Raw genomic sequence first — 112058 nt, forward strand, 5'->3', positions numbered from 1 at the left:
GTAGCCGCGTCCGGAGCAGGGGCGGCACATCAGGGTGCGGTCTACGGTGCCTGCGCCTTCGGCGTTCTTCGTGGCGTACTTGGCGACGTATCCGGCGACCTTGGCGTCTGTGTACTCGGCAACCCTGGCGTCGGTGAGTTCGCCGTCGCCCAGGGCGGTGATGGGGTCCACCTTGAACCGGCGGCCCCAGGCGATGACGCGTTCGCCGATGGCGTCGGACTCGATGGTGAGCCGGGCACGCTTGACGGCCAGGCCCACGGCGGCGCTCAGGGCGTCGAAGGTGGCCCAGGGCGGGGGCGGGGTGGTGTGGCCGTCGGGTCCGTCGAAGCGGATCACGGCGTGGAAGTGGACCAGGCCGCGCTTTTGGTACTCGGCGACCTTGGCGAAGGAGATGCGCAGGGCGGCGTTCAGCGCCTTCTGCGTCATGCCGAGGTGTTCGGCCAGGGCACGGCGGAGGTAGGTGGTGAAGCGCGCCCACAGCTGACCGGCGTGCGCGTTCCACAGCACGGCGCCCGTGTAGTCGTAGGTGGCCGGGTCGAGCGGGGTGCCGAGTTCGGGGGCGTCCTCGCCGTGGGATTCACCGCAGGCGCAGGGGCGGGGCTTTCCTGCGTCGGTGGTGGGGCGGTTGTGGACGGGGCCGAAGGAAGGGGCGGTGAGGGTGACGAAGGCGCGGGGGTGGTCGCGGACCGCTTCGGCGACGTTCTTGCCGCCGGACAGTCCCGCCTTGATGAGGTGGTAGGTGTCGGCGGCGTAGACGCGGGAGCAGGCGGGGCAGCGGGAGAAGCGGCGGTTGCCGCAGGTGGTCAGCAGGCGTCCGGAGGGTTCGTCTTCGGAGCGGTAGGAGCGGACCACTTCCTTGGTGGCCGGGTCGGTGGTGACCGTCCAGCCGTGGAGGTTGACGGGACTGGTGCAGCCGCGCAGGTTGCGGACCTGTTCGGTGACGCGGTCGAAGTCGTGGGTGTTGGCCAGTTCGATCAGGTCCCGCAGGCTGGGGCTGAGCACGTGCCGTAGGTCGAGGGGGCGGCGCATGGGTGGCGGGGTCTCCCTTCTGGCGCGAGGGTGGGACCTGCGGGCAGCAGCGATTCAGTGCGCTCGGGCTGCTGCCCGCAGGGCATGACGGGTCGGTCCCAGGGGCGGGCGAGGGCGGGAGGTGCCGGAAAGGCCGGCGGAGGGTGCGGCCCTACAGGGCGGCGTGGAGCGCGGTGGCCATGGGCAGGCCGATGCCGAGCCGCCTCTTGAGCTGGGCCGCAGTGATGGGTTCGCCGTGCTCGGCGTGGTGCGATGCGGCGATGGAGCGAGCTTCGGCGAGCAGCGGCTCAGGCACCTTGACCGCAGGCGCGGGAGCGACGGGGGCCGGGGCGGTGACCGAAGCGACTGGGGCCGGGTCGGAAACCGTGCTGAGTGTGGCCGGAGCGGGCGTCGAGACGGGTTCCGGATCGGCGGAGGCCGGGGCTGGGTGCTCGGCCGGTTCGGTAGCCGTGGCCACAGCCGGGGCGGTGGCGCTGATGGTGACCGCGTGGAAGGAGCGGAGGAGCTGGGGGCCGACCGCTCCCCATCCGAGGAGGAGCAGGGGAGCCACAGCGTCGACAGCGGCGCGGCCGTAGTGCCCGGCGGCGATGGGTTCGGCGATGTTGAGGGCCAGGGTCAGCAGGCCGGAGACGTGCATGAGGCGGGTTGCTGCCTTCATCTGCTCGGGCGGGACGCCGCGCAGGGAGAGGTAGCGCAGGGCGACCAGGAGCCCGACCAAGGACAGGTCCACCATCGGGGCGATCAGTGGCGCGATGGGGGCGGGGACGCCCAGGCGCAGGGCTAGGGCCCAGACGTTGCCGAAGGAGAAGACGAAGGCCAGGAGGGCGATGATGCCCATGACCACGGTGACGGTGCGCTGGGTGATCCGGTCCTCAGACATAGGGTGTTCACCTCCTTTCGATGACGCGGGGATCGTTGGCTGTGTCGGCGTCAGGCCGCCAGCGGCGGCGTGGAGTCGTCGTCCAGGTCGTCCTTGGTGAGGTCGATGCCGGGGAGCTGAGCGGCAAGCAGGTCGGCCGGGTCGGCGGTGAGGTGGGCCGTTCGGGCGGCGATGTCGGCGGAGTCTGTCTCGCTGACGTACGGGGTGCGCAGGCGGGTGAAGCCTTTCTGCCCGCTGGTCTTCATTACCGCGACGCCGACGTACGCCGGTTCCTGCAACAGGGTCGGGCTGGCGTCGGGCCACTCGCGGATGTCGTCGCCGAGGGCGGCCACGGCCGCGTCAGCGGTCTTCTGGGCGAAGGACAGGCCGACGGGGCACACGTCGCGGATGAAGGTGGGGATGGCGTCGCCCGTGCTCTTCTGGGTGGCGAGGATGACGAGGATGCCGACGCTGCGGCCCTTCTTGACCAGGTCTTCCACGAGCCGGGCGTTCTCCGCCGTCAGGGCTGCGAGTCGCTTGGTTTCACGGTCGGAGCCCTTGTAGTCGCGGAAGTAGGTGTGCGCTTCATCGATGATCAGCACCACCCACGGCCACTGTGCGGACGGCCCGATGTGCCACATGTCCTTCTTGCCCAGGACCGACTTGATCGCCGAGTGCCGGGCCCTGCGCAGCTGTACGAGGCGCTTGAACAGCGCGTTAGCCTGGTCCAGATCGTCGCCGACGAACGCGAACAACCGGTCGATCAGGTCGGCGTAGTCCCCCTCGTGTGCTTCCGACACCTTGCCGTCCGCGACCGCGATCTGAACGGCGGGTGAGGGCGCGCAATCACAGATGAACCGGTTGACCAGCGAGGTCTTGCCGAAGCCGGGCAGGCCGGCCACGGTCACGCCGGGCACCTCCGCCAGGTCGACACTCACCGCCTGGGCGTACTCGTCCACGCCCAGGTTCCACACGGCGAGCTTCTCCGGGACCTTGCCGGTAGGGGTGTGCGAGGTCTTGGTGATGAGCGGGTCTACGCGCACGCCGCGGATGAGGACCTGACCGGGCTTGTCCTGGGCGACGGACACCCGCGTGCACCGCCAGGCGTCCGCGATATAGGGCGCGGCCTTCTGGAACTCCTCCAGGCCCACCTTCGGCAGGCAGTTGGCCCGCACGACCACGCCGAACGGGTCCGGCGTTACCTTCAGAGTCGGCGTCAGGACCCGGGGCTTGGGCGGCTTGCCGTCCGTGTTCGACAGCGACGCCATGGCAGTGGGCGTCTTGTCCGTCACGGACAGCCCCACCATCGCGGCGAACCGCTTCCAGGTGCGGCGCACTCGTACGGCCTGCCGGATGCTGGCCCGCATCATGGAGTCGGCCAGCAGGTAGCGGACCACCCACACCACGCCCCATATGACGAACACGGCGAGGCCGATCAGCGCGACGAAAGGGGCGAGGCCGAACACCTCCTGCACGGACATCTACTGCTCCTTGGGGTTGTAGAGGAAGGCCGCGAGGGCCGATTCGAGGGCCGCCCAGTCCTCCAGGGCGGCGAAGCGGGGGTAGCCGTAGCCGACGAGCACGGCCGCCACCGAGTTGACGAGGGATTCGGTGAACCGGGGGTCCGGTCCGGCGTGAGCCAGCGGGTAGCTGCGCTCAGCGCCGAACCGGAAAGCGGTGCCGCTCACGCGGCTTCAGCGGCCGGGGCAGAGCCGCCGACCAGGTCCAGGCGGTCGGCGCGGTAGGCGATGCCGTCCGAGAGCTGGCCGTTGAAGATCCGCGCCCACGGGGTGGCGAACAGCTCCACCGGCATCACCGGCAGACCCGGCTTGAGGCCGTTGGGAAGACCGGTCTCCGGAACGGTGATCTTCAGCGCCTCGGCGCGGTCCTCCTCCATGAAGAAGAGGGTGATCGTCATCAGCTTCGCGCCGGTCTCTCGATCCACGGCGAACTGGGTCTTCTCGGCGTCCGCGTACTTCGGCACCGGCAGGGTGCCGACCATGAACGACGCGGTGGGGAGCAGGCCAACACGGATACGGGCCATGGGTGTTACGTCCTTTCGGTAGGTGCTCCGCCGGGTGGCGGGGCGTGATCAATAGAACCTAGCCCAGCTAGCAATGTCAAGCGAACGACGAGTGCTAGGTGGGCGGATATATGGGTGTGCCTTTGTCAGAGGGGTGTGCTAGGGCAGCTAGATCTCGCTACCCTGAGGGACATGACGCCTGCTAGCTCTGCTAAGCCCGACCGCCGGCCGCCCTACCAGCACGCAGCCGACGAGCTTCGGCGTGAGATCAAGGCAGGCCGCTACAAGCCGGGCGAACAGCTTCCCTCCTACCGCGAGCTGCAAGAGCGCTTCGGGGTGGCCAACATGACCGCCCGCTCCGCACTCGGGGTGCTCCGGGACGAAGGGCTGATCTACACCATCCAGGGCCGGGGCAGCTTCGTCGCGGACTTCGAAGGCACGGGTATCGGCTACACCGCACCCGCCTGGTACCTCGGGAACTCGACCGAGGCCCCTGCCGACGAGGCCGCCGCCGGCACCTCCCACGGATGGTGGCAGCCGCCTGGTAGCGAGAAGATTCCCTTCGGTGACTCCGATGAGGGAAAGGCTGGCAGCCCTAAGACTGCCGAACCCTCCCTTACCGAAATGCTCACCGCGTTGCGTGACGAGATCCGAGCGCTCAGCGCCGAGCATCAGGAATTGCGCCGCGAGGTCGAGGAGTTGAAGAAGGCTCAGCAGCAGGAACCGCGCTCTTGAGTTGCACGACCTCCTGACGCATTTCCCTCACTTCACGGCCGAGCCTCGCCACCGTGGCCCTCATTTCGCGGACCAATGCAGCCACCTCTGCCGCCTCCCGGCTGTGAATGCTGACCATCCCCTCTCGTGAGTCGCGTATCTGCTCGGTCATGTCTCCCCGTTCGCTGCCGTGCCGTTCTTGCGTACTGCGTTCAGCCAACCGTCGAGGGCTTGCCCGAAGGCTTGCCCAGGGGCCATCCATCGACGGATCAGGGCTTGCCCGTACCGCCCGGCAAGCCGTCATCGCGGCTGTTGAGATAGGTCTACCTGCCAGACCGGACACGTACGAGGGGTGCAGCGCTGCGCTCCCGCAGGGCGGGCAGAAACCGTCCCTCGGATTCCCGCGCATCCCGCAAGGCGGGAATCCGAGCCTCCCTGCGCTCACGTCACTCGTCCTTCCGGTCGTCGGCCAGGAGCATCAATAGTCCGGAGAATCACCGGTTTGGCTAACCGGCGATGTGCTGCTATGTTTCGCCGCTCGCTCCATCGCGGATCGCCTATAGGGGTGTAGAAATCCGCATCGGTGTGACCCCCAATTCTGTGATCCACGCCACTCCTTAGCCTCTGGCTCCGGGCCCACTGGGAACCCCGTATTCGTCTGCTACAGGTGCCGAGAACCCGTATTGGTGTGACACCTCCTTCTGTGATCTAGGTCACTCGCCCTGAAGTGGCTTGCTCACTGCTTGGCCATCGCGAGAACTATGCGGCCCCCAGCCTGTGGATAAATTCCGCAGACCGTCAGAAAAAATAGGCAGCAATGCGGCAATACGAGGTCATAGCGCCAGTGAAGTCGTGGAACGGATGGGAAGGCGGGGGCGGCGCATGGCCCTGCGACCGGCCACGGGCCCAGAGCGCCGGAGCTGTGCAGAGTTTCTTTACTGGATCCAGAGCGCCGGAGCTGTGCAGAGTTTCTTTACTGGATCAAGGCGGCCCGCCTACGGCGGGCCGCGCGCGCGGGCGGCCACGGGCCGCCGCCGCTCCTGTCTACCGCCCCGCTCCGGCGGCCCCCACCCGCTCAGCGCGCAGCACCGCCAAGGCGGACAGCCAGACCAGGAAGCAACCCGACCAGTCCACGCTTCGCAGCCGCTGGAATCCAAAGCCGCAGGCAGGCCCATGTGCCACGTGCCTGCGTCGACAACGCCCAGGGCGGGACGGGGGCGAGGGCCGTGACGAGTGGAAGAGGCGTGGCTGAGGCCGGCGGGGGGTTGCTGGAAACACACGTGACGGGTGCTCGTTCGGCGCACCCACCGTCGTGGCTGACTTTCGGTGGCGCAGGTCAGAACGTGGATTCGGTCGACCAGACCGCAACAGTGACCCTCTCTAACTCGGCAACAGCGAAAGGGGGTTGCAGCCGCACCCGCATTCGAGCACGCCGACCGCCCCGGTACCATCGGCACCGGGGTCCTGACCAGGGATTCCAGGACCGGACCACCCCGGATCGCTGTCCAGGCTGAGGGGTGGTCCGGTCTCTTGTTGGCGCCCGCCGCTCGTAGCACGGGCGACGAGCGGCGGGCGCCGAGGAAGCCGCGCTGTCCCCTTCGGGGGAGCGGGGGCCACGCGGCGGGCTACTGCGGCAGCAACTCGATTTCGATGGCGAGCGCGCCGAGCGCTTCCTTCTCCGCTGGGTAGATCTCGCGGATGTTGGCGAGCTGCTGCTCACGGGTGGAGGCCGGGTTGACGTTCGCTGGACCCTCCCCGTCGAGCAGTTCCTCGAACGTCTTGTACTCCGTGACCCGCTTCACCAGGACGTCACACGTCTCGGCCGTGCCCTTGATGCGGAAGCGGATGACGTCTCCGGCCGCCAGGTCTTCAAGGTGGGGGTACTTCACCCGCACCTCGATCGTCTTTTGGCCAGCGGCGACCAGGTCGAAGTACCGGCGGTAGAGGTTCAGTTCGCGGACGCGCGCGGCGGCAGTCTCCGTCATGGGGCGGGAACGCTCCTAGCTGTTGCAGCGGTCATGAGTCGGCCGAGCTCACCGGCCGAGTACGAGCGGAAGAAGTGGCGTGGATCGGCGAGTAATACGTCCGTCAGACCGAGCAAGCGGTCAACGTACTCAGCCAACGAGCCCGGCCACTCTCGGGTGTCGAGCATCCACGGGGCGGCACCGTCGGGCAAGGCTGCGCGTCCCTCTCGGATGAGGGACTTGGACAGCTTCGCGCCCGTGTCCGTGACCACCTGGGGGCAGAAGAGACGGGCGGGCAACTGCCCGCGGGTGAGGCCGACCGCCTGTAGGGCACCGTCGACGAGGATGCAGCCGGGCATCCAGTCGCTGCCCTTGACCATGACGTATAGCGTGCCGACCGCTCCGGTGATGGCCAGCTCCTTGACCAGGTTCCTGTACAGCGTGGCCAGGTCCAGGTAGCCGCCGTTGGCTGGTTCGATGACGACCTCGTATTCGCCATGGTGCAGGCACACGGCCGAGACGGTTGCCCGCTCGAAGCCGTCGTCACGGACGCGGGTTCGCTCCGCGTACTTCTCGGCCCACCCGCAACCGGGTCGCGGGCAGGGGACACGGACGTGCGGGACGCCGGACGACGGGGACAGGTACCAGCGGGCGGCATCCATGCGGGGCAGCACGCGCAGCCAGGTACGGCGGAAGTGGTCGCCCGCCTGCTGCTGGCTGTAGGTCTCGACCGAGTACGACACATGTAGGCGCTCGGACAGGGCCGTGAACATCGGGCGGTACAGCTTGTCGACCTGTTCCGCGATGCCGGCCGCGCCCAGGGCGTGCGCGTAAGCCCGCTGGTAGCGGTGACCGGTCTCCTTGTCGGTGACGATGGCGTACGGCGCGTTGTCGAGGGCACCGAACTGGACTTCGGCCGGTACGCCGAACTTGTCGCGGATGCGCGCCGCAGTGGCAAACGTGAGCGACTGGACGAGGGACGTTCCGATGTGCGGCGCTCCGTTGATCTGCGTTCCCACCACGAACACGATCCGCTTCGGGGCCGCGTGGACGATGTGCGGCCTGAGCAGGTCATCAGCGTGCGTCAGCGCGTTGGCGAGCACGGTGTTCGGCGATACGGGATAGGTGGTCACCGCGTCTTCCCCTCGGTAGATGGGCAGGACTGCGCCGCAGAGCGGCGGGTGTGCGTTCAGCGGTAGAGCTCCGGTGGGTGGTGAGCCCGCCCCCGCGCCGGGGGGGAACCGGGAAAGACGCGGGGGCGGGGGTCATCGGGGCGTGCGCCGTCCCCGTGGCCGCCGGTGGCGACCCGTCCCCGCCGGGGAGTGGGGTGGGCACCGGGCGGGGACGGGGGCTTGCGGGGGTGCCGGGCGGCGTGTGGGCAGCGGATACACCCGGAGGGAGTACCGGGCGTCGTAGTCCGTCACCTCGAACACGAACGCGCGGCCTGCGGCGAGAGCGCGTATTGCGTGCTCGTACGCCTGGTCACTGGCGGCCCAGCCCCGCAGTTCCGCATCAGGGCGAGGAACGTCCGGCCGGGCGGTGATGAGCGGCGCATCCCGGAAGAACACGGCCCCGGGATCCGGGGACAGCAGTCGGGCGAGGTGAAGTGCCTGGGCGCGTAGCCAGCGCGTGGCGAGACGCGGAGACCGGCCGCGGTAGGTGGCGAGCAGAACCTCGCGAGTGCCACTGAGGTCGTGGGCGGTCGCCTCACAGCGGAAGGCGATGGGCGACCGCATCAGGGGACGTGCAGAGGCCGGCGGAGCGAGCATCAGCACGGCCGGGCTCACCGCTCATGCTCCCGAGCCGATTCCCTCGCCTCGATGAGCTGACCGAGCTGGATGTAGTACAGCTCGACTTGCGCCGGGGTGAGCACGAGCATCGTCTCGCAGGCGCCACCGTCCTCGTAGTGCACGGTGACCGGCAGCGCGGCCTGCTGGGCGCGATGGTCGTAGGCGGCGTCCCGTTTCAGGGGGGTGGCATGCGTGACCGGGACGGGCACGGGGCGCAGGGTCTTTCCGTCGGACCTGGCCCGCCAGTCCTCACCACCACCAGGCGGGCGCAGTTGGTACGACGCAGAGCTGTCGCTCGGCAGGGCGACGCACACACCGATCTTCCCGCCCTTGGCGAGGTCGAGAGCGAGGTCGCCGAGGCGAGGATGAAACGGGGCGCCAGGGATTAACTCGGCGCCCCGCGCCGGGAGTTGCTTCGAGGTCTGTTCGGCCATGCCTCGAAGCTATGAAGATCTCCAGGGCCCAATATGAACCGCAGGAATACGACCCTCATCCGTCGAGGTGGAAGCGGTCTGACATGCGGCGCAGCTTCTCGCGGGTGCTCGCGCGCTCGGCGTACACGATGCTGCGCAGGGTTGACCGGGCGATGGGGTGGTTGCGGACGAGCTGGGGGGCGATGCGCTCGGCCTTCTCCAGTTCCTTCAGCGCCTTGTCGCGGTTCCCATCCCACAGCCAAGCGCGGGCAAGGTCCATGTGGTGGTGCCCTTGGCGGGAGTTGGGGAGCGCTTCGACCAGTTCCTTACTCGTGCGCCGGTTTATCGACAGGGCCTCACGTTGTTCATGCATCTCCAGAGCGACGCTGATCGCGTGGATCTGCACGTTGCCCGGCGAGAAGGTCAGGCTGTGGCGGTCGTAGACCGGAGGCCCGGCGGCCTCTGCCATCCGCTTGCCTGCACTCCGCGCGTGCTTGATCCGGTCCTTCGCTTCGGCCTTGCGACCTCCCCGCGCAGCCGAGACTGCCGCCCGCAGTTGCAGTGACCCCCACGCGCGCACTGCCAGCGGCTCACCTCGGTCATATTCCTGTTGCACGCTGCGAATCGCCTTGTCTGACAGGGCAATTGCGTCGTCCCAGTCCGCAGTGGCCCACATGTCCCAGACCCGCATCCAGTCGGCGACAGCAGGCATGACAGGGTCGCCGGACTGCCGGGCGGACCAGGTGGCCCGCTCACACGCCATGGCGATCAGCTCAGGGTGTCCAAGGGCGTGCGCGGCCGTGTGGGCGAACTTGCAGCACACGGCGTAGATGGCGAACGCCTCTTCCCGTTCGTGTCCCGTGGAGACTTCGGCGAGGGCGCGTGCCTCCCGGAACAGGTCGGGGAGGACTTCCATGATCGCCACGTTGGCAGCGGCGTCACGCAGGCGGTGAAGGCGGGTGGTTTCCTGCCAGAGCTGACTGGCGGGTCGGGGCGTGCCGTCGAAGACGGGGGCGAGGTCGTAGCGGCGCAGCTCACGCATGATCGCTGCGGCAGAGACCTGCCACTGATTCTCGGCCGGAGAGCTGTTGTACGGGCGTCCGATCAGGTCGTTCGGGTGTACGTGCAGCTCCGAGGCGAGCAGGTTAAGCAGGCCGACGCGGTCCAGCTCGATGTGCCCGCGTTCCATTTTGGAGACCCACCCCTGAGTCTTGCCCAGGGCGGCAGCGAGGTCAGCTTGCGTCATGCCGAGGCGGAGCCGTGCGCGGCGTGCGCGACGGCCGATCTCTTCGGCTTCTTCCAGCATCAGCGCGCCCCCCTATCGGTGAGGCGCCGGCGGTCCAGAGGGCGGCGAGGCATCGTGCTCCATCCGTCGGGGCTTCTACCCTTGACGGTACCCAGGCCGCGTGCCGCGTGTGGAGTTCTCCAGGTCACGAAGTGCCCGGCAACGGTGCCAGTGGACCCCGTGTGGACCACGGAGCCCGCGCGGCGCACGAGCCCGGTACTCTGTAGCCGTTCCGCCGCTGGTAGGCGGGACGGAGGTGGGTTGCCCGAGCGGCCTAAGGGAACGGTCTTGAAAACCGTCGTGGCGCGAGCCACCGTGGGTTCAAATCCCACACCCACCGCCCGTCGAAACGGCCTCTGACCAGGGAGAATCGGTCAGGGGCTGTTCCGCTTCACGCGCTGGTGATCGGCGCCCGCTCTCACTGCCGCTGCTGCGTCAACCGTGCCGCGGACGCGATCGTCGCGCGTGCCTCGCGTTCGCTGAGGCCCGTCCCCCGGGCCGCCTCGATCAGGGCCGGGACCAGGTCGGGGCCCAGGCCGTTCTCGTAGGCGCGGCAGGCTGCCCAGAAGAGGCGGGTGTTGCGCTGGCCCTCGTGTGCTGCGAGGACGAACTGGACCAGGCCCTGGCCGTGTCCGGCGGTCGATGGGCCCGCTGTGCGGTGAGGCGGGCGGGGCGGTGGGAGCAGGAGGCGCAGGAGGGCCGGCGGGCACGGGGCCGGCGCCAGGTGGGCGGTGCCCGGTGCGGTGCCGTACACACCGTGGTCGGTGCGTGAGCCGGGGCCGACGAGGTAGCCGCCGGCGCCCCGGACGTCGATGCCGGGGGCGAGGCGGCCGGCCGAGTTGGGGACGGCCACGTCGGGCGGTCCGGTCAGCCACAGGTGGCGGCCGCCGCTGGGTGTCAGGACGACCACCGTCGCGGGGATCGTGAACAGGTGGCGCAGGGCCAGTTCGCGCAGGGCGGCGGAGGAGTCGGTGCCCGACTTGGTGTCCAGGTCGATGCCGATCAGGTGGTGCGGGGGCAGGCCGCAGGCGATGCCGTAGCCGGTGGCCCAGGGGGCGGCGGCGAAGAGTTCGCGGATGCGGCGCGGGTCGGTCGAGGCGTCGTACACACCGTGCCCGAAGCGGCCGCATTCGCCGTGGCACACGGGAGCGGTGGGGTCGTCCCGGTGCGGGGAGCGCAGGGCCGGGAGTTTGGTCCGGGTCAGGGGGATGACGGCCAGTCCGCGTTCGGCGGCTGACAGGGCGTGTGCGAGGGCCAGCGTCGTGGCCTGCCGGTCGGTGGTGGCCATGGCTTCATTTTCGTACGTACGTTCGAAGAAGGGAAGAGGGGGTGGGTGCGGCGCGCCGCTCGCCGGGGGGTTGGCCGGAAACGTGGCGGAACCTTTTACCTGTTGCGGTGCTTGGGTCGGATCCGTCTGTCCCGTCCTGGCCTGTGGGGCCAACGTGGCGAAAGGGGTTTATCGACTTGTCATCACGCTTGAGGGCGAATCACGGCTTCCGGGATGGTTCGCCGGGGATTCGGTGGGCAACTCTGGTCTCGCGACGTCGTGCTCACAGCACCGGGGTGGTCGGCCAACTGCCCTGGTGAAAGCCGTACTTCAGCGCTCTCGGCCGCCCGGCCGGTGCGTATTTGGTTCTGGAGGAACACACATGGCAAACATCCGTACCGCCCGCGTTGTGGCCGCACTGTCCGCCCTTCCGCTCGCAGCCGCCCTCTTCACCGGTGTCGCGACGGCGGACAACGGCTCGTTCGCGGACAACGGATCGAGCGCCTCGACCGCCGTCGCGGGCGTCGTCGGCAGCGGTGTCGGCGACGACAACAACGGCAACTCGTCCACCACCCAGCAGCAGGCCGTCGGCTCCGGCGCCTCGAACCAGTCCAACACCGCGCAGGTCGACGGTTCCGCGTTCACGTCCATCAATCAGGGCAACGACAACACGGCCGTCAACTTCACCCCCCTCTGGTGGTGACCCGAGGGGGCCGGCGCCGGCCCCCTCGACTTCTGTGTGGGGTGTGCTCTGTGGGGTGAGCAAGGTCCGTCCGCGCGGCGGTGCTTCGGCACCGCCGCGCAGGCGTGTGCGCCGACCTTGACACCGGGCCTTATCTGACGGACAGTCAGAAACCCGTCGTGGGAAGCACCGAGAAGCGCCGGCAAGGACCGGACGTACGGGAGGGGTACGACCGTGGAGGACGACGCCGCCGGCCTGTCCGCGCGCCTCAAGGCCTACGAAGGCATGCCCGCCACCGTTGCCGGGAGGGGCAAGGACCCCGTCAACCTGCCCATGATCCGCCACTGGTGCGAGGCCCTCGGCGACACCAACCCGGCGTACACCGGCCCCGACGCCATCGCCCCGCCCACCATGCTGCAGGCCTGGACGATGGGCGGCCTCGCCGGGCATACGGCGCGGACGACGGCGTACGACGAACTCCTCGGCCTGCTGGACGCGGCGGGCTGCACCGCGGTGGTCGCCACCGACTGCGAGCAGGAGTATCTGCGGCCGCTGCGACCCGGCGACGAGCTCACCTTCGACACGGTCATCGAGTCGGTCTCCGACCGGAAGACGACAAAACTGGGCGCCGGATACTTCGTCACGACCCGCACGGACATCCGCACGGCCGGCGTACTCACCGGCACGCACCGCTTCCGCATCCTCAAGTACGCGCCCGCACGGCAGAAGCAACCCCCGTCGCGGGACCGCCGCCCCCGCCCCGTCGTCAACCGCGACAACGCCGGCTTCTGGGCGGGCGTCGAGCGGCACGAGCTGCTGATCCAGCGCTGCACGGACTGCCGGACCCTGCGTTTCCCCTGGCTGCCCGGCTGCAACACCTGCGGCTGCCTCGACTGGGACACCGTCCGCGCGGGCGGAGAGGGCACGGTCCACTCGTACGTCGTCATGCACCATCCCCCCTTCCCGGCGTTCGACCCGCCGTACGCGGTGGGGCTGATCGAGCTCGCGGAGGGCGTGCGGATCGTCAGCAACGTGATCGGGGTGCCGTACGACAAGGTGCGGATCGGGATGCCGGTGCGGCTCGAATTCCGGCGGTACGACGAGGAGTTGGTGCTTCCCGTGTTCCGAGGAGTGACGGGGTGAGCGTGCGCGTGGGCGACGAACTGCCGCCGCTGGAGATCGAGATCACCCGGACGCTGATCGTGGCAGGGGCGATCGCCTCGCGCGACTACCAGGACGTGCACCATGACTCGGAGTCGGCCCGGGAGAAGGGCTCCCCCGACATCTTCATGAACATCCTGACGACGAACGGCCTGGTCGGCCGCTACATCACCGACCACTTCGGCCCCACGGCAGCCCTCCGCAAGATGGCCATCCGGCTCGGCGCGCCCAACCACCCCGGCGACACGATGGTGCTGACCGGCCGGGTCGAGGCGGTCGACGCGGGCACGGCCGTGGTGCGGGTGACCGGCGACAACGGCATCGGCAGACATGTGACCGGCACGGTCACGGTCACGCTTCCCGCTCGGGGCCCCGCATGAGCGGGCGCGCCGCGATCGCCGGTATCGGCGCCACCGAGTTCTCCAAGGACTCCGGGCGCAGCGAGCTGCGACTGGCCGTGGAGGCGGTGCGGGCGGCCCTCGACGACGCCGGGCTGACACCGGCCGACGTGGACGGCATGGTCACGTTCACCATGGACACCAGTCCGGAGATCACGATCGCCCAGGCCTGCGGCATGGGCGAGCTGTCCTTCTTCTCCCGCGTCCACTACGGGGGCGGCGCGGCGTGCGCGACCGTGCAGCAGGCGGCGCTGGCGGTGGCAGCGGGGGTGGCGGAAGTCGTCGTCTGCTACCGGGCGTTCAATGAACGCTCGGGGCGGCGCTTCGGTTCCGGCGTACGGCACCGGGAGCCGTCGGCGGAGGGCGTGGCGCTCGGCTGGGTGATGCCGTTCGGGCTGCTCACCCCGGCCTCCTGGGTGGCGATGGCGGCCCAGCGCTATCTGCACACGTACGGGCTCACGGCCGAGGAGGCGTTCGGGCCGGTGGCGGTCACCGCCCGCCGCCATGCCGCCACCAACCCGGCGGCGTACTTCCACGGCCGCCCGATCACCCTCGCCGACCACGCGGCCTCCCGCTGGATCGCGGAGCCGCTGCGGCTGCTGGACTGCTGCCAGGAGACGGACGGCGGCCAGGCCCTCGTCGTCACGTCCGTGGAGCGGGCCCGCGACCTGCCGCACCCCCCGGCCGTGATCGCGGCGGCCGCCCAGGGCGCGGGCCGGGCGCAGGAGCAGATGACGAGCTTCTACGGGGGCGACCTGACCGGCCTGCCGGAGGCTGCGGTGGTGGCCCGGCAACTGTGGCGGACCTCCGGCCTGGGCCCGGCCGACATCGACGTGGGCATCCTCTACGACCACTTCACGCCGTTCGTGCTGATGCAGCTGGAGGAGTACGGGTTCTGCGCCCCCGGGGAGGCGGCCGGCTTCGTCGCCGCGGACCGGCTGCCCCTGAACACGCACGGCGGCCAGCTGGGAGAGGCGTACCTGCACGGTATGAACGGCATCGCGGAGGCGGTACGGCAGCTGCGCGGCACGTCCGTGAACCAGGTGCCGGGGGCGGCACGGGCGCTGGTGACGGCGGGGACGGGAGTGCCGACCTCCGGGCTGGTCCTTACGGCCGACGGGTGAGCCCCCAGGGGTAAACCCGCAGTACGTCTCCTCCCCTCGTCCACCTCCAGGAGGTGCAGCCGGCACCACCCCTACAACCTGAGGGGGACTCGTCTTCGGCACCTGCGGCCGATCCGCCCGAGGCGGTCGCGAACCTAGCGTTGAGCCATGACCACACCCGTCTGCACCAGCGCTTCGACCGCCGCTGCTTCAGCGAGGCAGAGCCATCCGTGCGCGACGTACCCGTCGTTCTCGTCGTACGTACGGGCCCGGCAGCCGGTGCTGCTGCGTACCGCCCGGTCGCTCACCGCGAACCCGAGCGACGCGGAGGACCTGCTGCAGACCGCGCTCACCAAGACGTACGTCGCCTGGGAGCGTATCGAGGACCATCGCGCCCTGGACGGCTACGTCCGCCGCGCGCTGCTGAACACCCGCACCTCGCAGTGGCGCAAGCGCAAGGTGGACGAGTTCGCCTGCGACGAGCTGCCCGAACCGGAGCCGGTGCCCGGCGGCGACGACCCCGCCGAGCAGCAGGCGCTGCACGACGCGATGTGGCGGGCGATCATGCGGCTGCCCGCGCGGCAGCGGGCGATGGTCGTCCTCAGGTACTACGAGGATCTGAGCGAGGCCCAGACGGCCGAGGTGCTCGGCGTGTCCGTGGGGACCGTGAAGTCGGCGGTGTCGCGGGCGCTCGGCAAGCTGCGCGAGGACCCTGAGCTGGGGCTTGTTCGATAGCGCAGCGTCGTGTCCGGTAGCAGCGCGCTGTTGTGTGCGGCAACGTGACGTGATCGATCACCGGGATCTAGTGACATACCGCGCGGTATGTGCGCAGAATCAGCGCAACCCTTACCGCCGCGTAGGCAATGTCGCCCCGGGAGGAACCGTGCTGAGCACCATGCAGGACGTACCGCTGCTGATCTCAAGGATCCTGACCCACGGATCCACGATCCACGGATCGTCGCAGGTGATCACCTGGACCGGCGAGGGTGAACCACACCGCCGCTCCTTCGCCGAGACCGGCACCCGCGCGGCCCAGCTGGCGCACGCCCTGCGCGACGACCTCGGCGTCGCCGCCGACGACCGCGTCGCCACCCTGATGTGGAACAACGCCGAGCACGTCGAGGCCTACTTCGCGATCCCCTCCATGGGTGCGATCCTGCACACCCTCAACCTCCGTCTGCCCCCCGAGCAGCTGGCCTGGATCGTCAACCACGCCGCCGACCGGGTCGTGATCGCCAACGGTTCCCTGCTGCCGCTGTTCGCCCCGCTGCTGCCGCATCTGAAGACCGTCAAGCACGTCGTCGTCACCGGCCCCGGTGACCGCTCGCTGCTCGCCGACGCGGCCGTCCAGGTGCACGAGTACGAGGACCTGATCGCCGGCAAGCCGACCGCGTACGACTGGCCGGAGCTGGACGAGCGCCAGGCCGCCGCCATGTGCTACACCTCCGGCACGACGGGCGACCCCAAGGGCGTGGTCTACAGCCACCGTTCGGTCTACCTGCACTCCATGCAGGTCAACATGACCCAGTCGATGGGCCTGACCGACCAGGACACCTCTCTGGTGGTGGTCCCCCAGTTCCACGTCAACGCCTGGGGCCTGCCCCACGCGACCTTCATGACCGGCGTCAACCTGCTGATGCCGGACCGCTTCCTGCAGCCCGCGCCTCTCGCCGAGATGATCGAGCGTGAGAAGCCGACGCACGCCGCCGCCGTCCCCACCATCTGGCAGGGCCTGCTCGCCGAGCTGACCGCCCGTCCCCGCGACGTCTCCTCCCTCACCCAGGTCACCATCGGCGGCTCCGCCTGTCCGCCCTCGCTGATGGAGGCGTTCGACAAGCTGGGCATGCGGGTCTGCCACGCCTGGGGCATGACGGAGACCTCGCCGCTCGGCACGGTCGCCCGCCCGCCGGCCCACGCGGTCGGCACGGAGGAGGAGTTCGCGTACCGGCTCACCCAGGGCCGCTTCCCGACCAGCGTCGAGGCCCGCCTCACCGGCCCCGGCGGCGAACGCCTCCCCTGGGACGGCGAGTCCGCCGGCGAGCTGGAGGTCCGCGGCCCGTGGATCGCCAGCGCCTACTACAACGGCCCTGACGCCGAACCCCTGCGCCCCGCCGACAAGTTCAGCGAGGACGGCTGGCTGAAGACGGGAGACGTCGGCACGATCTCCCCCGACGGCTTCCTCACCCTCACCGACCGCGCCAAGGACGTCATCAAGTCCGGCGGCGAGTGGATCTCGTCGGTGGAGCTGGAGAACGCCCTGATGTCCCACCCGGACGTGGCGGAAGCCGCCGTGGTCGCCGTCCCCGACGAGAAGTGGGGCGAACGCCCGCTGGCCACCGTCGTGTTGCGGGAGGGCGCCACCGCCGACTTCGAGACACTGCGCGCCTTCCTCGCCGACGAGGGCGGGATCGCCAAGTGGCAGCTTCCGGAACGCTGGACGATCGTTCCGGCGGTGCCGAAGACGAGCGTCGGAAAGTTCGACAAGAAGGTGCTGCGCAGGCAGTACGCGGAGGGGGAGCTGGACGTCACGCAGCTCTGACGGACGAGCCCACGGCGGTACGGCGGTGCAGATCGGCCACCGTACCGCCGCAGCCGTCACCGCCGTACCGCCGTCGTCGTCCACCCCAGCACCAGCCACACCGCCGCCACAGCACACACGCCGCCCCAGCCCCAGTGGCTGAAGGCGGAGCCGGCGAGGGCGGACGCGACGGCGCCGCCCGCGAAGCCGGCGACCACGTAGGCGGTGTTGGCGGTGGCCGGGGTGGAGGTGGTGGTCAGGGCCAGGGTCTGGTTGGCGACGTGCGAGGCGACCAGCGCGGCGTGGATGACGACCGCCGCCACGAACAGGGCCCACATCACCTGCCCGCCCAGCCAGAACAGCGGCACAGCGACGGCGGCGAGCAGATACGCGGACCGTACGACCCTGGCGGCGCCGAAACGGTCCACCAGACCGCCCGCCAGCGGAGCCACCACGCTGGCCGCGAGCCCGAAGAGGCCGAAGAGCCCGGCGGTGGCGGTGGACAGGCCGTACTCCGGCCCCGTCAGCAGCAGCGCGAGCGAGGTCCACAGAGCGCTCCACGCCCCGAACATCCCCGCCTGCCGCACGCACGCCCGCCACAGGTCGGGAGAGCGGCGGACCAGGCCGGGCAGCGCGGGGATGCCGGAGAACAGACCGCCGGTGCGCGGTCGGCGCTCCGACGGCAGCACCAGGGCCGTGGCCAGGCCGAGGGCGAGAGTGAGCACGCCCGCGCCCAGGAACACCGCCCGCCAGCCGAATGCCTGACCGGCCAGTCCGCCGACCACGCGGGCCGCGACGATGCCGGCGAACAGCCCCGCTATTACCGCCGCAACATGACGGGCCCGGCGATCGGCGGGGGCGCGCTCGGCGACCAGCGGGACGAGGAGCTGCGGCACGACGGTCGCCGCGGACGTCACGAACACGGCGGCCGCGAGGGCGGCAGTGCCGGGAGCAGCGGCGGAGGCGGCGAGCGCGGCCGTGGTGACCACGGTCAGGCCGGTGACCAGCCGACGCCGGTTGACGCTGTCGCCGAGCGGGGCGAACAGCAGCAGGCCCACCGCGTAGCCGAACTGCGCGACCGAGGCGATCCACGCCACGGCCGAGGGGGCCGAGCCGAAGTCGCGGGCGATGAGGGAGAGCAGCGGGGCGGCGAGGTAGATGTTGGCGGCCGTGACCGCGCTGCAGACGGCGATGAGGATGAGGAAGAGGGCGGAACCGGGCTTCCGTTCGGGGGGCGGCGTCGCCTGTTGGGCGGTGGTTGTCGTCTGGTCGGCGGTGGTTGCTGAGGGCATGAGCGGAAGGACTCCTTCGAGTCGGACTCGTTCGAGCCCGCTCTAGCAACTAACTGGTTGGTTGACTTTCCGCCCAACAGTCTGCGAGGTGCAGGCATTCCCGTCAACCAAATAGTTGGTTACCTCCGCTACCCTGTGACCATGGCAGTCAGGGACCCCGAGGCCACCAAGGCCCGCATCTTCGAGGCGGCCGTCGCCGAATTCGCCCGCCATGGGATCGCCGGCGCCCGCATCGACCGCATCGCGAGCGAGGCCAGGGCGAACAAGCAGCTGATCTACGCCTACTTCGGCAACAAGGCGGAGCTGTTCGCGCACGTCCTCGAGAAGAAGATGCTCGACCTCGCCATCTCCGTCCCCATCGACCCGGACGACATCGAGGGCTGGATCGACCGCCTGATCGACTACCACGCCGCCCACCCCGAGCTGCTGCGCCTGCTCTTCTGGGAGGGCCTGGAGTACGGCAGTGCCGAACTCCCCGACGAGACGGAGCGCCAGGACCACTACGCCCGCAAGGTCGCCCTGGTCCGGGACGGCCAGGACCGCGGCGTCATCACCGACGCCATCCCGGCCCCCGACCTGCTCTTCCTGCTGACCGCCCTCGCCAACTGGGCCGTCGTCGTCCCCCAGATGAAGCGCATCCTCGTAGGACCTGACGACACCGACCGCGACCGCCTGCGCACATCGATCAAGGAGGCGGCGCGTCGGCTGACGGCACGCTGAACCGCAGCCTCAGTTCGTGCCGATCCGTGCCAGCAGGTCCACGATCCGGCTCTGCACCTCGGAACTGGTGGACCGCTCCGCGAGGAACAGCACCGTCTCGCCCGACGCGAGCCGCGGCAGGTCGGCCTGGTCGACGGCGGCCGTGTAGACGACCAGCGGCGTGCGGTTGAGCTGCCCGTTCGCGCGCAGCCAGTCGACGATCCCGGCCTGGTGCCGGTGCACCTGGAGCAGGTCCATCACGACCAGGTTCGGCCGGAACTGCCCCGCCAGCGTCACCGCGTCCGTGTCGCTCGCCGCCCGCGCCACCTGCATCCCGCGCCGCTCCAGCGTCGCCGTCAGCGCCAGCGCGATCTCCGCGTGCTCCTCGATGAGCAGCACCCGTGGCGGGTGCTGCTCGCTGTCGCGCGGCGCGAGCGCCTTCAGCAGGACGGCGGGATCGGCGCCGTACGCCGCCTCGCGCGTCGCCTGCCCGAGCCCGGCCGTGACCATGACCGGCACCTCGGCGGCCACGGCGGCCTGCCGCAGCGACTGCAGTGCCGTCCGGGTGATCGGCCCGGTCAGCGGGTCGACGAACAGCGCCGCCGGGAACGCGGCGATCTGCGCGTCCACCTCCTCGCGCGAGTGCACGATCACCGGCCGGTAGCCGCGGTCGCTGAGCGCCTGCTGGGTCGACACGTCCGGGGCGGGCCAGACCAGCAGCCGGCGCGGGTTGTCCAGTGGCTCGGGCGGCAGCTCGTCGTCCATCGGCTGCGGCCGCGGGGTGTCGGCGACCTCGACGGCACCGCCCGGACCGTCCAGCGGTTCGGGTCCCTCGGCGGCGTTCTCGTCCGGTGCGCCTATCGCGTACGAGCGTCCGGCACCCTCACTGGCCTGCGCCCCCGCCTGCGCGGCGAGCCGGGACTGCCCCGCGAGGGACGGCTGCGGCTGCTGCTGTACGGGGGACTGCTCGGCCGGCGGATGCGGGCGGGCGGACTGCTCCGGGCGCGCGCCGGCCGGGTCCGGCGGCGTACCGAGCTTGCGGCGTCGTCCGCCGCTGGTGGGCTGCTGCGGGGGAGGCGTGGCGCCGCCCGACGGCTGCTGCACCTGCGCCGCCTGCCGCGTGAACGGCACACCCTGCCCCAACGTCCGCACACTGATCGCCCGGCCCTGCGTGGAGTTCGGATCCGCGGGCGCGGCGGCGGCCTCGGCGGGCAGCGGCTGCGCGACCCGCGCCTGCTGCACCGGAGCCGCCTGCCCTGCCTCAGGGGGGAGGGGGGTGCCGGGGGCGGGAGTCTGCGGCGCGGGCTGGGGCTGGGCTGCGGCCTGAGGCTGAGGGGTCGGCTGCGGAGCGGGGGCGGGGGCCGGGGGGACGGGGTTTCCGGCGGCGTTCGGCGGTACGGCGGCGCCCGCGCCCTGCGGAGGTACCGGGGCGCCCGTGCCGGCGGTGTCGTCGGAGTCGGCCGTGCCGGGCCACTGCTGCGGGGCCGGGGTGCCGTGACCGGGGGTCGCCTCGGCGGGGAGGGGCCGGCCCTGCGCCGTGCCGTTCTGCGCAGGAGTGGCCTGGCCCGGGAGGGGCTGCGCGACGGGCTGGGCGCCCGGCGTGGCAACGGGCTGGACCGGGGCCTGAGCGGGCGCGTGCTGTGCGGGCACGGCTTGGCGCAGGCCGGCGGGTGCGGGCCGGGTCGCTTGAGCACCCTGGGCTGCAGGTGCCGCCTGGGCTGCCTGCGTCACCTGGGCCGCCTGGCCCGGAGTCCCCTGAGCCGGGGTCACCTGGGCCGGAATGGCCTGCGGAGACGCCACGGTCGCCGCCTCCGCCGGCTGGGCAACGGCCCGTCGGCGTCGGCCCGTCGGTGCGCTCGCCGGGTGCGGCTGGGGCGGAGTGTGGTCCTCGGACTGGTCGTGCGGCACAGCGTCGTGCCGGCCGTGGTCATCGGCGTGCCCGGCACCCGGGGCGCCCTGCCCCGGCACCTGCGCGGCCTGCGCCTGCGGCTGACCCGCCGTCTGCATGGCCTGCGCCTGCGGCTGACCCGGCACCTGGGCGACGGCAGCCGGCTGCGGCTCGTCGGACGACCGGTCCGCCTCCGCCGGCGGCAGCGCGAAGACCGTACGCGGCTCCGCTGCCTGCGCGGCGGCACGTTCCTGGGCGGCGGCGAGGGCACGCCGACGCCGCCCGGTCGGCTGCTGGTCCTCGACACCCGAGCCGGCCGGGGCCGGTGATGCCGCTGCCGCGGGCAGCGCCGGCGGCAGGGCGTGCTGTTCCCCCGCCGCGCGCCGGGCCCGCCGTCCGCCACCGGACGCGGGCACGCCCTGCGGCGGAACGGTCCCGCCCAGCCCCGTGCCCACGGCCGCGGCGCCCGCGGCGTGCTCGGCAGCCGTGACGACGGCACCCTCGGCTACACCGCCCGCCCCAGCCTCCGGCGCACCGTCCACCACGCCGGCGTCCTCGGCCGGCCGCCCGCGCCTGCGCCCCGTACCGCCGGCGACCTCGCTCGCCTCGACCGGCGCTTCCAGGGCCTGGGGTGCGGCAGCACGCCTGCGCCGCCGCCCGGTGGGCGCGGCCGCCTCCGTCTCGGGCCCGGCTCCCGGTAGGTCGCTCTCAAGGAAGGCGTCCACGGAGGCCCGCCGGGCCCGCCGCCGCCCGCCCGAGGTCTGCTCGGACGAGTCGGCACCGGTCTCGTCACCGGCGGCCTCGGGCGCGGCCGGCGCGGGAACGGCCCCCGCCCCACCCCCGAGCGGAACCTCCAGGACGTACGCACTGCCGCTCATCCCCGGCACCTCGTGCGTCTGCAGCACACCACCGTGCGCCCGCACGATCCCGCGCACGATCGGCTCGTGCACCGGGTCTCCCCCGGCGTATGGGCCGCGCACCTCGATCCGTACGACCTCACCGCGCTGCGCCGCCGCCACCACGACGGTGTTGTCCATGTAACCGCCCGCCGAGACGGGCGAGTTGCCGGTCGAGTCGACCCCGGCGACATCGGCGACGAGGTGCGCGAGGGCGGTGGCGAGAAGCTTCGGGTCGACCTCGGCCTCGATGGGCGGCGCGTGCACGGCGAACTGCATCCGCCCCGGCCCGATGAGCTCGACCGCCCCGTCGACACCGGCCGCCACGACGCTGTCGAGCATGACCTTCGTACGGGTGATGTCCTCGGTCCCGGCGTCCAGCCGCTGATAGCCGAGGACGTTGTCGATGAGCTGGGTGATCCGCGAGTACCCGGCCGAGAGGTGATGCAGCACCTGGTTGGCCTCGGGCCACAGCTGCCCGGCGTCGTCCGCGGCCAGCGCCGCCAGCTCGCGGCGCAGCTCGTCGAGCGGCCCGCGCAGCGAACCCCCGAGCAGCGTCAGCAACTGTTCATGTCGCCCGGCCAGCGCCTCGTACCGGTCCTTCTCCCGCTCGGCGAGCGCGGCGTACCGGTCCTCGCCGGCCGCCAGCTCCTCCTCGTGCCGCTCGCGCAGCTCCTCGAGCTCGGTGACGTGCTGCTGGCGCAGGGCGGTGAGGTCGGAGGCATGCTCCTCGGAGAGCCGCTCGAGCTCTTCCGCGTGCTGCTTCTCCGCGGCCGCCTTCTCCTCGGCGAGCGTGTCGTACGGCCGCCGGTCGGTGAACGTCATCACGGCACCGACCAGCTGGTCACCGTCGCGAACGGGTGCGGTCGTCAGGTCGACGGCCACCTTGTCGCCGTTCTTGGACCACAGCGCCTGCCCGCGCACCCGGTGCTTGCGCCCGGAACGCAGGGTGTCGGCGAGCGGGGACTCCTCGTACGGGAAGGGCGAGCCGTCGGCCCGCGAGTGCAGGAAGAGCGGGTGCAGTTCCTTGCCGCCGAGTTCGCCGGCGCGGTAGCCCAGTATCTGCGCGGCGGCCGGATTGACGAGCACGATCCGCCCGTCGGTGTCGGTCCCCACGACGCCCTCGGAGGCCGCCCGCAGGATCATCTCGGTCTGCCGCTGCGAGCGGGCGAGCTCCGCCTCCGTGTCGACGGTCCCGGAAAGATCCCGCACGACGAGCATGAGCAGCTCGTCGCTGCTGTAGCCGTAACTGTCGTAGGCCTGCTGGCCGTTTTCCAGATTCGCGCTGGTGACCTCGACGGGGAACTCGCTCCCGTCCGTCCGCCGGGCGATCATCCGGGTCGGCTTGGTACGCCCACGGGGATCGATGTGATCGGGCCGCCGCATCGAACCCGGGATGAGCTTCGAGTCGAACTGCGGCAACAGATCGAGCAGCCCGCGCCCGACGAGCGCGGTGCCCGGCGCCTCGAAGGCCTCGAGCGCGATGGTGTTCGCGTTGACGACGGTTCCGTTGGCGTTGACCAGTACCAACGCGTCGGGCAGCGCGTCGAGTATGGCTGCGAGGCGAGCAGCGCCTCGGGATGGCCTGCTGCTCACGAGACGCTTCCTCCCTGTTACCGCACCTTGCCGACCGCTCGGGCCATCTTGCCAACCTGCCCGCGACGTGTCACGCGAGGGAGTCTAAGGGCTGGGGTTGCGCTCGCGACGCCGGATGAGAGAGAGCTCGCACGACGGGGCGACGTCCAACGGACGACGAACCAGCGCGGATCCCCCGCCCACGCACGCCCACGGCACGCACCCTCCGCGAGACCTTTACAGCACTGTCGTTTCCGCCGGTTCCCACTGCTTCCGCAGACCGCCCCTGCTGCCGGAACCAGCCGCTACGCAGTGCCGCCAGGCCCCGCCTCCGACGGCACCTCCGGCAGCAGCGGCACGAGCCGGTCCCAGCGGGCGATCTCGCACCCGTTGCGGCGGTCGAACGTGGCGTCGACGGGGCGTCCGGCCCACGTCCCGGTGACGTGCGCGGTGGCGGGCCCGCCGTACTGCATGGTGCACACGCTGTCCGACGGCACGGGCGCGAAGGCGCCCACGCCCCACCGCGTCTCCCGGTCGAGGACACGACACGCCCCGCTCACATCCGGATGACCGCCGCCCTCCGGATGACACCGCAGCTCATACGTCCCGTCCGCCCGCCCGCCGGCATCCCGGACGGTGACGGTGAGGCGATCACCGTCCCGGCCGCGGTCAGGGACGGGCGGAGGTGCTGCAGGGGAAGGAGCGGCCGGTGTGCCCAACGGGGCGCCGACGGACGCGGCTGCGGCTGCCGGGGCCGCGGCGAGGGCGGTGAGCGCGGCGAGGGAGGCACCGGCGGCGATTGCGAGCCGCCGGAGCGCCGGGCCGGTAGGGGTGAGGGGGGTGACCTGCAACATGACCTGACTAACGCTGTACGCCCCTGGATGTTGCGCGCCCGCCGTTGCCCGCCGGACGCGCGGCCAAGCCCTTTGCTCTGCGACCCGCCTGCCTAGTACCGTGGGGGGCGATTGGTGACAGCACGCTCGACTGTGTCATCATCTGCACGAACCACTCGCGCTCGCGCGGGCGGTTGTGCTGGAGGCGTCGCCTAGTCCGGTCTATGGCGCCGCACTGCTAATGCGGTTTGGGTCTTAAAGCCCATCGAGGGTTCAAATCCCTCCGCCTCCGCGCGATCATCGAAGCCCCGGTCCACCCCGACCGGGGCTTCGCCGTTTCACCCCCTCAGAGCGCGTTTCCGCAGGTCACAAGGGGTACGGCTAACGGATTTCACATGGCGGCGGCAGTCATGTAATGTTCTTCCTGTCGCCGCGAGCGGGCCGGAAGGGCCGGAAGCGGCGGGAAAACAGAACAAAGACAAGCACTCGTAGCTTAACGGATAGAGCATCTGACTACGGATCAGAAGGTTGCAGGTTCGAATCCTGCCGAGTGCGCACAGGTCAAGGGCCCCGGATCACTCCGGGGCCTTTGGCGTTTCAGGGGTGTACAGCAGCGAAGTACAGCAACCGCGTCAACCGGTACCGCCCATGACGTCGGACAGCTTGCCGATCGCGGCGCGCACCTCCTCCTCGCTCGCTTCGGCGTAGACCTCCATCGTCATGGCGATCTGCGAGTGCCGGAGGATGCGTTGCGCCACCTTCGGGTGCACCTTCAGCGCGACCAGGAGCGAGCTGCACGTATGCCGCGTGTTCCGGAGCGGGATGACCCGGAGCCCGGCGCGACGAGCCCGGAGGGCGAACATGCGGGTCATGTTGCCCGGCTCGATGGGCGTGCCGTACTTCGTCGTGAAGATCAGGTCATGGCTGTCCTGCCAGAGCTCCCCGGCGGCTTTCCGGTCGCCGCTCTGCTGAGCACGGCGCATCCGCAGCGCCTTGAGGCAGAGTGCCGGCAGAGGCAGGAAGTCGTCGGAGTCCTCGGTCTTGGTCTCGCGGTGCAGGATCTGCCGACCGGCCCGCTGGATCTGATGGTCGACGTACAGCTCCCCCTGCTCGAAGTCGACGGATTTCCACGTGAGGCCCAGGACCTCACCACGGCGCAGGCCGAGGCAGAGCACCAGGACCCAGGCGGCGAAGAGATGGTCATCCCGCGCGGCAGCATCGGTGAGGAACTGGCTCGCCTCAGCGACGGACCACGGCTTGATCCGGCGACGCCGAGGCTTGGGCACCTTCACGAGGGAGGCGACGTTCTTGCTGATCTCCTCCTCGGTGACCGCGTGGGTCAGAGCCGCCCGGAGGGCATCGCGTGCGGCTTGGATCACGCGGCGGGACGGGTACGACTCGCAGCACTCCCCGATGGCACAGCACTTCCGGTGAGCAACGTCTCGCTTGGCGTCCTTACCCTGAGCGCAGCACTGGCAGACGGTCGCCAGCTTGGTCAGCCACTCGCGGATGTCACGGACCGTGAGCCGGTCCAGCCGCTTGGGGCCGAGATGCGGAGCGATGTAGAGCCGGACGCAACCTTCGTACGAGACGTACGTGAGGGGCGCCAGGTTCGGCTTCACGACCGAGTCCAGCCAGTACGTGAGGAACGCGGCCACTGTCCGGTGCCGAGTGGCGACCGGCCCCTTTTTCGCTTCTGCGTGGAGGTTGAGCCACTTCTCATGGACCTCCTCACGGGTCTTGCCGTAGGCGTATTTCCGGGCTCGCTTGCCGTCCGGCTTGGTCACCCAGACGTAGGCGGCGTAGCCGTTCTTGTACGGGTAGATCGAGCCTTCGCCGTTACCGCGCTTGCCGCTCACGCCGACCACCCCGCTTCTGTCTCCTGGGCGCGGCGTTCGATGTACTCGTCGACGTATCGGGGCAGGATGCGGCGGTTACGGCCGTCCTTGATGGAGCGGATCTCCCCGGTAAGGATCAGCATCTTGGTCTTGGAGAGGCTGAAGCCGAGCATCTCGGCGACCTCGCGCGTGCTGTACCACTTCCTTTCGATCACTGCCGTGGTCATGCTGCGGCTCCTTCCAGGACGAGCTGGTCGTGCAGGGCTTCACGGGCGGTTTCGCGGTTGAGCTGGAGATCGCGGGCGATGGTGGCGGCGAGGGCGGATTCGCCGGGGGTGTGGCCATGTCCGGCGTACTGCCACTCGGCGAGGACGAGGACGGTGTCCGGCTCGATCTCGTCGAGGCCGAGGGCTTCGCGTTCCTGGACGGCGCGGTAGTCGGCGCGGGCCTGACGGAGGGCGCCGAGGGTGGTCGAGTAGCGGCGGGACTTGGAACTGAAGTGACCCCGGAAGCCGAGCATGTGAGCCCAGGCCCATAGGCGCCGGTCGGGGTAGAGCGGGTCGAGCTGCTTGCATGCCTCGATGAGGCGGCGGGTGTGGTCGGGGACCTGGTGGCGGTCGAGTTCGGCGAGTTCGCCGATGCGGCGGTCGAGGGTGCCGGTGTTCTCGGCCGCTTTGGTGGCGTACTTGGCGACGTAGGAGGCGACGGCCTGTTCGGTGATGTCGGAGCCGTCACCGAAGGCCTTGACCGGCCGCACGTCGAGTTGGGTGCCCCAGCGGAAGGTGCGGGCCGGTTGGTCGTCGGCGGCCGGGACCGAGACCGAGGTGTACGAATGGCCGGCGGCGGCGCGGATGGCGTCGGCGAGCAGATCGACGGTCGCCCAAGCCGGGGGCGGGATGTCGGGTCCGTCTGGGCCGTCGAGGCGGATGACGGCGTGGAAGTGCAGGGCGCCCCGCTTCTGGAACTCGGCGACCTTGCCGTACGAGACGCGTACGTGGTCGGCGAGTTCGCGGCGGGTGAGTCCGGCGCGGGCGGCGATCTCACGGCGTAGGCGGGTGGTGAAGCGCTGCCAGAGGTCGCCTGCGTGGTTGTTGAACAGAACGGCGCCCGCGTAGTCGTACGTTGCCGGGTCGAGGGCCGTGCCGAGGGCGGGATCGTCGGCGGTGTGGCGGGTGCCGCAGCGGCAGGCGCCGTGGTCGGGCCGGTTGTGGACCGGGCCGAACGACGGTGCGGTCAGTGTGGCGAAGACGCGAGGATGGTCGCGCACGGTGGCGGGGATGTCGCGGCGGTCGTCTCCGGCCAGGCCAGCGCGGATGAGGTGGTAGGTGTCGCCTGCGTAGGTCCAGGCGCAGGACGGGCAGCGGGAGGCGCGGCGGTTGCCGCAGGCGACGCGGAGACGGCCGCCCGGCTCGTTCTCGGTGGTGTAGTGGTGCAGGGTCTCGCCGGTGGTCTTGTCCTTGTGGAGGGTCCAGCCGGTCAGGTGGATCGGGTCGGCGCAGCCGCCGGTGCGGCGGATCTGCTCGTGCCAGCGGTGGTAGTCGGGGGCCGAGGCCACCCTCAGCAGGTCGCCGAGGGTGGTCGGGTCGAGGAGGGTGTCAGGCACGGGCGCTCTCCCGGTTGCGGCGGGTGCGGGCGAGGCCGGTGCCGTGGCAGGCCGGGCAGTGCGCGGTGAGGGTGCGCAGGTGGCCGTGCCGGTCGCGGCCCCCGAGGGTGATGGCGGCGGAGGCGAAGCCGTCGCAGTTCGGGCAGATGCGGGGCGGCGGTGTGGGGTGGGCGGTCATGCTGGAGGTTCCTTCCGGTTCCACGGGATCGGACAGGGGCACGGCTCCCGGGCGGCGGATGCTTGGCGGTATCGAGGCCGCCCGGGGGCCGGTCAGCGTTGCTTGGCGTCGGTGTTGACCAGCGAGCGGATCACCAGGGCGCAGATGGCGAGCGAGGCGCCGGTGATGGCGACCGCGAGGAGCAGCGAGACCAGTACGGCGCCGACGATCAGGACCACGGCGGTGCCGCCGCCGACGAGGGCGATCACGGTGCCGGGGGTGAGCTGGACCACCGGCCCGGACTGCGCAGCGGACGCCGGGGCAGGCGGCGGGGTCTGGACACTCGGGACGACGGCGGTCGGCTCGATGACGGCGGGCGGGGTGACGTGGCCGGTTGGGGTGGGCATGGTCGGGATCTTCGGGCGGAGCATCGGTGATCTCCCCTCTGGGATGGGCTACTTGACGAAGGTGTTGATGGCGGGGGCAAGGACGCTGTCGGCGAGGAGGTAGCCGCCGAGCAGCAGGACGGCGATGAGCCAGGCGGGCGGGCGGATGAGCTTGACGCCGAGGTAACCGACGACGAGCAGGGCGAGCCAGAGCGGGACTTCCATGGCGGTGGCCTCCTAGCGGACGCGGCAGCGGTGGGTGCGGGCGGCGAGCTGGGCGGCGGTCTGGCTGGTGTAGTCGGCGGACCAGCCGCAGCGGTCGGCGGTGCATACGGCGGCGTGCTTGGTCTGGCCGTTGCGGTCGCGGTGGGTGCCGATCTGCACGGGGCCGATCTGCATCAGCGAGTGGAAGTGGTCGCGGGCAGACATGGCGGGTGGTTCTCCTCTCTGGTCAGGCGAGTTGGGCGGCGATGGCGTCGGCGAGGTGGGGTGGGACGCCGAGGCGGGTGCGCAGGGTGTTGGTGTCGATCGGGGTTCCGGTGCGGGTTTGGTGGTCGGCGGCGACCTTGCGGGCGTGGTCGACCAGGGCGGCCGGGACCGGTGGAGCCGGGGCGGCGGGGAGAGCCGCGGTTTCCTCAGCAGCCGCGACCGGCGCAGGTTCCGGCTCACGAGCGGGCATGGGTTCGGCGGTCTCGAGGTCGGGTGCAGGGGCCGGGGCTGCGGGTGCCGGCGGAACCGGCACCCGGTCCCCGGCCGGGTTGGGTGAGGCCGAGTGGGCGAGCAGGGTGCCGCCGAGGAAGGCCAGTGCGGGCCATCCGGCGACGAGGATGCGCAGCCAGGCCGGGACGTGGTCCAGGTCGAGGAGTCCGGCGGTGGCGATGTTGGCGCCGAGCGAGGCGACCAGGGCGACCAGGAACCAGAGCCAGGCCATTGCGGATCGATCGGTGCGCAGACGGCGCAACACGGCGACCAGGAGCAGGTCGACGCTGACGGGGTAGGCCCAGGCCTTCCAGCCGGTCTGTCCGGCGGCGGCGGCAAGGTCGTGCAGGTGGGCGAAGGACAGCGCACCGGCGATCACGGCCAGGACGAGTACGACGACGTCCACGCGAATCTTGCGGGGCACGGTCGTCACCTCGCTTCGGGGTTGTGGCCGGTGCCCCAGCAGGTGAGGCAGACGGCGGTCTGCTGGTCGGCAGTGGCGCGGTACTTGCGGGCGCCGACCCGGACGGACTCAGTGATCTCGCCGGTGCCGTCGCAATCCGGGCAGGCGACCGGCTCCGCGTTGGCGAGGTAGAGCAGCACGTCGGCGTGGCACGGCTGGTCCAGCGGGCACCAGCAGCCCAGATCCCGCCCGGCCAGCTCACGGCGGACCGTGGCGATCAGGTCGGGGTGATCGGCCAGGTGCGCGTGGTAGAGCTGGACGGCTCGGGTCCGACCGTGCTCGGCGACCGGGTAGAGGTTGCCCCACCGGCTGGGGCGGGCGACGACCACGCCACCGTGCGGCTTGCGCCATCCGGCGGAACGGCGGAGCTGGAAGCGCGCGGCCACGGTCACCACCCCTCGCCGGGGTACTCCGGGCCCTCGTTGGGGTCGTAGCCGGGCGGGAAGGTGCCGGGCGGAGGCTCCGGCAGCGAGGCCGCCAGGCACGGGCCCACGGTGTCGATGAAGTCCTGGTCCGCGCCGGTGGTGTCGGCGTAGAGGGCGAGTTGGCCGAGCATCACCACAGTGCGGGCGAAGTCCTCGCAGTCGGGGCACATGGCGGGTGATCTCCTTGTTTGAGGCATGGCTCGGGTAGGGACCTGGCGCGATGGCGGTCGCGCCGACCGTGGAACAGGGAGTGATCAGGTGGTGGCCGGGATGGACTCGACGGCCGGGGCATCCGCAGGCTCCGGGATGCCGAGCGCAGGCCGGAACGGGGCCAGGGCGGGCAGGTCCGGGGTCAGGTCGGCGTACCGGTTGCAGGTGTTCACGGCCTGCCGCAGGGACGTGTGCGGGGCGCGGATGCGGGACCAGCCGCCGGTGGAGTCGCCGGTGATGGCGACGCCGCGCATGTCGGCGGGGATCTGGATCGCGGCCAGCACGGCGTCCGGGGAGATGTCGCCGAAGGCCATGTTCGCGCTGGATTCGTCGTTGACGCGGTGGGCGGTGCGGCCGGTGAGCTGGGCACGGAGCATGGTGATGCCCTTGCCGAGTTCGGAGCCGAAGCGCTGCCCGCAGATCTCCAGGTAGATCCCGGCAGCCCGGCCGAGCTGGGCCAGGCGGGCGAGCGCGGTGATGATCCGGTCCCGGCGCTTCTCCTCTTCCTTGTTGGCGAACAGGGCGAGTTCGGCCACCTCGTCGACCAGGACCACGATCGGCACCGGGCGCAGGTTGGCGGGCAGATCCCAGATGTCGGCGGCGATCTCGGCGTCGGGGACGTCGGCGGTGATGCGCTGTTCGGTGCGGATGAGCTGGTAGACGCCCTCCATGTGCGCGACGAGCGCATCAAGGAGTTCGGCGGCGGTGTCGGGGTTATCGGCGAGCGCGGAGAACCGGCGGGCGAGCGGGAACAACTCGACGCCCTGCTTGCAGTCGATGCCGACGAGGGCGACGTCCATCGGGGCGAGTCCGGCCACGAGGTTCCGCTGGTAGACGGACTTGCCGGACTCGGTGGCGCCGAGGGTGAGCGCGTGGGGTATCGCCCGGTAGTCGCGGTAGTGGACGGCGCCGTCCTCGCGCAGGGCGACCGGAACGCGCATCGGGCGGGTGTCGGTCTTGGCGGGCATCTGCACCCGCTTGAGCACGTCGTAGCCGGTCATCCGCACCTCGACCACGCCGGAACGCACTTCACGCGAGGTGACGCCGTACATCGAGAAGGAGTGCCGCAGCCGGTCGGACGCGGCGGCGATGTCGAACGCGTCTTGGCCCGGCTGGAGCTTCAGGCGCAGGACGAGCCCGGTACGGGTCGGGCGCAGCCGCAGGATGCGAGGCGGACGGGACTCCGGCGCGGGCCGGTTGGCGATCCGGGCAAGGACGAGGCGCCAGCGAGAGGGCGGAACGGTCAGCCCGCAGGCGTCCATGACCGATGCGTAGCGGACCAGGACCCGGAATGCGGCGAGGGTGACCCCGAAGGTCAGCCAGTACCAGGCGGGGCGCCGCCACCGCAGGAGACCTGCAGCGGCGGCGACCAGCAGCAGCGCGACCGTGAACCCGGTCATGATCAGGCCGCCTTGGGCTTTGTGGCACCGGCGGCGAGCGAAGTGATGGCGACCGCGCGGAAGCTGATGCCGTGCCGCTTCTGACCGTTGAACTCGTTCTCCCACGGCCGGGCGACCAGGCCGGTTACCGCGACGGGGGTGCCCATGGTCAGCTCCCCGGAGATGTCCGGCTCGGTCACGGTGATGGTCACGACCTCTGCGCTGCCATTCATGACGAACAGCACGTCGACCGTGACGAGTGTGTGGCCGGTGTCGGTGTCGGTGGCGATCACGCCGTTGCGCTTGTCGCGCATCTTCGTCTGCGGGGGCTGAGCGACCATCAGGGTCGCGCCGTTCGTGTCGACGGGAATCTGACGCACAGCAGATCACTCCTCTATAGAGGCTGGACTCTGTCACTCATGTATATGAGTGATATGAAGAAGAGTGCATGACTCCTGTACATGAGTCAACCCGCCGCGATGAAGAACTCGCGACGGGCTGCGGGGAGTTGAGCGCGCGTCAGTCGGCGGCAGGGATCCGGTACTCGAAAACGAACTGGTCAGCGGCCATGAGCGTGTCGCAGACCTCGACGACGAGCCCCTCAGTCGTACGGGCCTCACGGATCAGGTGAACCACCGGCGCACCGGGGCTCAGCGCCAACTCGGACGCCTCCGCCTTGGAGGCCGGACGCGCTTGCAGCGTCTCGACGAACTCGGCGAACTCGTGCCCGTGGTCTTCGAGTCGGGCGTAGATGCCACCGCCACCGGGGTTCTCGGCGAACAGCTCCGGGATCTCCTTGACGACGTCCCACGGGAGGTAGGACGTGGCGGTCTCGACGGGGGTGCCGTTGCGGAAGTAGAGGCGCCGCCGGGCGAGCACCTGAGCGCCGGCGGGGACGCCCAATCGCTGGGCGGCATCCTCCGGAGCCTCCATGGGCCCGATGTAGAGGACGCTCACCTTGGCCGTGGCGCCGGACTGCGCCGACTCGGCGAGGTACGCGGCCTTGCCGCCCTGCCGGAGTGAGCGCCGGAAGCGATCGGAGGAACGGTGCCGTACCGGCGGCCGATCCTTCACGATCGAGCCCTTGCCGTGCCGGGTCTCGACGAGGCCGCTCGCACGCACCTCGACCATGGCCTTGCGGATCGTGCCGCCGGAGACGCCGTACCGCTCGACGAGCTCCGACTCACTCGGCACCATGTCACCAGGCTTGAGGACGCCCGCCCGGATCTGCTGCACGATCTCGTCAGCGATCTGCACGTACCGAGGTACGGACCGCTCACCTCCTACCGCGGTTCCCATAGTCCTTCACTTCCTCCTATGCTCCTGTGTATGAGTACATCACGGGAGGCAAGGCCAACACCATCGCTGCACTCGGTATCCGTAGCCGGAGCCGTAGTGCGCGAAGACGGTCGGCTCCTTGCCATCCGCCGCGCCGACAACGGAACTTGGGAACTCCCCGGCGGGGTACTCGAACTCGACGAGACCCCCGAGGCAGGCGTCGCCCGCGAAGTCCTGGAAGAAACCGGCATCCACATCGAGGTGGACGAACTCACCGGGGTCTACAAGAACACGACGCGGGGCATCGTGGCCCTGGTCTTCCGCTGCAAGCCCTCCGGCGGCACCGAGCGCACGTCGAGCGAATCGACGGCCGTTTCCTGGCTCACGCCCGAGGAGGTCAGCGAGCGCATGGCCGAGGTCTACGCGATCCGTCTCCTGGACGCCTTGGACGGCAACGGCCCGCACGTCCGGAGCCACGACGGCAAGCGCCTCATCCCAGCGGGATAGAACTTTCCCTACTTCATCAAGCCCCGGCTGCGCTCCGCTCCGCCGGGCGCGCTCCCGGCTCCGCTGCGCGCTGCGCTCCTGCCTTCGGCCCGCTCCGCGCACGCTGCGCCGACGCGCGCCCAGGTGTGGATAGGACCCCGAGGCCACGAGTCGAGCTCCGCAAGTAGCGGTTATGGTCAGAACGAGCCTCCGGCGGGGGCGCTCAGGCTCCGAGATGGACGGGGCACCGTTGACGAGTGCCGGCCGCGTGGTGGCGGGCGCGGGGAGCTTTCATCCCGTCCGCCATCGACCCAGGCAAAGCCGAGCAGTCGCGGTTCAGGGCGTCAAGGTCGTACGTACAGTGGCGCGCTCCACCTTGACGCCCTGAACCACGCCCGCTCTACGGAGTGTGGGTCGACGGCAGACGGGATGAAAGCTGGGGAGGGTGGTGGGTAGAGGCTGTCACGATCAACTTCCCGATCCTTCAACCGCATCCGATACTGAGATCAACATCTGCGGACGAAGGCAGACGGCACCGGTCACGGGTGTCTTCACCGGCCAGTGACATTGTTCGCCAGCGCCATGGTTACCGTTATGCGAATGGTCCAATTTGTTGATGTAAGAGAGTGTTTCGACGGAAAATTCGTAATGAACAAGTGTGTGCGGTTCAAGCTCACATCGGATGCAGAAGTCATCCGAAACGCTTGGAACAAGGAGCACACATGAGTCCTGAGCACAGGACAACTATGGAAGGCAAACCGCCAGCCAAAGGAAAGCGCAGGGTTGGCGGCCTAGCCTCGGTCGCACTGCTGGTGGCGATCGGACTGATCACCCCAGCCGCAGCCATCGCGCACAGCGTGACCACGCACGGTGGTGTCACTGCTGCCGGCGACCCCAAGTGCAAAGAAGGCAAGGACAAGGACAAGTGCAAGCCGACGCCGCCGCCGGCCTCTGGCTGTAACAACATCGACTCAGCAGTTCAAGGCATGACCAAGTACGTCTCGGTAGTCTGCAACGGACGGGTGCGCGTCCTGTCCGTCAACGAGGCGGGCGCGAACCCTCCCACTCCCGTTGGCGGCTGGCAGTTGGTCGGAGGCCCGACCAACGTATTCGACGCCACGCTGTCGGTATTTGATTCACGCCTCCTGGTCACCGTGCTGACTTCGTCAGGAACGGTGTGGCAGGGGTCGTGCACCACTACGCTGCCGCTCACAGTCCCGTGCACGTTCACGCAGATGCCGACGCCCCCGAATGGTATCGGCGTGATGTAACAAGGGTCACCGCGATCCTGAAGCCCGTCGGAAATCTGCGGGGGTTCCCAGCCCGCAATTGCGACCGAACAGGCAGCACCCTTCCTCCCCTGGCGCGCCCGTTCGACAGGCGCGCCAGGGGGGACGCCTCCGCGCCGCACCCCCGGGCTCCCAGCCCGTGATCGCGTCGATCACGACAGCGGGACTCCCAGGATCAAACGGGCGATCAGCGCTGCAGACCTCATGAGCGGGAGGACGATGGCCCGCGAGTTTGCCGGAAGCTGTGGAGGTGTACCGGTCGGCATGTCTGGTGGCGCTGGGCTGGAAAGCGTGTTGGTTGGGACCTGCGCAGCCTGCCGTTCGTTCCGGCCTGCAGACGTGGCCCTCGGGCAAGGCGACCACGAGTCACGTGGACCTGCACGCCGACTCGCTGCGGTACAGCAGCGAAGTACAGCAACCGCGGCAACCGGCGCCGTCTGACAGCGTCCCTGTACAGCCGTAGCCCGACCGGTATGACCTCCAGTGACCGGTCCACATAGAGCTACGGATCAGAAGGTTGCAGGTTCGAATCCTGCCGAGTGCGCACAAGTCAGAGGCCCCCTGGGAGAATCCCAGGGGGCCTCTGACATCAACGGGTGACATCAACGCACCCCGCTGACCGTGCTCAGGCGACCTCCCGCAGAACAAGAAGATCGTCTTGCATTGCAAGACCGGTGTCCGCAGTGCGGAAGTCCGCGGGCTTCGCGGACGCGGTGCACGTCGGCGGCGGCGTGATCGGCTGGGTCAACCAGATCGAGCCGGAGAAGCCGGTCTACTGACCTGGGGCCGTCCCCCACCGCCAAGGGTTCGGAGGGGCTTCCCCGGCCCGCGACGGGTGAGCGGCCCGCCGGTCTGCCGCTACTCGCAGACCGTGCCGTCCTTCGGCACCTTGCCGTCGAGCAGATAGGCGTTCACCGTGTTCGTCACACAGCTGCTGGTGCCGTACGCTGCGTGCCCCTGCCCCTGGTAGACGAGTTCCACGCCGACGTCTCCGCCGAGCTCGTCGGCCATCCGCCGGGTTCCCTCGTACGGGGTGGCCGGATCGCCGGTGGTACCGACGAGGAGGATCGGCGGGGAGCCCTCGGCGGCGACCTGAGGATCCCTGGCCTCGCCCTTGACCGGCCAGTCGGTACAGCCGATCAGGCCCCAGGCCGCGGACTCACCGAAGACTGGGGAGGCCTTGCGGAACTCGGGCAGCTTCGCCTTCACGTCGTCGACCGTGTAGCGCTGCTCGCTGTCCGCGCATCTGATCGCCGTGAGGGCGGGAAACAGATTGCTGTAGTGGCCGTTGGAGTCGCGTTCGACGTACAAGTCGAAGAGGGCGAGCAGCGTGTTCCCGGTCTTCTCCTGCTCGGCTTCCTGGAGGGCCTGCGTCAGGTAGGGCCAGCTGTCCTGGGAGTAGAGGGTCTGAGAGATGCCGGCCTCCGCCATGTCCTGGGTCAGCTTGCGGCCGTCGTCGGTGGGCAGCGGCCGTGCGTCGAGCCGTTTCAGCAGATCGGTGATCTTCTTGCGGCCCTCCTCGACGCTGCTGGCGGTCGGACAGCCCGGATCCCACGCACAGTCCTCCAAGTAGTTGTCCAGGGCGAGCTGGAAGCCCTTGGTCTGGGCGAGGAGTTCCTGCGCATCGTCCTGGGTGGGGTCGGCGACGGCGTCGAAGACGGCCCGGCCCATGTTCTGGGGGAACAAGTGGGCGTAGACCCCGCCGAGTTCGGTGCCGTATGAGGTGCCGAAGTAGTGGAGCTTGTCGTCGCCGAGGACGTGGCGCAGCAGGTCCATGTCGCGGGCCGCGTTGGTGGTGGCGACGTGCGGAAGGACCTTGCCCGAGTTCTTTTCGCAGGCCGCCACGTACTTGTCCGCGAGCGCGAGGGCGGTCTTCAGCTCTTTGCCGTTGTCGGGGGTGCCGTCGGTCTGGTAGTAGGCATCGGTGTCCTTGTCGTTCAGGCAGCGCACGGGAGCGCTGGCGCCGACGCCGCGCGGGTCGAAGCTCACCAGGTCGTAGCGGGCGTGCAGCTCGCGGTAGTCCTTCACGAACTGGGGGAGGGCGGAAACGCCGGACGCTCCAGGGCCGCCGAAGTTGAAGACGAGTGAGCCGATGCGCGTCTGTCCGTCTTCCGGGCGCGCCTTCGCGCGGATCAAGGCCAGATCGATGGTGTCGCCGCCCGGATCGGCGTAGTCGAGCGGGACCTTGAGGGTGGCGCATTCCCAGGGCGTGCCGTCCGGCAGCTTTCCTGGCGCTCCGGCATCCGCACCCTGCAGGGTCGTGGGGGCCGGGCAGCTCTTCCAGTCCGGCTTCTGTCCGGTGAGCGACTGGGGCAGGGGGGTGCCCGGGCTCGCGGACGCAGGGGTGGTGGGGGGTTCGACCCCGCCGCCTTCGTGCGCCCCGGCCGGCCGCGTCGCGGGGGCTGGTGCAGGCGAGCCGGCGTACAGGGCGGTCAACAGCACCCCGCAGGCCCCCAGCGCCGCCATCCCGCCGCGCAGCCTACGCCTGGGTATTCGGCCAGTGTCTCGGACAGCGATCATCGCCACGCCTTCCTGGTGCGCCCGTGCGATGCAAGGGCCTGTCGGATGCGGCTTCACAAGGGGCCCGGGACACCCGGCGCCTGGATCGGTCCCCGGCGCCTCCCGTCTGTCGAGCCGTGCCCGGGGCCTGTCGCGGAGCGGGCTGCCGCCTTTTGCGCTCCGCTGTGTCATCAGTCCATCACGTGCTGTGCTCGCAGGGCGGTCCGAGGGGGCCGAATGGGTGAACCGCGCCGAGCGATACGGCCAGGCCATGCCACCCTGCCGCCACCGTGCCGACTGACGCCGCCGCGTGACAGAAAGCGCCCGCCGACACCTGATCAAAGACCGGCCGGCCCAGCGACGACCGCACTGGGGGCCTCCTGTGTTGCGTCGCATCCAGGACGGGACGTATCCCTCGCGGACGCGAGTGCCGTCAGTCATCCAGATCACTGCCGAGTTCGGGATCGCTGCTGCGACCGCTCAGGCATATGAGGTCGAGTCCGGAACCTTCGCCTTCAGTGGGGATGCCGACGAGTACATCAGCGCCGGACAGTCGTACTCCTACACCGATGGCGAGGGCTCCCAGGACGGAATGACCGTCCAGGGCTACACCACCAGCGACGGTGCAGGAACCGGCGTCGGCGTGTTTGTCGACAGTGCCAACGGCGGCACGTGGTCCTTGCACCTCGAGGCACGGTGGGGCCCGTCCCAGCCGCTGGTCCCCGGCACCTGTACCGGCGCCAAGGCCAATCCGGCACCGGGCGAGCCCCGGATCGAGCTCAGAGGCAACGGCCGGGACTGTCTTGCCGAGGGCTCCTTCACCATCCGCTCCGTGGAGTTCGCGACCCACGGTTATGTGAAGGCGCTCGACGCTTTCTTCGAACAGCACTGCCCGGGAGCCACGGAGTCGGTGCGCGGCGAAGTTCGGCTCACCGATCCGGAGCCGCCCGCCGAGACCGTGCTGGGGCTACAGGTCGCCGCCGACGGCATCGCCGACAGAGGCACCGGGAAGGCTGTCGTCCACGGCACGGTTACCTGCAATTCGACAAGAAGTGACGGCCGGCTCACCAGATGCACAGCCAAGAGGCCCCGGACCGATCATGGTCCGGGGCCTTTGACTTCCAGGTCTGACATCAACTGTGTCGATCACTGACGACCGGTGCGCTTCCTGAGCAGGCGGTCCATGTGACAGCCGTCGAGAGCGGCGTTCGGGTTATTGCACGTCCACGAAGTCGCCGGTCGCCTTGACGGCCGGAGTGGTCGAGGTTCCTGCGAAGTCCCAGCGCCAGTAGCCGTCTTCGGACGCGGGGACCGTGGTCGTCAGGTTGCCGGTGCTGGAGGTGTTCACGGTCTTGATGGGCGTGTAGGTCGTGGTACCGGCCTTGCGGAACTGGAGCTTGACCGGCTGGTTGGCGTAGCCCCGGTAATCGAGCGTGTCCCAGTTGGCCCGGGTGAGCTTGCCGGTGATCGTCAGTGTCCTGCCCTTGGCGATCGGCTCAGGACTCGCGTTGGCGGTCAGCTTGGAGTGCCGCTGGAGGCGGGTGGTGGTGTAGGCCCACCGCTCGGTCCAGCTGTCGTCGTTCGCCCACACCTGGACACCGACCTTCCATGTGCCGGCGTCGGCGTTCGTGAGCCACCAGTCCGGTTCGAAGGTGAAGGTCTTCGAGCAGGTGGACGTCGTACTGCTGGAGGCGACGCAGTCCGCCGGGGTGGTGTCCTCGTTGGGCAGGATGTAGCCGTCGGGACTGTAATACGGGTCAGAGCCGTCCGGGCCCCGCCAGAGGTAGAAGTCCGCGTCCCAGATGCCCGACGGGTCGGTGGCGGTCACCGAGACCGTGATCGTCTTGTCGGCCGTGTCGACCACGATGCTCTTACCACCGTTGACGGCGACGCTGGTGATCTGGATATCGCCCACGGTCTCGTCAGCGTAGGCACCAGGGACGGCGAAGCCGGCCAGCGCGGCGACAGCAGTGAGCACGGCATAAGCAGCGCGCTTGCGCATGTATTTCCTTCACGGAGCGATGAGTGGAACCCGCCGAGCGGGGCGCGGCGGGGCGGTTGAAGCCGGTCAGGAGCCGGTGACGGACTTGATCGTGCCCGGGTGGCTGTCCTGCTCCCACGCCACCGCCGAGTCGCCGGTGTCGTCGGAGTCAGCCTTCGGCCAGGCCATCGAGGCGCCGTCCGGCGACAGGGTGCGGATCGCTCCCTTCGTGCCGTTCGCGAATTTCGCCCTGGTCTGGACCCGCTGGTAGGAGTACGTCGTCGACAGGTCACCGGCCGTCCAGGTCAGCAGGGCATCGCCCTGGCGATCGACCGAGACCTTGGGGGAGTCGGCGGCCGTCCATCCGGAGGCCGACCCATTCCGCGCCGATGTCCACGCGGCCTCGGCGCTCATGGTCACCGTCGCAGTGAACGCGATCCCGGCCGCCGCAGCGACAGAAACCCCGGCAAAGAGACGACGCTTCAGCGAACGCCGATGATGTGCTGCCCGCTGTGCCACCCTCATCCCCTGTCGATTGCCATGACTCAGGCACAGCCGTCACACAGGCTGCCCGCCATACCCAGCGCATCTGCATGTTCAAACGTCACGGTGCGGCGCGGAGGGGCTGTGCCGGCAAGCCAGGAGGTGGCAGGCAGGGCTGTCGGTCGTCAACCCACGCTCGACCATGCATCGGGGCGGGGCACCAGCACCGCGGAGACCACCGCGTCGGACGATGCCATGACATCGAGCGCAAAACGAAGGCGCCCGAGGCCGAGCCGGCGCAACGCCGGGCCGTGGTCAGCAGCAACGACGAGGGAGACCGCGAGCAGAAGAAGTCGCCACAGGGCCATCACCGGGCGGCGCATTGTGCGGGGCAGTTCTGCCAGGGAGGCGTGCAGCCGCTCGCAGTGGAACGGGACGTGGCGCTGCTCGTCAGACAGAATCCGTCCTGCCACATCCGAGGTGAGCTCGTCCTGGGCACCATCGCGCAGGGCCCGGTAATAACGCAGCGCCACCACTTCCGCGATCATCAGCACCAGCAGTTCCATGCGCAGGCCCATGAGACGCCGCAACCGTACGAAGACTGTGTCGCTCCAGTGGCCGGTCAACGGCGGTATGCCCCCCGCGGCCAGCAGCCGGGCGAGTAGACGGGCGTGGTTCTGTTCCTCGGCGACGAAGAGCCGGACCGCCTGCGCATAGTCGGCGTCGCCGGCCTGGTCCGCTTTGCCGACCAGGTTCGCGCCGTCACCGTCCTCGCCGACCTGGAAGCGCTGAATACTGGCCCACACCGCCGGATGCAGCGTCGCCCCGCGCCCCCAGTCCGGGTCACTCTGGGCGTGCCTGCGCTCCCGCTCGTCCTCGAACCGCTGTGTCCACTTGGCGAACTCGCCCGTATGCACCCGGTCACCCCTCTCCGGGACACGGCCACCGTGCCCCGGAGAGGGACGACGCCAGCAGACACCGAACCGTTCCGCTGCCGCCCGACAGCCTTCGGTCCTGTGGGCCTTCGGGATTAGGCCCTGGCCGGTACGCGTTCACTGACGCCACCGAGGCAAGGCCGCATGGAGGCGGTGCTTCAAGCAGATTCCGGCTGTGCGGCCGGGGTGATGTTCTGGTTGGCGTGGAAGATGTTGTCCGGGTCGTAGGTCCGCTTGACCTGGGCGAGACGGTCGTAGTGGTTGCGGTATGTGGCACGGACCCGGCCCGGGGCCTCGCCCTCGCCGAGGAAGTTCACGTACGAGCCGCCCATGGAGTACGGGTGCATCTCCTCCCAGTAGTCGACACACCACCGCCTGATGGTCTCGGCATTGGCCGGATCGGGGTCGACACCGGCGAAGACGCCGGACCAGACGGCGTCCCGGTAGCCCCATGCGGTGTCGTCGGGGCCCACTCGGTGGGCGGCGCCGTTGACGGGGTAGAGGTGCATCAGTGACAGCGAGGTGGGGAGGTTCTCGCCGTGTTTGAGGTGTACGTCGACGGCGGCGTCCGGGATGCTGTCGAAGAAGTCGCCGCGCCAGTACCACTGGTAGCCGGTGGGGATCAGTTCGTCGAAGCTGCTCTGCAGCATGGGATATGGCATTGGTGACGTGAAGTGGAAGGCGGGCGGTCCCGGCTCCTGCGCCGGCGTGAGCGCCTCCTCGAAGCGGCTGAGGTCACCGGTGTGACACCACACGACGCCGCACACCTTCAGGCCGTGGATCTCGTCCGGGAACGGCGGGGCCGGCGGGATGGTGAAGATCGTCAGGAAGCCGTAGACGTCCTCCGGTGCCTGTGGCAGGAAGTCGCGGTACCACGTCAGCACCTCACGGGCCCGGTCGACCGGCCACACGGTGATTCCGAACCCGATCGTGTCCACCGGGTGGAGGCGGTAGGTGAACGAGGTCACGACCCCGAAGTTGCCGCCACCACCGCGCAGGGCCCAGAACAGGTCCGGGTGTTCGGTCTCGCTCGCGGTGACGAAGCTGCCGTCGGCCAGTACGACGTCGGCTGCGAGCAGGTTGTCCACCGTCAGGCCGTACTTGCGCGTGAGGTAGCCGTGGCCGCCGCCCAGTGTCAGGCCTCCGACTCCGGTCATGGAGATGATGCCCGAGGGCGTCGCGAGGCCGAAGGCGTGGGTGGCGTGATCGAGGTCGCCGAGCTGGCTGCCACCGCCGACCTGGGCGGTCCTGGCCGCGGGGTCGACGCGCACCCACCGCATCGGGGACAGGTCGACGGTGACACCGCCGTCCATCAGGCACAGGCCGGGGCCGCTGTGCCCGCCTCCACGGACGGCCAGTTCCAGGCCCTGATCGCGGACGACCTTGATGGCGGCCATGACGTCCCCGGCATCGACGCAGTGGGCGATGGCGGCCGGACGCTTGTCGATCATCGCGTTGTAGACCTTGCGGTCCTGGTCGTAGTCGGGGTCCTGGGGCCCTGTGACCAGGCCGCGCAGCGCGGTCCTCATGGTTTCCAGAGTTGAGGTGTTCATGGAGATCTCCCACCCGGCTCACTGGTTGGTCGGCCGCCACAGCCCCGGCATCCGCCCGCCGCACACCGCGGTGCTGACATGACCAGCGTCCCGCCGGCTCGGGTGCCCTGCAATCCGTACGCTCAGCAGGGTGTCGGCTTCCGTCGTCGTCTCTCGTGAAGGCCATCCGACCGGAGCGGGAGGGGGCCCGGTGGTGCTCGCAGGTGATGAGCCGTCAGTCACCGGGGCGGGAGCAGGAGATCCGCGATGGCACCGGTGCAAGTCGACTGGCCGTCCCAGCTGTTCGGTCAGCGCTCGGTGCAGGCAGGGTAGGAAGAGCCGCGATAGCAGGAGTCGTAGTCGTCACGGGTCACGAAGAACGTCTCCTCCTCGCCGTCCGACGTGCGTACGGTGAGCTCGTTGATCTCGGCCCCCATGCCCGTGTACGCGCGTTCCTTGTCGATGACGCGTCCCGGTGGCCCCTCCTCGTAGCCGCACGCGGTCGCGAGGGCGAGGAGGGCGGCGGCGAGGAGGGTCGTAGGAGCAGTGGCGGTGCGGTGCTTCATCGGGTCAGCTCCCGTCGCGGGTCGATGTCTCCACAGCGGACAGGCGCGGCCTCCTCTCGCTCGCGGATCCGCAGGGGCATCGTCCCATCGCGGGCCCGGGAAGGGTCCCCATCAGACGCGTCGCTCCGCGGCAACTCGGCGCGCAAGGATCACCCGTCTGGCACCGGTTGCGTACCCCATATGGGTGATTACAGTGGGATTTGACCGCATGTGAATTCCACCCTGGAGGGGGTAGGTATGCCCGCTGCGAACAGACGACGGGTCGTCGCCCTGAGCTCGGCTCTCATCGCCGCAACCGTCGTCCTCACTCCGGTCAGCGTTCAGCAAGCATCTGCGGCCACACCGAGCCAGACTCACGTCAGTACGGCCTCCGCCGTCCCTGAGCAGTACCGGGACCGGGACTATCGGCGGGGCTTCCGGGACGGCTTCCGATTCGGATTCCGCGTGGGCCTGCGGGACTGCCATCGGTACGACCGGCACGACTGGCGCGACCGGTACGACGACAACTACCGACGAGCCGCCGCTGTTCCGGATCGGTACCAGGACTATCGGGACTATCGACGGGGCTTCAGGGACGGCTTCAGAGTGGGATACCGCCAGGGCATGCGGGTGTGCTGAATCCTCCGCGTCAGCCCAGGGAGGTCCTTGGCCGGCTCGCTGACGGTTCGACCCGCGCTGCGGTCGGTGTCACCGACGGTTCGTGAGTGGGAAGTGCCGGACTGGTCGGGGTGCCGGGCCCGTCGGGCAGAGGGCTTGTGGTGGGGCGGGGGGTGGCGGGCTCGGGCCGCGTTGACGGGGGGCGGGACGGCGAGGGAGTGGAGGGAGGCGGCGTCGTAGGGCCACTCGCGGGTGGGGGCGCGAGAGGGACCGTCGGGGGTCGGGGTGTCTCGGGTGTCGCCAGGTGGAGGGGGAGTGCGATGAGGGCGGCGACCGCGCAGGACACGCCGACCCCGGCCGCGGTGCGGAGCAGGCGGCGGCGGGCCGCGGTGCGGCGGATCGCCTCGTATCGGCCGGGGGGTGGGCCGAGGTGGTCGGAGGAGGGCCGGAGGATCACCGCGAGGGGGTCGTCGGGGTCGAACTCCGGGCCGTCGTCAAAGCGTGTGGTCAAGGCTTCTCCTCAGGTGGACGCGGAGCAGTTCGCGGGCCGCGTGGAGGTCGGCCTTGACGGTTCCTTCCTTGCGTCCGGTCAGCACGGACACCTCCCGGATCGGCATGTCAGCGTAGTAGTGGAGGAGGATCGGGACGCGGAGTCGTTCCGGCAGTGACTGCACGAGCAGGCGTACGGAGGGGTCGGCCTGTTCGGGGTGGGGGCGGACGGCGGCTTCCGTGGTCGCACGGCGCATGGCCCTGCGCTCGCGCTCCCGTTTGCGCCAGTGGTCCCGGACGAGGTTGGCCGCGGTGACGTAGAGGAAGCCGCGGGGTTCCTCCACCTTCGTCCAGCGGGCCCAGAGCCGGGTGAACGCCTCCGAGGCGATCTCGTGGGCCGTCTCGTCGTCGTCGACGAGACGGCGGCACCAGCCGGCGAGACGCGGGTAGAGGGCGGCGAACAGCTCGGACGCTGCCTTGTCGCGGGACCGTTTCAACGCTCTCCATGGTCGTGAGGGCACGTCGTTGTGGGGCAGGCGTGCTCAGGAAGTCGTGGCGCTCAGCGTGGCGAAGGCGATCACGTTGTCGCGGTACTCGTCGCCGGTACGGGGGCCGCCGCACGTGATCAGACGTAGTTCCGGACGGTTTACGTTCCCGTAGACGTCGTCGGCCGGGAAGTCCGCCTTGGCCACCGTCCGTACGCTGCTGATGGTGAACACCGCCGCCGTGCCGTTCTCCAGACGCGCGACGATCCGGTCGCCCCGGTGCAGGCGTGCGAGGTGACGGAAGACCCCGTCCCCGTAGGGGCCGACCGTGACATGGCCGAGGATGACCGACGGGCCGATCTGACCCGGTGTCGGCGAGTGCCGGTACCAGCCCGCCCGGTCGTCCGCCGTGATGGGCGGCACCTGCACAGTGCCGTCCGGCGCCAACCCCAGCCGCATGACCGGGGTGTCGACGCCGATGGCCGGGATGCGCAGCCTGACCGGGGCCGAACGCCCCAGCGCCTGCGCCGACTTCACGGGGGGCCGCTGCGAGCTCCGGGGGTTTGCGGTCGTGGTCCGGCCGCTGCAGCCGATGAGCAGTGAGGCCGTCGCGGCGGTGGCGAACGCGCGCCTGGAGAGCGGGGTCATGCCCCGGTCGCCCGCCGGCGACGTACGACGAAGAACGCGGCGCCGCCGACGCCGAGCACCGCGGCAGCGGCGCCGCCGATCACCCCGCCCTCGGTCCCGGACTGCGAGGAGGCCGCCGTCACTCCGGTGTCGGGCGCGCCGCTCGGTACGACGGAGACCTGGCTCTCGGCCGGCGCCGGGGTCGGCTCGGTGGTGGCCGGGGCGCGGGTCGGTTCGGCGCTCGGCGTCGGGACGGCGGTGGCCGGCGGGCGGGTCGGTTCCGCGCTGGGGGCCGGGGCCGGGGCGGCAGTGGTGGTCGGGTGTGCCGTGAGGGCCGGGGACGGCCCGTCGGCGAACGCGGGTGCGGTGCTCGCCAGTACCGCGGTGCACGCAAGTGCCATGGCGCTGAGGACAGTTCGGCGCATTGAATCGCTCTCAATCGTCGGGCCGCCTGGGATGCGGCGGGGTGAGTGACGGGTCGAGCGGAGAGACGAGGCGGCGGCGGAGCAGGTTGTAAAGAGTTGGCAAAGCGGTTACTTGGCTGGTCAGAGGGCGTAGCAGGGGCATTGTCAGTGGCTGCCCCTACGCTCGGAGGCAATGGCACAGATGTGGAGGTGCTCGGGGCTGCGGTGGGCGGCCGGTGGGCCCGAGTTGGTGTGGAGCGGGGGGCGCGCGAGTGCGCTGACCTGGGGGAAACGGGTGGCCTTCGGGGTCGTGGAAGGGGATGTGCGAACGTGTGTGGGTGCGCGGGGGCATGCGTGTCCGGGGAGGGCCGGCGTGCCGGGGCGGAGTACCGGGGCGCGGTGCGAGGAGTGTGCGCGGTTGGATCGGGCGCATTCCGTGGCGGCCGATGCGGTTCCCGACGATCCGCGGCCATATCACGTGTATCTCGCGTGGTTCGGGCCGGGAATGGTGAAGGTGGGGATCACTGCCGTCGAGCGGGGGCCGGCCCGGTTGCTGGAGCAGGGGGCGGTCTGTTTCAGCTGGCTCGGTGCCGGGCCGTTGATGGCCGCGCGGCGGGCCGAGGAGCTGTTGCGCGCCGCGTTGCGGGTGCCGGACCGGATTCCGTACGCCGAGAAGCGGGCGGTACGGGCCGTGTTGCCGGGGACGGAGGCGGAGCGGGCGGCGGAGATCGAAGAGCTGCACGGGCGGGCGGTGACGCTCGGTGGGTGGCCGGAGTCGCTGGCGCGGGAGCCGTTCCGAGCGGTGGATCATGTGCGGGCGTTCGGGCTGAAGGGGGCGCCGCGCGCGGTCGGGGAGGTGAGCGAGCTCGTCGCCGGTGGGGTGGTGAGTGGGGAGCTGGTTGCTGCCGCCGGGCCTGATCTGCATCTGGCAACCGGAGGACGGGGCGTCGTCGTTCTGGATACGCGGCTCATGACGGGGTGGGGGCTGGTTCCGGTCGGCGGCGGGGGCGCGGGCGGGGAGATGTCCGCGCCGGTGCGGGAGCTCAAGGGAGGGAGAGGGGGTGGGTTGCAGGACGGGTTGTTCTGATGCGGGCGGGCTGTGGTGACGTAACGGCGTGTGGTGATTCCCTCAGCGGCGGCCACCGCATTCCTTCCGGCGCCTCACACCGGCGTTCCCAGGAGCCTCCTGAGAGGTGCCTGTGTGTTTCTCAGGGAAAACACAGGTTGTCGAAAGGGCGCTCTCAGAGCGCGCCGACATGGTGTCCATCATGACCACGACCTCGCCCCAGGGGCGCACCGAACTGCTGAGGCCGGACGGGAGCCCCGTCCGGGTGCTTGTGGTGGACGACGAGCTGTCGATCACCGAGCTGCTGTCCATGGCCCTGCGTTACGAGGGCTGGCAGATCCGGAGCGCGGGGGACGGCCAGGGTGCCGTCCAGGCCGCGCGTGAGTTCCGGCCCGATGCCGTCGTCCTCGACATGATGCTGCCCGACATGGACGGGCTGACCGTTCTCGGGCGGCTTCGGCGGGAGCTGCCGGACGTGCCGGTGCTGTTCCTGACCGCCAAGGACGCCGTCGAGGACCGCATTGCCGGGCTCACCGCCGGAGGCGACGACTACGTCACCAAGCCGTTCTCCCTCGAGGAGGTCGTCGCACGGCTGCGCGGGCTGATACGCCGGTCCGGTGCCGCCGACCGGCGGTCCGACTCCATGCTCGTCGTCGGTGACCTCACCCTCGACGAGGACAGTCACGAGGTGACCAGGGCCGGTGAGAACATCCACCTCACCGCCACCGAGTTCGAGCTGCTGCGCTTCCTCATGCGCAACCCCCGGCGCGTGCTGAGCAAGGCACAGATCCTCGACCGGGTCTGGTCGTACGACTTCGGCGGGCAGGCCAATGTCGTCGAGCTGTACATCTCGTACCTGCGCAGGAAGATCGACGCCGGACGCGAGCCGATGATCCACACCCGGCGTGGGGCCGGTTACCTGATCAAGCCCGCGGCGTCATGAGCCGGCGACGACAGTCGCGTGTGCAGCGGCGGCGAGCGGGACAGCCGCGCACCCTGCGGACGCGGCTCGTCGTCTCCGCGGTGACGCTCATCGCGGTGGTCTGCGCCGTGATCGGCACGGTGACGACGCTGGCGCTGCGCTCGCATCTGTACGAGCAGCTGGACGGGCAGGTCACCGACGCTGCCCGGCGCGCGGCGGGTCCTCCGGCCGGGGTGTTGCAGCCGGACGGCGGTGACCGGGGGCCGGGTGTCCCGCAGGGCGGATCGCTGACGACCGAGACGGCGGACGAGCGGCTGGACAACTTCGTCACCAAGGGTCCGACGCAGGTGGACACCGTCGCCGCCGTCGTGGGTGGCGACGGCACGATCACCAAGGCGGTCGTCGCCGTGGAGGAGTCCTCCACGAGCGGTGGATTCGAGCCGATGAAGGCCGTCGAGCTCACCGTGGCACAGACGGCCGTGCTCGCGGACGTGTCCACGAGCGGCATCCACACCGTCGACGTCCCGGACCTCGGCGAGTACCGCGTCACGTATATGACCGGCGACAAGGGCAATGTCATTGTCGCGTTGCCCACCGACACCGTCACCAACACCATCAGCACCCTGATCATCGTCGAGGTCAGCGTCACCGCCGCCGGCCTCGTCGCGGCCTCCTTGGCCGGCGCCGCCATCGTCGGTGTGGCCCTGCGCCCGCTGCGCAAGGTCGCCGCCACCGCCACCCGGGTCTCCGAACTCCCCCTGCACAGCGGCGAGGTGAACCTCGACGAGCGGGTGTCGGAGTCCGAGACCGACCCGCACACCGAGGTCGGCCAGGTGGGCGCCGCGCTCAACCGGATGCTGGACCATGTGCACGGCGCGCTGCACGCACGGCAGCAGAGCGAGACGCGGGTACGGCAGTTCGTCGCGGACGCCAGTCATGAGCTGCGGACGCCGCTGGCATCCATCCGCGGGTACGCCGAACTCACCAGACGCGGAAGGGAACAGGTCGGCCCCGACACCCGGCACGCGCTCGGCCGTATCGAGTCCGAGGCCGGCCGGATGACCCTCCTCGTCGAGGACCTGCTCCTGCTCGCCCGCCTCGACGCCGGCCGTCCGCTGCAGTTCGAGCAGACCGACCTCGTACCGCTCGTCGTGGACACCGTCAGCGACGCGCGTGTCGCGGGCCCGGACCACATCTGGCGGCTCGACCTGCCCGACGAACCCGCACTCGTGTCGGCGGACGCCGCCCGGCTGCAACAGGTGCTCGTCAACCTGCTCGCCAACGCCCGCACCCACACCCCGCCCGGTACGACCGTCACCGCGCGCGTGCAGCGGCGCGGGACGTGGCTGTGCGTGGACGTCCAGGACGACGGGCCGGGCATTCCGCCCGAACTGCTGCCGCGTGTCTTCGAACGGTTCGCGCGCGGCGACTCCGCGCGCTCCCGCGCCACCGGTTCGACCGGTCTGGGCCTCGCCATCGTGCGGGCGGTGGCGAGTGCGCACGGCGGTGCGGTGACCGTGGACAGCGTGCCCGGACGGACCGTGTTCACGGTGCGTCTGCCGGCATCGGCGCCCCAGCCGGTCGCCGAAATGAACTGGCAGTCGCACTCACAGGCACAGCACAGCGTCACCACACGGGCGCAACAGGGGGCTTGACAAGAGTCGTTCCCATGCGAACCGACTCTTCTCCCGGCACCCTGCCGGCGCGGGAGCACCTCCCGGCCGCACCAGCCGGTACGCCTGTCCTGGACGTAGTGATTCCCGTCTACAACGAGGAGAAGGACCTCCAGCCGTGTGTGCTGCGGCTGCACCAGCACCTCGCGCGCACCTTCCCGTACCCGTTCCGCATCACGATCGCGGACAACGCGTCGACGGACACCACACCTCAGGTGTCGGCACGGCTGGAGGCGCAGCTTCCGGAGGTCCGGTCCTTCCGGCTGGAGCAGAAGGGCCGCGGGCGCGCACTGCGCACCGTCTGGTCGGCCTCGGACGCCCCGATCCTCGCGTACATGGACGTCGACCTGTCCACCGACCTCAATGCGCTGCTGCCGCTGGTGGCGCCGCTGATCTCCGGCCACTCGGACCTGGCGATCGGCTCCCGGCTGGCCCGCTCCTCACGCGTGGTGCGCGGCGCGAAGCGGGAGTTCATCTCCCGCTCGTACAACCTCATCCTGCGCGGCTCGCTCCAGGCCCGCTTCTCGGACGCGCAGTGCGGCTTCAAGGCGATCCGCAGGGATGTCGCCCAGGTGCTGCTGCCGCTGGTGGAGGACACCGGCTGGTTCTTCGACACCGAGATGCTGGTGCTCGCCGAGCGTGCGGGCCTGCGGATCCACGAGGTGCCCGTCGACTGGGTCGACGACCCCGACTCGACCGTGCACATCGTGAAGACGGCGACCGACGACCTCAAGGGCGTGTGGCGGGTGGGCAGGGCGCTGGCCACCGGTTCGCTGCCGCTCGACCGGCTCACCCGCCCCTTCGGCGACGACCCGCGCGACCGCGAGCTGCCCGACGTCCCCAGGGGACTGGCCCGCCAGCTGCTCGGCTTCTGTGTCGTCGGCGGTCTGTCCACCCTCTTCTACCTGCTGCTCTACACCGCCTTCCGCGGCTTCACCGGTTCGCAGCTCGCCAACGCGCTCGCCCTGCTGGTCTCCGCGATCGCCAACACCGCGGCCAACCGGCGGCTGACGTTCGGCGTGCGCGGCCGTGGCGGTGCCGTCAAGCACCAGGCGCAGGGCCTGGTCGTCTTCGGTATCGGCCTGGTCCTCACCAGCGGCTCCCTCGCCGCCCTGAACGCGGCGACCTCCCACCCCGGTCACTCCACGGAGCTGGCCGTCCTGATCGCCGCCAACCTCGCGGCGACGGTGCTGCGGTTCCTGCTCTTCCGGGCGTGGGTCTTCCCGGACCGGCGTGAGCAGGAGACATCGACGGCCGTCGCCTCGCCCACCCCGTACCCCTCGCAGACCCCGCACCAGCCACACCCGCCGCTGCCCCACCGCCCGACCGGGGCCCAACGGCCGTACGGCACAGACCACTTCCGCGCCGGTTCGGCCGCGGACCGCACCACCTGGCGGGACGCCACCCTGCAGCTGCAGCCGGTGCGCCCGAACGACACCGACCCGAGGGACTTCCGATGACGACAACGACCGTGCCGGCTCCGCCGGCCGACACACCGACGGCGCCCGCGCCCGACGAACCCGGGCAGAACTTCGTACGACGGCTCTGGCGCGGTCGGCCGGAGGACCCGCGCTGGGTGCGCCCCGCGTTCCTGGCCACCCTCCTCGCCATCGGCGCGCTGTACACCTACAACCTCACCGCCTCCGGCTACGCCAACTCCTTCTACTCCGCGGCCGTCCAGGCCGGCAGCCAGTCGTGGAAGGCGTTCTTCTTCGGCTCACTGGACGCGGCGAACGCCATCACCGTCGACAAGCCCCCGGCCTCGCTGTGGCCGATGGCCCTGTCGGTGCGGCTCTTCGGGCTGAACTCGTTCGCGATCCTGTTCCCGCAGGTGCTGATGGCGGTCGCGACGGCGGGCGTGCTGTACGCGTCCGTGCGCCGTCGGTTCTCCGCCGGCGCCGGGTTCGTCACGATGGCGGTGTTCGCGCTCACGCCGGTCGCCGCGCTGATGTTCCGGTTCAACAACCCGGACGCGGCCCTCGCCCTGCTGATGGCGACCGCCGTGTACTGCACCCAGCGTGCCCTGGAGAAGGCGCAGACGAAGTGGCTGGTGTGGGCGGGCACCGCGATCGGCCTCGCCTTCCTGGTCAAGACGCTGCAGGCGTTCCTGATCCTGCCGGTGCTCGCCCTGGTGTACGTCGTCCGCGCACCGACGACCCTGAGGAAGCGCATCGGGCAGGTGCTCCTCGCCGGTCTCGCCATGGTCGTCGCCGGCGGCTGGTGGGTGGCGATCGTCGAGCTGTGGCCGGCGTCCTCCCGCCCGTACATCGGCGGCTCGCAGAACAACTCCTTCCTGGAGCTGACCTTCGGCTACAACGGCCTCGGCCGCATCAACGGCGAGGAGACCGGCAGCGTCGGAGGCGGCGGCCAGGGCGGCGGCTGGGGTGAGACCGGCTGGGACCGGATGTTCAGCTCAACCATCGGTGGCCAGATCTCGTGGCTGATTCCGGCCGCGCTGATCCTGCTGGTGGCGGCCCTGGTCCTGACCTGGAAGCTGCAGCGGACGGACACCACCCGCGCCACCTTCCTCCTCTGGGGCGGCTCGCTGCTGATCACCATGGTGATCTTCAGCTTCATGCAGGGCATCTTCCACGAGTACTACACCGTCGCCCTCGCCCCCTACATCGCCCCGCTGATCGGCATGGGCGCCGCGCTGCTCTGGCAGGAACGCGGCCGGACGTGGGTGTCGCTGACGCTGGCGGCCGCGATGACGGCCACCGCTGCCTGGGGGTACGTCCTGCTCGACCGCTCCTCCGACTACTACCCGTGGCTGAAGTGGCTCGTCCTCGTCGGCGGCCTGGTGGCCGCGCTCGGCCTGGTCTTCGTGGGCCGCCTCGGGCATCAACTGGCTCTGACTGTCGTCGCGTTGGGATATGTCGCCGGGCTGGCCGGGCCGACCGCGTACACCCTCACCACGCTGGGCGAGGGCCACACCGGGTCGATCGTGACCGCGGGCCCGTCCGTCCAGGGCGGCATGGGCGGCGGCCCGGGCGGTGGCGGTGGCGGCATGGGCGGCGGCCCCGGTGGCGGCGCCATGCCGGGGCCGCAGAACCAGCAGAACGGACAGAACCAGCAGGGTGGCGGCATGGCCCAGCCCCCGACCGGCGGCTTCCCCGGCCAGAACCAGCAGGGCCAGGGGCAGCAGGGCGGTCCGGGCCGGCAGAACGGGACTGGTGACGGCGGCGGCATGGGTGGTGCCGGCGGCATGGGCGGCCTGCTCAACGGCGCCTCCGTCAGCGACGAGGCCAAGGAGCTGCTGGAGGAGAACTCCGGCGACTACACCTGGGTCGCCGCCGCCATCGGCGCCCAGAACGCCGCGAGCTACCAGCTGTCCACCGGCGACCCGGTGATGTCGATCGGCGGCTTCAACGGCACCGACCCGTCGCCAACCCTGGCCGAGTTCAAGGAGTACGTGGCGGACGGCAGGATCCACTACTTCATCGCCGGCGGCGGCATGGGCGGCGGCTCGGACAGCGGCACGTCCTCGCAGATCACCTCGTGGGTCGAGGAGAACTTCAAGGAGGTCACGGTGGGATCCGCCACCTTCTACGACCTGACGCAGCCGACGAGTTCGAGCAGCAGCTGACCTACGCCAAACCGATTCCCGCCGTACCGGCTCTCCGCTTCCGTACGGCGGGAATCCGCGTTGTACACCGTATGGGAACTGTTCTACGGTGTACAGCATGTCGACGACCTCCCAGGCGCAGACCCCGCAGCAAGCCCCGGGCGGCCACCCGCAGCGCTGGCTGATCCTCGGTGTCATCTGTCTCGCGCAGCTCACCGTGCTGCTCGACAACACCGTTCTGAACGTGGCGATCCCCTCCCTGACCGAGGAGCTGGGCGCGGCCACCTCCGACATCCAGTGGATGATCAACGCGTACTCGCTGGTCCAGTCGGGTCTGCTGCTCACCGCGGGCAGCGCCGCCGACCGCTATGGCCGCAAGAAGATGCTGATCACGGGACTGGCCCTGTTCGGTATCGGCTCGCTGGTGGCCGGACTGGCCGACTCCACCGGGCAGTTGATCGCCGCCCGGGCGGGTATGGGCGTCGGCGGTGCGCTGCTGCTGACCACGACCCTCGCCGTCGCGATGCAGATCTTCGCCCCGGAGGAGCACGCCAAGGCGATCGGCATCTGGAGCGCGGTCAACGCGCTGGGCTTCGCATGCGGTCCGCTGATCGGCGGCTTCATGCTGGACCACTTCTGGTGGGGCGCGATCTTCCTGATCAACCTGCCGGTGGTGGCGCTCGGCCTGGCCGCGGTCGTGGCGCTCGTACCGGAGTCGAAGAATCCGCAGGGCGACCGGCCCGACCTGCTCGGTGCGCTGCTGTCCACCATCGGCATGTCGTCACTGGTGTTCGCGATCATCTCCGGGCCCGAGCACGGCTGGACATCCGGCCAGGTGCTGGTGAGCGGGGCCGTCGCGGTCGTGGTGCTGGCCGCGTTCGCCTACTGGGAGAGCCGGATCCCGTATCCCATGCTCGACCTGCACTTCTTCCGCAACCAGCGGTTCACGGGCGCGGTCGCCGGCGCCGTGCTGATCACCTTCGGGATGGGCGGGGCGCTGTTCCTGCTCACCCAGCATCTGCAGTTCGTGCTCGGCTACGGCCCCCTGGAGGCGGGGCTGCGGACGGCGCCCCTGGCGCTGACCGTGGTGGCGTTGAACTTCACCGGTGTGGCGGCGAAGTGGACGACGAAGCTCGGCATGCCGGTGTCGATCGCGCTGGGCATGGTGCTGATGTCCGGCGGCCTGGTGTCGATCGCGACGCTGGCCTCCGGCGGATATGCCGGCACGCTGCTCGGGCTGCTGCTCATCGGCGCGGGGTGCGCCATCGCCAACCCGGTCATGGCGCACGCCATCATGAGCGCGATTCCGCCGGCCAAGGCGGGTGTCGGCGCGGGGATCAACGGCACGCTGGCGGAGTTCGGGAACGGCTTGGGCGTTGCGGTGCTCGGCGCGGTGCTCAACTCGCGGTTCGCCGCGTTGATTCCGGTGGCGGCGAGTTCGTTGCCGGCCGCTGTGTCCGCGGCGGACGGCGAGGCGGAGCGGGGGCGGATCCTGGACGCGTTCTCCTCCGGACTGGAGAGCAGTCAATTGGTGGGGGCGGTGGCTGTGTTGCTGGGTGGGTTGCTTGCGGCGGCACTGCTGCGTAGGGCGGAGCGTGCGGATGCCTAGGGGCTCGGGCGGTTCTGTCGTCCGGCGGCTGCGGGATCGTCGTGGTTGTTCGCGCAGTTCCCCGCGGCCCTTTCGGGGCGTTGCAGCCTAGCCTTGTGACCAGTTGACCGGAGTGTCTAGGAAGGTGCGCCCATGGCGAAGGCAGCGGCCGGGCGTTCGGCGCGGAGCAGTGTCTGGCTGGAGGGCAAAGCACCCCGCGGCGGGCGTGGGGGTGGGCAGCCGTCGGGGCTGGACCGGGAGCGGATCACCGCGGTGACGGTGCGGCTGCTGGACGCGGAGGGGCTGGCGAAGTTCTCGATGCGCCGGCTCGCCGCCGAGCTGAACGTCACCGCGATGAGTGTCTACTGGTACGTCGACACCAAGGACGACCTCCTCGAACTCGCCCTCGACGCCGCCTACGGGGAGCTCCGGCTGCCCGACCCGGACGCCGACGAGGACTGGCGCGACCAGCTGCGCGCGCTCGCCACCGAGTACCGTGCGCTGCTGGTGCGCCACCCCTGGCTGTCGCCGCTGGCCGGGACGTACCTCAACATCGGCCCCAACAGCCTCGCCTTCTCCCGCGTCGTCCAGCGAGTGATCCGCAAGACCGGGCTGCCCGCGCGCGGCGTCACGGGCGCCATCTCGGCCGTCTTCCAGTTCGTGTACGGGTACGGCACGATCGAGGGCCACTTCTTCGCCCGGGTCGCGGACGCCGGCATGACCCCGGACGACTACTTCCAGCACGCCATGAGCTCGGTGACCGAGGTGCCGGAGACCGCCGAGGTCATCCAGGAGTCCAAGGACATCATGGCGGCCCGCGGCGGCGACACGGTCGCGGAGATGCTGGACCGGGACTTCACCTTCGCCCTGGATCTGCTGGTGGCCGGCATCGAGGCCATGGTCGAACGCGGCTGACTAGTCCCCCTGGACCAGCCGCGCCGGAAATCCCCCCGTCGCCACCGGACCCCACCGCTCCGGTGTGACCCGGATGATCGACTTGCCCTGCTTGACCATGGCCTGCCGGTACTCGTCCCAGTCCGGGTGCTCACCGGCGATGTTCCGGTAGTACTCCACGAGCGGCTCGACCGAGTCGGGTGTGTCGATGACCTCGGCCGTCCCGTCGATCTGGACCCACGGCCCGTTCCAGTCGTCGCTCAGGACGAGAACGCCGACCCGCGGATCCCGCTTGGCGTTGCGGGTCTTGGCCCGCTCCGGGTAGGTCGAGACCACGATCCGCCCCGAGTCGTCGACGCCGCAGGTCAGCGGGGATGCCTGCGGACTGCCATCGGCCCGCCGGGTGAACAGGATGGCCCGGTGCCGGGGACGTACAAACTCCAGCAGCTCGTCCAGGGAGACACGGGTGTTGGTCGCGATGTTCGGTGCCATGGCGTCAGCTTAGGCTCCACTCGCACCTGCGCCGGCGCTAAGACGAACACCGTCGCGGCCGTCCGAACGGCTGGGCGCAGATGCGATGCCCGAGGGCTGCATTGCCTGTCAGCCGGTGCCGGGGGGACCGGACGGTCCGAGTTCAGACGGTCAGATCCCAGACGGCCTGGAGGAACTCGGGCCAGGAGGTGCTCCGACGGCCACCGAGTGCCTGCTGGAGGCTCAGCTGAAGGGTCTTCTTCAGCGGGTGCGGAGAGTCCATGATCGCCTCGTTGCGCAGGGCGAGACGGTGCACCTCCACGGTGAACGGCAGGCGGTCGCTCTTGCCGCCGTTGCAGGTGGCGTGGGCGGGGGCGAGGTTCCACAGCGCGTCGAGGTCGGGACCGGCCCAGGCCCTCACACTGTGCAGGCGCTGCATGAGGGCGAAGGGAAAGACGTGATCGACCGCCACCGCCTGGCCCGGGGAGACGACCTCGTCGCAGATGAGGCAGCGGCCGTGCTGGAAGCCGATGAGTGCGTCTGCGACCTTGGCGACGGAGCGGCGCCGTTTCTTGTCGGTGAGCTTGAGCGAGTCCCAGTCGACCGCGACACCGTCCTCGATGAGGCTGCGCCCCACGCCTGCGGCGAAGGAGCTCTCGACGATGCTCCACCGAGCGTCGAGTTCCGTACGCAGGCCGGCCGCCTGTTCTGATCGCGCGACGCGTAGTGCGTCGGGGGTGAGGCGCACCACGCGTTGCCGCGGGTTGCCCGCCAGCTCGAAGAAGCGGTGGGGCACCTGAGTGCCGCCCCGCAGGTTGTGGAACTTCTGCATGACCATGGCCGGCATGGACCGAGCCGCGGCCTCAAGCAGTCGTTCGGTCGGCTGCCCGGCATTCAGTGTCTCGGCGCGCTCCTCCTTGGCGATGGTGAGGAAGTCCGAGTCGCGCAGGGCGACGCCCTCGGGGGCCTGGGGCGCGTCGCCGAGATGACGCGCCAGCTCCAGCGCGTACGGGGCAGCGAGTTCGGCGAGCGGGATCTCGCTCTGCCCTCGTCCGGCCGCGTCCAGCAGCGCCGTGCCGAGCGCGAACTTGTACGTCCGGGAGTTCGCGCCCATGAGCACGGCCAGCCGCCACGAGGTACGCGCGGAGGCGTCCTGCGCGTAGAAGGAGCTGCTCCCGCTCATCCCTGCTCTTTCCGGAGCGCCACGGAGTTCCAGCGCACCGCCTCACGGCCGAGCCGGTCCGCTCCCTCATCCACGATCCGAAGCGGCGTCAGCCCCACTTCTGCTCCATGGCCGGCGACCTCCTCCGGCGGGATGTCGAACATGCGCCGGTCCACAGGCGGTTCGCCACGGCGCAGTGTGATCAGCAATGTGCCGCCCGGAACCAGCAGCCCAGCCAGGCGCTGCATCGCGATCGGACGATCCTCTGGTGAGAGATGCATCCACACCGCGGACAACAGGACGACGTCGTATGGTCCCTGGACACCGTGGAGGTCCGGGAGCGCGCCCTCTCGCCAGGTCACCCCAGCGTCGGAGTGAAGCCGTGCAGCCAACCGCCGCAGCTCCGCCACCGGCTCCACCGCATCAACCGAGAAGCCGCGCCCGGCCAGCGCCGCTGCGTCACGCCCGGTTCCCGCACCTACGTCCAGCACACGCGCGGGCGCGTCCGGAAGCAGATCCAGGAGCGCCTCATGCACAGACTCGAACGAAATGCTCTCGTACACCCGCGCGAGCCGCTCTGCCGACTCGGCGTAGTAGGCCTGTATCCCCGCACCTGAAGTTCGCTCCATGCCAGAACCGTAAGACCCACCACTGACAACCCTTGCGCTCAGCTACCGAGGAGCGGCAACGAGCTCCGGAATCTGAGTGCGTGGGAAGTGCAGCCGTGCTTCAGCAGAGAGACCCTCGGGTTCGAGGGGAACGTTCATCCGCCAGGAACCGACGCTCCAGGGCCTGCGTATGCGGTCGCCGAAGGCCTCAGTGTCAGCGAGCAGCGTGGCCAGCCGCTGGGCGTCGGTCGTCGGCAGCGTCGCCGTGAACCGGGACGGTGTCCGCATCGGCAAGGGAGCCGGGTATTCGGACCTTGAGTTCGCGTTCCTGGTCGAGGACTTCGCCACCTGGTTGCCCACGTGGAGGAGACCGGCGAGCGCGTGACCCTCGCCGAGGACGGCGAGCGTATGACGTTCAGCCGGGGCCGGGTGGTGGTGGCCGAGTTGCGCCGTGCCGGGTGGCTCGAGTGGCTGGAAGGCTGGGCGCGCACCGGGCGGGCGGGGCAGCCTGCCGCGTCCTCGCTGCTCGCGGTCCTGCAACCGCGCACCTCGACTTGATAGGCAAGTGTGCACTTGCCTATGGTGTGGTCGTGGCCGAAGAACTTTTCAAAGCCCTGGCCGACCCCACCCGCCGCACCATCCTCGACGAGCTCACGGAGAAGTCCGGACAGACACTGTTCGAGATCTGCTCGCGACTGAGCATGAAGCATCAGCTCGGCATCTCGCGCCAGGCCGTCTCCCAGCACCTCGCCGTGCTGGAGGCCGCCGGGCTCGTCGAGACCAGGCGGGAGGGCCGCTACAAGTTCCACGACCTGAACACAGCCCCGCTGCGGCAGATCGCCGAGCGATGGCACGTGCCCGGCACATCCGGACCGGAGGAGAGCACCCCATGAAGATCCATCTGACCAGCGTCTTCGTCGACGACCAGGCCAAGGCCGAGCACTTCTACACCGAGATCCTCGGCTTTGTGAAGAAGCACGACGTCCCGGTGGGTGAGAAGGACCGGTGGCTGACCGTCGTCTCACCCGAGGAGCCCGACGGCACCGAACTCCTCCTGGAGCCCGTCGGTCACCCGGTCGCCAGGACCTACCGCGACACGCTCGTCGAGGACGGCATCCCGCTCGCCCAGTTCGCCGTCGACGACGTGAAGGCGGAGTACGAGCGCCTGCGTGGTCTCGGCGTCCGCTTCACCCAGGAGCCCGTGGAGATGGGCCCCGTCACCACCGCCGTCTTCGACGACACCTGCGGCAACCTGATCCAGATCGCGACACAGCCGCAGTAGGCGGCCTGGTGAACAGCCGGGCCGTCCGTCAGCTCCCTGCCTGGAGGGGGACCTCCCCCTGCACCGCCTGGACGTCCAGCTCCACCTTCAGCGTCGTACCGATCGCGGCGATGCCCGCCTGGACGACCTGGTTGTAGTTCATGGCGAAGTCCTCCCGCCGCAGCTCCGTCGTCGCCCGGAAGGCGGCGCGGGTGCCGCCCCAGGGGTCGGGGCCGGTGCCGAGGTAGGCGAGGTCCAGGTCCACCGGGCGTACGACCCCGTGCATGCCCAGTTCGCCGTGCACGGTCCAGCGGTCGGGACCGTTCGCCGTCAGCCCCGTCGACCGGTAGGTGATCTCCGGGTAGTTCTCCACGTCCAGGAAGTCCGGCGACTTCAGGTGGCCGTCCCGCATCGCGTTCCCCGTGTCGATGGAGGCGGCCCGGATGACCGCCTCCACCCGGGACTTGGCGATGTCGTCCGGGGCGATCTCGATCGCGCCGGTGAAGTCGGTGAACCGGCCGTGCACGCTGGAGATCCCCAGATGCTGGGCGACGGCACCCACGCTGGAGTGCGCCGGATCGATCGTCCACGGCCCCGGCGGGGGCAGCTCGGCCCCGCCCTGCCGGGCCAGCGTCACCGTGCCGACCTCGGCCCGGCCGCTTGCCGTGACGATCGCGCTCGCGGCGGCGGGCGCGTAGCCGACGGCCGTGACGATGACGGTGTACGCCCCCGGCTTTAGTGGGGTCGCATCCCGTACGGCTCCCTCCGCGTCCGCCTCCGCCCGCAGCACCTGCGTTCCGGTCATGTCGGTCACCGTGACGACCGCGTGCGACACGGCCCATCCGTCCCGGGTACGGATCCTCGCGGTCAGTCCCATCTCACGTACTCCTCAGAAGCTCAAAGAAACCGGCCCGTGGCAGGGCGCACCTCCGCTCGGAGCGCGCCGCCGCCACGGGCCGGGGGTCCAACTACTCGCCAGGATGGGCGAGTTCGATGTCGTGGCCGTCGACGCCGGTGCCGGTGACCGTCAGTGCCGTCGCCGCCGGCGGGTAGCCGGTAGCGATGACCGTGTAGTCGCCGCTGTCGAGATCGGTGAAGGCGTATGCCCCGTCCGTCCCGGTGGTGGCGGTGCCGACGACGTTGCCCGCCGCATCGACCAGCGTCACCCGGGCGTCGGCCAGCGGCCCGTGCGGCGCCCGTACGACGCCCTGCACCTGGGCGCCCGCGTCCAGGTCGACCTCGATGCGGGTGATGCCGGTGCCGCCCACCTCGACGGGCAGCGCCCGCGGCCGGTACCCGGCGGCGTTCACCGCGACGGTCACCGTCCCCGGCACCAGCTCGGCGAAGCCGAACTCGCCGTGCTCACCGGTGGTCTGGCTGGCCAGCAGGTCGCCGCGCACATCAGTCACGATGACCATCGCATCCTTCACGGGCAGCGCGTTCCCGGCGGCCCGCACGACACCCGTCAGCCCGCTGGTGCCGCTGAGCAGGATGTCGTACGTGAGCGGCTCACCGTTCACGACGATCGTGGACGCCTGCGGCTGGAACCCGTCGGCGGAGGCGATCAGGACGTACGAGCCCGTGCCCGGCGCGTCCACCGCGTAGGAGCCGTCGGCCTGCGCGACCGACCGGCCCAGCTGACGGCCCGAGAGGGAGATCAGCGTGACCGCGGCCTGCGGGACGGGCGCGCTCTCGGCGCCGCGGACCTGGCCGCGGACCGGGATGCCGTCGCCGGCGGGACCCGGCTCGGCTGCCGTGCCGGCGACCGCCGCGAGCCGCTGCGTCCCCTCGGGACCGGCCAGAGGCGCCGCGGCGACGAGGGCCGGGACCCGCTCCTGCTCGCCGGCCGGCGCGGGCACGTCGGCGGGCGCCGCCGCCTGGGCGGACTGCTGGGCGGACTGCGCCAGCGCGCCCTGGGTCTTCAGCGGAACCTCCTTGATGAACAGGGAGAACAGGAGAGCGAGCAGGGCGATCGGCGCGGCGTAGAGGAACACGTCCGCGATGCCGTGGCCGTAGGCGCTCTCCATGAGGGTGCGGATCGGGCCGGGCAGGGCGTCCATGTCCGGGATGCTGCCGGAGGAGCCGGACTCGGAGAGCGCGGACGCGTACTTCGGGGGGAGGTCGGACGCCCCTTCCTCGACGTAGTGCGTGATGCGGGTGCTCAGGACCGCGCCCAGCGCGGAGACGCCCACCGCACCGCCGAGGGACCGGAAGAAGTTCACCACCGAGCTGGCCGCGCCCAGGTCGCTCGGGTCCACCTGGTTCTGCGTGGCGAGCACCAGGTTCTGCATCATCATGCCGACGCCGAGACCCAGCAGCGCCATGTAGCAGGCCACGTGCCAGTACTCGGTGTCGTACCGGATCGTGCCGAGCAGGCCGAGACCGCCGGTCACCAGCACACCGCCCGCCAGCAGCCAGGCCTTCCAGCGTCCGGTCCGGGTGATGACCTGGCCGGAGATGGTGGAGGAGAGGAACAGACCGCCGATCATCGGGATGGTCAGGACACCGGACATGGTCGGCGACTCGTCCCGGGCCAGCTGGAAGTACTGGCTGAAGTAGATGGTGCCGGCGAACATCGCGATGCCGACGAACAGCGAGGCGAGCGAGGCCAGCGTGATGGTGCGGTTGCGGAACAGCCGCAGCGGGATGATCGGCTCGGACGCCTTCGTCTCGACCAGCAGGAAGACCGCCAGCAGCGCGAGCGTGCCGCCGAGCATGGCGTACGTCTCGGTGGACACCCAGTCGTACTTGTCACCGGCGAAGGTCACCCAGATCAGCAGCAGGCAGACCGCGGCCGTGATGAAGAAGGCGCCCGCCCAGTCGACCTTGGCCTTCCGCTTGACGACCGGCAGGTGCAGGGTGCGCTGCAGCACGATCAGGGCTATGACGGCGAAGGGGACACCGACGTAGAAGCACCAGCGCCAGCCCAGCCAGTCGGTGTCGGTGATGACACCGCCGATCAGCGGGCCGCCGACCATCGCGGTCGCGAACGTGGCGCCGAGGTAGCCGTTGTACCGGCCGCGCTCACGCGGCGAGATCATCGCCGCCAGGATGATCTGGGCCAGCGAGGACAGACCGCCCATGCCGATGCCCTGGACGGCGCGGAACGTGATCAGCGTCGCCGGGTTCTGGGACAGACCGGCGGCCGCCGAGCCCACCACGAAGATCACCAGGGCCAGCTGGATCAGCAGCTTCTTGGAGAAGAGGTCGGCGAGCTTGCCCCACAGCGGGGTGGACGCGGTCATCGCCAGCAGCGACGCGGTCACCACCCAGGTGTAGGCGCTCTGGCCGCCGCCGAGGTCGCTGATGATGTCGGGCAGCGCGTTGGAGACGATCGTCGACGACAGGATCGCGACGAACATGCCGAGCAGCAGGCCGGTCAGCGCCTCCATGATCTGCCGGTGCGACATCGCAGCGCCGTCGGCGGAGCCGTGCGAGCCTCCCCCGTGCTTGGCGTGGGCCCGCACACCGGCTGGTGTGGTCGTTGCCATGGGCTTCCTTATCTCTTACGTCTCTTACGTGCTTGCGGGGGTACGGGTCGTCGGGTCGACGGGAGGAGCGGACCGGGCGGTGGACCGGCAGTCGCCGAAGCTGGTCCGGAGCCGGGCCATGAGCCGGGTGAGTTCACCGACCTCGTCGTCGGTCCAGTCGCTCAGCCGGTCGGCCAGCAGGTCGGTGCTCCGCCGGGACAGCTCGTCGAGCTTGGCTTGGCCACTCGGGGTCAGGCGCAGGATGCGCGAGCGCTTGTCCGCCGGGTCGGGGGAGCGTTCGATCCAGCCCCGCTCCGCGACATGGGTGACATGACGGCTGGTGACCGACATGTCGACGGCCAGCAACTCGGCGAGCCTGCCGATGCGCATGTCGCCATGGCGGTCGAGCAGCGTCAGCACGGCGGCCGAGCCGCCCGGGCAGTCGGTCGGCAGAATCCGGGCCATCTCCCGCTTCACGGCCCCGACGCCACTGAGCTGGCGGGCCAGCTCCTCGTACTGCGCCTGTTCGGCCATGGCATCTCCCGTATTTGTTGCTTAGAGCAACCATAGGTCTAGTTGGTTGCCACAGGCAAATTAAATCGGGTGTACGGGACATAAAAACTTGGCAAAGGCAAGTATTGGCGGGTGTAAAGATGAGCAGGCGGGGCCTACTTCTGCCGCCGCGAACCCCGCACTTGGGCAGCCCCGACGTTTTCGCTAGGGTCTCGGGCCATGGCCAACACCCAGAACCCCCAGGGCAACCACGACCCCGCCGGCAGCACCCAGATGTTCCGCGCGTTCGTCGACGAGGCCCCTCAGGCCCGGCAGCAGGCGGCCGCCCCGGCGGGTCCCCGCCTCGGCCTGATCGTCGGCATCGTGGCCGCCGTCGTGATCGTCGCCGCGGTCGCCTGGCTTGCGCTGAAGTAGTTCACTCCCACTCCACGTCGACGTCCCGCGTCTCGATGTGCATGCCGAGCGGCACCCGCCACGCGTCGACGCACACCGTCCAGGTCCCGTCCTTCCGCGCGCCGGCTTCGATCGGCGCCGGAAGTTTCCCGCTCGACTCGACCGTCCCCCAGTCGATGCCGAGCGCGCCGATGATGTGCGTCCCGAAGGTCACCGTGCCCGAACGCACCGCGGTTCCCCCGGTGTTGTGCAGGGCGAGGGTCACCTTCTCGCACCAGCGCTTGTCGGTGGGCTCCCGTACGGGCTCGCCCACACTCAGCGCGGCCGGCCCCTGAGGTGCCGTGCGAGTGGGGGAGGGCGTCGGAGCCGGCGAACCCGCCTCCGTAGGACTGGAGTGCGCGCCGCTGCCCGAGGGCGCGTCGGCGGCCGGCCTGCCGTGATCGCCGCCCGTGGGGGCGGGGCCGCTGTCCGCGCTCGGTGTGCTGTCCGGCGACGGCTGCCCTGAACTTCCCCTGCTGGCAGAAGAGTTGGTCGAGGAGCTGCCCTCGCCCTCGTCCTCGCCCGCCGCCTCCGCTCCGTCGAGGGGCACCAGCCGCACGCCACCCGTCGGCTCCGCCGCCGTACGCCCGGACGGGCCTCCGCCCGCGCCGACCGCGACGTATCCGCCGTCCGCGCCGCCGCCTCCGTACCCGGCGAGTACCGCACCGAGGCAGACGGCGGCCGCCGACGCACCGATCACGGCGCCCCGGCGGCCACGGGTCCAGGTCGCTGGAAGCATCGCGCCATAGTGGCTGACACTCCGTCAAATAGGAAGCCTTCAGTCGGAGATGAGCCCCTTACGCAGCTGGGCCAGGGTCCGGGTGAGGAGCCGGGAGACATGCATCTGGGAGATGCCGACCTCCTCGCCGATCTGCGACTGGGTCATGTTGGCGAAGAAGCGCAGCATGATGATCCGGCGCTCACGGGGCGGGAGCTTGGCCAGCAGCGGCTTCAGGGACTCGCGGTACTCCACGCCCTCCAGCGCCGTGTCCTCGTAGCCGAGCCGGTCGGCCAGCGAGCCCTCGCCGCCGTCGTCCTCCGGGGCGGGGGAGTCCAGGGACGAGGCGGTGTAGGCGTTGCCGACCGCGAGGCCGTCGACGACGTCCTCCTCGGAGACGCCGAGGACGGCGGCGAGTTCGGTCACGGTCGGGGAGCGGTCCAGCTTCTGGGACAGCTCGTCGCTGGCCTTCGTCAGGGCCAGGCGCAGCTCCTGGAGACGGCGCGGCACCCGCACCGACCACGAGGTGTCCCGGAAGAACCGCTTGATCTCGCCGACGACCGTGGGCATCGCGAACGTCGGGAACTCCACACCCCGTTCGCAGTCGAACCGGTCGATGGCCTTGATCAGGCCGATCGTGCCGACCTGAACGATGTCCTCCATGGGTTCGTTGCGGGAGCGGAAGCGGGCGGCCGCGTAGCGCACGAGGGGGAGATTGAGCTCGATCAGGGTGTCCCGGACGTACGCGCGCTCCGGGCTGTCCTCGTCGAGCGCGGCGAGCCGCAGGAACAGGGAGCGGGAGAGGGTGCGGGTGTCGATGGACTCCGAGGCCGGCGGGGCCGGGGTGGGCGTGGCCTCGAGGGCCGGGGCCGGCGTGGCCTCGAGGGCCGATACGTCGTTGAGGGCGCCGATGGCGTCGAGCGCGTCGAGAGCCTCCGGCGCTGCCTCGCTCTTCGTGAGCGTCAGCACCTTCGAGCTGCCCTGGTCTGCGGACATGCCACCCCCTTTGGGTCGCGGGACGGTCGCGGCGAACGCTCCCGATGAGGAACGTCAGCCTTCACCTGAATACCGGCGCCGGGGCACCGGCAAACGCTCTTCCCGCAGAATGTCACATGTCGGCAACACGCTGTAGAGACATGTCGACACGTGAGATGCGAATCCGCCCTGGAAGAAGGGGGTCTGACGGTTCTTCGGTACAAATTCGGCAGCATCGGCGCTGGTGAGCGATTCGCCCGTGCTGGTGATGCATCGACCTCTCATTCGGTTGTGCGCCGGTTCGATTCGCGGGGGCAGGGCGATCCGCCTGAGCGGGCTCGGCGTACTCAGGTGCGGTTCGGCAGCGCCCCCAAGGGGCGCGGGGCTGTATCGATATGCGGCTCCGCCGCGTGGGCGCGACCAGCCACAACGCACCCGCAGATGGCTACCGCACCCCCAGCGGAGCGCTACGCCTCGATCCGGTTCGCCGAGCGCAGCCGCTGGAAACTACGCGCAAGCAGCCGCGAGACGTGCATCTGCGAGACCCCGAGTTCCGCACTGATCTGCGACTGGGTGAGGTTGCTGTAGTAGCGCAGCAGCAGAATCCGCTGCTCGCGTTCCGGGAGCTGGACGAGCAGATGCCGGACCAGGTCGCGGTGCTCGACCCCGTCCAGGGCGGGGTCCTCGTAGCCGAGCCGGTCGAGCAGGCCGGGCAGGCCGTCGCCCTCCTGGGCCGCCTCCAGCGAGGTCGCGTGGTAGGACCGTCCGGCCTCGATGCAGGACAGCACTTCGTCCTCGGTGATGCGCAGCCGCTCGGCGATCTCGGCGGTCGTCGGGGTGCGCCCGAAGGCGGTGGTCAGGTCCTCGGTCGCGCTGTTGACCTGCACCCACAGCTCGTGCAGTCGGCGCGGTACGTGGACCGTGCGGACGTTGTCGCGGAAGTATCGCTTGATCTCCCCGACGACGGTCGGCATCGCGAAGGTCGGGAACTGCACGCCCCGGTCCGGGTCGAAACGGTCGATGGCGTTGATGAGCCCGATGGTGCCGACCTGGACGACGTCCTCCATGGGTTCGTTGCGGGAGCGGAACCGGGCGGCCGCGTAGCGTACGAGCGGAAGGTTGGCCTCGATCAGCGCCCCCCGCACCCGGGTGTGTTCCGGCGTGCCCGGCTCCAGCTTCTTGAGCTCGGCGAACAGAACCTGGGTGAGTGCCCGTGTGTCGGCGCCCCGGCTGCGCTGCGGCGCGGCCTCCTCCTCGGGGGGTGCTTGAGGCGCAGTACTGGCCGACACGGTCAACTCCACCTCATGGTCCATCAACACATCCGTCAAAAGCGGTCATAGCATCACAAGACATGTGCACGGTGTGCAAGCACCGCATAACGCCGTGTTGAGGGCAAGTTGGGGCCTAAGATGCATGAGAGCCCCCCGCCGTTCCGGCGGAGGGCTCGGAAGTCCGTGGGCCTCAGATCTCGTAGTCGGCGATCACCCAAGTGGCGAACTCCCGCCACAGGGCGACGCCCGCCTGGTGCGCCGGATGCTCCACATAGCGCTTGAGGGCGTCCTGGTCGTCGACCGCCGAGTTGATCGCGAAGTCGTACGCGATGGGCCGGTCGCTGACGTTCCAGCCGAGCTCCCAGAAGCGCAGCTCCTCGATTTGGTCGCCGAGGGCCCGGAAGGCCTCGACGCCCTGCACGACGCGCGGGTCGTCACGCTCGACACCGTCGTTGAGCTTGAACAGGACCAGGTGGCGGATCATGATTCTCCTCCGTTGGCGACCCAGGTCATGAAGTCACCGATGGCCTTGGCAGCGTCCGATATGCCCTCGAACCCTATCTGGACGTAGTCGGCGGCCTTGGACGGGTCCGTGATGATCACGTAGAGCGCGAAGACCACGAGCACATAGACGGCGATCTTCTTCGAATTCACCGCCACTGCGGCCTCCCCTGTGCCTGCTGCGCCTGATGGGACCCCTGTTGCCGGCGGTGAGTGTAACTTCATGTCGTATTTGACGACCAACGCCTCGCCGGGCGGGAATCCGTTGTCCTGGCGTGTCCCGGCATGCACGAAGGGCCCCGTCTGACGACGGGGCCCTTTCTCGAGCGGTAGCGGAGGGATTTGAACCCTCGGTGACTTGCGCCATACTCGCTTTCGAGGTCTGTTCGTGCTGGTCAGAGGGTCATTCAGGGTCGTTCAACCTCGTTCATTCCCGCTTCCTCGCCCGGCGGGTGAACGGCTGTGGACGGCTCCGAACGAGGCTGAATGAGACGGAAACCGAGACGGAGCACCGACCGGCTGACCTGCGCATCTGTCCCCTAAGTATCAGGGTCGAGAGGCTTCAAGGGCTGCGACCACGGCCGCCGGATCACCGTCGTACAAAAGGTGCGGTTCGTCTGCCTCGGGCGGGATGAACCGCGAGCGGTACCGCTGTAGGTCGCTCTCGGAGAAGTAGATCGAGTTGGGATCGTCCGCGTGGAACTCGTTGCGCTTGCTGATCCTCGCCCATAGCTCGTCGTGGCTGGCTGCGAGGTATACGAGTACAGGGGTCGCGCCAGCGTCGGTGGCGATCGCTCGCCACTTCGCCCGGTCCTCGGGGGTCCAAAAGCCGTGGTCAACGACGACATCGCGCCCGGCCTTGAGCTGCTCCCGCAGGTCGACCGCCACGTCTTCGAGGACGGGCCGCTCAAGGGTGGGGAAGACGCCCCGGGGGAAGTCCACGCCGTAGACGCCGTGCCGGCGGAACATCTCCTCGTCCGGGCACAGTCGTACGAACCCACGGTCGGTGAGGGCGCGGGAAAGCGTCGTCTTGCCGGAGCCGGGGAGTCCGGCCACAAGGACACAGAACGGCGGGCGTGGGGGCATCGGTCTCGTCATGGTTCGGGAGATGGCGGCCACCTCTGCTTCGGCTTCGGGCGTGATTGTGCCAGCCCTGCGGGCCGCAAGCAGTGCATCTAGGCGGTCTTCGAGCACGCTCAAGAGCGCGTCGTCCACGACCGTCACGGGGACACCTGCGGTAGGAAGGCCGGTTACTGCCCGCAGCGCCAGCGGACCAACCCGGAGACGGCCGACACGAAGTCGCGCGCCGGACGGCGTGCCGTGGGACTGCCCTCACAGCTCGTGGACCTGCTGCGCACCCACCAGGCCAAGCAGCAGGCCGAGCGCGCGGCGGCCGACGCCGACTGGACGGACGAAGGGTGGCTCTTCGCTACGCCGACCGGGCGCGGAACTTCCCCCCGAACGGACTACGACGATTGGAAAGAGTTGCTGAACTCCGCGAAGGTGCGGGACGGCCGTCTGCACGACGCCCGGCACACGGCGGCCACGGTGCTGCTGATCCTCGGGGTCTCCGAGCGCGCGGTCATGGGGCTCATGGGCTGGTCGTCCACAGCCATGGCCGCGAGGTATCAGCACATGGTCGACACCGTCCGCAGCAACATCGCGAGGCAGGTCGACGGGCTCATCGGGAAGCCGGACGGAGACGGACCGGACGACGATGACGAGGGGCTCGCCGGGGCCCTCGTCCCTGCCCGCTGAGGCGAGACGAAAGGGCGGCCCTCTGCGGGCCGCCCTTTTGCTCTTCTGGAAGCGCCACCCAGCCGGGGCGTACGCCTGCATTTTGCCTTCATGGACCAAGAACTTGTGGCGTTGGTGACTGCTGGCGTAGGGCTTGTGGGCGCTATCGGAGGGGCCGCTATTGGCGGAATCGCGGCTGCGCGTGGAGCTCGTATCGGGGCTGAGACGGCAGGGCGCGCCACAGTCAGGCAGGTACCAGACCAAGCCGCCGCTGATCATGTGCGACTGAGGAAGTTTCATCCTGAAGCCGCAGGTCACAGGGCTGGTTTGGCGGTGGTTTGACGTGTTCTCCTCTGGTCGGCCGTGGCCAGGAGCGCAAGGTTGGATCTGCTCAGGCTTGTGCGCGTGCTGGTGGATCCTGGAGCCGGGGCGGGTTCACGCACCGGATGCGATCACATGTTGTTGTAGTTCTTCTCCAGGCAGACCACATACGCCTGCAGGGTGGAGGTGAGGTTGACCTCGGGAACGGTGTTCTTCGCCGAGACGGACCAGCCGGTCGGGGTGCTGCCGTTGGCGGAGGGGCTGCCGGCAGAGTCGGTGGGGAAAGAGTCGGTGAGGAAGGTGTCGTTCTCGTCGGTACCGGTGGTCCTGCCTCCGCCGCCGGTCGCAACTTCTCCGGGCGGGCACTGGGCTGTCGCGGTGTTGTGGTCACCCGCTTGCAAGTCGACTGGTGCGCCGACGTAGGTCCTCACGTCCTTCTCGCGGTGCCCGTCCGCCTCGGGCGCCGCGGGCTTCTGGGGTGCCACGGCGTTGGCAGGATCCGGGTCGTTGGCCGTGTAGGCCGTGGACGCCATGCCGGTCGCGAGCATCATCGAGATGCTTGCCAGAGCGACAACTGCGGAGCGCTTCAACTCTAAATCTCCTGTTAGGGGTTCGATGCCTGGTTCACAATCCGTAGTGGATCGTAAACTGTTTGTAACACAACGTGGCGGCGCAGCCGGGTCGGTTCAGCCGCGCGACGCGCGCAGGCGCCGCCAGATGGCCTTCGCCGCGTGGCGCCCGGACATGGGTGGACGCCCGGGCCCGGTGGGGTGGCCGAGGAGCACAGGAAGACGGCGAGGTGGATGGTGCCGCCCTGCTCGTGGAAGTACGCGGCGAGGGCGTCGGAGATGGCCTGCGGCCTCTCGGCGCCGCGCAGGGCTCTGGAGAGCGGAAAGGCCGTCCGAGAGCCGCGCTTCTCCGGCTTTGCGATCTATGCGCCTGTCCGCATCAAGCCCCACTACTGGACGAGTGAGAGCCTCAACGGCTCAGTCATCCACATGGCGACCGGTCGGGGCATCCTCACGCAAGGCAAGGTGGCCACCCGCGGGCAGATCGCCGTTGAGTCGCACTGCAACGGGCAACTCCAATGTGAGAGTTCACCCTCCGCCCTCGACTGAGACGGAAACTGAGACGGAAGATCACGAAGGGCCCGGTCCATCGGACCGGGCCCTTCGTCTACCTGCGGTAGCGGAGGGATTTGAACCCTCGGTGACTTGCGCCACACTCGCTTTCGAGGCGAGCTCCTTCGGCCGCTCGGACACGCTACCGAGGGAGACCTTACAGCAAGGTGGGGCATGGTCCGAAATCGGTATTCGGGCCTGCCACGGCGGCCGGTCAGCGGTCGCGGAAGAAGTCGGTGAGCAGCCGGGCGCACTCCTCGGCGAGCACGCCCTCGATCACCTCGGGGCGGTGGTTGAGCCGCCGGTCGCGTATGACGTCCCAGAGGGAGCCGGCCGCGCCCGCCTTGTCGTCGCGGGCGCCGTAGACGACGCGGTCCACCCGGGACTGGACGATCGCGCCCGCGCACATCGTGCAGGGTTCGAGGGTGACGACGAGGGTGCAGCCGGACAGTCGCCACTCGCCCGCCCGTCTCCCACCACCACCCTTGCCGGAGGCGCTTCGCGCCGCTGATTCTCTCAGCTTCGCCGCCGCACGGCGGATGGCGAGGACCTCGGCGTGCGCGGTCGGGTCGCCGGTGGCCTCGCGTTCGTTGTGCCCGGTGGCCAGCACGGTCGTACCGTCGGCGGACAGCACGACCGCGCCGACGGGGACGTCGCCGCCGCGGACGGCCCGTTCGGCCTCGTCCAGGGCGTGCCGCATCGCGGCCCGCCAGCGGTCGCGTACCGGGTCGGGGGACCGTGCGGTGTCGGGCGGGGTCAGCGGACGGTCTCCAGGACCTCCGAGGCGCCCAGGGACTCGGCGATCGCGGTCAGGGCGTCCTCCGAGAGCGACAGCAGCTCCTTCTCGCTGACGCCCAGGTCGTCGAGGACGGCGGTGTCGCCGACCGGGCCGTGCGGCACGGCCTCGGCGGAGCCGCCGTCGCCGGCGTCCGTGTCGTCGTCGTCGGGTTCACCGTCCTCGGTGCCGTCGAGGTCCAGGGAGTCCAGGTCGGCGCTGTCGTCGCCGGGCTCCCTGCCGAGCAGCTCGTCGGTGAGCAGGATCTCGCCGTAGCTGCTGCGGGCGGCTGCGGCGGCGTCCGAGACGTAGATCCGAGGGTCGTCCTCGCCATCGATGCGGACGACGCCGAACCAGGCGTCCTCCTGCTCGATCAGGACGAGCACCGTGTCGTCGTCGGGAGAGGCTTCCCGGGCCAGGTCGGCCAGATCCGACAGGGTCTCCACATCGTCGAGCTCTGTGTCGCTCGCTTCCCACCCGTCTTCGGTGCGCGCGAGCAGTGCGGCGAAGTACACCGTGACTCTCCCACTGGTCAGAGGCGTGCCGGTTGGGGGTCCCCCCGGCGGAGGCTGCGGGCGGGGAGAGCTCGGGCTCCGGGTCCCACCCACTCGGAATCGTGGCAGAAACAAGGCGCTCAGGGGACGTCTTCGGCTCCCTGTGTCCGGCAGTTTTGATCGCACGTCCGCGAACGACTCACCAGCGCACTCGTTGCCGCCACCTGCGGATCGTACGCGGCTTTCGAGGTCGGCCCCGCACGTCCACTCCCACAACGACCGCGCGGGGTGCGGATCTTCCCGCCGCCGGCCCGGGCAGTGGATCTACCAGCGGAACGTTCGCATGCGCATCGCATGGCGCAGCCGGGCCGTCTTGGCGCGCCGGGGCTGGACGCGGTCACGAAGTTCTCGCGCTTCGGCGAGTTCGCGCAGGAACCGTGCCCGGCGCCGCCTCCGCTCGGCGTCGGTCTCCTGCGGCGTCGCGGCCGTGCGCCGTCCGGCGGAATCCCGGTCCCCCGGAGTGTCGCCCTCGGGCAGGTCAGGCATAGCACACCACCCCTATCCGTCCCTCCCACCTTCCCCCGGACGGGGGGTTTGACGCCAGGGCGTGGCGGCCACGAAGCGCGGCTACTGTTGGGGCATGCGTCTCCACGTCGTCGACCACCCACTGGTCGCCCACAAGCTCACCACGCTGCGCGACCAGCGCACCGACTCCGCGACCTTCCGCCGTCTCGCCGACGAGCTGGTCACCCTGCTCGCCTACGAGGCCACGCGCGACGTGCGCACCGAGCAGGTCGACATCACGACGCCGGTCGCCTCCACCACCGGCGTGAAGCTCTCCCACCCGCGCCCGCTGGTGGTGCCGATCCTGCGGGCCGGTCTCGGCATGCTGGACGGCATGGTCCGGCTGCTGCCGACCGCCGAGGTGGGCTTCCTGGGCATGATCCGCAACGAGGAGACGCTGCAGGCGTCCACGTATGCCACCCGCATGCCGGAGGACCTCTCCGGGCGGCAGGTGTACGTCCTGGACCCGATGCTCGCCACCGGCGGCACGCTGGTCGCGGCGATCCAGGAGCTGATCAAGCGCGGCGCCGACGATGTGACCGCGGTGGTGCTGCTGGCCGCCCCGGAGGGCGTCGAGCTCATGGAGCGCGAACTGGCGGGCACCCCGGTGACGGTGGTGACGGCATCGGTCGACGAGCGCCTCAACGAGAACGGCTACATCGTGCCGGGCCTGGGCGACGCCGGGGACCGGATGTACGGGGCGGCCGAATAGGGCCCTGCTGAAGCCTTGTACGAGGCTTCAGCAGCTCTTCTTCGACGCGGTGGGCGTCGGCTCCGGCTCGGCCAGTGCGGCCAGCGCCGCGGCGGCGTCCGCCTGCTTCGTCAGCCCCTTGAAGCCGTTGCCGAGGATCAGGTCGACGGCCGGGCCCTTGCGTCCGGCGTCGGTGCGGCGTTCGGCGGTGGTGAGCTGGGTGGCGAGGACGGGCAGCGAGGTGTTCAGGGACGCGGTGGGGCCGAGGAGTATGCCGGTGCCGTCGACCTTTTTGTCGAACTCCTTCGGCGCGTTGCCCACGTCGCCGATCCTGAAGCCACGTTTCTTCAGTTCGTCGGCGGTCTGCTTGGCGAGGCCGCTGCGGGTCGTGGCGTTGAGCACGTTGACGGTGATCGCGCGGGGCTCGGGCAGGTCCCTGGTCGCGCTGGGCGAGGGGCTCGCCTTGGTCGCGCAGTCCGCCTTGGGGCCGGCGGCCGAGGCCTTGTCGCCGCCGGTGAAGACGTCGACGAGCTGGAGGGTTCCCCAGCCGAGGACGCCGAGCACGGCGACGGAGGCGGTGACGAGGAGTACGAGCCTGCCGCGCCGCCGGGGCGGGCGCATCCGCGGGTACTTGTCCCCCGTGATGCGGTACTGGCCGCCCATGCCGGGGGGAGTCAGCATGCTCATGGGCGCAGCGTAGTGCGCCCGGGCGGCAATGCCTACTAGATGATCATTCGACGCCGCTCAGGAGAACCCGAAAGGGCCAAGCCGTTGCCGGCGGGTGCCTTGGGCGGGCCTCAGTCCAGCTCGAGCACGCGGGCGTGCAGCACCTGGCGTTGCTGGAGGGCCGCCCGCACCGCGCGGTGGAGGCCGTCCTCCAGATACAGGTCTCCCTGCCACTTCACGACGTGCGCGAAGAGGTCGCCGTAGAACGTCGAGTCCTCGGCCAGCAGGGTCTCGAGGTCGAGCTGCTGCTTGGTCGTCACGAGCTGATCGAGGCGGACCGGGCGCGGCGCGACGTCCGCCCACTGCCGGGTGCTTTCCCGGCCGTGGTCGGGGTACGGCCGGCCGTTTCCGATGCGCTTGAAGATCACACGGAAAGCCTACCGGTCGAGCCTCCCCGGCCGCAGCTTCCCGGCTCGGGCCGTGCCGGTCAAGTGCGCGCACATCATGGTCGATATCGGTCAAAGGGGGTGGGCGTGGATGAGGTCGCCCGCAGAAAGCGGTGAGCCGGACGCCCCGTGCGGGGGCGTCCGGGCTTCACGTCAACCGCGCCGCCGCTCCCCGACCTGGCCGGGCTGTTGCTGCGGCTTGGCTTCCTTCGCTTCCGGTTTCGGGGCACTGCGGGCGGCCTCCGCGCGCACCAGGGCGCGCAGCACCGCGTAAGGATCTGAGGGCATGGCTGCTTCTTCCTTGCGTCCGTCTGGTCTTCCTTGCGTCGTACTGACCGGTCTGGGGGACGACGGGTGCATCAGCAGCGCAGGACCACGGAACGCAGGGCGCCTGGGGTGCACGGCGGCCAGGGCGGGGCCGGGCAGGGGCGGGCCGGCATCCCGTGGGGCGCCGGGGCCGGTGCGCGGACCGGCCGCTGCGGCAGGGCGGGCTGGTGCACGGCCCGCCCCGGCGGCCGTACGGCGGTGTCCAGCACGTCGCCCTCGGTCACCTCGCCCACCACGGCCACGGCGGGCACGGCGACCGCGTCGGTGTGCGCCGCCGGCACGAGCAGGGCGAGCAACAGCACGACCACCCGTGCCCAGCGACTCGGAGACGGGACGGCATTCACGGCTGCTCACCTCCCCGGCGGGCGGACGAGGCCCCTAGGGCCCCAGCAGGCACTAAGCGGCCTTGGCGAAGTCGGCTGCGGTTCGGCAGCGCCGCGAAGGGGCGCGGGGAACTGCGCGACCGGCCACGACGGGCCCGCAGATGATCGACGGCCCATCGCGGCACTTCCCGCGGAGCGCTTAGCACGGCCTGCGCTATTCGCTCGTTCGGCGTACCGGGCTCGGGCATGACGGGCATGAGGTTCTCCCGGTCACAGCTCGCGGGGGACGTGGCGGGTGAGGGCGCGGATGCGCAGCGCCGTGAGGAGTTCGACGATGCCCACCGCGATCAGCCAGCAGCCGCCGACGATCGTGAGGACGGCGACCGACTCGAACGGGGAGACGATCAGAACCACGCCGGCGAGGACGGTGACGATGCCGAGGAGGAGCTGCCAGCCGCGGGCGGGCACCGCCGGGTCGGACGCGGCGGCCAGGGTCTGGGCGATCCCGCGGAACAGCCAGCCGATGCCGATCCACAGCGCGAGCAGCAGGATCGACTGCATGGCGCCGCGGAAGCAGAACAGGCCGAGCAGGATCGACAGGGCGCCGCTGATGAAGGCCAGCACGCGCAGCGAGGTCGTCTTGTGGGTGCCGAAGGCGGAGGCGAGCTGGAGGACGCCGCTGATGAGGAGGTAGAGGCCGAAGAGGATGCCGGCGGCCAGCAGCGTGGCGCCCGGCCAGAACAGGACCAGGATGCCCAGGACCAGCGAGGCGATCCCGGTGACCAGCACGACCTGCCACGCGGCGCGGGAGATCAGGTGCAGTGGCCCTTCGAAGGGCGGTTCGGGGCCGTCGTACGGCGGGCGCGGCGCGTGCGGGGCACGGGTGGCGTGCACGCGCCGGTCGTCGTACTCGGGACCCCAGGGGGAGCCGCTCGGTGGCTCGGTCATGCTCCATGCTGGGAACGCCGACGAGCGGCCCGCATCCCGGAGCGGGCCACTCGGCTGACAGCTACTTCTTCGCGGCCTTGGCCGCCGCCCACACCCAGGCCGGCGACTCGGGCTCGCCGTAGGCGCCCTTCCGGACGGCGCTCACATCACCGTCGTAGTGCTCGACGAGGTACTGGCACAGCTGCTGGATCCGCCGCGTCCGGTGTCAGGTCGCGCGCCAGTACCCCAGCGCGTGCACACGGTCCTTCGGCACGGTCAGGTCCTTGCGGACGTACGCCGCCAGCGTGCGGGTCGTCGCGGTGTCGCAGGCGATCCAGACGTACGGGTGCGGGGTGGCCGCCAGGAGTTCGGGCAGCGTCGTCTTCACGTCGTCGACCAGGTGTCCGCGGGGGAGCGTGCGCAGCTCGTGGCGGTCGGTGTCTCCCCGGTACGGCAGTCCGGCCGGCTCGCCCTCGAACCAGATCGTCGCCAGCGCCGAACCCAGTTCGTCGAGGAGGGAGTTGAGCGCGGGCAGCGAGGCCGGGTCGCCGATCGCGAAGACGTGCGAGGGCTCGGGCTGGGGCCGCTGGAAACCCGTCCCCTGCACCGTCGCCTCGATCGTGTCCCCTGGCTTCGCCGCCCGCGCCCAGTCACTGGCGCACCCCTCGTGGAGTGCGAACTCGAGGCTGAGGGTGCCGGCCGCCGGATCCGGGTCGACCAGCGTGTACGCCCGCTGGTGCGGCTTTCCCGCGTTGTCGAACCACAGCCGGACCCACATCGTCGGGTGGACGCCGGTCGCCGCGAGCATCCCGCCGTCGGTGAGGTGGAGCCGCCGGTACTCGGCGGTGACGTCCTCGGCGCCCGTCACGGTGAACACGAAGTCCTTGGCCCGCAGCAGCCTGAGGACCGCGCCCTCCCAACCCCGCCCCTGCCCCATCGCGTCTTCACCCTTCGCGTACGATTCCGCCACGACTCACTTAGGTGAGCCTAACCTAAAGCACAGGAGGGCGACAGGGTGACCACCGAGATCCACCGCGATGCCTGGGGCATCCCGCATCTGCGCGCTTCCGGCGCCCGCGAACTCGCCCGCGCCCAGGGCCGGGTCACCGCCCTCGACCGCGCCTGGCAACTGGAGGTCGAACGCCACCGCGCCCAGGGCACCTCGGCGTCCTTCCTCGGTCCCGACGCCGTGGCCTGGGACGTCTTCGCGAGACGGGCACGGCTGGACGACACGGCGAGACGTTGCTTCGACGCGCTGGACCCCGACACGTCCGACTGGGTCCGGGCCTATGTCGACGGCGTCAACGACGGCCTCGCCGAAGGCGCCCGCCGTACGCCCGAGTTCGCCGCGACCGGACTGGCCCCCGGCCACTGGGAACCCTGGACCCCGCTCGGCGTCTGGCTCGCCACGCACATCCTGTTCGCGGGCTTCCCGGCGAAACTCTGGCGCGAGCAGGTCGTACGGCACCTGGGCCCGCAGGCGGTGGGGCTGTTCGCCGCTGACGGCCCCGGCACCTCCGGCAGCAACGGCTGGCTGGTCGCCGGCGAACGCACCGTCACCGGGCAGGCCGTCATCGCGGGCGACCCGCACCGGTTCATCGAGGACCCCGGTGTGTACCAGCAGATCCGCCTGTGCTGCCCGGAGTTCGACGTCGTCGGCCTCGCCGTCCCCGGTGTCCCCGGCATCGCCCACTTCGGCCACACCGGCACGGTCGCCTGGGCCATCACCAACGCCATGGCCGACTACCAGGACCTGTACGAGGAGCGGCTGCGGCGCATCGGCGCCGGTGTTGAGGCGCTCGGCCCGGACGGGCACTGGCAACGCGCCGCGCGGCACACGGAGTTCGTCGAGGTCGGCGGTGCGGAGCGGGTGCCGGTCGAGGTGATCGAGACCGAACGGGGACCGGTCGTCGCCGGTGGGCCCGAGGGGCTCGACGACGGCACCCCCCTCGCCCTCAGCCTCCGCTACCCGCCCCGCGTCACCGGCGACCTCGGCTTCGCCGCCCTGCTGCCGCTGCTGCGGGCCCGCACGGTCGCCGACGTCGACCGCGCCTTCGACGTATGGGCGGAGCCGGTCAACGTCGTCCAGGCCGCCGACACCGAGGGTGGGACCCTGCACCGGGTCGCGGGTCGGGTGCCGGTGCGCGCCGAGGCCAACCGCATCCGGCCGGTGCCCGCCTGGGAGCCCGGCCACGAGTGGCGCGGCTGGCACGAGATGCCCCGCGCGGGCCTGACCGACGGCATTGCGGTGATGGCCAACCAGCGCGGCCCCGCCGCCCCCCTCGGCGTCGAGTTCGCCGCGCCGCACCGCGCCGGCCGGATCGCCGCGCTGCTGGGCGAGAAGGACCAGTGGTCGGCGGCCGACATGCCCGCGATCCACACCGACACCCACCTGGCCTCCGCCGCCCCCCTCCTCGCCCACCTCGAGGCCCTCGACGACCTGCCCCCCGACGCCGCCGCCCTGCGCGAGAGCCTCCTGCGCTGGGACCGCCGGATGGACGCGACCAGCCCCGAGGCCGCCGCCTACGCGGCGCTGCGCGGCGCGGTGGTCCGCCGGCTCGCCGCCCACCCGGCGTTCACCCCGCTGACCGAGCCGCCCGCCTACCCGGAGGTCCTGCTTCCGTGGCTCGCGCCCGTCCCGCGCATCGGCCTCGCCCTGGAACATCTGCTGAGTGCGGACGAGTTGCACGGCATCGACCGCGCCGCGATCGTCCGGGACGCGGTCCGGGAGGTCGCCGGGCAGCCGCGGCGCACCTGGGGCGACACCCACCGTCTCGCTCCGTGGCGGGCCCTGGCAGGTCCGTCGGACGACGAACCCGGTCTGTCCGGCGACCACGACTGTGTGCTGTGCACCTCCGCGGTCCCCGGCCTCACCGACCGCGCCGCACGCGGCCCGGCCGCCCGTTACGTGTGGGACCTGGCCCGTCGTGAGGACAGCCTGTGGGTGGTGCCGTTCGGCGCGTCCGGCGTCCCCGGCTCGCCCCACCACCGCGACCAACTCCCCTTGTGGCTCGAGGGAGATCTCGTGCCGGTCGTCACCGACTGGGCCCGTCTGACGAAGGAGACCGACGATGTCTGACCCGTACGCCGCCCGCACCGCCGTCCACGAACAGGCGGTCGACGGATTCGGCACCGTCCGCATCCTGCCTCTGGACGCGAAGGGCGACGCCGAGCTGATCCACGGCTGGGTCAGCGAGGAACGGGCCGCCTTCTGGGGCATGAACGGCCTCACGCCGGACCAGGTCGCCGACATCTACGCGCACCTGGACACCCTCGACACCCACCACGCCCACCTGGTCGTGCGGGACGGCGAACCGGTCGGGCTGCTCCAGACGTACGAGCCCGGCGCGGACCGGGTCGGCGAGGCTTACGAGGTCCGGCCCGGCGACATCGGCGTCCACCTGCTGCTCGCGCCCACCGGACCGGGCGGCGCACGCCCCGGCTGGACGGCGCTGCTGGTGGCCGCCATCACCTCGTACGTGCTGCTCACCCTGGACCGGCAGCGGATCGTGGTCGACCCCGACGTGCGCAACGACAAGGCGATCGCCCGTTTCCTGCGGCAGGGCTTCGAATCGGGGCCGAAGGTCGTGCTGCCGGAGATCGACCTGCCCGACGTGTACCTGCCGGAGAAGCACGCTCAACTCGCCTTCCTCGACCGGGCGGTAGCCTTCCCGGCGTGACCCCAGAAGACCTCGTCGCGCACTACGCCATGGAGCCGATCCCCCGCGAGGGCGGCCTCTTCCGAGAGACCTGGGCGGGGCCCCAGCGGCCCGACGGGCGCCCGGAAGGCACCGCCATCGTCGCCCTGCTCAAGCGGGACGACTACTCCGCCCTGCACCGCCTGCCCACCGACGAGGTCTGGCACTTCTACCTCGGCGACCCGCTGGAGCTCCTGCTCCTCGCCCCCGACGGCACCTCCCGCACCGCCGTGCTCGGACCGGACGTACTCGGCGGCCAGCACCCCCAGTTCACGGTGCCGGCCGGCACCTGGATGGGCGGGCGGGTCGTCGAGGGCGGCGCCTGGACGTTCTTCGGCTGCACGATGGCACCCGGATTCACCTTCGAGGGATACGAACACGGGGACGCCGCCGACCTCACCGCCCGCTACCCGGACCGGGCCGACCGGATCGTGGAACTCTGCCGCCCGTGAGGCGGGTGCGTGAGCACACCGGCGCCCGCGTCCGTACGTATCGCGAAGGCACATCCGACGACGGAGAAGCGATGGGGCTGCGCGATGGCGGACAACGGGACGACGGCGACCCCGGAGCGCACGAACACCCCCGGCGACTTCACCGGCTGGTGCTGCTGGGCGCCGTGCTGGTCCTGCTCCTCCTCGGCGGGGCCGGCCCCGCGTCGGCCCACGCCGGACTCGGCAGCACCGACCCCCGCGACGGCACCGTCCTCGACGCCGCCCCCCGGCACATCACCCTGACCTTCACCGAGTCCGTCGGCCTGCTCGACGACTCGGTCCGGGTCATCGCCCCCGACAACCGCCCGCTGCGCACCAGCGGGGCCGCACACGTGGACGGCAGCTCCGACACGGTCCGGCTGCGGCTGCCCGCCGGCCTGGAGGACGGCACGTACACCGTGGCCTGGCGCGTGGTCTCCGCGGACAGCCACCCCGTCTCCGGCGCGTTCATCTTCTCCGTCGGCGAACCCTCCGCGACCACCGTCGCCGTCACCGCACCGGCCGAGGACCCGGCCACGACCTCGCTGTACAACCTCGCCCGCTACTGCGCGTACGGCGGACTGGCCCTGCTCATCGGCGTCCTGGTGTTCACGGCCGCGGTCCTCGGCGGCCCCTCCGAGGCCCTGCGCCGGCTGATCCCCGCGGCCTGTCTCACCCTGCTGGTGTCCACCACCGCCCTGCTCCTCCTGCGCGGCCCCTACGAGCGCGGCACCGGTCTCGCCGACGCCCTCGACCCGGCCGTCCTGCGCGCCACGCTCACCAGCAGGCCGGGGCTGGCGCTGCTGGCCCGGCTGGCGCTGCTGGCGGGGGCGTTCCTCCTCGTACGGCGGTCCTGGCGCCGTCCGCACGCCGTGCTCGGCGTCCCCCTCGCCCTCGGCCTCGCCCTCACCTGGGCCGCCGCCGAGCATGCCTCCGCCGGCATCCAGGTGCCCGTGGCGATCACCTCCTCGGTGCTGCACCTGCTCGCCATGGCCGTCTGGCTGGGCGGCCTGACCGCCCTGCTCACCGTGCTGTACCGCGCCCCGCAGGACCTCACCGCCCCCGCCGTCACCCGCTTCTCCCGGCTGGCCTTCGGCTGCGTGGCCGTCCTGACCGTCACCGGCGTCTACCAGTCCTGGCGCGGCCTCGGCTCCTTCAACGCCCTCACCGGCACGACGTACGGCCGCCTCCTGCTCGCCAAGCTGGCCGCGGTGACCCTGCTGCTCGCGGCCGCGGCCGTCTCCCGCCGCTGGACGTCCCACTGGGCGGCACAGCCGGCGCGGACCGCTGCCACGGAGAGGGTTCCGGAACTGGTGGGGGGCCGGGCGGTGGGCGTGAGCGAACCGGTCGACGGTGCCCCCGTCCCCACCCCACCCCCCGACGGCGACCCGCACCGCCGCGCCCTGCGGCGCTCCGTCCTCGTCGAGTTCGTGACCGGAGTGCTCGTCCTGGTGATCACCACGCTCCTCACGGTCACCCTGCCGGGCCGGGCCGCGAGCGAGAGCGCCGCCGCGCAGGCGGCCCCGGCAGGCGGGGCGGCCGCCGCGTCCACCACGGTGGTCCCCTTCGACGTCGGCACGCCGAACGGGCGGGGCAGGGTGCAGGTCGAGCTCTCCCCCGGCCGCGTGGGCCGGAACCAGGTGCAGGCCGTGGTGTTGGGGTCCGACGGCGGTCTGTCCACCGTTCCCGAGCTGCGGATGACGTTCACCCTGCGCGCGCAGGACGTCGGCCCGATCGACGCCCGGCTGGAGGACCGCGGCGGCTACTGGGTGACGGACGCGCTCCGGCTCCCGCTGGCGGGCACCTGGACGATGCGGATCACCGTCCGGACCACGGAGATCGACCAGGTCACGGTGGAGAAGGACGTCCGCGTCGGCTAGGACAGGCCTGGGGCCCTGACCGGTTGTGTTGGTTTCTGTGACAGCCTGTGCGTGATCACTGGGGTGCGCGAGTGTGACGGTTACGTTTCAACAAAGAGTGACGTCCACCCTTGACGTATGACCGGACATGCGGCTGTTATTACGCCACCCTCGTGTTCGGTCAGGTTGTTTTCTGATTGGTTTCGACCAATTTTCGGACCGGACCCTGTGCCCCCCTCAGGAGCCGCTATGCACACAACTCCCTCCGGTCTCACGCTCCCCGGCCCGAGCCGCCGCACCCTGCTGCGCGGCGTCGGCGGCGCCGCCGTTCTCGGCGCCGGCATACCCCTGCTCAGCGCCTGCGGCGGCAGCGGCACGGCAGCCGGCCCGAAGACGGTCACCCTGGGCTCCAAGGCGTCCGACCCGGTGCCGAAGAAGGCGTTCGCCGACATCTACGCGGCCTACAAGAAGAAGTCCGGCATCACGGTCGACGTGAACACCAAGGACTCGAACACCTTCCAGGAGCAGATCAACTCCTACCTCCAGGGCACGCCGGACGACGTGTTCACCTGGTTCGCCGGGTACCGGATGCAGTTCTTCGCGGCCAAGGGCCTCGCCACCCCGATCGACGACGTGTGGCAGAAGATCGGCGGCAACTTCCCCGAGGCGATGCAGAAGCTCAGCAAGGGTGAGGACGGCAAGTTCTACTTCGTGCCGCTGTACACGTACCCCTGGGCCGTCTTCTACCGGAAGAGCGTCTTTGCGGAGAAGGGCTACGAAGTCCCCGCCACCTGGGACGACTTCATCGCCCTGTGCAAGCAGATGCAGAAGGACAACCTGGTCCCGATCGCCTTCGGCGACAAGGACGCCTGGCCCGCGCTCGGCACCTTCGACCAGATCAACTTCCGTAAGAACGGCTACGACTTCCATGTCGACCTGATGGCGGGCAGGGCCTCCTGGACCGACGCCAAGGTGCGCGCCGCCTTCGACCTGTGGGCCGAGATCCTCCCCTACCACCAGGAGGGCGCCGTCGGCCGCACCTGGCAGGACGCGGCCCAGACGCTGGTGTCGAAGAAGGCCGGCATGTACCTCATGGGCACCTTCGTGGCCCAGCAGTTCACCAACCCGGACGACCTCGAGGACCTCGACTTCTTCGCCTTCCCGGAGATCGACCCGGCGTACGGCCAGGACACCGTCGAGGCGCCGACCGACGGCTTCATGATGAGCAAGAACCCGAAGAACAAGGCCGAGGCGGTCAAGCTCCTGGAGTTCCTGGGCACCCCGGAGGCCGAGGACATCTACCTGAAGTCCGACCCGAGCGTGGTCCACGCCTCCACCAAGGCCGACACCTCGTCGTACAGCGCCCTGCAGAAGAAGGCGTACGACATGATCTCGGGCGCCAAGAGCCTCACCCAGTTCATGGACCGCGACAGCCGGCCGGACTTCACCTCCACGGTGATGCAGCCCGCGCTGCAGAAGTTCATCCGCGATCCCAAGGGCGTCGACAGCCTGCTGTCCTCGATCGAGCGCCAGAAGAAGACGATCTTCGCCTCCTCATGAGCACCGACATCACCAAGGAGATCCCGGAGGCGGCCGCCGTGCCGCCTCCGGGCGCTGCCCCCGCCCAGCAGAAGAAGGTGCCCCAGGGGCACCGCCGCCTGCTCACCCGCCGCGACCGGCTCACGCTGGGCGTGATGGCGACCCTGCCGACGATCCTGCACATCGCCCTGGTGTGGGTCACGGCCCTCGCCTCGATCGCGCTCGCGTTCACCACCTGGGACGGCATCGGCTTCGACTCGATCCAGTGGGTCGGGCTGCAGAACTTCAGGGAACTGTTCGAGCAGAACCCGCAGTTCTGGCCCGCCGTGCAGCACAACGTCATCTGGTTCGTCGTGCTGATCGTCATCCCGACGCCGCTCGGTCTCTTCCTGGCCGTGCAGCTGGACAAGAAGATCCGGTTCAGCCGTGTCTACCAGACCGCGTTCTTCCTGCCGGTCGTGCTGTCCATGGCCGTCATCGGTTTCGTCTGGCAGCTCGTCTACAACCCCGACACCGGCCTGATCAACAGCATCATCGGGGCAAACGAGCCCGGCAAGTACATCGACTGGATCGGCGACCCGGACCTCAACCTGTGGGCGATCCTCGTCGCCGCGTCCTGGCGGCACACCGGCTACATGATGATCCTCTACCTGGCCGGCCTGAAGGGCGTCGACCCGTCCCTGCGCGAGGCCTCCGCGATCGACGGTGCCAACGAGTGGCAGACGTTCAAGAACGTCGTCTTCCCGACCCTGCGCCCCACCAACACCATCGTCCTGGTCGTCACGATCATCGAGGCGCTGCGCGCCTTCGACCTCGTCTACGTCTTCAACGGCGGCGCCGAGGGCACCGAGCTGCTGTCCATCCTCGTGACCAACAACATCGTCGGTGAGTCGAGCCGTATCGGATACGGATCCGCGATCGCGGTCGTGCTGCTGCTGATCTCCCTCGTCGTGATCATTCCTTACCTGGTGAGCACCTTCCGGAAGGAGCGGCGAGCATGAGCACCGCGACTGTTGCCGTGAAGAAACGCACGCCGGTCCGCCCCGCCCGGCTCCTGCTGCATGTCGTCCTCGGCAGCATGGCGCTGGCCTGGCTGGCGCCGCTGGCGTGGGCGATCTACGCGGCCCTGCGCCCGTACGCCGAGACCAGCGAGAAGGGCTATGTGTCCCTCCCGGACACGCTGAACTTCGACAACTTCACCAACGCGTTCACGCAGTCGGACATGACGCACTACTTCGTGAACACGCTGCTGATCGCCGTCCCGGCCGTCCTGGTGACCCTGTTCCTGTCGTCGATGGTGGCGTTCTACGTCGCCCGCTTCGACTTCCGGATCAACCTGTTCCTGCTGCTGCTCTTCACGGCCGGCAACCTGCTGCCGCAGCAGGTCATCATCACCCCGCTGTACCGCCTGTACCTGCTCATCGACCTGCCCGGCATCACGATGAGCGGCAAGCTGTACGACTCCGCCCTCGGCCTGGTGCTGATCCACGTGGCGTTCCAGTCCGGCTTCTGCGCCTTCGTGCTGAGCAACTACATGCGCTCCCTGCCGCACGAGCTGACCGAGGCCGCGCTGGTCGACGGCGCCTCGGTGTGGCGGCTGTACTGGCAGATCACCCTGCCGCTGTGCCGTCCGGCGATGGCCGCCCTGGCGACGTTGCTGTCCATCTGGATCTACAACGACTTCTTCTGGGCCCTCGTCCTGATCTCCACCGGCGAGAACATGCCGATCACCTCGGCGCTGAACAACCTCTCCGGCCAGTACTTCACCGACCCCAACCTGGTCGCCGCCGGCGCCCTGCTCACCGCGATCCCGACGCTGATCGTCTACTTCCTGCTCCAGCGGCAGTTCGTCAGCGGCCTCACCCTCGGCGCCAACAAGGGCTGACGCCCGCCTTTTCGAAAGAGAACCACCGTGCCCCACCCCTTCACGCCGCTCGCCTCCGTGCCCGTGGACTCGCGCACCGCCCGCGTCCACGAGGAGGGCTGGCAGTCCTGGAGCCCCAGCGGCGCCTACGCCCTCGGCGACAAGCCGTACCGCCCGACCAACGACAACTGGGCGACGGTCTGCTACCGCCCCGGCCACACCGTCCCGGACGACACCTTCCAGGGCGAGGGCCTGCTCGCCCTCGACCCCGGGGACGGCTCCCCGGTCCGCCTGTGGGCGGCGGCCGACCCCACCCGCGAAGTGCCGTCGATCCGGCTGGTCGTGACGGACGGCACCGCGGAGGTGAGCGCGAACGGCCCGGTGAAGGAGTGGACGGGCGCGGACATCCAGTCGACGCTGGCGGACTGGGCCTCGGGGATCGGCCTCGAAGCCCCCCGCACCGCACCCACCGTCTGGTGCTCCTGGTACGAGTACTTCACCCACGTCACCGAGGACGACATCCACGAGAACCTCCGTGCGATGGACACCCTCGACCTGCCCATCGACGTCGTCCAGATCGACGACGGCTACCAGAAGGCCCTCGGCGACTGGCTCACCCTCTCCGGCCGCTTCCGCTCCCGCGCCGGCATCGCGGACGCCATCCGCGCCCGGGGCCGCCGGGCCGGCATCTGGACGGCGCCGTTCCTGGTCGACCCGGCGAGCGAACTGGCCGCCGAGCACCCCGACTGGCTCGTACGGTCGTCCGACGGCGCCCCGCTGCACGCGGGCCGCAACTGGGGCCACGACCTGTACGTCCTCGACACCACCCACCCGGACGCGGCGGCGTACCTGACGGAGGTCTTCACGACCCTGCGCTCCGAGGGCTACGACTACTTCAAGGTCGACTTCCTCTACGCGGGCGCCCTGGAGGGCGTACGGCACGCGTCGGTGGACGCGCTCACCGCGTACCGCTCCGGCATCGAGCTGATCCGCGAGGCGATCGGCCCGGACGCGTACCTGCTGGGCTGCGGCGCGCCGATGCTGGCGTCGATCGGCCTGTTCGACGCGATGCGGGTCAGCCCGGACACCGCACCCCACCGCCGCCCCGAGGCCGACGACTACAGCCAGCCCGGCCAGGACCCCGCCGAGTTCACCGGCGTCGGACGCCAGTGGCAGCACGGCCGCCTCTGGATCAACGACCCCGACTGCCTGATGGCCCGCCCGGCCGTGGAGACCCGCGAACGCTGGGCCGCGCACGTCGAGGCGACCGGCGGCCTGATGGCCTCCAGCGACCGCCTGCTGTCCCTTGACGAGTGGGGCGTGGCCACAACGCGCCGTCTGCTGGGCGGTGTTGCCCGATGAAGCGGGTGCTGAACGTCCCCGGTATCGCCTACGGCGGCGACTACAACCCCGAGCAGTGGCCCGAGGAGATCTGGGCCGAGGACATGCGCCTGATGCGCGAGGCCGGGGTCACCATGGTCAGCGTCGGCATCTTCTCCTGGGCGCTGCTCGAGCCGGCCGAGGGGGAGTACGACTTCTCCCGCATGGACAGGATCCTCGCCCTGCTCCAGGAGAACGGCATCGCCGCCGACCTGGCCACTCCGACGGCCGCGCCGCCGGCCTGGTTCTTCCGCGCCCACCCCGAGGCGCTCCCGGTGGACAGGGACGGCCGCAGACTGTCGTACGGCAGTCGCCAGACGTTCTGCCCGAGCAGCCCGGCGTACCGCAGGGCGGCCCTGCGGATCACCCGCGCCCTCGCCGACCGCTACGCCGACCACCCGGCGGTGGCGATGTGGCACGTCCACAACGAGTACGGTTGCCACAACGCGGAGTGCTACTGCGACACGAGCGCGGCGGCATTCAGGGTCTGGCTGCGCAACCGCTACGAGGACCTGGCTGCCCTGAACCACGCCTGGGGCACAACCTTCTGGAGCCAGTGGTACTACGACTGGGACGAGATCCTGCCGCCCCGCGCCACCGGAGCCGTCCCCAACCCGACGCACCAGCTGGACTGGCGCCGCTTCTGCTCCGACGAGCTGCTGTCGCTCTGCACCGCCGAGCGGGACGTGCTGCGGGAGGCGGCCCCCTCGATCCCCGCCACCACCAACTTCATGGTGATGCAGAACTTCGACGCGCTGGACTACTGGCGCTGGGCGCCCGAGCTGGACGTCGTCTCCAACGACCACTACCTGATGTCCACCGACCCCGAGTCGGAGATCGACATCGCGCTCAGCGGCGATCTGATGCGCTCGCTGGCGGGCGGCCCGTGGCTGCTGATGGAGCACTCGACGGGCGCGGTCAACTGGCAGCCCGTCAACCGCGCCAAGCGCCCCGGCGAACTGCGCCGCAATGCGCTGGCCCACGTCGCCCGCGGCGCGGACGGCATCGCGTACTTCCAGTGGCGGGCCGCGAAAGCGGGCGCCGAGCAGTGGCACTCGGCGATGCTGCCGCACACCGGCACCGACAGCCAGATCTGGCAGGACGTCGTCCGACTGGGCGCGGATCTGCAGGCGCTGTCGGAAGTCCGCGGCAGCACCGGCACCGCCGAGGTGGCCGTCGTCTGGGACTGGAACGCCCGCTGGGCCCTGGAACTCCCCTCCCAGCCGAACGGCGAACTCCGCTTCCAGGACCTGGTACGGGACTGGTACGAGCCACTGTGGCGCGCGGGCATCGCCGTCGACTTCGTCCGCCCGGACGCGGACCTGTCGTCGTACCGCCTGGTCCTGGCCCCGAACCTGTACCTGGTCGACGACACGGGCGCCGCGAACCTCACCGCCTTCGCCCGCCGCGGCGGCACCCTCGCGGTCGGCTTCCACAGCGGCGCGGTCGACGAGAACTGCCACGTACGGCTGGGCGGCTACCCCGGCGCGTTCCGCGAGGCGCTCGGCGTCCGCAGCGACGAACTCTTCCCGCTCCTCCCGGAAGAGACGGTCGGCCTGACCGGCGAGGTGGCGCCGGGCGCGACCGGGACCCTGTGGTCGGAGCGGGTGCGCACCGAAGGTGCCCAGGTCGTGGCCTCGTACACGGACGGCCCCCTGACCGGCCGCCCGGCGGTGACCCGCCACACCTTCGGCGAGGGCACGACGTGGTACCTGGCCACCCGCCCCGACCCGGCGACCCTCGGTTCGCTGCTCGACCGCATCCGCTCGGAAGCGGGCGTGGCGCCGGTCCGCACGACACCGGACGGAATCGAGGCGGTGCTGCGCCGCGGCCCGGACGCCGACTACCTCTTCCTGATCGACCACACGGGCCGGGGCGCGGAGGTCTCCGTGTCGGCAACGGCGACGGAACTGCTCACCGGCAAGCCGGCCGAGGGCGGTTCGGTCACGGTCCCGGCGGGGGGCGTGGCGGTGGTACGGGAGCCGCGGGAGTAGCCCCTGACACCGGGAACGCATTGCCTGGAGGGAGCCACCATGGAGGTGAGCGTGCTCACCGTGCCCGGCCGACTGCTGGGGGGCTCCCTCCATGCCCGAGCTGCCAGACGTCGAGGCGTTCCGGAAAGTGTTCGAGTCCTGCGCGCTGCGCAGGGTCGTCCGACGCGTCGACGTGCGTGACGCCGGCGTGCTGCACCGGGTGAGCGCGCGGGGGCTGCGCGACGCGCTCGAGGGCCGGCGGTTCACCGGCCTCGAGCGCCACGGCAAGTGGCTCCTCGCCCGTACCGGCGGCGGCCACACCCTCATGCTGCACTTCGGCATGACCGGTCGACTGGTCTGCGGCCATCCCGACGACGCCGCCGAACCCCACGACCGCGTCCTGTTCACCCTGGGCCGGGACCGTCAGCTCCGCTACCGCGACCAGCGCAAGCTCCAGGGCCTCTGGCTGGCCGACGATGCGGATGTCGCACGGTTGCTGGCCCGCCAGGGCCCCGACGCGATGGCGGTGGACCGCAAGGAGTTCGAGGCCGCGCTGTCCTCCCGCCGCGGCACCCTCAAGACCGCCCTCACCGACCAGTCCGTCCTGGCCGGACTCGGCAATCTGCTTGCCGACGAGATCCTCTGGCGCGCGCGGCTGCGCCCCACCAGCCGGACGAGCGATCTCACCGAGGCCGACCGTCGGCGCCTGTACACACAGATGCGCCGCACCCTGCGTTCCTCGGTCACGGCCGGCTGCGTACCACCGCATGACTCCTGGCTCACCGGCCACCGCGACGACCCCGACCCGCACTGCCCACGCTGCGGCACCCCCCTGCGCCGGTCCCGCCTGGCAGGCCGGACCACGATGTGGTGCCCGCAGTGCCAGCCACTCAGCCGTCAGCCTTGATCTTCTTCATGGTGAGGTGGGACTCGAGACGATGAACCGCGGCCAGGCCCATGAGCTTCTCGGTGACGAAGGCACCGGCCTGGACTTCGCCCTGACCGCCCTGTTCACCGTCCTGGCCCTCGACGCCCTCCGGGACCTGCGCGGCGACCTGCCCACCCCCCTGCTCGCCCTCCTCAGCGCCCTGGCCGCCCGTCTCCTCTTCCCCGGCCGGCTGCTCCTGGCCGCCTTCGCCCTCTTCACGGCCGGGCTCCTGGCCCGCCACTGCACGACCGGCAGGAAGCCGAGCCATGTCTGACACCCGCTATGCCATCGCCGCGATCGCCGTCACCTGGGGCCTGCACCTGTGGCGCCGCAACGCCCTCCTGAGCATCCTCGGCGGCACTGCCGTACACGTGCTCCTGGCGAGCATGGCGGGATGAGACGATACGGGCATGACACTTATTCGGCCTGTATAGGTACGTAGTAGTGTGAATTTCTCCCCGCCCGGCGCGACGGTGAGCGTGATGCACATGGCCCTGAACGAACAGCTCGGTCAGGCTCCGCCGACAGCGAGCCTGGCGCCGGAAGCCGCCCGGATGCGCGTACTCAGGAACATGGGCGACGGGCAGACCCAGGCAGAGGTGTTGCAGCTCGCCCTGCATCATGCGGTGGCCGAGCTCGGTGGGCTGGGTGGCATGGTGCACCTGCGCATACCCGGTGACAGCCGGCCGTTGCACCTGGCGGCGACGGGCGGACTGCCCCGGGAATTCGCCCAGGAGTGGGAGACTCTCGGCCGGCAGGCTGAGACCGCACCGGTCCGGGCCCTGCGGGACGGCGCACTCGTGTGGCTGCCCACGATCGACACGCAGACCTGCGCCCTTCCTGCCGACACCGGGATCGTGGCCGTCCCGCTGCTCGCCGCGGAGGGCAGCTCGCTCGGGGTGCTCTCGGTCGTGACCGTGGGTGGAGTTCCCTCGGTCGCGCAGCGGGATTTCCTCGAGGCGCTCGCACGGTGGGCGTGCGAGCGTCTGGCACGTCCCGCTCCCGCCACAGGCAGCCTCGGCCCCGCCTGGTGGAAGGCGGAACATTTGGCCGGGCCCGGGCTCCAGCAGGCGCGCGAGGCGGTCCGCGTCGGCAGCTGGGTCCAGGACCTCCGCACCGGCGACGTGATCTATGACGAGGCGACGCTGACCGTACTCGGCATCGACCCGGAGACCTTCGACGGACGGGTCGACACCGTTGTGGGGCTCGTCCACCCGGACGACCTGCCGCGCGTTGTGGCCGCGGTGGAGCAGGCCGTCCGACAGCGCGGCGAGTACGCAGCGGAGTACCGGCCGTGCCGGTCGGACGGCACTGTCGTCTGGGTGGAGGCACGCGCCCAGGTGGTCCTCGGCGAGGACGGCGAGCCGGCTCGCTTCGTGGGCACCGTGTGGGACACGACCCAGAAGCGGGCGGCGCTGGATTCGGTCGCCCATTCCCTGCTGCACATGAGCGACGGTTTCCTCACGGTGGATGCCGACTGGCGGATCGAGTTCGTCAACCTCCACGCCGAGCGCCTCCTCGGCCCCTCGCAGCAACTGTTCGGCCGCGTACTGTGGGACGTCGCCGGTGCCGAAGTGCCCGGTCTGGAGGACCGCTGCCGGCAGGCCGCAGCCGCGGGCACTCCGATCGGCTTCGACGTCCAGTGGCCGGCAAACCGGCGCTGGTACCGCCTGCGTCTGGTCCCGTCGCCGGACGGTGTGACGGTTTACCTCACCGACGTGACCGAGAAGCGGCTGGCAGACGAGCAGCGTGCGGCGGCACAGCGCGCCGCTGCGCAACGCACCACGTACATCGGGCGCCTCAACGCGGCGCTGGCCGAAGCGGTCTCGGTCAGCGACGTCGTGGACACCGTTGCAGAGCGCGTCCTGCCCCTCTTCGGTGCCACCGGCCTCTTTGTCCAGCTCGTGGACGGCGAGAGCCTCCGGGTCGCAGGGAGCGCCGGGTACTCCCAGGAATTTCTGGACAACTGCCCCGACAGGACCAGCCTGTCCGATCACAGCCCGTTCACCGACGCCGTCCACCACGGCGCCCCGCAGTACCTCGTCTCCGAACGGGAGTTCCGCGAACGCTACCCGGATGTCCCCGACCTCGCATTCGCGGGAGGGAAGCAGGCCTGGGCGTACCTTCCCCTGATCGTCTCCGGTCGTCCCGTCGGTTGCCTGGTCATCTCCTTCTCCCGGCCGCGCCGGTTCAGCGAGGAAGACCAAGCCCTGCTGACCGCGCTCGGCGGGCTGGTCGCCCAAGCCCTCGAACGCGCCCGCCTGTACGACGCCGAGCACACCCGCGCCCAGGAACTGCAGCGCGGCCTGCTCCCGCCGGTTCTGCCCTCCGTGCCGGCCGTCACCACCGCTGCCCATTACGTGCCGGCCACCAAGGGTCTGGAGGTCGGTGGCGACTGGTACGACGTCATCCCCCTGTCGGCCGAGCGAGTCGCGCTCGTCATCGGAGACGTCATGGGCCACGGACTGTCCGAAGCCGCCACCATGGGGCGCCTGCGCACCGCAGTACACACACTGGCGGGACTCGAACTGCCCCCCGACGAGCTGCTGTCCCACCTCAACGACCTGGTCAGCGACCTCGGCGACGACTTCTACGCCACCTGCCTGTACGCGGTCTACGACCCCACCGACCAGGTTTGTACCATCGTCCGGGCCGGGCACCCCCCACCCGCCCTCGTCCAGCCCGACGGCACCGTCCACTTCCCGCAGCTGCCTCAGAACCCGCCGCTCGGCGCGGCCACGCCGCCCTTCGAGACGGTGGAGCTGACGGTGCCCGCCGGAAGCCTGCTCGTGCTCTACACCGACGGCCTGGTCGAGTCCGCGTTCCGCGACATCGACAGCGGCATGGCCCACCTGGCCGACACGCTCATCAACGCCCAGATGTCCGACGGGCGCGATCCGGGCGCCACGATCGCCGACCGGGATGCCGACGCCCGGCACCTTGACCAGCTGTGCACCGAGCTCGCTTCCGCTCTCCTCTCCGCCAAGGAGCAGACCAGCGACGACACCGCGGTGCTCGTGGCCCGCACCCACGCTCTCCCCGCCGGGGACGTGGCGTTCCGGGAGCTTCCCGAGGATCCGATCGCCGCAGGCCAAGCCCGCGACTACATACGACAGCAGCTCACCGACTGGCATCTGGACGACCTCATCTGGACCACAGAGCTGATAGCCAGCGAGCTCGTCGGCAATGTCGTCCGTCATGCGAGAGGCCCCATCCACCTGCGTCTCATCCGCAGCCACTCGCTCATCTGCGAGGTCAGCGACGGCAGCCTGACCACCCCGCACATTCGCCGCGCAATCGAGACCGACGAAGGCGGCCGCGGCCTGCAACTGGTCGCCGCACTCTCCCAACGCTGGGGAACCCGCTACACGTCCAACGGCAAATGCATCTGGACCGAGCAGCTCCTGCCGTAGTCAGTTGCTCCATACCACGCCCAACCGTGGGTCAGTTGCGCAGACGACCCCTCGTTCGTTAATTCTCGGAGAACTCTTCTACAACCTTCCGCCGCATGCGCCTGTCTGGCTAACGCAGGGATGTGTAGGGGTTCATGAAGAGGAGCTCAGAACGTGACCGTGCGTTCCTTTGCCCGGCGGATGCGACCGCGAGTCGAGCGGAAGGCCGCCGAGAGGGTGTGGCAGCTGCGTACCATGCGGCGGCGCCGCAGGGCAGCGGTCACAGACCCGGTGCTCCGCCCGGTGGCGGTGCGCGGCCAGCAGCTCTACGGACGGGTCGTGACCCGGTTCAGCGCTGCCGATGCGGCCGCCGCCAACCTCGGCCTGGTCGTCGCCGCGCTGGAGCAGGAAGGTATCCCCTACTTCCTCGTGCCGGCCTCCCGTACGCGCCACACGGTCGGCGTGAACGCCGTCGACCGGGAGCGCTTCCTCACCGCCCTCGAGGCGCAGAACGCGGGGAAGGCGGTGTTCATCGGCAGACCGCTGCCCGGCGGAAAGCTCAAGAATCCCGCACTGTTCATGGACGGTGTACTGCCGACCCCACTGCGTACGGCCCCCACGCTGCGGATCGGGGAGAACCACCTCGGCCCCTCCGGCCAGCTGCTCGCCGGGCCGGAGCTCGCCTGCGACGTCGAGTTCTGGGAGGACGGGGCACAGCTCCTCGCCTCCGACGACGGGCCCCGACGACTGACCAGGGTGCAGCCGCAGGCCTCCGAGGACATCTTCGCCGAGTCCCTCATCGCGCCGAGGAACAACGGCATCACCGACGTACTGCCGGCATCCGAGCAGAAGCCTGCTGCGGTGCGGGTCGGCGACCGGGAGCTGCCGAGCTTCGTCCCGCTCACCCTGCCGACCGTGAACGACGTGACCTTCCCCGTCGACGTCGTCTACACGTGGGTGGACGGCGAGGAGCCTCAGATGCGGGTCAAGCGGGCTCGGTACCAGGAGCACGGCATCGCCGACATCCTGGACAAGGAGACCAACGCCTCCCGCTATACCAGCCATGACGAGCTGAAGTACTCGCTGCGCTCGCTCGCGATGTACGCCGACTTCGTCCGGCACATCTACATCGTGACCGACGGCCAGAAGCCGCACTGGCTCGACGACCGGGCCCCGGGGATCACGGTCGTCGACCACCGCGACATCTTCCCGCAGGGTGTCCTGCCGGTGTTCAACTCCCATGCGATCGAGACCCGGCTGCACCACATCCCGGGCCTGTCGGAGCACTATCTGTACTTCAACGACGACGTGTTCGTCGGCCGCCGGGTCACCGCAGAGCACTTCTTCCACGGCAGTGGTCTGATGAAGATCCCGGTGTCCCCGCTCAAGATCGGCGTCGGCAAGCCGCACGCCGAGGAGACGGCCACCAACTCCGCCAGCAAGAACGTCCGTCGGCTGCTGCTGGAGAAGTTCGGGCGGATGACGACGAACAACTTCATGCATACCCCGCTGCCGCAGCAGCGAGGCACGCTGCAGGCGCTCGAGGAGCTGTTCGAGGAGGACGTCCGCCGCACCACGGCGTCCCGCTTCCGCTCGCCGCAGGACATCGCCATGACGGCCCCGCTGCTCTACCAGTACGCGCTGATGACCGGCCGCGGCGTGCCGGGGAAGTACAGCTTCCGGTATGTGAACATCAGCCGCCCGGACGCCGAAGCGCGCCTGCGCGATCTGCGCCGCAACCGCCGCTTCGACTTCTTCTGCCTCAACGACGTCGATGTGCCGCCCGAGGAGCGGGAGCAGGTCGGCGTCCGGATGAACGAGTTCCTGGAGGACTACTTCCCCTTCGCGAGCCCCTTCGAGAAGCAGAAGTAACGGGGGCTGGGGGCATGGACATGGGGGGCATGGACATCCGTCACCGCTTCGGAGCGCTCGGGGGCATGCGGGCCGCCCGGGACTCTCTGGTGCGCCTGAGGCTCTGGCTGTCGGCCCGGCTCTGGGCGCTGCGTGCGGCCCGGGCCCGTCGGCGCCTGCGGGCCGCCGTCCCCGGAGTGCGCCGGCTCACCTTCGGACCGGTGCGGCTGTACGGCCGTACGGTCGCCGGCTACACCGCCGCGGACGCCGTTGAAGCCGATCTCGAGCGGGTGTGCAGCCTGCTGGAGGGGCTCGGCGTCCCGTACTTCCTGGTCCCCGCCGACCATGGGTACGGTGCGTCGCGGCAGGTCATCGGCGTCGAGGAGACATACCGCGGCGCGGTCCTCTCCCGGGCCGCTCAGCGCTTCGCCGGCACCGTCGGGTACGTCGGCGCCGTCGGACCGGACGGCGCCGTGACGAACGCGGCACTGTGGGCCGACGGGAAGCTGCCGCGGGCGCTGAGGCAGGCCGCGGTACTCCGCACCGGCGTGGTGCGCCTGGGCCCGAAAGGACAGGTCCTCACCGGCCTCGAAACGGGCTGCGACCTCGAGTTCTGGCGGCACGGCCGGGACCTCGCCACCGCTGCCCCGGGCACGGATCCCTCCTGGCTCACCGTGCCCGGCAGCCGGTTGCCGGACGTCTTCGGCCCGGCGCTCGTCGCCCCGCGCCGCAACCCGGTCTCGGAGGTGCTCCCGGTGGCGGCGCAGCAGCCGGCCGCGGTGGTGTGCCGCCGCCGCAGCGTGCCGACGTTCGCCCCGTTCGCCGAGCCGGGCATCGACGAGGTGCGCTTCCCCGTTGACGCCGTGTACACCTGGGTCGACGGGGACGACCCGGCGATGGCCGCGAAGCGCCGTGCCCATCAGGACCTCTCCGACAACGTCATCGCCCCGCGCGAGACCGGCGCCTCCCGCTACACCAGCCACGACGAACTGAAGTACGCACTGCGCTCGCTGGAGATGTACGCCGGGTTCGTCCGGCACGTCTACCTCGTGACCGACTCCCAGATCCCCGCCTGGCTGGACCCGGACGCGGAGGGCCTGACCGTGGTCGACCACCGGGACATCCTCCCGGCCGACGCGCTCCCCGTCTTCAACTCGCACGCGATAGAGAGCCGACTGCACCACATCCCTGGCCTGTCGGAGCACTACCTCTACTTCAACGACGACGTCTTCATCAACCGCCCGGTACGGGCCGAGCACTTCTTCCACGGCAACGGCATAGCCCGCATCCCCCTGTCCCCGCTGAAACTCGGCGTCGGCGCCCCGCACCCGCTCGAACCGGCCCCGAACTCCGCCGGCAAGAACGCCCGCGAGGTCATCAGACGCTTCCACGGCAGACACATCATGCACAAATCACTGCACACTCCGCACCCCCAACTGCTGTCGGTCATGCGGGAGATGGAGAGCCTCGGAATCGAGGAACTCGAGCGGACCTCCTACTCGCGCTTCCGCTCCACCACCGACGTAGCCCCGGCGTCCACACTCCACCACCACTGGGCGATCGCAACCGGCCGAGCCGTCCCCGCCGACTACCGCTTCCGCTACGTCCAACTGGGCACACCGGACATGCGCCGACGCCTGGCCCGCCTCGCCGCCGGCGAGGACATCGACTTCTTCTGCCTCAACGACGTGGACACCGCCCCGACGGCCAGGGCGGCCGCCCAGGCCGCCATCCGCACCTTCCTGGAGCGCAAGTACCCGTTCCCGAGCCGCTTCGAAGGGGTGCCTCAGACCACCTCGCACCCGATCGCGCCGCTCACGGCGGGCATCCCGCCGCAGCCGACACGGGAGGAAGCACAGCTTCGCGATTGACGCTGCCCGTATCGCAGCCTGCCGGTCAGAAAATGGATACGAGGCTCGAACTCGTGACGCCCTCTGGGCCGACATGCGACCTGGGACGGGTTGGTAGGGCGGACGTGGATGGTCAGTGCGCTGCAGGGCTCGGAGCCCGGCGCGGGTCATGCCCACACGGGGCCCGGGCTGCGCGAACGTAGGCCCGAGCCCCGGATGCGGGTGTTGTCAGCCCTTGCCGAGGAGCTTGTTCATCTCCTCGATCTCGGCGTTCTGCGTGGTGATGATGTCCTCGGCCACCTTCTTGGCCGGCCCGTACCGGCCTTTCTCCTTCTCCGTGGTGGCCATCTCCACGGCGCCCTCGTGGTGCTCGACCATCATGGTCAGGAACATCGAGTCGAAGCCCTTGCCGGACGCCTTCATCAGCTCGTCCATGTCCTCCTGGTCCATCATCCCGGCCATGCCGGAACCCGAGGAGTGGTCCATGCCGTGGTCCATGCCGGGCATCGGCTCCTGCACCTCCTCGCCCCACGCCTTCAGCCACCCGGACATGGTCTTGATCTCCGGGTCCTGCGCCTTCTCGATGCGCGCGGCGAGGTCCTTGACCTCGCTGGAGGAGGCGCGGCTCTCGGCCATCCGGGCCATCTGAGTGGCCTGCTGGTGGTGCGGAATCATGCCCTGAGCGAAGGACACGTCCTGGTCGTTGTGTGCTTCGGCGGTGACCTCGGTGCTCGCCGAAGCCGAATCCTTGGCTGCGGAACCGGAGCCGGAGCCGGAGTCGGAGCTGCCGTCGTCGCTTCCGCACGCGGCGAGGACGAGAGCGGCGGTGACAGCCGCCGTGCCGAGCGCGGCGCGGCGGATCAGGGAACGGGTGCTGGTCATGCGGGAACTCCTGCGATGTGCGAGAGAGAGTGCGCGAAGGGCGCGGGACATGGCGGAGGGCCGTACGACCGCCGGCCGCCATACGCGCGGCAGCGACGGATACGGCTCGGCCTCGGCCTATATCCGCAGGAGTTGCAGCTCGGCGAGCGATGGAGGCGCTCGACCGCCCTCTGGTTCGGCCGCCATGGACAAGCGGTTGCCCACCAGTTCCTCTGCCTGACCGGTGGGGTCGAGCGCCAGGGCGGGAAGGACCGGGCCCGCGCCCACGGCGCCCGAGGAACATGTCGGATCGGCATGCCCGGCGTGCCCGCGGCCGTCACCGTCGCCATGACAGATGGATTCAGCGCCCAGAACCGCCGGATCCGCATGATGCGCGGCGGCGGAGGAGTGGGAGGAGCCATAGCCGGTCACGGCGGCTGTCCCGCCCGGTGCGAGGCCATGCATGCCGAACAGCCCGACCAGCAGCACGAGCACCAGCAGCGTCGGCCACAACCTCAGTGGCGACGGCGCGCGGCGGAGCTGTGCACGGGCTGTCACAGCCCTCATGCTACGGAAGCCCGCCGACCTTCGCTGACAAGCGGGCAGTCTGCCCGGACAGGCGGCGCGTCCGAGCCGGTTCGCCGACGTCCGGAAACCCCGATTGCAACCAAAACTGCAACGAGAACACGACGACGGCCCCGACCGTCTCCCGGTCGGGGCCATCGTTTCCGCTGATCAGCGGCTGCGGAGGATACGAGATTCGAACTCGTGAGGGGTTGCCCCCAACACGCTTTCCAACTGTGTTGGTGGCCTGCGGTGCGGTGTGCAGGGGCGTTCACCTGCGTTCATGGCCGACTGACCGTCGGTGAGGGGACGACTGCGTGTCCCGCCTGAACGGCTGTGAACTGGGCTGAATGAGACGGGAACTGAGACGGCTCTTCCTCTGACGCAGCGCGCGACCTACCTCCTTCGTGCTGTGGTCTGGGCTGTCGGATAACCGGTTTCACGTGATGCTGGACGGATGCGAGACTCCGTGGCGTGCCTCGACCTGAACTCTCTGAGCTGGATTACCTGCGGGAGATCGAGCGGCTTGCCAGGGCGGTGACCGCTGCGGCGTCCGCCGAGGGCAACCTGTCTTACGCACCAGACCCGGACGATGCCACGCCGCTGCAGCGAGCTGTGAACGCACTCGCACGCGAGATCCGGCACTACCACTTTCCCGGCGACGGCTGTCTGCCCGAGGAGGACCGACCCGCGGTGCGGTTGGCGGGCGTGGTGGTGCTCCGGCCGACTTCTCTGCCTCCGGGCATGGAGGAGACCTACGAGGAGGCGTGTGCCCGCCTCGGTGTCGAAGCCCGCGCCGAGGGCTGGGCACTGTGGAACACCTGGGGCAAGGGCGGGGCAAGGGTCACCATGGTGGTCTCGTCGGTCGATACGACGCTTGGGTTGCTGGCGAACTGGGCGCGAGGCAGGGACGTGTACCCGGTGAGTCCGGTGCCGTCCCAGGTAGCTCAGATCCAACAGGGGTGGGCCGGCCCCATGACGTTCTCACCGTGGGGCGCCGAACGCTTGGGCATCACAGAGCAGTGATCTGTGATGCATGGATGATCCCAAGCCATCAGCTTGGGAAGCTTGGGTGATCCAGGGCCGGTTGCCTGGCTGATCTGCGGTGGAGTGATGTCGGAGTCTGGTTGGCCGCCGGCCTGGTGCCCGGTGTTCCCCGTGGTTCCCCGAACGATCTGGCACGGGTCTGGCACGGACATCTTCGTCCCGAACCACTGGCCGGGAGGGCATTTAGGTCCAGCGGGCCGGCCAGATGGTCACCTGGGTCGCCAGAGGTCTACTGCGGTGGTGGCGGTTGCAGTACTTCGTTGCTGTACGGCCCCGCCACCGACTCGGGCCTCCGGCCGGGGTCAGCTCGGGACCGCCCTGCAAGGCAGCGGACGTCCGTGAATGAGACGGAAACCGAGGTGAACGTGGGCGCTGCCGTCACCTGCCCCCCGGTACTCCCTTGCCGAGGGTGTGTGGCGTTGTCAGTGGCGGCTGTTAGCTTCCTGGGGCGTGGCTGAGGAGAAAACAGGCCGCCCCCCCCATCCAGTTGAACACCAGCTGGAGTTCGGTGACGCGCGTGTAACCACAGCCCGGTCCGCAGGACCGGAACCACTCCCCTTGGAGGAGAAGCTTGATGAGAAGCAGCGTGCTGGGACGCCTGGCCCGGGCCGGAGCCGTCCTCACCACGGCACTGGCTCTGGCAGTGACGGCGGCCCCGTTCACGGGCGCGGCGCAGGCCCATGAGGCAGTGTCGGGAACGCTCAGCTTCAGCGGCGAGCCGGGCGAGTTCGTGTCCGGCGGCCAGTCCCACGAGTACACGGCCGGGGCGGTCGAGATGTTCGACGTCACGGGGCCCACCAGCGAGAGAGCCGTTGGCGTCACGGTTGTCACGCCCGAAGGCAAGCGCTGGTCCCTCCACATGGAGGCTCCCTACGGCCAGAAGCTGATCGAGGGCACCACCTACACCGGCGCCTCGCGCTGGCCCTATGCCCAACCAGAGGACCCGAAGCTGGAGTTCGGAGAGACCGACCGGTGGTGCAGCACCAGCACCGGCTCCTTCACCATCACCCACATCGCCTACGGCCCCCACGGCTACATACGCGAAGTCGACGCCACCTTCGAGCAGTACTGCAACGGCTCCACGCTGCCCGCGCGCGGCGAGGTCCACGCCCGCATGCCCGAGCCGCCCGCCGAGCTCGTCGTCGGCCTGGACCTCAACGAGACGGGCACCATCGACACCCGCACCGGCCAGATCACCGTCGGCGGCACGGTGACCTGCAACAAGCTGGCGTACATCACCCTCAACGGCCACGTCGTCCAAACGCAGAAGCGCGGCACGCCCGTCGGCTACTACGAGAACAAGGCCGTCACCTGCACCCCGGGTGCGCCGGTCCCGTGGTCCGTCTCCTTCGCCAGCGCGGAACCCGGCACCACCTTCCAGCCTGGCACCGCCACCCTGACCGGCATCGGGAGGGCGGACGACCGCGACTACCCGGTGTCCGTGGACACCGGCTTCCAGAACACCGAGGTCACTCTCCTCAAGTCCTGACCCCGACGCGGGCCCGGCACAAGGCCGGGCCCGCCCCGTCGCTACCGCGAAAGCCCCATCTGCCCGACGGCCCCAGCACAGCAACAAGCCCCCCACTCGGGGAGAACCCGCAGGCTGGGGGCTTGATCCGTCAGGTTTGTCTCTTCTTGCCCTGGGTCTTGCTAGGAATCTTGGCGACCTGCGTCTTCGCTGGTCTGGGCGCTCCGCGTCTCCTCCTGAATGGTCGTCATTGGTCGCTGCTGGCTGCCGCTGGTCGGCCTCGGACGGCCCGGAGACGGCCCCGTGTGCGAGCAGGCTTACTCTCCTCGGATGGACGACTCCCCTTGCTTCTGCCTCCTCTGCACCCCGACGGAATGGGGCGGCCCTGTGTGGGAGGAACGCGACAGCCGCATAGCCAAGAATGTCGCGCACTTCGGCTGGCACGTCATGGGCGTGGCCGGCGGTGACGCCCCCGGTGATTGGGGCTACTCCATCGGTCTGTGGCACACACTGCGTAGTCCCGAGGTAAGCGTGTTCGGCCTTCCCTCGCAGACCGCGATGCGCGTGGCGAACGCCGCTGGGGCAGCAATACGGGACGGCAACCCACTCGAGCCCGACCAGCGCCGGGGCGACGTTCTCAACGGCTACGACGTGGCGGTCCGGCCCGTGCATCCCAGCTGGTACCACGACTTCTTCGGCGCAGGCATCGACTTCTACCAGACCCCGCCACTGCCAATCACGCAGCTGTTCTGGCCGGACAAGGCCGGGCGCTTCCCCTGGGAAGAGGGAGCGGACGAGCGCTGCCGCACGAGTCAACCACTGCTCTGGATTCCAAAAGACGAGACCACTGGCCCATGGACCGAAATCACGTGAGGTCGGTGGAGTCTCAATGGGCGACCCAACCCGCTTGAGCAATCTTGAAAACCGTCGTGGCGCGAGTCACCGTGGGTTCAAATCCCACACCCACCGCACAGGTGAACGGCCCCTGACCAGGTAAATCGGTCAGGGGCCGTCGTGCTGGCTGCTGCCCGTGAGTGGCCGCTATTCCCCCCGGTTCCCCGCTGGATCGGGCACGCGAAGGGCACGGGACGTCGACCACTGCTTTAGGAGGGTGGGGCTGCGGGCGACCGTTTGGCTTTTCGAGCTTGCCGACGCTTTCGAGACTTCTCTCCGAGGTTGCCGCTGGCCGTTGCCACTAGTGCGAAGCAGGCGGAGCTCATCCAACTCAGGGGGTCATCATCGATGATCTTGCTCGCGAGCCAGAACAAGACGGTGGATATGATCCACGAGACTGCGAACAGCCTGATCACAGGCCAGCTGGGCCACCATCTACGCACGTTCGGAGCCTATCCGCCACGCATTCATGGACCGGCGGCGGGCGGTGTTCCGAGGCTCCTCGTCAGTTGCGCTGGTATTGAAGGGGCCATTCGTGGGGGTGCAGCGTCGAGCCGAACCCTCATGGGTAGCTGCGAAGTTGCCGTTGCTGCTGGTCATTGTTGGTCGTCTGTGGCCGTCCCTCGACGGCCCGGAGACGGCCCCAGTCCGGCGACTCGACAGCTTTACAGCGGGTTACGTGCACCAGCTGCGGCCTGCGAGTTTCCTTGATCCTGGTGCTACGGGGGGGCACCTGGGGAAAACGGCAGCCAGTGCTCGCGCGGCGGCCTCTCTCGCTTGCCTGACCAGACATCTATCGCTCGCCCCCGGGCCGGTAGCCCGCCGGTGCGCGGATCCGGTCGCTCGCCGGTAACTCAGCGTGGATGCTCGGCCGGACCTCCACGATGGCGTCGGCGTCCTCCTGGTCGCCCTCCTCGTCGCGCCAGAGGTAGACCCGCACGTGCTTCGCCCGGTGTAGGCCGCGCACCTTCCACTCGGTCATCAGGTCGGCGACGACGAGGGAGAGGGCGTACTGGGGGCCCTGGCTCGAATCGTCGGCGGTGATCGTGCCCCGCCACCGTTCCGGGTCGCTGCCGTAGGGGCGCCATCCCTCCGAGCCGTGCGGCTCGAACACCCGGTACACCCAGTCCGTCTCGGTGCCCATAGCACCGATCCTGTCACTGCAAGGAGCACCATGCGCCGCATCGGATCCACCCCCGCCTACAACAACTGCCCCGACGTCTTTGAGCTGGGCGACGGGTCCTTCTTCGTCATCGGCACGGTGCCCGCCGCCGGGCAGGCGCCGACTGCCGAGCAGCTGCGCACGATGGGCGCCTCCATCGGCGCCGACGAGCGGACGGTGATCCCGCCGCGCGACTGCATGCTGCACGCCGTGAAGCAGCTCGTCGCCTAGGGGCTCGTCGGGTAGCTGGTCGCGAGATACGCGAGATATTGGGCCTGAACACCCAGGAGCCCCGTCCCCCCGCCGGTCGCACCCGGCGGACTACGAGGACGAGGCCCTGGCGGTGCTCAGTTCGACCAATCCCTGACGGCGCGGCAGCCCGCCGCGCCCGTTGGCGGTTGCTGCTGGCCCTCTCGGACGGTCCGGAGAACAGCCAGCCCACTTCCAGAGGGCTCCCCTCAACCCCCTCTCACCTGCGACTTCTCCATTGCTAGGCACCCCTGGGGCACACCTGGGGGAAGAGGCCCCGAGAACACCGCTTTAGGAGTTCGCTCGCCACTCGCCCCGACCTGGGTCGACACCAGTTCTCCGCCGCGCCCGTCGCCGGCGTGCTCCGCCTTCGACCGAGTTCATCCGCCATCGTCCGACGCTGTTGATGTCAGGTGGTTATGTCAAGCGGGTGACACAAACCAAATCGACGAGCTGGTCAGGACTGGAGAGCGTGGTCGACAGGACCTCGCCGAAGGTTGCCAAATCGCACCTTGATCCCCTACCTCGCCCGGTGAAGCCGGCCCCTCGAGCACAGGTCGGCGTTCGACCTCTGTGAATCCCAGGCGCCTGGGCACTGCAGACTGCGGACCTTGCCGAGACTGTTGGCAACCCTTCTACGACCTGGCCCCGACCGAGCAGGGCAACCGCGCCTTCCGTGTGGTGGAGAAGTGCGGGCCAGGCTGCGAGGGATGCAGTGCTGACCCGCTTGTTCACTCGTTTGGCAGATACCAAGTGGCACAAAAGGCTTAGTCACCTCAGCCTCATTTATGTGAGGGGATTGGACTGTTCGAGCGAGCAACCAATCCCCTTCGATGCTACCGCTGAAACTCACGGAGGTCCGTCATGTCCACGCTCACCTGGGAACAAGGAGGGGTGATAAACGCCAGCCACTCTGGCGGAGGTTTCGGCGGGCCGTACGCGGCGTATCCCACCGAGACTGTGCACGTCCAAATCGACAAGCTCCCTATTCCCCCTCCCCCTGATGGTTGGACAGTCATTGTCCATGTTGGGCTCGCTCGCCACGAGGCTGAGCATGCAGAGATAGGGATCATGTCCGCAACCAAGGTGGGCCTTGGGCCAGATGTGACGTTCGACCCGTGGGAAACAGCGGCCTACGGCCAAATCCTGGGATTCAAGGTGGGTGCTTACGCCAAGAATGGAGTAATGCGGGGTTGGTGGTTCTGGCAGCTGTGGGAGTGGTGACACCAAACTGTAAATCTGCCGGCTCAGCCTTCCCAGGTTCGAATCCTGGCGCCGCCACTCTAGTGGGAATCGGCCCCTGACCAGTGAGTTTGGTCGGGGGCCGTTCTCGTTGTCGGCTCACGTCAGTACCCGCCGTTCCCCGGTGTGCCCCGCCCGTTCTGGCACGGTCGTGGCACGCTCGGTGACCTTGATCACTGGTTCGCGAGCTCCGAGGGATCGCGCGCGGGAAGTGTGTGCTTGCCCGAGCGGCCTCAGATTTTCCTCAGATCGCCTCATACCTCCCGCCTGGGCCACCGCCGAGCTGCTGACCGACGCCATCCGGTCCGCCGCTGCCGCTGCTCGCGTGGACGGCCCCGTCATCGATGGCCGAACCCATGCTTTCGCCTTCGGCCGTCAGCTCGATGTACGCACCATCCGCTCGGCCGACTTCGACGGCGGCCAGGAGCTGACCGAGCGGGCCGTCGCCGCGTACATCGCCAAGTACGCCACCAAGGGCGCCGAGACCGCCACGGGAGCTCTCGACCGGCCGCTGAAGTTCCTCGCCGAACTCGCCCAGCTCGACATCAGCGACCACGCCCGCCGCATGATCCGCACCGCCTGGACCCTCGGCGCCCGCAAGGACCTCGAACACCTCCGCCTGCGCGCCTGGGCCCACATGCTCGGCTTCCGCGGCCACTTCTCCACCAAGTCCCGCCGCTACTCCACCACCCTCGGCGCCCTCCGCGACGCCCGCGCCGAATGGCGCCGTGCACAGGCCCTGGCAGCGACCGAGACCGATCCGGACACGACCCTCGTCCTCGCGCACTGGGTCTACGCCGGAACCGGCCTCACCGACGCTGAAGCCTGGCTCGCCGAAACCCTCGAACCCGCCCCTGGAACGGAAGGAGAACCAACCCGTGGCTGAGTCCCGATTTGCCGTCACCGTGCTGGAGACAGCCGATCCCTCCTTGGTGCTGCTGACCGTCGAAGAAGCGGCCCGGCGCCTCCGTATCGGGCGCACGATGTGCTTCCGGCTCGTCCTCGCCGGAGAGATCGAGTCGGTGACCGTCGGCCGGCTGCGACGGGTCCCCGCTGATGCCCTCCCCGCCTACGTGGCCAAGCTCCGTCATCGATCCGCCGCAGCGGCCTGAGGGGGACGGGATGGCAGAGAGGAAGCGCACTCGCCAGCCCAACGGGGCCTCGTCCATCTACTTCGGCAAGGACGGGAAATGGCACGGCCGGGTGACGGTCGGCGTCCGCGACGACGGCAGGCCCGACCGCCGTCACATCGAGCGGAAGACCAAGGCCGAGGTGACCAAGGCAGTCCGCGAGATGGAGCGGGCGCGAGACGAGAAGAAGCTCAGGAAGCCGGGGCAGAGCTGGACGCTCCAGGCTTGGCTCGAGCACTGGGTCGAGAACATCGCCAAGCCGTACGTCTCCGAGAACACATACGACGGGTACGAGGTCGACGTACGCGTGCACCTGGTGCCCGGCCTGGGCGCCCACAAGCTCGACCGCCTGGAGCCCGAGCACCTGGAACGCTTCTACCGGAAGATGCAGGACTCCGGTAGTTCCGCCGGCACCGCCCACCACGTCCACCGGACGATCCGGGTCTCCCTCGGTGAGGCGGTACGGCGCGGGCACGTCCCGACCAACGTGGCGGAGATCGCCAAGGCTCCGCGGCTCGAAGAGGAGGACATCGAGCCGTACACGATCGAAGAGGTTCAGAGCCTGCTCGTGGAAGCGGCCAAGCTCCGCAACAGCGCGCGGTGGGTCGTCGCCCTAGCCCTCGGGCTGCGGCAGGGTGAAGCGCTCGGGCTGCACTGGGAGGACGTCGACCTCGACGCGGGGTACGTCCGCATCCGTAAGAACCGGCTGCGCCCCAAGTACGCGCACGGCTGCGGTGCCGATCCGTGTGGGCGGAAGGCGGGGTACTGCCCGAAGCGACAGCAGACTCGCCGCGAGCACAAGTCCACCAAGTCCCGAGCCGGACGGCGCACCATCGGCCTGCCCGATCCGCTGATCAAGATTCTGCGCCAGCACCAGGAGGCCCAGGAGCGCGAGCGGATCGCGGCCGGTGCCGACTGGGAGGGCAAGGGGTACGTCTTCGCCTCACCGACCGGCGGGGCGCTGAGCCCGAACACCGACTTCCACGTCTGAAAGCGGCTGCTTCGGGACGCCGGCGTCCGGGACGGTCGTCTCCATGACGCTCGCCACACCGCCGCGACCGTGCTTCTGATCCTCGGCGTGCCGGACGTCGTGATCGACTCGATCATGGGTTGGGAGCCCGGGGGAGCGGCGCGGATGCGCGCCCGCTACATGCATGTGACGGGGACCATGCTCCGCAAGGTCGCCCAGCAAGTCGGGGACGCTCTCTGGGAGCCACCCGGAGCGGGCCGAAAAGCCGACTGAGACGGAAACTGAGACGGACGAACGCCAGAGGGCCGGACCACTTTCGTGGTCCGGCCCTCTGGGCTGGCGGAGGATACGAGATTCGAACTCGTGAGGGGTTGCCCCCAACACGCTTTCCAAGCGTGCGCCCTAGGCCTCTAGGCGAATCCTCCGCCGGAAACATTACATGACCGAGAGGAGTGCTCGCGAACTCGTTCCCGCACCTCAGCATCAGGTAGGCTGTGCGAAGCCCCTCACGCGGCGCTATCTGACTGAACTCCCCCAGGGCCGGAAGGCAGCAAGGGTAGGTTGGCTCTGGCGGGTGCGTGGGGGGCGCTTGCGTTGCCGGGGCGGGGGGCTCGCGGTTTCCTGGGCGGGGCCTGTTGTCAGTGGGCGCCTATAACCTCGTATGCGTGTCGTCTCTCGCGCTGTACCGCCGCTATCGCCCGGAGTCGTTCGCCGAGGTCATCGGGCAGGAGCATGTCACTGACCCGCTGCAGCAGGCGCTGCGGAACAACCGGGTCAATCACGCGTACCTGTTCAGCGGTCCGCGTGGGTGCGGCAAGACGACGAGCGCGCGGATCCTGGCGCGGTGTCTGAACTGTGAGCAAGGTCCTACGCCGACCCCGTGCGGGGAGTGCCAGTCGTGCCGGGATCTCGCGCGGACCGGGCCGGGGTCCATCGACGTCATCGAGATCGACGCCGCCTCGCACGGTGGTGTCGATGATGCCCGTGAGCTGCGGGAAAAGGCCTTCTTCGGACCCGCGAGCAGCCGGTACAAGATCTACATCATCGACGAGGCCCACATGGTCACGTCGGCCGGCTTCAACGCGCTGCTCAAGGTCGTCGAGGAGCCGCCGGAGCATCTGAAGTTCATCTTCGCGACCACCGAACCCGAGAAGGTCATCGGCACGATCCGGTCGCGGACCCATCACTATCCGTTCCGGCTCGTGCCACCCGGCACCCTTCGGGACTACCTCGCCGAGGTGTGTCAGAAGGAGGACATCCCCGTCGAGGACGGCGTGCTGCCGCTGGTGGTGCGTGCCGGTGCCGGGTCCGTGCGTGACTCCATGTCCGTCATGGACCAGCTGCTCGCGGGCGCCGGGGCGGGCGGTGTGACGTATGCCATGGCCACCTCGCTGCTGGGCTACACGGACGGGTCACTGCTCGACTCCGTCGTCGAGGCCTTCGCCACCGGGGACGGGGCCGCCGCCTTCGAGGTCGTGGACCGGATCATCGAGGGAGGCAATGATCCGCGGCGGTTCGTCGCCGACCTGCTGGAGCGGCTGCGGGACCTGGTGATTATCGCCGCCGTGCCGGACGCGGTGGAGAAGGGGCTCATCGACGCTCCGGCCGACGTGCTGGAGCGGATGCAGGCCCAGGCAGGCACCTTCGGCCCCGCCGAGCTGAGCCGAGCAGCCGACATCGTCAACGAAGGGCTGACCGAGATGCGGGGAGCGACCTCCCCGCGCCTCCAGCTCGAGCTGATCTGCGCGCGTGTGCTGCTGCCGGCCGCTTACGGGGACGAGCGGTCCATGATGGCCCGTCTTGATCGGCTGGAGCGCGGGGTGAACTTCTCGACGGGTGCCGGGGCGCCCGCCATGGAGTACGTGCCCGGGCCCGAGGTGCACGGGGGAGCGGCTGCGGGTGCGGCGATTCCGCCGGGCGGTGGCGTGGCTGCGGCTCGGGCCGCCGTACGGGGGGCCGGCGGCGGCTCTGGCGCGCCGAGTACCCCGGATACGGCGGCTGGTCCCCCGCTCGGTGGTCCCCAGCAGAGCGGAGCACCGGGAGGCCCGGGCGGGCCCGGGGAACGGCGCGTGGCCGCCGCTCAGGGCGCGCCGGGTGGTCAGGACCTGCCCGCTGGGCCCGCTCCTGCCGTGGGCGAGCCTGCCCAACCTCCGGCTCCCGCACCAGCAGCCTCCGCACCCGGAGCCTGGCCCACCGCGACCGCCGCGGGTAGTGGCCGACGGCCCGGCGGCTGGCCCACCGCGGCCCCCGCGGGCGGCGGCGGCCGACCCGCGACGCCGCCCGGCGCCTCCCCGTCCGCGTCGCCGACGCCTGCCACGCCCGCCACGCCTTCCGCCCCGCCGGCCGCCTCACCGGCCCTGAGCGGCGGCATCGACCCGCGCGCGCTCTGGCCCAACATCCTGGAGGCAGTCAAGAACCGCCGCCGCTTCACCTGGATCCTGCTCAGCCAGAACGCCCAGGTCGTCGGCTTCGACGGCACCACCCTCCAGCTCGGTTTCGTCAACGCCGGCGCCCGGGACAACTTCGCGAGCAGCGGCAGCGAGGACGTGCTGCGCCAGGCGCTGGGCGAGCAGTTCAACGTCAACTGGAAGATCGAGGCGATCGTCGACCCGTCGGGCGGCTCAGGCACGCCGCCGGCCGGGGGCTTCAACGCCGGCGGGGGCTACGGCGGCGGTGCGACGGGCGGTCACAACAGCGCCGGTGCCGCCGGTGGTTACGGCAGCGGCAGCGGCGCTGCCACCGGTGCGTACGGCAGCGGTACGGCGGCCGCTCCGCAGCGCCCCGCACCCGCACAGGCCGCCACGTCCCCTGCACCGCCCCCGGCGATCCCGGCACCCGCTCCCGTCCCCTCGCCGCCCTCCGCCCCGGAGCCGCCGCCCTCCGCCCCCGTCGCCCCCGAGGACGACATCCCCGAGGACGACGACCCCGACCTCGACGAGTCGGCCCTCTCCGGCCAGGAACTGATCGTGCGGGAACTGGGCGCGACGGTGGTGGAGGAGCTCTCGAACGAGTAGCGCAGGACCCCTTCCAGCAGGACCTCGTTCGAGCACGACTTCCTTCGAGCAGGCCTTCCTTCGAGTCAGCACAAGCCCTCCTTGGAGGAACCCACAAGCCGCCTCCCCCCACCCCTTCGGAAGCCCGCACAAGGACACCCCGCCGCCTGCCGTTAGGCTGACCCCGTGAAGGTCCTCGTCATCGGCAGCGGCGCCCGCGAACACGCCCTGTGCCGCTCCCTGTCCCTCGACCCCGCCGTCACCGCGCTGCACTGCGCCCCCGGCAACGCCGGCATCGCCAAGGTCGCCGAGCTGCACCCGGTCGACGCCCTGGACGGCGCGGCCGTATCCGCGCTGGCCGCACAGCTCGACGTCGGGCTGGTGGTCGTAGGCCCGGAGGCCCCGCTTGTCGCGGGGGTCGCCGATGCCGTGCGCGAGGCGGGTATCCCGGTGTTCGGCCCATCCAGGGAGGCCGCGCAGCTGGAGGGCTCCAAGGCCTTCGCCAAGGACGTCATGGCCGCGGCCGGGGTTCCCACCGCCCGCTCGTATGTCTGTACGACGGAGGCCGAGGTCGACGAGGCGCTCGACGCGTTCGGCCCGCCGTACGTGGTCAAGGACGACGGTCTGGCCGCCGGCAAGGGCGTCGTCGTGACCGGTGACCTCGACGTGGCGAAGGCGCACGCGAACGCCTGTGAGCGCGTCGTCATCGAGGAGTTCCTCGACGGCCCTGAGGTCTCCCTCTTCGCGGTCACCGACGGCGAGACGGTCGTCCCCCTCCAGCCCGCCCAGGACTTCAAGCGCGCGCTGGACCACGACGAGGGCCCGAACACCGGCGGCATGGGCGCGTACTCCCCGCTGCCGTGGGCGGACCCGAAGCTGGTCGACGAGGTCATGGAGACCGTCCTGCAGCCGACGGTCGACGAGATGCGGCGTCGCGGCACGCCGTTCTCCGGCCTCCTCTACGCCGGGCTGGCGATCACTTCCCGCGGTGTCCGCGTGATCGAGTTCAACGCCCGTTTCGGTGACCCCGAGACCCAGGTGGTGCTGGCCCGTCTGCAGACCCCGCTGGCCGGCGTCCTGCTGGCCGCCGCGAACGGCACCCTCGCCGACCTGGAACCCCTGCGCTGGAGCGACGACGCGGCCGTCACGGTCGTCGTCGCCTCCCACAACTACCCCGGCACCCCGCGCACCGGCGACCCGATCACCGGTCTCGACGAGGTGGCCGCGTACGACGCCCCGCACGCATACGTCCTGCACGCGGGTACCAAGCGCGACGGCGATTCCGTCGTCAGCGCGGGTGGTCGTGTCCTGTCCGTCACCGCGACGGGCGGTGACCTCACCGAGGCGCGGGAGCGGGCCTACCTGGCGGTCTCCCGCATCCGTCTGGACGGCTCCCAGCACCGTACGGACATCGCGGCGAAGGCGGCGGGCGCATAGCCCCACTACCCGTACGATCCACCGCCTGACCAGGCACTTCACAGGCCCCGGATGCCTCCCGCAGCCGGGGCCTGATCCTTGCCCTCCGTCATTCACCTCTCCCCAGAGCCATTCCATCGAGTGACCGATGTCCTATCCGGCTGACGAGGGACGAGGCCCCAACTAGGGTGCGGCGCAAGCGTTCCGGCACTTGGCCCATCGACATTGCGATGTCAGTGGTGGGTGCCACAGTGGGGGAGTGAGCAACGCCAGGACAGCCAGGACGGGAGGGGGTGAGGTCCGGTCGTGACCGGTATGGGTGTGGAGACGGGGGCGCAGGCCGCGCGCTCCCGGGCGCTGGCCGTGCTGCGGATCCGCAGCCGGGCGCTGGCCGTCGCCGTGCTGCCCGGGGCGGTCGCCGTGGTCCTGCTCGCGGGCGGATCCACCGGCCATCTCGTCGGCCCCGGCTGGGACGTCGCCCGGTGGGCGGTGAGCGCGGTCGCGCTCCTCGTCCTGCTGGCCGCGGGCGGTTTCGCGATGCTCGTCGCCCGGGCGCGGCCCGCGGTGAGCCCGACGGTGCCGATCGCCGAGGAGGCGGCCCCCGATCTGTACCGGTTGGTGCGCGACCTCGCCGACCGTCTCGACGTCCCCGCCCCGTCCGCGATAGCGCTCACCCCGGACTGCGACAGCTGGCTGGAGGACCGCACCCATCCGGCCCACGGTCCCCCGCACGCGCTCGGGGACACCGACGGGAGGTCGAGCACCGAACGGCACGCCCAACGCCGTACGGACGCCGCCCCCGTCCTCGTCATCGGCTCTCCGTTCCTGTGGTGGATGCGCGTCGGGGAGCTGCGCGCGGTCCTGGCCCCGGTCGTCGCCGGTACGGGGCCTTCCGCGCACCCCGACATAGCCGCGGCCCGGCGCTTCGTCCGGGGCCTGGACGCGGCGGTGGCCGTCGTCTCGACGCCGGGCCGTGGTCCCGTGGTCCGGACGGTGTGCGCGGGCCTCGGCTGGGTGGCCCGCCTGCTGCTGCGCGGCTGCCAGGAGCACACGGCCCAGATGGAACGCGGGGTCGCCGCCGCGGCCGCCGAGCGTGCACAGGCTGTGGATTACGGACTGCGGATCGTCGCGCAGGAACAGGTCGGGCTGGCGTACGCCGGTTGGGACCGCCTGCTCACCCGGGTCGCGCTGCCCGCCTGGCGGATGGGCCGCTGGCCCTCCCGGCTGGACGCGGGCGTCGTCGCGGCCCTCACTGAACTGTCCCGACGTGACCGCCTGGCCGAGGGCTTCGCCTCCCGACTGGGTGAGCGTCCCGCCTGCGACCTGCTCGAAGAGCCCGGCGCGATCGACGAGGCCGCTTCGCTGCTCGCCGCCCGCCTCTTCCACGGCGGGCCGGCCGAATCCGGTCCCGCCTGGTCGCCGGTGGACTGGCAGGAGTACCCGGACGAGGTCGTAGACCGCAAGTGGCGCACGGACGCGGCCCGCCTCCACCGCGTCCTGGACACCCTCGGAGTCCGCCGAGTCACCCGCGGCTCGGACAGCGGCCCAACCCTGGCCCGCGTCCTCGACCACCTCACAAACCCACCCCCACCCGGCCCAACGGCACCGGAACCCCTGATGCGGGTCCCGGACCGATCAACCGGGGCATCGGGTGTGCCGACGGGGGCCTCGGGCCGGTCGGCCGATGCATCGGGCAAGTCGGCCGAGGGATCGGTCTCCTCGGCCGGGGCATCGGGTGTGCCGACGGGGACCTCTGCCCGCCCGACCGACGCATCGGACCAGCCAACTGGCATACCGGACCAGCCAGCTGGAACATCGGCCCGCCCGGCCGAGGCCCCGGCCCGCCCGGCCGAAGCACCGGACCAAAGGACCCGCCCCTCGGCTCACCCGGCCCCCACCACCCACCCACCCCAGGCGCCGGGCGCCCCCGCCCCCACCAACGCCCCCACCACCAAGCCCCCCAGCCCCCCGACCCCCCAACCGCTCACCCACGAGCCCTCAGAGCCCCTGCCCATAGCCGACCCCCCACCCCCACCCCCCCGCTGCGCCGCCCTGGCCGCCGGGCTCAGTGCGGAGCTGGCGCGGGAGGAAGCCTCTGGTCTCACCCCCCAGGCAGGCCCACCGGCCGCCGCCCTCGACATCCCCCTCTGGGACGGCGGAACGCTCCCCCTCTTCCCGCTCCAACCCTCACGCACCCCCCGCGAACTGCTCGCCGACCACGTCACCGCGATGGTGTGCTGCGCCGCGATGGACACCGCCGGCGCGACCCCCGGCCTCGACTGGCTCGACGGCCCGTCCCTCCTGGTCAACGGCGAGCGCGCAGCCGATCTGACCCCCAAGGTGCTGAGCCTCATAGAGGACGGCGACCCGGCGCCCCTGCGGGCCTGGCTGGCCGAGGTCGGGATACGCCCGGAGAAGCCGGTACGGCTCGTCTGAGCCCCGGCGTGGAGCCCCCCGGCGCGGAGCCCGATATGGAGCCCCCGCTTCCGTTTTCGGTCAATTCAAAACGAACCGTGACGGACTCGGTGCGGAATGTGATGTGCTGGGTAGTGAACGCGCACATGGCAAGAGCGCTC

Annotated in this window: 109 protein-coding genes, 5 tRNA genes, 1 other RNA gene and 7 pseudogenes (1 of these 122 only partly in view); 58 read left to right on the top strand and 64 right to left on the bottom strand. The window is 70.2% G+C overall.

Features of this window, described 5'->3' with window-relative positions:
- From ACFVJQ_RS12100 to ACFVJQ_RS12120, 5 genes are all read right to left on the bottom strand, one after another.
- A protein-coding gene (locus ACFVJQ_RS12100) for a replication initiator (protein WP_385783044.1) crosses the window boundary here: on the bottom strand, nt 1-1029 show its 5' portion. It extends 456 nt beyond the left edge of the window; the window shows 1029 of its 1485 coding nt (coding positions 1-1029); its start codon is at nt 1027-1029; its stop codon lies beyond the left edge, outside the window.
- Between the two features lie 151 nt (nt 1030-1180).
- On the bottom strand, nt 1181-1909 hold the full coding sequence (locus tag ACFVJQ_RS12105) for a DUF2637 domain-containing protein (protein WP_385783047.1): 729 nt from the start codon (nt 1907-1909) through the stop codon (nt 1181-1183).
- A gap of 50 nt (nt 1910-1959) precedes the next feature.
- A complete protein-coding gene (locus ACFVJQ_RS12110) occupies nt 1960-3369 on the bottom strand; it encodes a cell division protein FtsK (RefSeq protein ID WP_385783050.1) in 1410 nt (469 codons plus the stop codon).
- Complete coding sequence (locus tag ACFVJQ_RS12115) at nt 3370-3576, bottom strand: hypothetical protein (RefSeq protein WP_385783053.1); 207 nt, start codon at nt 3574-3576, stop codon at nt 3370-3372.
- Nucleotides 3573-3932 (bottom strand): hypothetical protein, encoded by a 360-nt coding sequence (locus ACFVJQ_RS12120; RefSeq protein WP_385783056.1) that lies wholly within the window; start codon nt 3930-3932, stop codon nt 3573-3575. The genes ACFVJQ_RS12115 and ACFVJQ_RS12120 overlap by 4 nt, the downstream gene beginning before the upstream one ends.
- 171 nt (nt 3933-4103) lie before the next feature.
- Here ACFVJQ_RS12120 and ACFVJQ_RS12125 point away from each other — a divergent pair, with 171 nt between their 5' ends.
- Nucleotides 4104-4646, top strand: coding sequence for a GntR family transcriptional regulator (locus ACFVJQ_RS12125; protein ID WP_385783059.1), 543 nt, complete (start codon nt 4104-4106; stop codon nt 4644-4646).
- A gap of 1604 nt (nt 4647-6250) precedes the next feature.
- Here the strand turns inward: ACFVJQ_RS12125 and ACFVJQ_RS12130 are convergent.
- The 5 genes from ACFVJQ_RS12130 to ACFVJQ_RS12150 all read right to left on the bottom strand — a co-directional run bounded on the left by ACFVJQ_RS12130 (nt 6251) and on the right by ACFVJQ_RS12150 (nt 10098).
- Nucleotides 6251-6610: an ASCH domain-containing protein gene (locus ACFVJQ_RS12130; protein WP_385783062.1), complete on the bottom strand. Its 360-nt coding sequence runs from the start codon at nt 6608-6610 to the stop codon at nt 6251-6253.
- Nucleotides 6607-7722 (bottom strand): hypothetical protein, encoded by a 1116-nt coding sequence (locus ACFVJQ_RS12135; RefSeq protein ID WP_385783064.1) that lies wholly within the window; start codon nt 7720-7722, stop codon nt 6607-6609. The genes ACFVJQ_RS12130 and ACFVJQ_RS12135 overlap by 4 nt, the downstream gene beginning before the upstream one ends.
- Before the next feature lie 132 nt (nt 7723-7854).
- Nucleotides 7855-8376 (bottom strand): hypothetical protein, encoded by a 522-nt coding sequence (locus ACFVJQ_RS12140; RefSeq protein ID WP_385783067.1) that lies wholly within the window; start codon nt 8374-8376, stop codon nt 7855-7857.
- A complete protein-coding gene (locus ACFVJQ_RS12145; RefSeq protein WP_385783070.1) occupies nt 8373-8813 on the bottom strand; it encodes a hypothetical protein in 441 nt (146 codons plus the stop codon). The genes ACFVJQ_RS12140 and ACFVJQ_RS12145 overlap by 4 nt, the downstream gene beginning before the upstream one ends.
- A 55-nt stretch (nt 8814-8868) precedes the next feature.
- Nucleotides 8869-10098 carry a helix-turn-helix domain-containing protein gene (locus tag ACFVJQ_RS12150; protein WP_385783073.1) on the bottom strand — a complete coding sequence of 410 codons (1230 nt, stop codon included), beginning with the start codon at nt 10096-10098 and terminating at the stop codon, nt 8869-8871.
- 234 nt (nt 10099-10332) lie between these two features.
- Here ACFVJQ_RS12150 and ACFVJQ_RS12155 point away from each other — a divergent pair.
- A tRNA-Ser gene (locus tag ACFVJQ_RS12155) sits at nt 10333-10417 on the top strand.
- 78 nt (nt 10418-10495) lie between these two features.
- Here the strand turns inward: ACFVJQ_RS12155 and ACFVJQ_RS12160 are convergent.
- Complete coding sequence (locus ACFVJQ_RS12160; protein WP_385510538.1) at nt 10496-11365, bottom strand: bifunctional DNA primase/polymerase; 870 nt, start codon at nt 11363-11365, stop codon at nt 10496-10498.
- 361 nt (nt 11366-11726) lie between these two features.
- Between ACFVJQ_RS12160 and ACFVJQ_RS12165 the strand changes: the two genes are divergently transcribed.
- From ACFVJQ_RS12165 to ACFVJQ_RS12190, 6 genes are all read left to right on the top strand, one after another.
- The gene (locus ACFVJQ_RS12165) at nt 11727-12047 is read left to right on the top strand and encodes a hypothetical protein (RefSeq protein ID WP_385510539.1); all 321 of its coding nucleotides are present in this window, start codon (nt 11727-11729) and stop codon (nt 12045-12047) included.
- 264 nt (nt 12048-12311) lie between these two features.
- Nucleotides 12312-13169 (top strand): bifunctional MaoC family dehydratase N-terminal/OB-fold nucleic acid binding domain-containing protein, encoded by an 858-nt coding sequence (locus ACFVJQ_RS12170; protein WP_385510670.1) that lies wholly within the window; start codon nt 12312-12314, stop codon nt 13167-13169.
- 2 nt (nt 13170-13171) lie between these two features.
- Nucleotides 13172-13567 (top strand): MaoC family dehydratase, encoded by a 396-nt coding sequence (locus ACFVJQ_RS12175; protein WP_385783347.1) that lies wholly within the window; start codon nt 13172-13174, stop codon nt 13565-13567.
- Entirely contained in the window at nt 13564-14709 is a 1146-nt protein-coding gene (locus ACFVJQ_RS12180) for a lipid-transfer protein (RefSeq protein ID WP_385783077.1), read from the top strand. The genes ACFVJQ_RS12175 and ACFVJQ_RS12180 overlap by 4 nt, the downstream gene beginning before the upstream one ends.
- Nucleotides 14710-14856: 147 nt before the next feature.
- Nucleotides 14857-15423 (top strand): SigE family RNA polymerase sigma factor, encoded by a 567-nt coding sequence (locus ACFVJQ_RS12185; RefSeq protein ID WP_224740374.1) that lies wholly within the window; start codon nt 14857-14859, stop codon nt 15421-15423.
- Between the two features lie 148 nt (nt 15424-15571).
- Nucleotides 15572-17227, top strand: a complete 1656-nt coding sequence (locus tag ACFVJQ_RS12190; protein ID WP_385783080.1) for a long-chain fatty acid--CoA ligase — start codon at nt 15572-15574, stop codon at nt 17225-17227.
- 56 nt (nt 17228-17283) lie between these two features.
- Here ACFVJQ_RS12190 and ACFVJQ_RS12195 read toward each other — a convergent pair whose 3' ends face one another.
- Complete coding sequence (locus ACFVJQ_RS12195) at nt 17284-18498, bottom strand: MFS transporter (RefSeq protein WP_385510542.1); 1215 nt, start codon at nt 18496-18498, stop codon at nt 17284-17286.
- A gap of 141 nt (nt 18499-18639) precedes the next feature.
- Between ACFVJQ_RS12195 and ACFVJQ_RS12200 the strand changes: the two genes are divergently transcribed.
- Complete coding sequence (locus tag ACFVJQ_RS12200; RefSeq protein ID WP_224740371.1) at nt 18640-19218, top strand: TetR family transcriptional regulator; 579 nt, start codon at nt 18640-18642, stop codon at nt 19216-19218.
- 9 nt (nt 19219-19227) lie between these two features.
- Here the strand turns inward: ACFVJQ_RS12200 and ACFVJQ_RS12205 are convergent, their stop codons facing one another.
- Together ACFVJQ_RS12205 and ACFVJQ_RS12210 are read right to left on the bottom strand one after the other, a co-directional pair.
- Entirely contained in the window at nt 19228-23577 is a 4350-nt protein-coding gene (locus ACFVJQ_RS12205; protein ID WP_385783084.1) for a PAS domain-containing protein, read from the bottom strand.
- Between the two features lie 284 nt (nt 23578-23861).
- Nucleotides 23862-24410 (bottom strand): SSI family serine proteinase inhibitor, encoded by a 549-nt coding sequence (locus tag ACFVJQ_RS12210; protein ID WP_385510545.1) that lies wholly within the window; start codon nt 24408-24410, stop codon nt 23862-23864.
- 180 nt (nt 24411-24590) lie between these two features.
- On the opposite strand from ACFVJQ_RS12210, the gene ACFVJQ_RS12215 reads away from it, so the two are divergent.
- Both ACFVJQ_RS12215 and ACFVJQ_RS12220 read left to right on the top strand, forming a co-directional pair.
- A tRNA-Ser gene (locus ACFVJQ_RS12215) sits at nt 24591-24681 on the top strand.
- 190 nt (nt 24682-24871) lie between these two features.
- Nucleotides 24872-24944 (top strand) — tRNA-Arg (locus ACFVJQ_RS12220).
- Between the two features lie 77 nt (nt 24945-25021).
- Here the strand turns inward: ACFVJQ_RS12220 and xerC are convergent.
- The 13 genes from xerC to ACFVJQ_RS12285 form a co-directional block, all read right to left on the bottom strand.
- On the bottom strand, nt 25022-26257 hold the full coding sequence (gene xerC / locus ACFVJQ_RS12225; RefSeq protein ID WP_385783088.1) for a tyrosine recombinase XerC: 1236 nt from the start codon (nt 26255-26257) through the stop codon (nt 25022-25024).
- The gene (locus ACFVJQ_RS12230; RefSeq protein WP_385783091.1) at nt 26245-26454 is read right to left on the bottom strand and encodes a helix-turn-helix domain-containing protein; all 210 of its coding nucleotides are present in this window, start codon (nt 26452-26454) and stop codon (nt 26245-26247) included. The genes xerC and ACFVJQ_RS12230 overlap by 13 nt, the downstream gene beginning before the upstream one ends.
- Entirely contained in the window at nt 26451-27830 is a 1380-nt protein-coding gene (gene repSA, locus ACFVJQ_RS12235; RefSeq protein WP_385783095.1) for a replication initiator protein RepSA, read from the bottom strand. The genes ACFVJQ_RS12230 and repSA overlap by 4 nt, the downstream gene beginning before the upstream one ends.
- Nucleotides 27823-28008, bottom strand: coding sequence for a hypothetical protein (locus ACFVJQ_RS12240; RefSeq protein ID WP_385783098.1), 186 nt, complete (start codon nt 28006-28008; stop codon nt 27823-27825). Before ACFVJQ_RS12240 ends, repSA begins: the two co-directional genes overlap by 8 nt.
- Before the next feature lie 92 nt (nt 28009-28100).
- Nucleotides 28101-28418, bottom strand: a complete 318-nt coding sequence (locus ACFVJQ_RS12245; RefSeq protein WP_385783101.1) for a SpdD-like protein — start codon at nt 28416-28418, stop codon at nt 28101-28103.
- 24 nt (nt 28419-28442) lie between these two features.
- Nucleotides 28443-28598 carry a hypothetical protein gene (locus ACFVJQ_RS12250; protein ID WP_385783104.1) on the bottom strand — a complete coding sequence of 52 codons (156 nt, stop codon included), beginning with the start codon at nt 28596-28598 and terminating at the stop codon, nt 28443-28445.
- Nucleotides 28599-28610: 12 nt separating this feature from the next.
- The gene (locus ACFVJQ_RS12255) at nt 28611-28802 is read right to left on the bottom strand and encodes a mobile element transfer protein (protein WP_385783107.1); all 192 of its coding nucleotides are present in this window, start codon (nt 28800-28802) and stop codon (nt 28611-28613) included.
- A 22-nt stretch (nt 28803-28824) separates the two neighbouring features.
- Nucleotides 28825-29496, bottom strand: coding sequence for a DUF2637 domain-containing protein (locus tag ACFVJQ_RS12260; RefSeq protein WP_385783110.1), 672 nt, complete (start codon nt 29494-29496; stop codon nt 28825-28827).
- A gap of 5 nt (nt 29497-29501) precedes the next feature.
- Nucleotides 29502-29921: a DUF4326 domain-containing protein gene (locus tag ACFVJQ_RS12265; protein WP_385783113.1), complete on the bottom strand. Its 420-nt coding sequence runs from the start codon at nt 29919-29921 to the stop codon at nt 29502-29504.
- Between the two features lie 2 nt (nt 29922-29923).
- Nucleotides 29924-30130: a hypothetical protein gene (locus ACFVJQ_RS12270; RefSeq protein ID WP_385783116.1), complete on the bottom strand. Its 207-nt coding sequence runs from the start codon at nt 30128-30130 to the stop codon at nt 29924-29926.
- Nucleotides 30131-30214: 84 nt separating this feature from the next.
- The gene (locus ACFVJQ_RS12275; RefSeq protein WP_385783119.1) at nt 30215-31570 is read right to left on the bottom strand and encodes an FtsK/SpoIIIE domain-containing protein; all 1356 of its coding nucleotides are present in this window, start codon (nt 31568-31570) and stop codon (nt 30215-30217) included.
- A 2-nt stretch (nt 31571-31572) separates the two neighbouring features.
- Complete coding sequence (locus ACFVJQ_RS12280; RefSeq protein WP_385783122.1) at nt 31573-31929, bottom strand: hypothetical protein; 357 nt, start codon at nt 31927-31929, stop codon at nt 31573-31575.
- Between the two features lie 139 nt (nt 31930-32068).
- Nucleotides 32069-32848, bottom strand: a complete 780-nt coding sequence (locus tag ACFVJQ_RS12285; protein ID WP_385783125.1) for a GntR family transcriptional regulator — start codon at nt 32846-32848, stop codon at nt 32069-32071.
- A gap of 18 nt (nt 32849-32866) precedes the next feature.
- On the opposite strand from ACFVJQ_RS12285, the gene ACFVJQ_RS12290 reads away from it, so the two are divergent.
- The 3 genes and pseudogenes from ACFVJQ_RS12290 to ACFVJQ_RS12300 all read left to right on the top strand — a co-directional run.
- A complete protein-coding gene (locus ACFVJQ_RS12290) occupies nt 32867-33334 on the top strand; it encodes an NUDIX hydrolase (protein ID WP_385783128.1) in 468 nt (155 codons plus the stop codon).
- A gap of 701 nt (nt 33335-34035) precedes the next feature.
- Nucleotides 34036-34584: a hypothetical protein gene (locus ACFVJQ_RS12295; protein WP_385783131.1), complete on the top strand. Its 549-nt coding sequence runs from the start codon at nt 34036-34038 to the stop codon at nt 34582-34584.
- A gap of 652 nt (nt 34585-35236) precedes the next feature.
- Nucleotides 35237-35381: pseudogene (locus ACFVJQ_RS12300) on the top strand (adenylyltransferase/sulfurtransferase MoeZ); the annotation flags it as partial.
- Between the two features lie 79 nt (nt 35382-35460).
- Here the strand turns inward: ACFVJQ_RS12300 and ACFVJQ_RS12305 are convergent.
- Complete coding sequence (locus ACFVJQ_RS12305) at nt 35461-37068, bottom strand: alpha/beta hydrolase (RefSeq protein ID WP_385783135.1); 1608 nt, start codon at nt 37066-37068, stop codon at nt 35461-35463.
- A 625-nt stretch (nt 37069-37693) separates the two neighbouring features.
- On the opposite strand from ACFVJQ_RS12305, the gene ACFVJQ_RS12310 reads away from it, so the two are divergent.
- A complete protein-coding gene (locus tag ACFVJQ_RS12310) occupies nt 37694-38254 on the top strand; it encodes a hypothetical protein (protein ID WP_385783138.1) in 561 nt (186 codons plus the stop codon).
- A gap of 60 nt (nt 38255-38314) precedes the next feature.
- Here ACFVJQ_RS12310 and ACFVJQ_RS12315 read toward each other — a convergent pair whose 3' ends face one another.
- The 5 genes from ACFVJQ_RS12315 to ACFVJQ_RS12335 form a co-directional block, all read right to left on the bottom strand.
- Nucleotides 38315-39103 carry a calcium-binding protein gene (locus ACFVJQ_RS12315; RefSeq protein WP_385783141.1) on the bottom strand — a complete coding sequence of 263 codons (789 nt, stop codon included), beginning with the start codon at nt 39101-39103 and terminating at the stop codon, nt 38315-38317.
- 66 nt (nt 39104-39169) lie between these two features.
- On the bottom strand, nt 39170-39502 hold the full coding sequence (locus ACFVJQ_RS12320) for a hypothetical protein (RefSeq protein WP_385783144.1): 333 nt from the start codon (nt 39500-39502) through the stop codon (nt 39170-39172).
- Between the two features lie 248 nt (nt 39503-39750).
- Complete coding sequence (locus ACFVJQ_RS12325) at nt 39751-40482, bottom strand: ferritin-like domain-containing protein (protein WP_385783147.1); 732 nt, start codon at nt 40480-40482, stop codon at nt 39751-39753.
- 176 nt (nt 40483-40658) lie between these two features.
- The gene (locus tag ACFVJQ_RS12330; RefSeq protein ID WP_385783150.1) at nt 40659-42053 is read right to left on the bottom strand and encodes an FAD-binding oxidoreductase; all 1395 of its coding nucleotides are present in this window, start codon (nt 42051-42053) and stop codon (nt 40659-40661) included.
- Nucleotides 42054-42340: 287 nt separating this feature from the next.
- Nucleotides 42341-42598 (bottom strand): hypothetical protein, encoded by a 258-nt coding sequence (locus ACFVJQ_RS12335; RefSeq protein ID WP_385510553.1) that lies wholly within the window; start codon nt 42596-42598, stop codon nt 42341-42343.
- A gap of 237 nt (nt 42599-42835) precedes the next feature.
- Here ACFVJQ_RS12335 and ACFVJQ_RS12340 point away from each other — a divergent pair, with 237 nt between their 5' ends.
- A complete protein-coding gene (locus ACFVJQ_RS12340) occupies nt 42836-43216 on the top strand; it encodes a hypothetical protein (RefSeq protein WP_385510554.1) in 381 nt (126 codons plus the stop codon).
- Nucleotides 43217-43226: 10 nt separating this feature from the next.
- On the opposite strand, the gene ACFVJQ_RS12345 is transcribed toward ACFVJQ_RS12340, so the two are convergent.
- From ACFVJQ_RS12345 to ACFVJQ_RS12360, 4 genes are read right to left on the bottom strand one after another with little or no spacing between them, the layout of a single operon-like run.
- Nucleotides 43227-43706 carry a hypothetical protein gene (locus tag ACFVJQ_RS12345; protein WP_385783153.1) on the bottom strand — a complete coding sequence of 160 codons (480 nt, stop codon included), beginning with the start codon at nt 43704-43706 and terminating at the stop codon, nt 43227-43229.
- Nucleotides 43690-44181, bottom strand: a complete 492-nt coding sequence (locus tag ACFVJQ_RS12350; RefSeq protein ID WP_385510556.1) for an RNA polymerase sigma factor — start codon at nt 44179-44181, stop codon at nt 43690-43692. Before ACFVJQ_RS12350 ends, ACFVJQ_RS12345 begins: the two co-directional genes overlap by 17 nt.
- A gap of 45 nt (nt 44182-44226) precedes the next feature.
- A complete protein-coding gene (locus tag ACFVJQ_RS12355; protein WP_385510558.1) occupies nt 44227-44817 on the bottom strand; it encodes a class F sortase in 591 nt (196 codons plus the stop codon).
- The gene (locus tag ACFVJQ_RS12360; protein ID WP_385783157.1) at nt 44814-45221 is read right to left on the bottom strand and encodes a sortase-dependent protein; all 408 of its coding nucleotides are present in this window, start codon (nt 45219-45221) and stop codon (nt 44814-44816) included. Before ACFVJQ_RS12360 ends, ACFVJQ_RS12355 begins: the two co-directional genes overlap by 4 nt.
- A gap of 172 nt (nt 45222-45393) precedes the next feature.
- Between ACFVJQ_RS12360 and ACFVJQ_RS12365 the strand changes: the two genes are divergently transcribed.
- The 7 genes from ACFVJQ_RS12365 to ACFVJQ_RS12395 all read left to right on the top strand — a co-directional run bounded on the left by ACFVJQ_RS12365 (nt 45394) and on the right by ACFVJQ_RS12395 (nt 54929).
- The gene (locus ACFVJQ_RS12365; RefSeq protein ID WP_385783160.1) at nt 45394-46287 is read left to right on the top strand and encodes a DUF2797 domain-containing protein; all 894 of its coding nucleotides are present in this window, start codon (nt 45394-45396) and stop codon (nt 46285-46287) included.
- Nucleotides 46288-46468: 181 nt separating this feature from the next.
- A complete protein-coding gene (locus ACFVJQ_RS12370; protein ID WP_385510561.1) occupies nt 46469-47209 on the top strand; it encodes a response regulator transcription factor in 741 nt (246 codons plus the stop codon).
- Nucleotides 47206-48843: a sensor histidine kinase gene (locus tag ACFVJQ_RS12375; RefSeq protein ID WP_385783163.1), complete on the top strand. Its 1638-nt coding sequence runs from the start codon at nt 47206-47208 to the stop codon at nt 48841-48843. Before ACFVJQ_RS12370 ends, ACFVJQ_RS12375 begins: the two co-directional genes overlap by 4 nt.
- A gap of 14 nt (nt 48844-48857) precedes the next feature.
- The gene (locus ACFVJQ_RS12380; protein ID WP_385783166.1) at nt 48858-50321 is read left to right on the top strand and encodes a glycosyltransferase; all 1464 of its coding nucleotides are present in this window, start codon (nt 48858-48860) and stop codon (nt 50319-50321) included.
- Nucleotides 50318-52447, top strand: coding sequence for an ArnT family glycosyltransferase (locus ACFVJQ_RS12385; protein WP_385783169.1), 2130 nt, complete (start codon nt 50318-50320; stop codon nt 52445-52447). The genes ACFVJQ_RS12380 and ACFVJQ_RS12385 overlap by 4 nt, the downstream gene beginning before the upstream one ends.
- Before the next feature lie 97 nt (nt 52448-52544).
- On the top strand, nt 52545-54035 hold the full coding sequence (locus ACFVJQ_RS12390) for an MFS transporter (RefSeq protein WP_385783172.1): 1491 nt from the start codon (nt 52545-52547) through the stop codon (nt 54033-54035).
- 132 nt (nt 54036-54167) lie between these two features.
- Complete coding sequence (locus ACFVJQ_RS12395; RefSeq protein ID WP_385510567.1) at nt 54168-54929, top strand: TetR/AcrR family transcriptional regulator; 762 nt, start codon at nt 54168-54170, stop codon at nt 54927-54929.
- Here the strand turns inward: ACFVJQ_RS12395 and ACFVJQ_RS12400 are convergent, their stop codons facing one another.
- The 3 genes from ACFVJQ_RS12400 to ACFVJQ_RS12410 form a co-directional block, all read right to left on the bottom strand.
- Nucleotides 54930-55400, bottom strand: a complete 471-nt coding sequence (locus ACFVJQ_RS12400; RefSeq protein WP_129798677.1) for a PPOX class F420-dependent oxidoreductase — start codon at nt 55398-55400, stop codon at nt 54930-54932.
- Nucleotides 55401-55542: 142 nt separating this feature from the next.
- Nucleotides 55543-56562: an HNH endonuclease gene (locus ACFVJQ_RS12405; RefSeq protein WP_385783176.1), complete on the bottom strand. Its 1020-nt coding sequence runs from the start codon at nt 56560-56562 to the stop codon at nt 55543-55545.
- Entirely contained in the window at nt 56559-57170 is a 612-nt protein-coding gene (locus ACFVJQ_RS12410) for a class I SAM-dependent methyltransferase (protein WP_385783179.1), read from the bottom strand. Before ACFVJQ_RS12410 ends, ACFVJQ_RS12405 begins: the two co-directional genes overlap by 4 nt.
- 226 nt (nt 57171-57396) lie before the next feature.
- Between ACFVJQ_RS12410 and ACFVJQ_RS12415 the strand changes: the two are divergent.
- The 4 genes and pseudogenes from ACFVJQ_RS12415 to ACFVJQ_RS12430 form a co-directional block, all read left to right on the top strand.
- Nucleotides 57397-57486: pseudogene (locus ACFVJQ_RS12415) on the top strand (5-formyltetrahydrofolate cyclo-ligase); the annotation flags it as partial.
- Between the two features lie 44 nt (nt 57487-57530).
- Nucleotides 57531-57707, top strand: coding sequence for a hypothetical protein (locus tag ACFVJQ_RS12420; protein WP_385510571.1), 177 nt, complete (start codon nt 57531-57533; stop codon nt 57705-57707).
- Between the two features lie 32 nt (nt 57708-57739).
- Complete coding sequence (locus tag ACFVJQ_RS12425) at nt 57740-58042, top strand: ArsR/SmtB family transcription factor (protein ID WP_385510572.1); 303 nt, start codon at nt 57740-57742, stop codon at nt 58040-58042.
- Nucleotides 58039-58431 carry a VOC family protein gene (locus ACFVJQ_RS12430; RefSeq protein ID WP_385783182.1) on the top strand — a complete coding sequence of 131 codons (393 nt, stop codon included), beginning with the start codon at nt 58039-58041 and terminating at the stop codon, nt 58429-58431. The genes ACFVJQ_RS12425 and ACFVJQ_RS12430 overlap by 4 nt, the downstream gene beginning before the upstream one ends.
- 28 nt (nt 58432-58459) lie before the next feature.
- Here the strand turns inward: ACFVJQ_RS12430 and ACFVJQ_RS12435 are convergent, their stop codons facing one another.
- The 3 genes from ACFVJQ_RS12435 to ACFVJQ_RS12445 form a co-directional block, all read right to left on the bottom strand.
- Nucleotides 58460-59287: a YceI family protein gene (locus ACFVJQ_RS12435; protein ID WP_385783185.1), complete on the bottom strand. Its 828-nt coding sequence runs from the start codon at nt 59285-59287 to the stop codon at nt 58460-58462.
- A gap of 91 nt (nt 59288-59378) precedes the next feature.
- Nucleotides 59379-61901 carry an MFS transporter gene (locus ACFVJQ_RS12440; RefSeq protein ID WP_385783188.1) on the bottom strand — a complete coding sequence of 841 codons (2523 nt, stop codon included), beginning with the start codon at nt 61899-61901 and terminating at the stop codon, nt 59379-59381.
- Between the two features lie 24 nt (nt 61902-61925).
- Nucleotides 61926-62414, bottom strand: a complete 489-nt coding sequence (locus ACFVJQ_RS12445) for a MarR family winged helix-turn-helix transcriptional regulator (protein WP_385783191.1) — start codon at nt 62412-62414, stop codon at nt 61926-61928.
- A 198-nt stretch (nt 62415-62612) separates the two neighbouring features.
- Between ACFVJQ_RS12445 and ACFVJQ_RS12450 the strand changes: the two genes are divergently transcribed.
- A complete protein-coding gene (locus ACFVJQ_RS12450; RefSeq protein ID WP_165396270.1) occupies nt 62613-62807 on the top strand; it encodes a hypothetical protein in 195 nt (64 codons plus the stop codon).
- Between the two features lies 1 nt (nt 62808).
- On the opposite strand, the gene ACFVJQ_RS12455 is transcribed toward ACFVJQ_RS12450, so the two are convergent.
- The 6 genes from ACFVJQ_RS12455 to ACFVJQ_RS12480 form a co-directional block, all read right to left on the bottom strand.
- Nucleotides 62809-63564: a hypothetical protein gene (locus ACFVJQ_RS12455; RefSeq protein WP_385510580.1), complete on the bottom strand. Its 756-nt coding sequence runs from the start codon at nt 63562-63564 to the stop codon at nt 62809-62811.
- Nucleotides 63565-63603: 39 nt separating this feature from the next.
- On the bottom strand, nt 63604-64539 hold the full coding sequence (locus ACFVJQ_RS12460; RefSeq protein ID WP_385783195.1) for an RNA polymerase sigma factor SigF: 936 nt from the start codon (nt 64537-64539) through the stop codon (nt 63604-63606).
- A 446-nt stretch (nt 64540-64985) separates the two neighbouring features.
- Nucleotides 64986-65831: an RNA polymerase sigma factor SigF gene (locus ACFVJQ_RS12465; protein ID WP_206306856.1), complete on the bottom strand. Its 846-nt coding sequence runs from the start codon at nt 65829-65831 to the stop codon at nt 64986-64988.
- A 148-nt stretch (nt 65832-65979) separates the two neighbouring features.
- Nucleotides 65980-66273, bottom strand: a complete 294-nt coding sequence (locus ACFVJQ_RS12470) for a Dabb family protein (RefSeq protein ID WP_385510581.1) — start codon at nt 66271-66273, stop codon at nt 65980-65982.
- Nucleotides 66270-66449 carry a hypothetical protein gene (locus tag ACFVJQ_RS12475; protein ID WP_129798666.1) on the bottom strand — a complete coding sequence of 60 codons (180 nt, stop codon included), beginning with the start codon at nt 66447-66449 and terminating at the stop codon, nt 66270-66272. The genes ACFVJQ_RS12470 and ACFVJQ_RS12475 overlap by 4 nt, the downstream gene beginning before the upstream one ends.
- A gap of 387 nt (nt 66450-66836) precedes the next feature.
- Nucleotides 66837-67388 (bottom strand): AAA family ATPase, encoded by a 552-nt coding sequence (locus ACFVJQ_RS12480; RefSeq protein WP_385510673.1) that lies wholly within the window; start codon nt 67386-67388, stop codon nt 66837-66839.
- A gap of 101 nt (nt 67389-67489) precedes the next feature.
- On the opposite strand from ACFVJQ_RS12480, the pseudogene ACFVJQ_RS12485 reads away from it, so the two are divergent.
- A pseudogene (locus ACFVJQ_RS12485) lies at nt 67490-68048 on the top strand (tyrosine-type recombinase/integrase); the annotation flags it as partial.
- A gap of 431 nt (nt 68049-68479) precedes the next feature.
- Here ACFVJQ_RS12485 and ACFVJQ_RS12490 read toward each other — a convergent pair.
- A complete protein-coding gene (locus ACFVJQ_RS12490) occupies nt 68480-68938 on the bottom strand; it encodes a hypothetical protein (protein ID WP_385510582.1) in 459 nt (152 codons plus the stop codon).
- Between the two features lie 180 nt (nt 68939-69118).
- On the opposite strand from ACFVJQ_RS12490, the gene ACFVJQ_RS12495 reads away from it, so the two are divergent.
- A complete protein-coding gene (locus ACFVJQ_RS12495) occupies nt 69119-69466 on the top strand; it encodes a hypothetical protein (RefSeq protein WP_385510583.1) in 348 nt (115 codons plus the stop codon).
- 65 nt (nt 69467-69531) lie between these two features.
- Here the strand turns inward: ACFVJQ_RS12495 and ACFVJQ_RS12500 are convergent.
- The 4 genes from ACFVJQ_RS12500 to ACFVJQ_RS12515 form a co-directional block, all read right to left on the bottom strand.
- Nucleotides 69532-69616: transfer RNA gene (locus tag ACFVJQ_RS12500), tRNA-Ser, on the bottom strand.
- A 67-nt stretch (nt 69617-69683) separates the two neighbouring features.
- A complete protein-coding gene (locus ACFVJQ_RS12505; RefSeq protein WP_385510584.1) occupies nt 69684-70169 on the bottom strand; it encodes a nucleoside deaminase in 486 nt (161 codons plus the stop codon).
- A 56-nt stretch (nt 70170-70225) separates the two neighbouring features.
- Nucleotides 70226-70759: a hypothetical protein gene (locus tag ACFVJQ_RS12510; RefSeq protein ID WP_385783202.1), complete on the bottom strand. Its 534-nt coding sequence runs from the start codon at nt 70757-70759 to the stop codon at nt 70226-70228.
- 303 nt (nt 70760-71062) lie between these two features.
- On the bottom strand, nt 71063-71284 hold the full coding sequence (locus ACFVJQ_RS12515; RefSeq protein ID WP_385510586.1) for a hypothetical protein: 222 nt from the start codon (nt 71282-71284) through the stop codon (nt 71063-71065).
- Between the two features lie 94 nt (nt 71285-71378).
- Here ACFVJQ_RS12515 and upp point away from each other — a divergent pair, with 94 nt between their 5' ends.
- Complete coding sequence (gene upp / locus ACFVJQ_RS12520) at nt 71379-72014, top strand: uracil phosphoribosyltransferase (RefSeq protein WP_129798663.1); 636 nt, start codon at nt 71379-71381, stop codon at nt 72012-72014.
- A gap of 27 nt (nt 72015-72041) precedes the next feature.
- On the opposite strand, the gene ACFVJQ_RS12525 is transcribed toward upp, so the two are convergent.
- From ACFVJQ_RS12525 to ACFVJQ_RS12550, 6 genes are all read right to left on the bottom strand, one after another.
- Nucleotides 72042-72656, bottom strand: a complete 615-nt coding sequence (locus ACFVJQ_RS12525; protein WP_385510675.1) for a LytR C-terminal domain-containing protein — start codon at nt 72654-72656, stop codon at nt 72042-72044.
- 134 nt (nt 72657-72790) lie between these two features.
- A complete protein-coding gene (locus tag ACFVJQ_RS12530; protein ID WP_004943146.1) occupies nt 72791-73087 on the bottom strand; it encodes a type II toxin-antitoxin system VapB family antitoxin in 297 nt (98 codons plus the stop codon).
- Between the two features lie 171 nt (nt 73088-73258).
- Entirely contained in the window at nt 73259-73393 is a 135-nt protein-coding gene (locus tag ACFVJQ_RS12535) for a hypothetical protein (protein ID WP_385510588.1), read from the bottom strand.
- A 71-nt stretch (nt 73394-73464) separates the two neighbouring features.
- Nucleotides 73465-73776: a hypothetical protein gene (locus ACFVJQ_RS12540; protein ID WP_385510589.1), complete on the bottom strand. Its 312-nt coding sequence runs from the start codon at nt 73774-73776 to the stop codon at nt 73465-73467.
- A 249-nt stretch (nt 73777-74025) separates the two neighbouring features.
- Complete coding sequence (locus tag ACFVJQ_RS12545; RefSeq protein WP_385510590.1) at nt 74026-74703, bottom strand: HdeD family acid-resistance protein; 678 nt, start codon at nt 74701-74703, stop codon at nt 74026-74028.
- Between the two features lie 205 nt (nt 74704-74908).
- The gene (locus ACFVJQ_RS12550) at nt 74909-75619 is read right to left on the bottom strand and encodes a siderophore-interacting protein (RefSeq protein ID WP_385783207.1); all 711 of its coding nucleotides are present in this window, start codon (nt 75617-75619) and stop codon (nt 74909-74911) included.
- A 78-nt stretch (nt 75620-75697) separates the two neighbouring features.
- Here ACFVJQ_RS12550 and ACFVJQ_RS12555 point away from each other — a divergent pair, with 78 nt between their 5' ends.
- The 15 genes and pseudogenes from ACFVJQ_RS12555 to ACFVJQ_RS12625 all read left to right on the top strand — a co-directional run bounded on the left by ACFVJQ_RS12555 (nt 75698) and on the right by ACFVJQ_RS12625 (nt 95507).
- Entirely contained in the window at nt 75698-77761 is a 2064-nt protein-coding gene (locus ACFVJQ_RS12555) for a penicillin acylase family protein (RefSeq protein WP_385783210.1), read from the top strand.
- A complete protein-coding gene (locus ACFVJQ_RS12560) occupies nt 77754-78362 on the top strand; it encodes a GNAT family N-acetyltransferase (RefSeq protein WP_385783212.1) in 609 nt (202 codons plus the stop codon). The genes ACFVJQ_RS12555 and ACFVJQ_RS12560 overlap by 8 nt, the downstream gene beginning before the upstream one ends.
- Complete coding sequence (locus ACFVJQ_RS12565) at nt 78359-78832, top strand: cupin domain-containing protein (RefSeq protein WP_385510594.1); 474 nt, start codon at nt 78359-78361, stop codon at nt 78830-78832. The genes ACFVJQ_RS12560 and ACFVJQ_RS12565 overlap by 4 nt, the downstream gene beginning before the upstream one ends.
- 149 nt (nt 78833-78981) lie before the next feature.
- Nucleotides 78982-80730 carry a copper resistance CopC/CopD family protein gene (locus ACFVJQ_RS12570; RefSeq protein WP_385783351.1) on the top strand — a complete coding sequence of 583 codons (1749 nt, stop codon included), beginning with the start codon at nt 78982-78984 and terminating at the stop codon, nt 80728-80730.
- Nucleotides 80731-80958: 228 nt separating this feature from the next.
- Nucleotides 80959-82269 (top strand): ABC transporter substrate-binding protein, encoded by a 1311-nt coding sequence (locus ACFVJQ_RS12575; protein WP_385783216.1) that lies wholly within the window; start codon nt 80959-80961, stop codon nt 82267-82269.
- On the top strand, nt 82266-83249 hold the full coding sequence (locus ACFVJQ_RS12580) for a carbohydrate ABC transporter permease (RefSeq protein WP_385510596.1): 984 nt from the start codon (nt 82266-82268) through the stop codon (nt 83247-83249). The genes ACFVJQ_RS12575 and ACFVJQ_RS12580 overlap by 4 nt, the downstream gene beginning before the upstream one ends.
- The gene (locus tag ACFVJQ_RS12585) at nt 83246-84133 is read left to right on the top strand and encodes a carbohydrate ABC transporter permease (RefSeq protein WP_385510597.1); all 888 of its coding nucleotides are present in this window, start codon (nt 83246-83248) and stop codon (nt 84131-84133) included. The genes ACFVJQ_RS12580 and ACFVJQ_RS12585 overlap by 4 nt, the downstream gene beginning before the upstream one ends.
- A 27-nt stretch (nt 84134-84160) precedes the next feature.
- Nucleotides 84161-85474: a glycoside hydrolase family 36 protein gene (locus ACFVJQ_RS12590; protein ID WP_385510598.1), complete on the top strand. Its 1314-nt coding sequence runs from the start codon at nt 84161-84163 to the stop codon at nt 85472-85474.
- Nucleotides 85471-87486: a beta-galactosidase gene (locus ACFVJQ_RS12595; RefSeq protein WP_385510599.1), complete on the top strand. Its 2016-nt coding sequence runs from the start codon at nt 85471-85473 to the stop codon at nt 87484-87486. Before ACFVJQ_RS12590 ends, ACFVJQ_RS12595 begins: the two co-directional genes overlap by 4 nt.
- Before the next feature lie 91 nt (nt 87487-87577).
- A complete protein-coding gene (locus tag ACFVJQ_RS12600; RefSeq protein ID WP_385510600.1) occupies nt 87578-88372 on the top strand; it encodes an Fpg/Nei family DNA glycosylase in 795 nt (264 codons plus the stop codon).
- Between the two features lie 76 nt (nt 88373-88448).
- A pseudogene (locus ACFVJQ_RS12605) lies at nt 88449-88667 on the top strand (branched-chain amino acid ABC transporter permease); the annotation flags it as partial.
- 13 nt (nt 88668-88680) lie between these two features.
- Nucleotides 88681-88791: pseudogene (locus ACFVJQ_RS12610) on the top strand (AzlD domain-containing protein); the annotation flags it as partial.
- 90 nt (nt 88792-88881) lie between these two features.
- Nucleotides 88882-91806: a SpoIIE family protein phosphatase gene (locus ACFVJQ_RS12615; protein WP_385783222.1), complete on the top strand. Its 2925-nt coding sequence runs from the start codon at nt 88882-88884 to the stop codon at nt 91804-91806.
- Between the two features lie 153 nt (nt 91807-91959).
- Nucleotides 91960-93657, top strand: coding sequence for a stealth family protein (locus ACFVJQ_RS12620; RefSeq protein ID WP_385783225.1), 1698 nt, complete (start codon nt 91960-91962; stop codon nt 93655-93657).
- A 29-nt stretch (nt 93658-93686) separates the two neighbouring features.
- On the top strand, nt 93687-95507 hold the full coding sequence (locus ACFVJQ_RS12625; protein ID WP_385783228.1) for a stealth conserved region 3 domain-containing protein: 1821 nt from the start codon (nt 93687-93689) through the stop codon (nt 95505-95507).
- Between the two features lie 207 nt (nt 95508-95714).
- Here the strand turns inward: ACFVJQ_RS12625 and ACFVJQ_RS12630 are convergent, their stop codons facing one another.
- Complete coding sequence (locus ACFVJQ_RS12630) at nt 95715-96368, bottom strand: DUF305 domain-containing protein (protein ID WP_385783231.1); 654 nt, start codon at nt 96366-96368, stop codon at nt 95715-95717.
- 117 nt (nt 96369-96485) lie between these two features.
- The gene (locus ACFVJQ_RS12635) at nt 96486-96905 is read right to left on the bottom strand and encodes a DUF6153 family protein (protein ID WP_385783234.1); all 420 of its coding nucleotides are present in this window, start codon (nt 96903-96905) and stop codon (nt 96486-96488) included.
- A gap of 480 nt (nt 96906-97385) precedes the next feature.
- Between ACFVJQ_RS12635 and ACFVJQ_RS12640 the strand changes: the two genes are divergently transcribed.
- The 3 genes from ACFVJQ_RS12640 (at nt 97386) to ACFVJQ_RS12650 (ending at nt 100299) form a co-directional block, all read left to right on the top strand.
- The gene (locus ACFVJQ_RS12640; protein WP_385783237.1) at nt 97386-97937 is read left to right on the top strand and encodes a hypothetical protein; all 552 of its coding nucleotides are present in this window, start codon (nt 97386-97388) and stop codon (nt 97935-97937) included.
- Nucleotides 97938-98532: 595 nt separating this feature from the next.
- Nucleotides 98533-99447 carry a hypothetical protein gene (locus ACFVJQ_RS12645; RefSeq protein WP_385783240.1) on the top strand — a complete coding sequence of 305 codons (915 nt, stop codon included), beginning with the start codon at nt 98533-98535 and terminating at the stop codon, nt 99445-99447.
- A 309-nt stretch (nt 99448-99756) separates the two neighbouring features.
- On the top strand, nt 99757-100299 hold the full coding sequence (locus ACFVJQ_RS12650) for a DUF4262 domain-containing protein (RefSeq protein ID WP_385783242.1): 543 nt from the start codon (nt 99757-99759) through the stop codon (nt 100297-100299).
- A gap of 814 nt (nt 100300-101113) precedes the next feature.
- Here ACFVJQ_RS12650 and ACFVJQ_RS12655 read toward each other — a convergent pair.
- Nucleotides 101114-101464, bottom strand: coding sequence for a hypothetical protein (locus ACFVJQ_RS12655; protein WP_385510613.1), 351 nt, complete (start codon nt 101462-101464; stop codon nt 101114-101116).
- Between the two features lie 30 nt (nt 101465-101494).
- Between ACFVJQ_RS12655 and ACFVJQ_RS12660 the strand changes: the two genes are divergently transcribed.
- The 5 genes and pseudogenes from ACFVJQ_RS12660 (at nt 101495) to ACFVJQ_RS12680 (ending at nt 105346) form a co-directional block, all read left to right on the top strand.
- Nucleotides 101495-101713, top strand: a complete 219-nt coding sequence (locus ACFVJQ_RS12660; RefSeq protein ID WP_385510614.1) for a hypothetical protein — start codon at nt 101495-101497, stop codon at nt 101711-101713.
- 882 nt (nt 101714-102595) lie between these two features.
- Nucleotides 102596-102955: a hypothetical protein gene (locus ACFVJQ_RS12665; protein ID WP_385783246.1), complete on the top strand. Its 360-nt coding sequence runs from the start codon at nt 102596-102598 to the stop codon at nt 102953-102955.
- 277 nt (nt 102956-103232) lie between these two features.
- Nucleotides 103233-103859: pseudogene (locus ACFVJQ_RS12670) on the top strand (replication initiator); the annotation flags it as partial.
- Complete coding sequence (locus ACFVJQ_RS12675; RefSeq protein WP_385510617.1) at nt 103852-104085, top strand: excisionase family DNA-binding protein; 234 nt, start codon at nt 103852-103854, stop codon at nt 104083-104085. The pseudogene ACFVJQ_RS12670 and the gene ACFVJQ_RS12675, both read left to right, overlap by 8 nt.
- Before the next feature lie 10 nt (nt 104086-104095).
- Nucleotides 104096-105346 (top strand): annotated as a pseudogene (locus ACFVJQ_RS12680) (tyrosine-type recombinase/integrase).
- A 64-nt stretch (nt 105347-105410) separates the two neighbouring features.
- Here the strand turns inward: ACFVJQ_RS12680 and ACFVJQ_RS12685 are convergent.
- Nucleotides 105411-105498 (bottom strand) — tRNA-Ser (locus tag ACFVJQ_RS12685).
- A gap of 72 nt (nt 105499-105570) precedes the next feature.
- On the opposite strand from ACFVJQ_RS12685, the gene ffs reads away from it, so the two are divergent.
- From ffs to ACFVJQ_RS12705, 4 genes are all read left to right on the top strand, one after another.
- An RNA gene (gene ffs / locus ACFVJQ_RS12690) (signal recognition particle sRNA small type) lies at nt 105571-105669 on the top strand.
- A 69-nt stretch (nt 105670-105738) separates the two neighbouring features.
- Complete coding sequence (locus ACFVJQ_RS12695) at nt 105739-108087, top strand: DNA polymerase III subunit gamma and tau (RefSeq protein WP_385783249.1); 2349 nt, start codon at nt 105739-105741, stop codon at nt 108085-108087.
- Between the two features lie 165 nt (nt 108088-108252).
- Nucleotides 108253-109503, top strand: a complete 1251-nt coding sequence (gene purD / locus ACFVJQ_RS12700; protein WP_385783252.1) for a phosphoribosylamine--glycine ligase — start codon at nt 108253-108255, stop codon at nt 109501-109503.
- Between the two features lie 285 nt (nt 109504-109788).
- Nucleotides 109789-111918 carry a hypothetical protein gene (locus ACFVJQ_RS12705; protein ID WP_385783254.1) on the top strand — a complete coding sequence of 710 codons (2130 nt, stop codon included), beginning with the start codon at nt 109789-109791 and terminating at the stop codon, nt 111916-111918.
- Nucleotides 111919-112058 lie beyond the last annotated feature (140 nt).

This window comes from Streptomyces sp. NPDC127197 (genome assembly GCF_042672405.1).
Classification (GTDB): domain Bacteria; phylum Actinomycetota; class Actinomycetes; order Streptomycetales; family Streptomycetaceae; genus Streptomyces; species Streptomyces flavusporus.

Bases quoted from the DNA above. Each gene is read 5' to 3' on its own strand.
- ACFVJQ_RS12105 (WP_385783047.1), bottom strand. From the start codon at position 1,909: ATGTCTGAGGACCGGATCACCCAGCGCACCGTCACCGTGGTCATGGGC.
- ACFVJQ_RS12110 (WP_385783050.1), bottom strand. From the start codon at position 3,369: ATGTCCGTGCAGGAGGTGTTCGGCCTCGCCCCTTTCGTCGCGCTGATC.
- ACFVJQ_RS12120 (WP_385783056.1), bottom strand. From the start codon at position 3,932: ATGGCCCGTATCCGTGTTGGCCTGCTCCCCACCGCGTCGTTCATGGTC.
- ACFVJQ_RS12125 (WP_385783059.1), top strand. From the start codon at position 4,104: ATGACGCCTGCTAGCTCTGCTAAGCCCGACCGCCGGCCGCCCTACCAG.
- ACFVJQ_RS12130 (WP_385783062.1), bottom strand. From the start codon at position 6,610: ATGACGGAGACTGCCGCCGCGCGCGTCCGCGAACTGAACCTCTACCGC.
- ACFVJQ_RS12145 (WP_385783070.1), bottom strand. From the start codon at position 8,813: ATGGCCGAACAGACCTCGAAGCAACTCCCGGCGCGGGGCGCCGAGTTA.
- ACFVJQ_RS12150 (WP_385783073.1), bottom strand. From the start codon at position 10,098: ATGCTGGAAGAAGCCGAAGAGATCGGCCGTCGCGCACGCCGCGCACGG.
- ACFVJQ_RS12160 (WP_385510538.1), bottom strand. From the start codon at position 11,365: ATGGCCACCACCGACCGGCAGGCCACGACGCTGGCCCTCGCACACGCC.
- ACFVJQ_RS12165 (WP_385510539.1), top strand. From the start codon at position 11,727: ATGGCAAACATCCGTACCGCCCGCGTTGTGGCCGCACTGTCCGCCCTT.
- ACFVJQ_RS12170 (WP_385510670.1), top strand. From the start codon at position 12,312: ATGCCCGCCACCGTTGCCGGGAGGGGCAAGGACCCCGTCAACCTGCCC.
- ACFVJQ_RS12180 (WP_385783077.1), top strand. From the start codon at position 13,564: ATGAGCGGGCGCGCCGCGATCGCCGGTATCGGCGCCACCGAGTTCTCC.
- ACFVJQ_RS12185 (WP_224740374.1), top strand. From the start codon at position 14,857: ATGACCACACCCGTCTGCACCAGCGCTTCGACCGCCGCTGCTTCAGCG.
- ACFVJQ_RS12195 (WP_385510542.1), bottom strand. From the start codon at position 18,498: ATGCCCTCAGCAACCACCGCCGACCAGACGACAACCACCGCCCAACAG.
- ACFVJQ_RS12200 (WP_224740371.1), top strand. From the start codon at position 18,640: ATGGCAGTCAGGGACCCCGAGGCCACCAAGGCCCGCATCTTCGAGGCG.
- ACFVJQ_RS12210 (WP_385510545.1), bottom strand. From the start codon at position 24,410: ATGTTGCAGGTCACCCCCCTCACCCCTACCGGCCCGGCGCTCCGGCGG.
- ACFVJQ_RS12230 (WP_385783091.1), bottom strand. From the start codon at position 26,454: ATGACCACGGCAGTGATCGAAAGGAAGTGGTACAGCACGCGCGAGGTC.
- ACFVJQ_RS12240 (WP_385783098.1), bottom strand. From the start codon at position 28,008: ATGACCGCCCACCCCACACCGCCGCCCCGCATCTGCCCGAACTGCGAC.
- ACFVJQ_RS12245 (WP_385783101.1), bottom strand. From the start codon at position 28,418: ATGCTCCGCCCGAAGATCCCGACCATGCCCACCCCAACCGGCCACGTC.
- ACFVJQ_RS12250 (WP_385783104.1), bottom strand. From the start codon at position 28,598: ATGGAAGTCCCGCTCTGGCTCGCCCTGCTCGTCGTCGGTTACCTCGGC.
- ACFVJQ_RS12255 (WP_385783107.1), bottom strand. From the start codon at position 28,802: ATGTCTGCCCGCGACCACTTCCACTCGCTGATGCAGATCGGCCCCGTG.
- ACFVJQ_RS12270 (WP_385783116.1), bottom strand. From the start codon at position 30,130: ATGTGCCCCGACTGCGAGGACTTCGCCCGCACTGTGGTGATGCTCGGC.
- ACFVJQ_RS12275 (WP_385783119.1), bottom strand. From the start codon at position 31,570: ATGACCGGGTTCACGGTCGCGCTGCTGCTGGTCGCCGCCGCTGCAGGT.
- ACFVJQ_RS12285 (WP_385783125.1), bottom strand. From the start codon at position 32,848: ATGGGAACCGCGGTAGGAGGTGAGCGGTCCGTACCTCGGTACGTGCAG.
- ACFVJQ_RS12290 (WP_385783128.1), top strand. From the start codon at position 32,867: ATGCTCCTGTGTATGAGTACATCACGGGAGGCAAGGCCAACACCATCG.
- ACFVJQ_RS12295 (WP_385783131.1), top strand. From the start codon at position 34,036: ATGAGTCCTGAGCACAGGACAACTATGGAAGGCAAACCGCCAGCCAAA.
- ACFVJQ_RS12305 (WP_385783135.1), bottom strand. From the start codon at position 37,068: ATGGCGGCGCTGGGGGCCTGCGGGGTGCTGTTGACCGCCCTGTACGCC.
- ACFVJQ_RS12310 (WP_385783138.1), top strand. From the start codon at position 37,694: ATGACCGTCCAGGGCTACACCACCAGCGACGGTGCAGGAACCGGCGTC.
- ACFVJQ_RS12315 (WP_385783141.1), bottom strand. From the start codon at position 39,103: ATGCGCAAGCGCGCTGCTTATGCCGTGCTCACTGCTGTCGCCGCGCTG.
- ACFVJQ_RS12330 (WP_385783150.1), bottom strand. From the start codon at position 42,053: ATGAACACCTCAACTCTGGAAACCATGAGGACCGCGCTGCGCGGCCTG.
- ACFVJQ_RS12335 (WP_385510553.1), bottom strand. From the start codon at position 42,598: ATGAAGCACCGCACCGCCACTGCTCCTACGACCCTCCTCGCCGCCGCC.
- ACFVJQ_RS12340 (WP_385510554.1), top strand. From the start codon at position 42,836: ATGCCCGCTGCGAACAGACGACGGGTCGTCGCCCTGAGCTCGGCTCTC.
- ACFVJQ_RS12355 (WP_385510558.1), bottom strand. From the start codon at position 44,817: ATGACCCCGCTCTCCAGGCGCGCGTTCGCCACCGCCGCGACGGCCTCA.
- ACFVJQ_RS12360 (WP_385783157.1), bottom strand. From the start codon at position 45,221: ATGCGCCGAACTGTCCTCAGCGCCATGGCACTTGCGTGCACCGCGGTA.
- ACFVJQ_RS12365 (WP_385783160.1), top strand. From the start codon at position 45,394: ATGGCACAGATGTGGAGGTGCTCGGGGCTGCGGTGGGCGGCCGGTGGG.
- ACFVJQ_RS12370 (WP_385510561.1), top strand. From the start codon at position 46,469: ATGACCACGACCTCGCCCCAGGGGCGCACCGAACTGCTGAGGCCGGAC.
- ACFVJQ_RS12375 (WP_385783163.1), top strand. From the start codon at position 47,206: ATGAGCCGGCGACGACAGTCGCGTGTGCAGCGGCGGCGAGCGGGACAG.
- ACFVJQ_RS12380 (WP_385783166.1), top strand. From the start codon at position 48,858: ATGCGAACCGACTCTTCTCCCGGCACCCTGCCGGCGCGGGAGCACCTC.
- ACFVJQ_RS12385 (WP_385783169.1), top strand. From the start codon at position 50,318: ATGACGACAACGACCGTGCCGGCTCCGCCGGCCGACACACCGACGGCG.
- ACFVJQ_RS12390 (WP_385783172.1), top strand. From the start codon at position 52,545: ATGTCGACGACCTCCCAGGCGCAGACCCCGCAGCAAGCCCCGGGCGGC.
- ACFVJQ_RS12395 (WP_385510567.1), top strand. From the start codon at position 54,168: ATGGCGAAGGCAGCGGCCGGGCGTTCGGCGCGGAGCAGTGTCTGGCTG.
- ACFVJQ_RS12400 (WP_129798677.1), bottom strand. From the start codon at position 55,400: ATGGCACCGAACATCGCGACCAACACCCGTGTCTCCCTGGACGAGCTG.
- ACFVJQ_RS12405 (WP_385783176.1), bottom strand. From the start codon at position 56,562: ATGAGCGGGAGCAGCTCCTTCTACGCGCAGGACGCCTCCGCGCGTACC.
- ACFVJQ_RS12410 (WP_385783179.1), bottom strand. From the start codon at position 57,170: ATGGAGCGAACTTCAGGTGCGGGGATACAGGCCTACTACGCCGAGTCG.
- ACFVJQ_RS12430 (WP_385783182.1), top strand. From the start codon at position 58,039: ATGAAGATCCATCTGACCAGCGTCTTCGTCGACGACCAGGCCAAGGCC.
- ACFVJQ_RS12435 (WP_385783185.1), bottom strand. From the start codon at position 59,287: ATGGGACTGACCGCGAGGATCCGTACCCGGGACGGATGGGCCGTGTCG.
- ACFVJQ_RS12440 (WP_385783188.1), bottom strand. From the start codon at position 61,901: ATGGCAACGACCACACCAGCCGGTGTGCGGGCCCACGCCAAGCACGGG.
- ACFVJQ_RS12445 (WP_385783191.1), bottom strand. From the start codon at position 62,414: ATGGCCGAACAGGCGCAGTACGAGGAGCTGGCCCGCCAGCTCAGTGGC.
- ACFVJQ_RS12450 (WP_165396270.1), top strand. From the start codon at position 62,613: ATGGCCAACACCCAGAACCCCCAGGGCAACCACGACCCCGCCGGCAGC.
- ACFVJQ_RS12455 (WP_385510580.1), bottom strand. From the start codon at position 63,564: ATGCTTCCAGCGACCTGGACCCGTGGCCGCCGGGGCGCCGTGATCGGT.
- ACFVJQ_RS12460 (WP_385783195.1), bottom strand. From the start codon at position 64,539: ATGTCCGCAGACCAGGGCAGCTCGAAGGTGCTGACGCTCACGAAGAGC.
- ACFVJQ_RS12465 (WP_206306856.1), bottom strand. From the start codon at position 65,831: ATGGACCATGAGGTGGAGTTGACCGTGTCGGCCAGTACTGCGCCTCAA.
- ACFVJQ_RS12470 (WP_385510581.1), bottom strand. From the start codon at position 66,273: ATGATCCGCCACCTGGTCCTGTTCAAGCTCAACGACGGTGTCGAGCGT.
- ACFVJQ_RS12480 (WP_385510673.1), bottom strand. From the start codon at position 67,388: ATGACGAGACCGATGCCCCCACGCCCGCCGTTCTGTGTCCTTGTGGCC.
- ACFVJQ_RS12505 (WP_385510584.1), bottom strand. From the start codon at position 70,169: ATGCGGCACGCCCTGGACGAGGCCGAACGGGCCGTCCGCGGCGGCGAC.
- ACFVJQ_RS12515 (WP_385510586.1), bottom strand. From the start codon at position 71,284: ATGCCTGACCTGCCCGAGGGCGACACTCCGGGGGACCGGGATTCCGCC.
- upp (WP_129798663.1), top strand. From the start codon at position 71,379: ATGCGTCTCCACGTCGTCGACCACCCACTGGTCGCCCACAAGCTCACC.
- ACFVJQ_RS12525 (WP_385510675.1), bottom strand. From the start codon at position 72,656: ATGGGCGGCCAGTACCGCATCACGGGGGACAAGTACCCGCGGATGCGC.
- ACFVJQ_RS12535 (WP_385510588.1), bottom strand. From the start codon at position 73,393: ATGCCCTCAGATCCTTACGCGGTGCTGCGCGCCCTGGTGCGCGCGGAG.
- ACFVJQ_RS12545 (WP_385510590.1), bottom strand. From the start codon at position 74,703: ATGACCGAGCCACCGAGCGGCTCCCCCTGGGGTCCCGAGTACGACGAC.
- ACFVJQ_RS12550 (WP_385783207.1), bottom strand. From the start codon at position 75,619: ATGGGGCAGGGGCGGGGTTGGGAGGGCGCGGTCCTCAGGCTGCTGCGG.
- ACFVJQ_RS12560 (WP_385783212.1), top strand. From the start codon at position 77,754: ATGTCTGACCCGTACGCCGCCCGCACCGCCGTCCACGAACAGGCGGTC.
- ACFVJQ_RS12575 (WP_385783216.1), top strand. From the start codon at position 80,959: ATGCACACAACTCCCTCCGGTCTCACGCTCCCCGGCCCGAGCCGCCGC.
- ACFVJQ_RS12580 (WP_385510596.1), top strand. From the start codon at position 82,266: ATGAGCACCGACATCACCAAGGAGATCCCGGAGGCGGCCGCCGTGCCG.
- ACFVJQ_RS12585 (WP_385510597.1), top strand. From the start codon at position 83,246: ATGAGCACCGCGACTGTTGCCGTGAAGAAACGCACGCCGGTCCGCCCC.
- ACFVJQ_RS12595 (WP_385510599.1), top strand. From the start codon at position 85,471: ATGAAGCGGGTGCTGAACGTCCCCGGTATCGCCTACGGCGGCGACTAC.
- ACFVJQ_RS12600 (WP_385510600.1), top strand. From the start codon at position 87,578: ATGCCCGAGCTGCCAGACGTCGAGGCGTTCCGGAAAGTGTTCGAGTCC.
- ACFVJQ_RS12615 (WP_385783222.1), top strand. From the start codon at position 88,882: ATGGCCCTGAACGAACAGCTCGGTCAGGCTCCGCCGACAGCGAGCCTG.
- ACFVJQ_RS12625 (WP_385783228.1), top strand. From the start codon at position 93,687: ATGGACATCCGTCACCGCTTCGGAGCGCTCGGGGGCATGCGGGCCGCC.
- ACFVJQ_RS12630 (WP_385783231.1), bottom strand. From the start codon at position 96,368: ATGACCAGCACCCGTTCCCTGATCCGCCGCGCCGCGCTCGGCACGGCG.
- ACFVJQ_RS12645 (WP_385783240.1), top strand. From the start codon at position 98,533: ATGAGAAGCAGCGTGCTGGGACGCCTGGCCCGGGCCGGAGCCGTCCTC.
- ACFVJQ_RS12650 (WP_385783242.1), top strand. From the start codon at position 99,757: ATGGACGACTCCCCTTGCTTCTGCCTCCTCTGCACCCCGACGGAATGG.
- ACFVJQ_RS12655 (WP_385510613.1), bottom strand. From the start codon at position 101,464: ATGGGCACCGAGACGGACTGGGTGTACCGGGTGTTCGAGCCGCACGGC.
- ACFVJQ_RS12660 (WP_385510614.1), top strand. From the start codon at position 101,495: ATGCGCCGCATCGGATCCACCCCCGCCTACAACAACTGCCCCGACGTC.
- ACFVJQ_RS12665 (WP_385783246.1), top strand. From the start codon at position 102,596: ATGTCCACGCTCACCTGGGAACAAGGAGGGGTGATAAACGCCAGCCAC.